Below are 113904 nucleotides of genomic sequence, written 5' to 3'. Positions count from 1 at the left end.
GGGGCAGGTGTGGTACGGGTTCGGCTGGGAGTCGCTGCTGCTGGAGGCCGGGTTCCTGGCCGTGTTCCTGGGGAACGAGCGGACGGCGCCGCCCGTCCTGGTCCTGTGGCTGCTGCGCTGGCTGCTGTTCCGGCTGGAGTTCGGCGCCGGGCTCATCAAGATCCGCGGGGACCGCTGCTGGCGCGATCTGACCTGTCTGGACTACCACCATGAGACCCAGCCGATGCCGGGTCCGCTGAGCTGGTACTTCCACCATCTGCCGAAGCCGCTGCACCGGGTCGAGACGGCGGCCAACCATGTGGCCCAGCTGGCCGTCCCGCTGGTCCTGTTCACCCCGCAGCCCGCCGCGAGCGCGGCCGCGGGCATCATCGTGGTGACCCAGCTGTGGCTGGTGGCCTCCGGCAACTTCTCCTGGCTGAACTGGGTGACGATCCTGCTGGCCCTCTCCGCGGTCGACGGGCGGGCGGCCGCCGAGGTGCTGCCGCTGCCGACGCCGCCCGCGCTCGCCACTCCCCCGGTCTGGTACGCGGTCCTGGTGGCGGCGGCCTTCGTCCTCGTCGTGGTGCTCAGCTACTGGCCCGCCCGCAATCTCCTCTCGGGCCGTCAGCTGATGAACTTCTCCTTCAACCCGCTCCATCTGGTCAACACCTACGGGGCCTTCGGCAGCGTCAACCGCAGTCGGCAGGAGGTGGTGATCGAGGGCACCGACGAACCCGTACTCACCCCGGACACCGTGTGGAAGGAGTACGAGTTCCGGGGCAAGCCGGGCGAGGTGCGCAGGATGCCGCGTCAGTTCGCGCCGTACCACCTGCGGCTGGACTGGATGATGTGGTTCGCCGGGATCTCCGCGGCGTACGCCGGGTCGTGGTTCACCCCGCTCGTCGGAAAGCTGCTGGTGAACGACCGGGCCACGCTGAAGCTGCTGCGCGCCTGCCCCTTCCCGGACGCGCCGCCCACGCACATCCGGGCCCGGCTGTACCTCTACCGCTTCACCACCCGGCGGGAGCGGCGCGCCGGTGGCGGGTGGTGGCATCGCACCCTGATCGGCGAGTTCCTGCCACCGGTCCGGCTGGAGGAGGTGGCCCCGCCGGGCCGGTGACGGCACTACGGCGGGTGAGCGGCCTTACGCGGCCGCGCCCTTCGCGTTCGGCTCCTCGGATCCCGGCGGAGGGTTGCGCAGCACGGCGTAGCCGAGGCCGACTCCCACCGCGATCGGCCACTCCAGCACGCCCGCGATACGCTTTTTGCTCCTTCTGGCCGCCCCTTTTGTTAACTTTCCGGGGAATTAGGTAAACATACTGTCGTTTGGGGCTTTCGGCGACCGAGGGAGCGCGGCCGGTGCTGCCATTTGCGATGCTGTCCGATCTCATCGACCTGCCCGGCCGCACTGTCAGCGCGGTGGGCGTGCGCCTCGCGGACGCCGCCGAGATCCTGCGGGACACCGGTGACCGACGCACCCGCCGCAGGGTGTGGGCCCGGGCGGGCCGGGCGCATGTGGAGGTGCGCGGGCTCACCGGGCACGGGGAGGCGCACGACCGGCTGGCCGGGCAGCTGACGGCCGCGCTGCGCCGCCTGCGCGGCGTCAACTGGGCCGAGGTGAACGCGGCCGTGGGGCAGGTGCTGGTCGACTACGACGAGGGCCACCTCGACGCCGACGATGTGCTCGAGGTGATCGAGCACATCGAGAAGGCGCACGGGAGCGACCAGGACACGTTCCCCGCCGGTGGCCCGTACCCGCCGTACGACACCGCCCCCGTCACAATGGCCGCCACCGCCCTCGTCGCGGACTGCGTGGGCCTGGTGACGGCCGCGGCCCGGCGGGTGACGCTGCTTCCCGCGCTCACCCCCGCGCTGCGGATCCCGGTGGTGATGGCCGAGATCCAGCCGCGGGTGCGCGGCCTGCTGGAGTCCCGGCTCGGCCACGCCCACACCGCACTGCTGATCGGCGTGTCGAACGCGGTGGTGCACGCGCTGACCAGCGGCGAGGTCCCGCTGGCGCTGGACGCGGCGCAACGCCTGCTGCAACTCGCCGAGTTCCGCGGCCGCCAGGCCGTATGGCAGCGCCGCGAACCCGGCCTGGTGCCCGGCTCCGACGGGCTGCCGCCGCGCTCGCATCCCGCCGCCCCGCGCCCGGCGCCGCTGCCCGCCGGGCCGGTCGAGACCTGTGTCGACCGCACCTCGCTGGCGTCCCTGACGGGCGCGGGCGGGCTGCTGGCCTGGACGCGGGACCCGGCGCGGGCCGCGGAGGCGATCCTCGCCACCGTGCCGAGAGCCGCCGCCATGGGCCGGGAGGCGTTCGCCGCCCGGCTGGGCGGCGCCCTGGCCCGCGACGGCGTGGTGCCCATGGACGGCGCCGCGCTGCGGCTGCTGGACCGGGTCTCGGTGGTCCTGATCGACTCGGGGGTGCTGTGCACCCACCGCCCGCGGCTGCTGTCGGTGGCCACCGTCGGCGACCTGGACGAGGCCGGGGCCTGGAGCGCCGCGCAGTCCGTTCTGGACCGCCGCTCGCTGCCCGAACTCTCCGGCCAGGGCCCCTGGACCCGCGGCTCCTGGCGGCTGGAACGGCCGGACGACGTCCCCGCGGCACACCCGTCGAGCCCGGCGGCGATGACCGTGGACCTGTGCGACCCGCGGGGCCGACGGCAGGCGCGGGTCCGCGTCGGCTGCGAACTCGACCCGCTGGCCGACGCCGTGGTGGCCGCCGCCCGCTCCGGCGCGGACCGTCTGGTGCTCACCGAGCACGCGAGCGCGGAGGAGATCGCCCCCTGGGCGGACGAGCTGCTCGCCCGCGACACGCCGCTGCCCGGCCAGGTCCGGCGGCTGCAGACCGACGGCCACGGCGTGCTGCTGCTCAGCGCCGAGGACGACGAGGCGCTGGGCGCGGCCGACCTCGGCATCGGCGTCCTACGGCGCGGCGGGGCGCGGGTGTGCTGGTCGGCGGATCTGCTCTGCGGTCCCGGGCTCGCCCCGGCGTGGCGCGTGCTGCAGGCGCTGGAGGACGCGCGCGGGGTCAGCCACCGGTCGGCCCGGCTGTCGATGGGCGGCTCCGCGCTCGGCGCGCTCATCGCAGCCGCGGGCACCCGGCCCACGGCGGTCGGGTTCGCCACCTCCCCGGTGTACAGCGCGGCCTTCCTGGCCATGCTCGGGGGGATCCTCGCGGCGCGCCGGGTGCACCGCCGCCCGCTGCCCGAGGAGCGGGTCCGCGGCAACTGGCACACGCTGGGGGCGCGGGAGACGCTGAGCGTGACCCGCGCGTTCCAGGAGCACCGGGCCGAGCCGTCGGACTCCGGCGTGTCGCACGGCAAGGAGGCCGAGGCGGCGACACGCCCGGTCTGGGCGGCCGGGCTGCGCCCGGTGCGCAGGGCCGCGGGGATGGTCGTACGGGCCGGGGCCGCGGGTGCCGCCGCCACCCCTGTCGGCGCGCTCACCCGGGACACCGCGGCGCTGGTCGGCGCGGTGCGCGAGGAGCTGCGCGACCCGCTCACCCCCGTACTGGCGCTGGGCGCCGCGGCGTCCGCGGCGGTGGGATCCGGGGTGGACTCCCTCCTGGTCGCCGGGGTCATGGCGGGCAACGCGGTGATCAGCGGTGCGCAGCGGCTGCGGGCCGACCGCTCGCTGCGCGGCCTGCTGCTGAGCGAGCAGCGGCACGCCCGGCTGGCCGACTGGTCGCCCGCGATGTCCCTGGCGGACGGGATGGCGGTGGACCGCGAGGCGTTCTTCACCGGGCTGACCTCGGCCCCGGCCCGGACCGTGCCCGCCGAGGAGCTGACGGTCGGCGACATCATCGCGCTGCGCCCCTCGGACGTCGTACCGGCCGACGCCCGGCTGCTGGTGAGCGACCGGATGGAGCTGGACGAGGCCGGGCTGACCGGCGAGTCGGGACCGGTCGCCAAGGACCCCGCCGCCACGCCCGGCGCCGATCTGGCGGAGCGCTCCTGCATGCTCTACCAGGGGTGCACCGTGCTGGCCGGGACCGGCTACGCGGTGGTCGTGGCCGCCGGGTCGCAGACCGAGGCGGGACGCGCCGCCGCCCTGGCCGGGCGCCCCACCGCTCCCCTCGGCATCGAGGGCCGGCTCGCCGCGCTGACCAAGGTCGCGCTGCCCGCCACCGGGCTCGGCGGCGCCGCCGTCACCCTGCTGGGACTGCTGCACGGCACGCCGGTGCGCGAGGCGCTGGCCACCGGGGTGGCGGTCGCGGTGGCCGCCGTGCCCGAGGGGCTGCCGCTGGTGGCCACCGTGGCGCAGTCCGCCGCGGCGCGCAGGCTGTCGCACCGCGGGGTGCTGACCCGTTCGCCGCGGGTGCTGGAGGCACTGGGCCGGGTGGACACGGTGTGCTTCGACAAGACCGGCACGCTGACCGAGGGGCGACTGTCGGTGTCCCGGGTGGCGGCGTACGACCACGACCTGCCGAACGGCAGCCCCCTGGGCCGCCGGCTGCTGCGCACCGCGGCCCGGGCCTGTCCCGGTTCCGAGGGCGGCCGGGCGCTCACCCACGCCACCGACCAGGCCGTGGTCGACGCGGCGGCCGCGCACTGCGACGGGGACGACGCCTGGCGGCCGGTGTCCGAGCTGCTCTTCGAGGCCAGCCGCGGGTTCTCGGCGTGTCTGGGCACGGAGTCCGGGCAGCCGCGACTCGCCGTCAAGGGGGCGCCCGAGATCGTGCTCGCCCGGTGCACCTCCGCCCTGGGCCCGGTGGCGGCGGGCGGCACCGTACCGCTGACGCCCGAGCGGCTGCGCTCCACCGAGCGCCTGCTGTACTCGCTCGCCTCCGACGGGCTGCGGGTCCTGGCGGTGGCCGAGGCCCTGCCGGATACGGCCGAGGCGCCCGACGCGCCGGGGGTCACGCTGGCCGAGCTGTCCCGGGGGCTGACCCTGCTCGGCTTCATCGCCATCGCCGACACCACCCGGCCGGGCGCCGCGGAGACCGTCAAGCGGCTCACCGACGCCGGGGTGAGCATCGCCATGATCACCGGCGACCATCCGACCACGGCCGCCGCCATCGCCCGCGAGCTGGGCATCCCCGACTCCGCCCCGGTGCTCACCGGCGCCGAGCTGGACACCCTGCCCGAGAAGGAGCGGGTCGAGCGGATCTCCCGGACGACCGTCTTCGCCCGGGTCTCCCCCGAGCACAAGGTCCGCATCGTCCAGGCGCTGCGGCAGGCCGGGCGGGTGGTGGCCATGACCGGGGACGGGGTCAACGACGCGGCCGCGATCCGCCTCGCGGACGTGGGCATCGGACTCTCGGCCCATGGCTCCAGCTCGGCCCGGGCCGCGGCGGATCTGGTCCTCACCGACCCGGACCCCACCCGGATCCTCGACGCGCTGCGGGAGGGCCGGGCGCTGTGGCGCAGTGTGCGGGACGCGGTGGCGATCCTGGTCGGCGGCAACGCGGGCGAGGTCGCGTTCACCGTGCTGGGCGCGGCGGTGGCGGGCCAGGCGCCGCTCGGCACCCGTCAGCTGCTGCTGGTCAATCTGCTCACCGACATGCTGCCCGCGCTCGCGGTCGCCCTGGCCCGGGCCCGGGAGGACACGGCCGGGGAGGATCCCCTCGCAAGCGGCCCCTCCCCCGCGCTGCTCGGCTCCGACCTGGGCCGGATCCTGACCGTGCGCGGCACCGCCACCGCGCTGGGCGCCATGGCGGCGTGGACGTGCGGGCGGATGACGGGCCGGGACCGGCGGGCGAGCACCATGGGGCTCGCTGCGCTGGTCGGCACCCAGCTGGGCCAGACGTTCATCACCGACTGGCACAGCCCGCTGGTGCTGGTCACCGGCGTGGCGTCGGCGGCCGTCCTGTTCGCCGTCATCGAGACGCCGGTGGTCAGCCACTTCTTCGGCTGTACGCCGCTGGGGCCGGTGGCCTGGGCGGTGGTGGGCGGGTGCTCGACCGGTGCGACCCTGGTCGCCGCCGCCGCTCCGCGGCTGCTCTTCTCCCGGCGGGTACCCTGCGCGATCTAGGCCCTGCCCGGCCTGGGCCCTGTCCGGTCCAGGCCCTGTCCGGCGGGGCCAGCAGGGGCCTCACCGGACGCTTGTCGGCAATTCACCCGATTTTTACCCGGCGTGCGCGACCTGCTTCCCCGCCCGGGCCAGGCTCCGAGATGGAAGCGGATGTCTCGCTTCCGTATCTGCTCCGACCAGTGAGGTAACCCATGGCCGAGATCCTGACGACCGTCCTGACCAAGCTGGCCCGTATGGCCGTGGAAGCGCTGCTCGCACAGCTCGCGAAGTCGCTTCTGACCGTCGTGTTCCAGCCGTCGACCGCCCCGGCCGCCGCCTGATACGACCCTTATCCGGCGACTGTTCGCAACGAACATCCCGTCGTGGGCGATTTCTTCGGCACGAAGCTCGCCACGAATTTCGTTGATCGGCCTCGGCCCGTCACAATCACCAAGTGACCTTCCCCGTCCTCCTGCGGACTCGGTCCTTCCGGGTACCGCCGGTGAGGGGTGGGCGCTTTCGGTTGCGTGAAGGAGATGACCCCTGCGAGGAGGCACGTAGGTGGAAGAAAGGCTGGCCATGACGGTGGATGCGCGTGGTGAAGTCGAGGAGTTCATCCTCGGGGAACGGTTCGCGTGCCTGGCGGGGCGTTCCGCCTGGCGCCGGGGAGGCATCACTCACCGCCACTATGACCTGCTGGGGGGCGAGGATTCCGCCCGGCTGCTGGCGCTCGATCTCGCGGAGTTCGTGAGTTCGGCGGATTGGAGCGCCCGGACGTTCACGAGTTTCATCGCGACCTTCGAGCAACCGCGCGGGGTCGATGAGCTGCGGTTCGAAGAGCTCCTCTGGCAGCAGCTGCAACTGCTCCATGAGCAGGACGCGGATTTCCATCACTGGGCGGAGGGCTATTCGTCCGATCCGCAGTCCCCGGAGTTCGCGTTCAGCGTGGCCGGCCATCCGTTCTTCGTGATCGGCCTGCATGAGACCCACCGCCGGTACGGCCGCAGGCCGCCCTTCCCGATGCTGGCCTTCAACTCCCATGAGCAGTTCGACCAGATCAAGGGCGCCGGGATGTGGGACCGGCTCGCGGAGAAGATCCGCAAGCAGGACATCCAGCTGCAGGGGGACATCAACCCCAACCTGTACGAGTACGAGGAGCTGTCCGAGACCCGCAGGTACTCGGGCCGCCCCAAGCCCGCCGACTGGCAGTGCCCCTTCGCCGCCCGGGAGGACACCCGGCAGGCCGAGCTGGAGCGGGTGGCGGAGCGGGAACGCGCGGCCGAGCTGGAGCACGTTGCCGAGCTGGAACGCGTGGCCGAGCTGGACCATGTGGCGGACCGGGAGCTGACCGTCTCGGGGGCGGCCGCGGCCGTCACCGGCACCGCGGGCTGAGGCTCCGCGGACCCAAGGGAACACCGCTGGGGCCCGGGTGCGGAACGCCGCCACCGGGCCCCGGCGCGCGCGTCAGTGGTCGCGCGCCGCCGCCCGGTGGACCGGGCCGTGGGCGGTCAGGCAGTGCTCGACGAGCGGTTCGTCCGCGCGCCGGTGCTCGTCCCCGTCCGCCCTCGGCTCGGGCGTCAGGGTGTCGAGGTGGTCCACCTGGAGCGTGGTGTGGGTGATGCCGTACTTCTCGCGCAGCACCTCCTCCAGCCCCTCCCGCACCGCGTGGCAGTCGCCCTCCTGCGCGACCAGCACATGGGCGGACAGGGAGACCTCGCCCGAGGTGATCTGCCAGACGTGCAGATCGTGCACCTCGGCCACCTCGGCGTGGGCGGCCAGCAGGCTCCCGATCTCGTCGGGCTCGACCCCGGCGGGCGCCGCCTCCAGCAGGACGCGCCCGGAGGCCCGCAGCAGCCCCACCCCCGCCTTGATCATGAGGGCGACCACGACGAGACCGGCGATCGCGTCGGCCCGGGCGAAGCCGGTGGTCACCACGACCAGTCCGGCGATGGCGGTGGCGATGAAGGCGTAGAGGTCGTTCAGCACATGCTGGAAGGCGCCTTCGATATTCAGCGAGGAGCGGTTCGCCTTCGACATGCACCAGGCCGCCGCGATGTTCACCACGATCCCGGCGAGCGCGACGGTCAGCACCAGACCACCGGTCACTTCGGGCGGGTCGATCAGCCGCTCCACCGACTCGTAGCCGAGGTATGCGCCGAGCAGCAGCAGGGAAAGCCCATTGGCCTGCGCGGAAAGGATTTCCGACCGCTTGAGCCCATAGGTGTAGCCGCCGCGGGCGGGCCGGGCCGAAAGCCGGATCGCGATGAGCGCGAGGACGATCGAGGCGGCGTCGGTGAGCATATGGGCCGCGTCGGAAAGCAGCGCCACCGAACGCGCGATCACCCCGATCACGACCTCCACCAGCATAAAACCGGTGATCAGCGCGAGAGCGATGGACAGCCACCGGCGGTCGGCGTTCTCCGCCACACCGTGCGCGTGCCCGCCATGGCCCTCACCGTGTCCGCCGCCATGTCCGTGCGTATGGGCTCCCACCCGCTCCTCCTCGGATCGCTTTGTGGACAGCGGCAATTGAACAGCACTTCGGAGAATTCTCCAAAGGCTGCAATGGACACGGTTATCAGGTGGCATTGCCTCATGAATTCGGCAACGCTTTTCATTGTCACGCCGGGAAATTACGCAGCGCACGGGGCCGCTTGGACGTCACCCGGGCGGGCGCCCACGGGTCGCTGATGTGTGCGAGGCCACGCCGATGCGGGTGAGGTCGGCGCGAAGGAGGTGACTCCGCGGGGCGCGGCGCGTTGGCCGAACATGACGACGACGATGCGACGCCGTTCTCTCTCGCAGCCGAGCAGAGCGCTGGACCGGAGCACCGAAGGCGGCGGAACGGTTCACCAGACGCTTCACCAGTCGAGCTGCGTACCGATCTACGCGGATCTGGTCGAGCGCTGGTCGTCCGCGGGGCGGGCGGTGCCCGGGGCTTACGACCGCGAGTGGACCGAACTGGTCAACTGTCCGCCCTGGCCGGACCGGATCCGGGCGGCGGCCCGGCCGTCCTCCGGCTGAGCCACCGCCCGTTCCACTCCTTCAGGGACCCTGCTTCAGGGCCGCTGCTTCAGGGACCGCTACGTCAGGGGACCTTACGGGGACGCGCTCAGTCGTCCCCGCCCTCGAGGCCGCCCTCCGTCTCCAGGAACAGCTCCCGGACCCGCTCCAGCACCTGCGGGTCCGGCTCTTCCCACAGGCCGCGGCTCTCGGCCTCCAGCAGCCGCTCGGCCATGCCGTGCAGCGCCCAGGGGTTGGCCTCCTCCAGGAACGCGCGGTTCTCCGGGTCGAGCAGATAGGTCTGGGCCAGCTTGTCGTACATCCAGTCGGCGACCACGCCCGTGGTGGCGTCGTACCCGAAGAGGTAGTCGACGGTGGCGGCCAGCTCGAAGGCGCCCTTGTAGCCGTGGCGGCGCATCGCCTCGATCCAGCGCGGGTTGACCACCCGGGCCCGGAAGACCCGCGAGGTCTCCTCGTGCAGGGTGCGGGTGCGCACCGTCTCGGGGCGGGTGGAGTCGCCGATGTACGCGGCCGGGGCGGTGCCCTTCAGCGCGCGCACGGTGGCGACCATGCCGCCGTGGTACTGGAAGTAGTCGTCCGAGTCGGCGATGTCGTGCTCGCGCGTGTCGGTGTTCTTCGCGGCGACCGCGATCCTGCGGTACGCACTCTCCATCTCCTCGCGCGCCGGTCGGCCCTCCAGACCGCGGCCGTACGCGTAGCCGCCCCACACCGTGTAGACCTCGGCGAGGTCGGCGTCGGTGCGCCAGTCGCGGCTGTCGATGAGCTGCAGCAGCCCCGCGCCGTACGTCCCCGGGCGGGAGCCGAAGATGCGGGTGGTGGCGCGGCGCTCGTCGCCGTGCTCGGCGAGGTCGGCCCGGGTGTGGGCGCGTACGTAGTTGACGTCGTCGGCCTCGTCCAGGGACGCGGCGAGCCGTACGGCGTCGTCCAGCAGCCCGACGACATGCGGGAAGGCGTCGCGGAAGAAGCCGCTGATGCGCAGGGTGACATCGACGCGCGGGCGGCCCAGCTGGTCGGCGGGCACGGGTTCGAGCCCCGTCACGCGCCGCGACGCGTCGTCCCACACCGGGCGGATGCCCATCAGCGCCAGCGCCTCGGCCACGTCGTCGCCGGAGGTGCGCATGGCGCTCGTCCCCCACAGCGACAGGCCGACCGACCGCGGGTACTGGCCGTCGTTGTCGGCGCGGTAGCGCTCCAGCAGCGAGTCGGCCAGCGCCTGGCCGGTCTCCCAGGCCAGTCGGCTGGGCACGGCCTTGGGGTCGACGGAGTAGAAGTTACGGCCGGTCGGCAGGACGTTGACCAGTCCGCGCAGCGGCGATCCGGACGGCCCTGCGGGCACGAAGCCGCCGCTCAGGGCGTGGACGGCGTGGTCGATCTCGTCGGTCGTGGCGGCGAGGCGCGGCACCACCTCGCGGGCGGCGAAGTCGAGAATCGCGGTGACGGCAGTCCGCTGGGCCTCGGGCAGGTCCAGGGCGGCCTTCTCGGCGGCCTCCGGCGCCCAGTCCGCGTCCTCCATCGCCTGTACGAGGGCGCGGGCGCGCTCCTCGGCCTCGTCCGCGGTGGTGCGGGTGGCGGCCGACTCGTCCAGGCCCAGCGCCTCGCGCAGCCCGGGGAGCGCCGACGTACCGCCCCAGATCTGGCGGGCGCGCAGGATGGCCAGCACGAGGTTGACCCGCTCGGGGCCGGTGGGCGCGCCGCCGAGGACATGCAGACCGTCACGGATCTGGGCGTCCTTGACCTCGCACAGCCAGCCGTCGACGTGCAGCAGGAAGTCGTCGAAGCCCTCGTCGTCGGGCCGCTCCTCCAGGCCGAGGTCGTGGTCGAGCCGGGCGGCCTGGATCAGGGTCCAGATCTGGGCGCGGATGGCGGGGAGCTTGGCCGGGTCCATCGCGGAGATGGCGGCGTACTCGTCCAGCAGCTGTTCCAGCCGGGCGATGTCGCCGTAGGAGTCGGCGCGCGCCATCGGCGGTACGAGGTGGTCGACCAGGGTGGCGTGGACGCGGCGCTTGGCCTGGGTGCCCTCGCCGGGGTCGTTGACCAGGAAGGGGTAGATCAGCGGCAGGTCGCCGAGCGCGGCGTCGGGGCCGCAGGCGGCGGACAGGCCCGCGTTCTTGCCCGGCAGCCACTCCAGGTTGCCGTGCTTGCCCAGGTGCACCATGGCGTCGGCGCCGAAGCCGCCGTCGGCCTGGGGGCTCGCCATCCAGCGGTAGGCGGCCAGGTAGTGGTGCGAGGGCGGCAGATCGGGGTCGTGGTAGATGGCGATGGGGTTCTCGCCGAAGCCGCGCGGCGGCTGGATGACGACCAGCAGGTTGCCGTGGCGCAGCGCGGCGAGGACGATCTCGCCCTCGGGGTCGCGGCTGGTGTCCACGAACATCTCGCCGGGCGGCGGGCCCCAGTGCTCCTCGACCGACTCGCGCAGCTCCCGCGGCAGAGTGGCGTACCAGCGGCGGTAGTCGGCGGCGGGGACGCGGACCGGGTTCTTGGCCAGCTGCTCCTCGGTGAGCCAGTCCTGGTCGTGGCCGCCCGCCTCGATGAGGGCGTAGATCAGTTCGTCGCCGACGCCGGAGGCCAGGCCCGGGACCGCCTCGGCGCCCTCCTCGGGGCCGAAGTCGTACCCTTCGGCGCGCAGTCGGCGCAGCAGGGCGACGGCGCTGGCGGGGGTGTCGAGGCCGACCGCGTTGCCGATCCGGGAGTGCTTGGTGGGGTACGCGGACAGGACGAGCGCGAGGCGCTTGTCGGCCGCCGGTATGTGCCGGAGCCGGGCGTGTCGTACCGCGATTCCGGCGACACGCGCGGCGCGCTCGGGGTCGGCGGCGTAGACCGGCAGGCCGTCCTCGTCGACCTCCTTGAAGGAGAACGGCACGGTGATCAGCCGTCCGTCGAACTCCGGGACGGCGACCTGGGTCGCGGCGTCCAGCGGCGACAGACCCTCGTCGTTCTCCTGCCACGCGCCGCGCGACGAGGTCAGGCACAGCGCCTGGAGCACGGGGACGTCGAGCGAGGCGAGCGCGCCCGCGTCCCACGACTCGTCGTCGCCGCCCGCCGACGCCTCGGCGGGGCGGGTGCCGCCCGCGGCGAGCACGGTGGTGACGACGGCGTCCGCCGCGCCGAGGGCCTCGACCAGCTCGGGCTCGGGGGCCCGGAGGGAGGCGACGAACAGCGGCAGCGGGCGTCCCCCGGCGTCCTCGACGGCCTGGCACAGCGCCTCCACGAAGGCGGTGTTGCCGCTCATGTGGTGGGCCCGGTAGTAGAGCACGGCGATCACCGGGCCGGTGACGTCCTCGCGCGCGGTGCGCTCCAGCGGCCCCCAGGTGGGGGCGGGGGCGGGCGGTTCGAAGCCATGGCCGGTGAGCAGCACGGTGTCGGAGAGGAACCGGGCCAGCTGGTCCAGGTTGGCGGGGCCGCCGTGCGCGAGGTAGGCGTGCGCCTCGGCCGCGATCCCCACGGGGACCGTGGACGCCTCCATGAGCTGGGCGTCAGGGGCCTGTTCACCGGTGAGCACGACGACGGGCAGGTCGCCCGCGAGCAGGGTTTCGAGGCCCTCCTCCCAGGCGCGGATGCCACCGAGCAGCCGCACGACGACGAGTTCGACACCGTCGAGGAGGCCGGGCAGATCGTCGAGCGGGAGCCGCGCCGGGTTGGCGAGGCGGTACGGCACCGGGCCTGTGGCCGCGCGCGCACTGAGCAGGTCGGTGTCGGAGGTCGACAGCAGCAGGATCATGGCTCGGCGCCTTCCTCGGGGTCCGCGCCCCGGGCGGGTTGGAAGACGGCAGGAGTTCCTGGCTCGCACGGCGGGCTGCCGTGCTCACAGTGGCGGGACCGCACCGGATTCGCACCGGTTTCCTCCCCTTGACGCCGTCTTAAGCGTCCAGCGGGCCAGACGGCCCGCCGCCTGAGCATAGTAGGCGTTGCTGACCTGGCATGGGACGGTGAGGGCCGACCGGACGTCGGTATGCTCGCCGCCATGTCCATCCCTCCGGCAATCGTCCCACCTGCGAATGAAGCGCCCCCCGAAGCGCCCTCGCGGCGGGCTCGCGGACGCGATGACGCCTGCCCCGGCGCGCTGCGGCTGCACCCCGCGGACGACGGCTCCCTGGCGCGGGTCCGGATACCGGGCGGCACGCTGACGGCCGGTCAGGCGCAGGCGCTGGCGCGGGCGAGCGAGGAGCTGGGAGACGGCCGGCTGGACCTCACCTCGCGGGGCAATCTCCAGATCCGCGGCCTGGACGCGGCGTGCGGCGGCGAGCTGGCGGCCCGGCTGCGGGCCGCCGGACTGCTCCCCTCCGACCTCCACGACCGGGTGCGCAACATCGTGGCGTCCCCGCTGAGCGGCCTCGACGGCGCCGGACGCGGCGATGTCACGGCGTGGGCACGGGAGTTGGACGCCGCGCTGTGCGCCGGGACATGGGATGAGTTGTCCGGCTTGTCAGGCCGTTTCCTGTTCGCGATGGACGACGGCCGGGGCGATGTGGCCGCGTTGGGCGCGGATGTGACATTGATCGCAACGCGGGACGGCGGAGCCGTGCTGCGGGTGGGATCCGACCCGTCGGGACCGGAGCCCGGGTCCGGGCACGGGCTGGAGGTGCGGGCGCGGGACGCGTCGCGCGCCGCCGCGCTGGCCGCCGTGGAGTTCCTGGCCAGGGCCCGGGCGAGCGGTACGCGGGCGTGGCGGGTGCGCGAATTGCCCGCGCAACACGCCGTGACCGCCGACGGCTTGGCGGCGCGACTCGCGGACGAGGGTGTCGAAGCCGTACGTATCGGACATGAGAGCCCGGGCGGCGCGCCGCCCGCACCGGGCATCGTGTCCGGGCCGGACGGGCGCCACGCCGTGTCCGTCCTCGTCCCCCTGGGCCGGGTCGGCGCGGCGCAGTGGCGGCTGCTCGCCGGGCTCGCCTCCCGGGGCGGGTCGGCTGAGTTGCGTGTGACACCCTGGCGCGGCGTGGTGCTCCCGGGGTTCACCGCGGACGGCGCGCGGGAGGCGTCGCGGGAGGTGGCGGACGCAGGGCTGGTGACCGATCCGGACTCCCCGTGGGCCGGGATCGGCGCGTGCACGGGACGGCCGGGCTGCGCCAAGTCCCTGGCCGATGTGCGCGCCCACGCGGCGCACGCGGTGGCGGGCGCGGCAACGGACGCTCCCCGTTCCCCCGACGCGCCGCCGGTGTACTTCTCCGGCTGCGAGCGGCGCTGCGGCCACCCCGGCGGCCGCTGGGTGGACGCGCTGGCCACCTCCGGTACGGACTACCGGCTCACCGTACGCGACGCGCGGGAGCCGGACGGCGTGACCGGCGGCGGCGTGACGGACGTGGCAGCGGAGCAATTGGCCGACGCCGTGGCGGCGGCCCGCGAAACGGCATGATCAACGACATGATCGAGGACACAGTGTTCGACTACGAGAAGGACGGGGCGGCCATCTACCGCGCCTCCTTTGCCACCATCCGCGCCGAGGCGGACCTGGGCGGACTCCCCGCCGACGTCAGCCAGGTCGTGGTGCGGATGATCCACGCGTGCGGCATGGTCGACCTGGTCAAGGACCTCGCGTACACGCCCGAGGTGGTCGCGCGGGCCCGTCGGGCGCTGCGCGCCGGGGCGCCCGTGCTCTGCGACGCCCAGATGGTCGCCAGCGGCGTCACCCGCAAGCGGCTGCCCGCGGACAACGACGTGGTGTGCACGCTGTCCGACCCCGCCGTACCGGAGTTGGCGCGGCGCATGGGGACGACGCGCAGCGCCGCCGCGCTGGAGCTGTGGCGGGACCGGCTGGACGGCGCGGTCGTGGCGGTTGGCAACGCGCCCACCGCGCTGTTCCGGCTGCTGGAGATGCTCGAAGAGGGCGGAGAGGACGCGCCGCGCCCGGCCGCCGTCATCGGCGTACCGGTCGGGTTCATCGGCGCCGCCGAGTCCAAGGAGGCGCTGGCCGGACATCCGGCGGCGCCCCACCATCTGGTGGTGCGCGGCCGACGCGGCGGCAGCGCCATCGCGGCGGCCGCGATCAACGCGATAGCGAGCGAGGAAGAGTGAGCGAGCAGCAGCGAGGGGCGACGCCCGCGACGAAGGCCCGGCTGTACGGCGTGGGCCTCGGCCCCGGTGACCCGTCCCTGATGACGGTACGGGCGGTGGAGGTCATCGCCGGGGCCGATGTGGTCGCGTACCACAGCGCCCGGCACGGCCGCAGCATCGCCCGTTCCATCGCCGAGCGGCATCTGCGGCCCGACCACATCGAGGAGCGGCTGGTCTACCCGGTCACCACGGAGGGCACCGACCATCCGGGCGGCTACCGGGGCGCGATGGAGGAGTTCTACACGGAGGCGGCGGCACGGCTCGCCGCGCATCTGGACGCGGGGCGCACGGTCGCGGTGCTGGCCGAGGGCGATCCGCTCTTCTACGGCTCGTACATGCACATGCACAAGCGGCTCGCCGACCGCTACCCCACCGAGGTAATCCCCGGCGTCACCTCGGTGAGCGCGGCGGCCGCCCGGCTCGGCGCGCCGCTGGTGGAGGGCGAGGAGGTGCTGACGGTCCTCCCGGGCACGCTGCCCGAGGAGGAGCTGACGGCGCGCCTCGCGACGACCGACGCGGCGGCGGTCATGAAGCTCGGCCGCACCTTCCCGACCGTACGGCGCGCCCTGGAGCGTTCGGGGCGGCTCGCCGACGCGCGGTACGTGGAGCGCGCCACGATGAGCGCGGAGCGCTCCGGGCCGCTGGGCGAGGTCGACCCGTCGTCGGTGCCGTACTTCTCGGTGGCGGTGCTGCCGAGCCGTATCGGCACTCCGGCCGCACCGGACGCCCCGGACGCCGCCCCGGATGTCGCCGCGTCCGGGCGGCCGGGCGAGGTCGTGGTGGTGGGCCTCGGCCCCGCCGGTCCGCTGTGGCTCACCCCCGAGGCGCGCGGCGAGCTGGCCTCCGCCGAGGATCTGGTCGGCTACACCACCTACCTGGACCGGGTTCCCGTACGCCCCGGGCAGCGGCGCCACCCGTCCGACAACAAGGTCGAGGCCGAACGCGCGGAATTCGCCCTCGACCTCGCCCGGCGCGGTCGGCGTGTCGCCGTCGTCTCCTCGGGCGACCCCGGCGTGTTCGCCATGGCCACCGCCGTTCTGGAGGCGGCGTCCGAGGACCCGTACCGCGACGTCCCGGTGCGCGTGCTGCCCGGCATGACCGCGGCCCACGCTGCGGCTGCCCGCGCGGGCGCGCCGCTCGGCCACGACTACGCCGTCGTCTCGCTGTCCGACCGGCTCAAGCCCTGGGAGGTCATCGCCGGGCGCCTGGCCGCCGCGGCCGCCGCCGATCTGGTCCTGGCCCTCTACAACCCCGGCTCCCGCAGCCGGATCTGGCAGGTCGGCAAGGCCCGAGAACTCCTCCTCGAACACCGCGCGCCGGACACCCCGGTCGTCCTGGGCCGCGACATCGGCGGTCCCGAGGAGAGCGTCCGCATCGTCCGCCTGGCCGACCTCGACCCGGCCGAGGTGGACATGCGCACGATCCTCCTGGTCGGCTCCTCCCAGACCCGGACCACCCGCCGCGGCGACGGCACCGAGATCGTCTGGACCCCCCGCCGCTACCCCGAGGTGTGATCTCGGGTCAGGACCGTACGAAGCCAGGCGACGGCGTCGGCGGGGGCAGGTACCGCCGGGACGCCCTCCGGGGCGGGCGGGCGCTGGACGACGACCACCGGGATTCCGGCGTCGCGGGCCGCGGTCAGCTTGGGGGCCGTGGCACCGGCGCCGCTGTCCTTGGTGACCAGGACGTCGATGCGGTGGCGCAGTAGCAGGGCCGTTTCGCCTTCGAGGGTGAACGGGCCGCGGTCGAGGATCACCTCCATGCGGGGCGGCAGCGGCGGCTGCGGGGCGTCGACCGAGCGGACCAGGAAATAGGGTGCGGTGAGGTGGGCGAAGGCGGCCAGTCCCATGCGGCCGGTGGTGAGGAAGACCCGCTCCCCCAGGTCCGGCAGCAGCCGCGCGGCCTCCTCCAGTGAGGCCGCCGGGTGCCAGCGGTCGCCCGGGCCCGCCACCCAGCCGGGGCGGCGCAGGGCGAGCAGGGGAACATGGACGTCGGCGGCCGCACGGGCCGCGTTGTGACTGATCGTGTCGGCGAAAGGATGGGTGGCGTCGATGAGCGCGTCCACCTGGTGCTCGCGGAGCCAGCGGGCCATGCCCTCGGGGCCCCCGAACCCGCCGATCCGCACCTGCCCGGCGGGCAGTCGCGGTTCGGCGACCCGGCCCGCGAGGGAACTGGTGACGCGCAGGGCGGGATCGCCGTCCAGCTCGGCGGCGAGGCGGCGGGCCTCGGTGGTGCCGCCCAGGATGAGCACATGGCGCACCGGTGCGCTGTTCATCGGGTGCCTTTCGTCGTCCGTGCGCCCGTCATCGTATGCGCGGTGCGTGGCCCATGGCTGAGGCGGAGGCCACGGCGAGCGGGGGCCGCGGGGCACAGCTGGAGCGGACGGGGCTGCGGCACGGGTGGACCACCGGGGCGTGTGCGACCGCCGCGACCACGGCCGCGTACACCGCGCTGCTCAGCGGCGACTTCCCCGACCCCGTGACCATCGCGCTGCCGAAGGGCCAGCGGCCCGCGTTCGCGCTGGCGGCCGAGGAGCTGGGAGCGGACCGGGCCATGGCCGCGGTCGTGAAGGACGCCGGGGACGATCCCGACGTGACGCACGGCGCGCTGGTACGGGCGACCGTACGGGCCCTGCCGCCGGGCGGCGGCGTGGTGTTCCGGGCGGGGCCGGGCGTCGGCACCGTCACCCGGCCGGGGCTGCCGCTCGCGGTGGGCGAACCGGCCATCAACCCCGTGCCGCGCCAGATGATGAGCGACCACATCGCCGCGGTCGCCGCCCGCCACGGCGGCAGCGGTGACGTCGAGATCGAGATCGCGGTCGACCACGGCGAGGAGATCGCCCGCAGCACGTGGAACCCCCGGCTGGGCATCCTCGGCGGGCTGTCCATCCTCGGGACGACCGGCATCGTGGTGCCGTACTCCTGCTCGGCCTGGATCGACAGCATCCGGCGCGGGGTGGACGTGGCCCGGGCGGCGGGGCGGCGGCACGTGGCGGGATGTACGGGGTCGACCTCCGAGAAGGTGGCGGTGGCCGTGCACGAGCTGCCGGAGGACGCCCTGCTGGACATGGGTGACTTCGCGGGCGCCGTGCTCAAGTATCTGCGCCGCCACCCGGTGGACCGGCTGACCGTCGCGGGCGGCTTCGCCAAGCTCTCCAAGCTCGCCGCGGGCCATCTGGACCTGCACTCGTCCCGCTCCCAGGTCGACAAGACCTACCTCGCCGACCTGGCCCGCCGCGGCGGCGCGGACGAGCACCTGGCGGCAGCGGTCGCGTCTGCCAACACCGGCCTGGAAACGATGCAGCTGTGCGCGGCCCAAGGCGTCCCCCTGGGCGACCTGGTCGCCTCGGCGGCCCGCGACACGGCCCTCGGCGTCCTGCGCGGCGCCCCGGTCGCGGTCGACGTGATCTGCATAGACCGCGCGGGCAAGATCGTAGGCCGCGCCGCCCCCCGCGGCCCACGCGACGCCTGACCCACCCGCTCTGGGCTGCGTCACGCCACCACCCGGCCCCAGCCCCGGGCCCGCACACGCCCCCGACCGGCAGCCGGTACGGCGCGACGCCCGCCGGGACGCGGGGCGCACCCAACCCGGCGCGCGATGCGAGGCGCGGGGCGCGGTGCCCGACCGGCAGGCGAACGCGGTGCGCGTCCGCCACAGCGTGGGCACCCGCGCGGCGCCCGACCGACGAGCCCAGGGCGTACGCCACCACGCGGCACCAGCCCCCGGGCCGCACACGGCCCCCGACCCGCAACCGGTACGGCGCAGCGCCCGCCGGGACGAGCGCCCACTCGGTGCGCGGCGCGGGGCGCGGTGTCCGACCGGCAGGCGACGCGGTGCACGTCCGCCACAGCGTGGCATCGAGGCCGCACACGGTCCCGACCGGCAGCCGGTACGGCGCGGCGCCCGCCGGGACGCGCCGCGCCTACCCGGCACGGGGCACAGCGCCCCACGCGAGGGGCGCACCCAACCCGAGACCGCCCACCCCGCGCGCAGCGCGCTGCGTAGGCCGCCACGCGGCAGCACCGGGGCCACGCGCGGCGCGGGGCGCCTGCTCGGCACCGGGTGCGGCGCACCACACGGTGCTGCGTGCGGGGGCTCAGCGGGGGCGGGAGGGGGAGTAGAGGTGGCTGTCTCGGAACTGTTCGGCGGCCAGGGTGCGGCCCACCATGATGACGGCCGTACGTACCACACCGGCGGCCTTCACCCGGTCCGCCATGTCCGCCAGGGTGCCGCGCAGGACCAGTTCGTCGGGGCGGCTGGCCATGGCGACCACGGCGGCGGGGCAGTCGGGGCCGTAGTGCGGGAGGAGTTCGTCGACGACCCGGTCCACGTAGCGGGCGGCGAGGTGCAGGACGAGCAGGGCGCGGCTGCGGCCGAGGGTGGCGAGGTCCTCGCCGTCCGGCATGGGGGTGGCCTGCTGGGCGATGCGGGTGAGGATGACGGTCTGGCCGACGGTCGGCACGGTCAGCTCCCGGCCCAGGGCCGCGGCGGCGGCGGCGAAGGCGGGGACACCGGGGACGACCTCGTACGGGATCCCGGCCGCGTCCAGGCGCCGCATCTGCTCGGCGACGGCGCTGAAGACCGACGGATCGCCGGAGTGGAGGCGGGCCACGTCCCGGCCCGCCTCGTGGGCGGCGGTGAACTCGGCGGTGATCTGGTCGAGGTCGAGCCCGGCGGTGTCGACGAGCCGGGCGTCCGGCGGGCATTCGGCGAGCAGTTCGCGCGGGACGAGGCTGCCCGCGTAGAGGCACACCTGGCAGCGGGCGAGGGTCCGCGCGCCGCGCAGGGTGATGAGATCGGCGGCGCCGGGGCCCGCGCCGATGAAGTACACCGTCATCGTGTTTCTCCGCGTTTGGTGGTGGACCACTGGGTGACCGGCATCGCCTGGCGCCATCCCGTGAAGCCGCCCACGGGGGTGGCGCGGGAGACGGCGAGGCGGCTGAGGTCGCCGCCGTGGCGGGTGTACCAGGTGGTGAGCAGGGCTTCGGATTCGAGGGTCACAGTGTTGACCACCAGACGGCCGCCCGGGGGCAGGGCGGCCCAGCAGGCTTCCAGGAGGCCGGGGGTGGTGGCGCCGCCGCCGACGAAGATGGCGTCGGGGGCGGGCAGGCCGTCGAGGGCGGCCGGGGCGGCGCCGGTGACGACGCGCAGGGCGGGGACGCCGAGGGCGGTGGCGTTGCGGGTGATGCGTGTCGCGCGTACCGGATCGCGTTCGATGGAGACCGCGCGGCAGGCGGGGTGCGCGCGCATCCATTCCACGGCGATGGAGCCGGAGCCGCCGCCGACGTCCCACAGCAGTTCGCCCGGGGCGGGGGCGAGGGCAGCGAGGGTGGCGGCGCGGATGTGGCGCTTGGTCAGCTGGCCGTCGTGTTCGTACGCGTCGTCCGGCAGCCCGGGTACGGCGGCCAGGCGCGGGGTGTCCGCGTCCGGGGCGCAGTCGAGGGCGATGACGTTGAGGGGGTCGCCGGGCGGGTGGGGCCACGCCTCGGCGGTGCCCTCGGCGGCGTGTTCCCGCGCGCCGCCCAGCTGTTCCAGGACCCGCATCCGGGTCGGGCCGAAGCCGCGGTCCCGCAGCAGCCCGGCGACCTCGGCCGGGGTCCCGGCACCGGCGCTGAGGACGAGCAGTCGGCGGCCCGGGTACAGGGCGCGGGCGAGGGCGGCGAGGGGGCGGCCGACGAGGCTGATCACCTCGGTGTCCTCCAGCGCCCAGCCGAGCCGCGCGCAGGCGTAGGAGGCGGACGACGGATGCGGCAGCACCCGCAGCGCGTCGGGGCCCAGCAGCTCGGTGAGGGTGCGGCCGATGCCGTAGAACATGGGGTCGCCGCTGGCCAGTACGCAGACGTGGCGCCCGGCGTGCGCGGCGAGCAGCCCGGGGACGGCGGGGCGCAGCGGCGACGGCCACGGCACCCGCTCGGCGGCGCATTCCGGTGGCAGCAGGTCGAGTTGGCGCGGTCCGCCGATGACGACCTCGGCCGTGCGCAGCTCCTCGCGACCGGCCGGGGCGAGCCCGTCCCATCCGTCGGCGCCGATGCCGACGACAGTCAGGGGGGTGGGTGGCGGGCTCACAGGGGTACCTCGTGGTTCGACAAGCGGGTCAGGGGCAGTCCCCCGGCACTTTACTGACCTGCTACGACGCTTCCGCCTCCGGCTCCGCCTCGGCCAGTGCCAGCAGCTGCTCCGCCGTCATCCCGGCCGGTATCGGCTCGGGCGCGGGCGTCCGCAGCGGCGGCTGCCAGCCGTCCTCGGGGGCCCAGCGCCGGATGACGCGGGCGGGCGCCCCGGCGACCACGGCGTGGTCGGGAACCTCGCCCCGTACGACCGCACCGGCCGCGACGACGACGTTGCGGCCCACCTGCGCCCCGGGCAGGATCACCGCGCCCGCGCCCAGCCAGCTGCCGGAGCCGATCTCGACGGGTGCGGAGCGCGGCCACTGCCGTCCGATGGGCTGGTGGGGGTCGTCGTAGGAATGGTTGTCGCTGGTCACGTAGACGTACGGGCCGCAGAACACGTCGTCGCCGAACACCACGTCCCGGGAGGCGATGACATGGCTGCCGCGGCCCAGGACCACGCCGTTGCCGAGTCGCAGGATGGGGCCGGGGCCGAGGTCGAGGCCGGGCATCATCCCGGCGGTGAGCGTGACCTGTTCGCCGACCACGCAGTGCTCGCCGAGTTCGATCCACGGCTCGCCGAAGATGGTGCCCTGGGGGAATGCCAGCCGGGTGCCGACGCCGATGCGGCCGAAGCGGTACGGGCCGGGCCGCTCGGCGGTCACCGCGCCCGCGTGCTGGACGGCGTGCCATCCGCGGTGCACCAGCCGGGACGTGGCACGGCGGCGCCACGTCCGCCAGGATGAGAACACGTTCTCGTTCTTCGGCATGTACACACCGTATCCGGCCGCCGCCCGCCGCGGTACGCGGTCACGGTCACCGCCGCAGGACGCAGTCACCGCACAGGCCGCCGCCCGGCACCCGGTAGTACAGGCAGCAGGTGTGGCGCCGGAAGGCGGGCGGCGCGGTGGTCGGCTCCCCCGCGTCGCGCAGCGGCTCCCCCGCGAAGCGCAGCTCCCCCGCGTCGCGCAGCGGCGGGTACGCGAACTGGGCGCGGGCCACGGCCACCGCCCGCTCCCCCGCCTCGTCCAGGCCCCGCGCCGCGCACCAGTCGTACAGCACCCGCAGCGAACCCACCAGCGCCGAGGCGGCGTTGCCCCACAGCAGCCGCTCCGAGACCCGGTACGCGCGGCTGACTGCGTGGTGCAGCGGCGTCAGATGCGCGTACGCGGAGTCGGCGAGCTGTCCGGCGAGCCCGCCGGGTTCGCCCATCGCCCGCGGCGGGCCGGGCCACCACAGGTCGTCGGGGGCGGTGCGCGCGGGGTTCCACCACAGCTGGTCGGGGCGGAGGCCGTACACCGTGCCGGAGAGGGCCGCGGGGCCGAGCGCGAGCGACCATACGCGGGCGGCGAGCCCCTGGAAGGCGAGGGAGGCCGCGACCCTCGGCTCCTCGGTGCCCAGGCTCGCGGCGACCGCCTCCACTCGGCCGCGCAGGAGTGGCGCGGCCTCGCCCTCGTCCGTCAGCCGATAGGCCGCGCCGATCCGCGCGTACCCCTCCTCGCCCGGATCTCCGGGGCCGGTGCGCAGCGCGAAGAACGGCCCCACCTCGGCGGCCCCTCCCACGGCGGCCCCTCCCACGGTCGGCACTCAGCCGTCGGCCGGAGTGCGGAACGCCTCCAGCAGCCGGTCCGCGGCCAGCGTCGCCGTCAGCGTGCCGTCGCGGACCTCCTGTTCGAGGCCGGGCGCCAGGCGGCGCACCTCGGGGTGGGCGTGCAGCCGGGCGAGCAACTGGTCGCGCACCATGGACCAGGTCCAGCCGACCTGCTGGTCGCGGCGCTTGGCCGCCAGCGCGCCGGTGGCCTCCAGCACCCGGCGGTGCTGCTCCAGCCGCTCCCACACCACGTCGAGCCCGGTGTTCTCGCGCGCCGAGCAGGTGAGCACCGGCGGGTTCCACGGGGCGTCCGGGGGCTGCAACAGCCGGAGCGCGCCCGCCAGTTCGCGGGCCGCGGACTTGGCGTCCCGGGTGTGCGGGCCGTCGGCCTTGTTGATGGTGACGACATCGGCCAGCTCCAGGACGCCCTTCTTGATGCCCTGCAGCTGGTCGCCGGTGCGGGCCAGGGAGAGCAGCAGGAAGGTGTCGACCATGCCCGCGACGGCGGTCTCGGACTGGCCCACGCCGACGGTCTCCACCAGCAGGACGTCGTAGCCCGCGGCCTCCATCACCACCATGGACTCGCGGGTGGCGCGGGCGACCCCGCCGAGCGTCCCGGCGCTCGGCGAGGGCCGTACGAAGGCGTTCGGGTCGACGGCCAGCCGCTCCATCCGGGTCTTGTCGCCCAGGATGGAGCCGCCGGTGCGGCTGGAGGACGGGTCGACGGCGAGCACCGCGACCCGGTGGCCGAGCCCGGTGAGCATGGTGCCCAGGGCGTCGATGAAGGTCGACTTGCCCACGCCGGGCACCCCGCTGATGCCGACCCGCCGCGCCCCGCCGGTGTGCGGCAGCAGCTCGATCAGCAGCCGCTGGGCGAGGTCGCGGTGGTCGGCGCGGGTGGACTCGACGAGGGTGATGGCGCGGGCGATGTACGCGCGCCTGCCGTCGAGCACGCCCTTGGCGTACTCCTCGATATCGATCGTGCGCGGCATGGCCTACAGCTCGTGGCCGAGGTCGGCGGCCAGCTTCCGCACCAGGTCGTGGGCGGCGTCCGGGATGACCGTGCCCGGCAGGAAGACGGCGGCGGCACCGGCCTCGTGCAGGGTCTGCACGTCCTGCGGCGGGATGACGCCCCCGACGACGACCGTGATGTCCTCACGGCCCGCCTCGGCCAGCTGCTCGCGCAGCGCGGGCACCAGCGTGAGGTGGCCCGCGGCCAGCGACGAGACGCCGACGATGTGCACATCGGCCTCCACCGCCTGCCGGGCGACCTCCTCCGGCGTCTGGAACAGCGGGCCGACATCGACGTCGAAGCCCAGGTCGGCGAAGGCGGTCGCGATCACCTTCTGGCCGCGGTCGTGCCCGTCCTGGCCCATCTTGGCGACCAGGATGCGGGGGCGGCGGCCCTCGGCGCCCTCGAACTTCTCCACCAGCGCACGGGTGCGGTCCACACCGGACGACGGTCCGGCCTCGTCTCGATACACACCGGAGATCGTACGGATCTGGCCGGAGTGGCGGCCATAGACCTTCTCCAGCGCGTCGGAGATCTCCCCGACGGTGGCCTTGGCACGGGCGGCGTCCACGGCGAGCGCGAGAAGGTTGCCCTCCAGACCGCTGCCGGGGCCGGACTCGGCGGCGGCGGTGAGCGCGCGCAGCGCGTCCTGACAGGCGGTCTCGTCGCGCTCGGCGCGCAGCCGCCGCAGCTTCTCCAGCTGCTGGACGCGCACCGAGGAGTTGTCGACCGCTCGGACCTCGATCCGCTCGTCACTGTCGACCCGGTACTTGTTCACGCCGATCACCGGCTGCCGCCCGGAGTCGATCCGCGCCTGGGTGCGGGCCGCGGCCTCCTCGACGCGCAGCTTGGGGATGCCCGCGTCGATGGCCTTGGCCATGCCCCCGGCCGCCTCGACCTCCTCGATGTGCTGCCAGGCCCGCCGCGCCAGGTCGTACGTCAGCTTCTCGACGTAGGCGCTGCCGCCCCACGGGTCGATCACCCGCGTGGTGCCCGACTCCTGCTGGAGCAGCAGCTGGGTGTTGCGGGCGATGCGCGCGGAGAAGTCGGTGGGCAGCGCGAGCGCCTCGTCCAGGGCGTTGGTGTGCAGCGACTGGGTGTGGCCCTGGGTGGCGGCCATGGCCTCGACACACGTACGGGTCACGTTGTTGAACACGTCCTGGGCGGTCAGCGACCAGCCGGAGGTCTGCGAATGGGTGCGCAGCGACAGCGACTTGGGGTTCTTCGGGTCGAACTGCTTGACCAGCTTCGCCCACAGCAGCCGGGCCGCCCGCAGCTTGGCGATCTCCATGAAGAAGTTCATGCCGATGCCCCAGAAGAACGACAGCCGCGGCGCGAACGTGTCCACGTCCATCCCGGCGTCGAGCCCGGCCCGCAGGTACTCCACCCCGTCGGCGAGGGTGTACGCCAGCTCCAGGTCGGCTGTGGCCCCGGCCTCCTGGATGTGGTAGCCGGAGATGGAGATGGAGTTGTAGCGCGGCATCCGCTGCGAGGTGAAGGCGAAGATGTCGGAGATGATCCGCATCGACGGCTGCGGCGGATAGATGTAGGTGTTGCGGACCATGAACTCCTTGAGGATGTCGTTCTGAATGGTCCCGGCCAGCTTCTCGGGCGGTACGCCCTGCTCCTCTGCGGCCACGATGTAGAGCGCGAGGATGGGCAGCACCGCGCCGTTCATCGTCATCGACACCGACATCCGGTCCAGCGGGATGCCGTCGAAGAGCTGCCGCATGTCGTAGATCGAGTCGATGGCCACGCCCGCCATGCCGACGTCACCGGTGACCCGGGGGTGGTCGCTGTCGTAGCCCCGGTGGGTGGGCAGGTCGAAGGCGACCGACAGGCCCTTCTGCCCGGCCGCCAGGTTGCGGCGGTAGAACGCGTTGGACTCCTCCGCGGTGGAGAAACCCGCGTACTGCCGGATCGTCCAGGGCTGGTTGACGTACATCGTCGGGTACGGGCCGCGCAGATACGGCGCCACGCCCGGGTAAGTGTCCAGGAAGTCCAGCCCGTCGAGGTCCTCGGCGGTGTACAGCGGCTTGACGCCGATGCCCTCCGGGGTGTCCCACACCAGGTCCTCGACGCCCTTGCCGACACTGTCCTGCACCGCGGCGGCCCAGGCGGCGGAACCGGCACCGCCGCGGTACGCCCGCTCGTCGGCCGGTCCGTCGAACTCGACGGCCGAGAAATCCGGGATTCCGCCCGCTCCCGCCGGATTGCCGCCCATCACCGCACCCCCATGATGTCCAGAGCCGAGGACAGCACCTCGACCGCGTCGCAACCGGCGAAGACGAAACCGTCCACCCCGGCCCGCTCGTACTCTTCCTGAAGTGTCCCAGGCCGTCCGGCCAGCAGGACCCGGGCCGCCCCGGCGGCCTTCAGCCGCTCGGCCACGGCCACCGCCTGCTCCGCGTACACCTTGTCGCCGGAGCACAGGCAGGCCACCGTCGCGCCGCTCGCGGCGAACGCCTCGGCCACCGACTCCGCGTCGACCGTGACCGGTTCCTGCACGGCCTCGATGCCGCCCGCCTGGAAGAGGTTGGCGGCGAAGGAGGCGCGGGCGGTGTGCACGGCCGCGGGTCCCAGCGCGGCCAGGAACACCCGGGGCCGGGCGCCCCCGTCGGCCGCCCGCGCGTCCGAGCGGGCGCGCAAGCGCTCGTACGCCTCGTCACGGCGCACCCGCGGCAGCCCGCCGCCGGGCCGCTCCGGCGCGGCCTCGCGCTCGACCGGCGGCTCGGCCAGGTTCGGGAACTCGCTCACGCCGGTGATCGGCTCCTTGCGGCGGGCGAGGTCGCGCGAGCGGCGCTCCCAGGTGGCGGCCAGCCGGTCGCGCACCAGCCCGGAGGCGAGCGCGGCGGCCAGTCCCCCGGCCCCCTCGATCTCCTGGAACCAGGCCCACGCGGCGCGGCAGATCTCCTCGGTCAGCGACTCGACGTACCAGGAGCCACCGGCCGGGTCGATCACCCGGGCCAGCCCCGACTCCTCCAGCAGGATCGTGGAGGTGTTGCGGGCGATACGGCGGGCGAAGTCGTCCGGCATGCCGATCGCGGTGTCGAACGGCAGCACCGTGACCGCGTCCGCGCCGCCGACCCCGGCGGCCAGGCTCGCCACGGTGGTGCGGAGCATGTTCACCCAGGGGTCGCGCCGGGTCATCATCACCGGCGAGGTGACGGCGTGCTGGCGCTGGGCGCACTCCGGCGAGGCCGTCGCCGCCCCGCACGCCTCCGCCACCCGCGCCCACAGCCGCCTGGCGGCGCGCAGCTTGGCGATGGTGGTGAACTGGTCGGCGGTGGCCGCGTAGCGGAACTCCAGCTCGGCGCAGGCCGCCTCGACGGTCATCCCGGCCTCGGTCAGCGCGCGCAGGTACGCCACTCCCGCGGCCAGCGAGCAGCCCAGCTCCTGGGCCACCCCGCCGCCCGCCTCGTGGTACGGCAGCGCGTCCACGGTGAGGGCCCGGACGCCGTGGTGGTCGCGGTAGCAGGTGACCGCCAGGTCGGCGGCGGCGGCCAGGTGGGCGGGCAGGTCCGCGTCCCGGCCGGTGCGGGCCACCAGGCCCAGCGGGTCGGCGCCCAGGTTTCCGAGTGCCGCGTGCGGCGGCACAGAACGGTCGGCGTGCAGCCGCAGCAGGGCGCGCGCCGCGGCCTCGAAGCCGGGGCCCGCGTCAAGGACGACGGGGGCGAGGTCGAGGTAGACACCGGCCAGGGCCTCGGGCAGCGCGTCGACGGACACCCCGCCCTCGCCGACGGCCAGCCACACCGACCCGGCGCCGTTCTCCAGGTCCGCGAGCACGGCCCGGTTGGTGGTGCCCGCGTCCGGGTGCGCGTGCCGCTGGCGTACGTCCCAGCCGGTGGCCGCGGACCCCGCGGCGTGCGCGCCGCGCAGATACGGGGCGAAGCCCGGGTAACCGGGGTAGCCGGGGTGTCCGGGGTCCTGGGGGGCGTCCTGGGACGTGTAGAGGGGGCGGACGGTGATGCCGTCCTCGACCTCGGTCGCGAGGGCCGCCTCGGCGTCCGCGCCCGTGGCATCCGACGCGCCGGTTTTGCGCAGCACGCCTTCCACGAGGCGATGCCACTCGTCTCGCGTCACATCCGGGAATTCATCGGCTAGGGGAAGCCCGTCGGGCAGGACCGTCATGAAAGGGAGGCTAATGGCCTCGACTAAAGCCGCAGCAGAGGGTAGGGCTGTGAGCTTACTCTCGGCCCCGGATGCCCGGTTCCGACCGATTACCGGCCGGTAAGTCAGGGGTTTACGGGGACCTTAGGGGTTGCCGTGACACCGAACGTGAGACCGGACGGGGGCCACGGTCCCGGGGTGCTCCCGGCGTCCCCGCGAACCGCGGGAGACGTGCCGTCGGACAGCGGGACGAAGTGCGCTCACACAGAGGCCCGCCCGGTGCGACGGGGGATGCACACCGGGCGGGCTCGATGACCTTTTTACCGCATCCACCGAGGGTTATGCATCAAAAACCTGTTCGCTTCTTAGTTCACCAGGCCACGGGGAGCGAGATCAGGCCACGTGCGCGGATCGAGGGCCGCCACCGCAGCTCCTCCCTCGGTACGTCCAGCCGCAGCCCCCGAAACCGGGACAACAGCGTGGCCAGGGCGATGTCGGTCTCCATCCGGGCCAGCGGTGCGCCGAGGCAGTAGTGGATGCCGTGGCCGAGGGCAAGGTGCCCGGATCGGCCAATATGCGGATTGAGAGCGTCCGGGTCTTTGAAGTGCGCCGGATCGCGGTGCGCCGAGGCGACGGAGAGCAGCACGGTCTCCCCGGCCGGGATCGTCACGCCGCCGATCTCGATGTCCTCCCGGGGGAAGCGGCGGATCGCGAGCGGGGCCGGGGCTTCGTAGCGGGCCAGCTCGTCGAAGGCGGCCGGGATGCGGGCGGGGTCCGCGCGCAGTTCCTCCAGGAGTGCGGGGTGGTCGAGCAGGGAGAGCACGGAGTTGGCGATGAGGTGGACCGTGTTCTCGTACCCCGCGAGCAGGATGAGGAAGGCCAGCGAGGTCAGCTCGTCCTCGCTCAGCCGGTCGTCCCCGCCCTCCGCCTCGTCGTCGCGCACCCTGATCAGGTCGGACAGCAGATCGTCGCCGGGTTCGGCGCGCTTCTTCGCGATGAGGCCGGTGTAGAAGCGCAGCATGGCGCCGACCGCCTCCTTCGCCGCCTGCGGCCGCGCCGGGTCGGGGGTGATCAGGGCGTCGCTCCAGGCGCGGAAGTCCTGGCGGTCGTCCTCCGGGACGCCGAGCAGATCGCAGATGACGATGATGGGCAGCTGTCCTGCGTACGCGGCGAGCAGATCCGCGCGGCCGTCGGCCTCGACGGCGTCGAGCAGTTCCCCGGCGACACGCCGGACCGGTTCGCGCAGCTTCTCGACCCGGCCGGAGGTGAACGCCTTGACCACGAGGCGGCGCACCCGGGTGTGGTCCGGGGGATCCATGTTGAGCAGGTTGGTGTCCAGGGCGGGCGGCAGGGAGAAGCCGCTGTAGTTGCCCGGCGCGGCGTGGCGCTTGTCCAGCGAGAGGCGCGGGTCGGCGAACGCCTGCCGCACATCGTCGTAGCGGGTGACCAGCCAGGCGGGGCGGCCATCGGTGCCGGCGATCCGGTGGACCGGGCCCGCCTCCCGGAGCGCGGCCAGGGCGGGATACAGATCTTCGATCAGCGCGGCGGTATCGGCAGTGTCGGTGTCGGCGGTGTTCTGCATGGCTCCCGACCTTAGAAGAGTGCCGTCGCCCCACGCGGTGGCCGGGAGGCGGCGCCGGGGCTGAATCTCCCCGACGCCGCCTGCGCCACGGGCGGCCCCGACCCCCGTCCAGGGCCACCTCGTCCTTGGTCCCCCCCCGTTCACCGCCGCAGGCCGTGTCTGTCTGCTTCAATCAGCAAACCGCGTCCGAGCGCCGCTGTTTCCCCTACGGCAGCAAGTTGCCAATCACCGCACCGGGGCGATTGGGCCTTGACATGGTCGATCTCGGGGCGCTGGACGCCACACGACACCGTGCCCGCGCGGTATCGCGCGGGCACGGAATCCGGGTCCGGCCGGACCGTTGGTGAGAATGGCCGGATATAGCACCACGAAGTGGGCGCCGCACGGCGGCGGTCAGCAGGGGCGACGCCAGGGGTCGAGGTCCAGCCGCTTCTGCATCGAGCTGAGCCGCAGCCGCTTCGCGGTCCGGCAGAAGGCCCCCGGCTTCAGGGCGTATTCGGCGTGGAAGACCGCCTTCTTCCGCCGGATGAAGGGCGTGAGCTTGTCGCACTCGTCGTACTGGGCGCATTCCTCGTTGACCGCGAAGTCGAAGTCCCGCACCAGCTGCGGGATCTGGTCGAGGTCGTTCTTCAGGCCGATGGCCAGGCCCCGGTCGTGGGCCAGCCGCGCCATCGCACGGTTGTAGGCGAGCTGGTGGGCGGGGTTGAGCGGAAAGCCGGTGCGATTGCGGTAGCCGTCCGTCAGATCGGGCTCCACCGCGTCGAAACCCTTGTCCCGGCACATGTCCATCCGCTCGGCCATGAGCGGACGCAGGACGGAGAGCTTCCGGATGTCCAGCCAGCGTTCGCCCCGCCAGCCGTTGCCCCGGCCCAGCAGGGACCGGGGGAAGGCGGCGTGGTCGGGCCGGAAGTTCTCCCAGGCGCCGACGTTGATGTAGCAGATCACCTTGCGGCCCCGGGCGTGCAGCCGGGCAACGGTCCGGGCGGAGTTCTCGAAGCCGTCGATGTCATAGACGGGCACGTCGACCGATTCGTCGATCCGGCCCGCCAGCTGCCACTGCCAGGCGGTGCCGGGGCGGGGCTGCCAGCGCGAGGGCCGGTCGCCGCCGCGGTCCGGGGATCCGCCGCCCGAGCATCCGGTCAGGATCAGCAGCAGTGCGGCGATCACCGCCGCCGTCACGCGCCGCGCCGTCCGCGCCGTCCGTGCCGTCCGCGCCGTCCGCGCCGTCATCGGAGGGCCTCCAGCCCGTCGGGGGCGGACCGCCAGGGGTTGGCGCCCGCTCCGGGCACCGCGCAGTGCACGGCGGCGCCGCGCGCTCGGGCGGTGCGCCCCACCTGTCCGGCCCGCCCGCCGGGCACGTCGTACACCAGATGGCAGAAACGTCCCGGCGGATGGGCCGCGGTCCAGTCCGGCACCTCGGCCTGCCGGTAGGTGTCCCACCGGCCCTCGAAGGTGACCAGCAGATCGGCGAGGGCGGCGTAACGCGGATCGGGGTGGGTTCCGGGGTTGAACACGACCGTACGGGCGCCCAGCACCCGGGACGCCCGCGCCAGCCGCCGGTAGCGGGGCAGCGTCGCGGCGTGCGCCGCGGTCCGGTCCAGGAACACGCCGTCCACCCCGTACCAGCGGCGATGCCGCCGGATGTCGGTGAGCACCGCACCCACCCGGCGGCGGCCGTACGCGGTGTCGACGTACCCGAGCAGCGGTGCCCCGGCGGCGCGCAGCCGCCCGGCGGCCTCGGCGAACACCGGGTCGGGCCGGATGCCCGGCCCGTCCGCCAGGTTGAGGATGACCCCGTACAGCCGCCCGGCGGCCCGTTCCAGCACCCGCCAGGGGTGCGGATCGGCCGCCGGGTGGACGTACAGGGGTACGAGCAGACGGCGCTGCTGGGCCGTCATCGGGCGGGCGTTTCGGCCGGGTCCTTGCTCGCCGCCCACAGACCGGTCAGCGACTCGGCGAAGGCGTACCGGGGCTGCCAGCCGAGCAGCCGGCCGGCGGCCCCGATGTCCGCTTGCTGCCAGGAAACGGCCGCCGAGCGCGCCGAGCCGCCGCCGCCCTCCTCGAGGCGGCCGAGGAAGCCGCTCTCCCTCACCAGCCCCTCGGCCACCTCCCGCACCGGACGGGCCATGCCGCCGCCGATGTTGAGCAGGCGCGGGGGCTCACCGGGCTCGGTGGCGGCGAGACCGGCGGCCCGCGCGACATCGCGGACGTCCACGAAGTCGCGGTGGGCGGACAGGTCCCCGACGTGGACGGTGGCGTCCGGCCCGTCGGCGTCACCGGCGTCACGCCGCATCGCGAGCCGCAGCTCGGCGGCGAGCCGACCGGGCAGGCTCGCGGCCGGTGAGCCGGGGCCGAGCGGGTTGAACACCCGCAGGACCACGGCGTCCAGGCCCGAGTCGAGGACGGCGAGGGTACCGGCCAGCTTGGTCGCGCCGTACAGGCCGAGCGGCCGGGCGGGCGCGGCCTCGCCGAGAGGGCGGCCGGGCTCGCCCGCCCCGTACTCGGCCGCCGAGCCCAGGTGGACGAGGCGGGCGCCGGGGGCGGCGTCCGCCAGCGCCTCGCACAGGACGGCCGGGCCGCGGGCGTTGGCCCCGGTGAGCGCCAGCGCGCCGCCGCCGACCGCGCCCGCGCAGTTGATCACGGCGTCGGGGGCAAGGGCGCGCAGGGCGTCGGCCAGCCGGGCCGGGTCGGCGGTGGCCAGGTCGACGGTCAGATCGGCGGTCGGATCGGCGGTCAGGCCGACGGCGGGATCGCCGGTCGGCCCGGGGTGCGGGGCGGCACCGGCCGGGCGGGCGCCGACCAGCACCCGCACGCCGGACAGGGCGCGCAGATGCCGGACGGTGTGCCCGCCGAGGAAACCGGTGGCGCCCAGTACGAGGATGCGCACGGGCCCGCTCACGCTCCCTTGATCAGCATGCCGCGGCGGGCGTCGAACTCGGCGTTGGCCCGGTCGTAGTCGTCGGGTCGGCCGATGTCGAGCCAGTAGCCGTCGAACTCGTACGCGTTCGGCGGGGTCTCGGCCTCCAGCAGGTCCAGCACCAGCTCGTCGAAGCCCAGCGGCAGGCCCGGGGTGTAGCGGGCGAGGGCGTCGCGGGAGACGCCGTAGACGCCCATGGAGACGCGGTAGTCCATGCTCGGCTTCTCGGCGAAGCCGACGACCCGGCCCTCGTCGGTGTTGAGCACCCCGAAGTCGATGTTCACCTGGCGGGCGTAGGTCGCGATCGTCAGCGGGGCCTGGGATTCCTGGTGGCTGCGCAGCACGTCGCCGAAGTCGAGGTCGGTGAGGACGTCGCCGTTCATCGCGAGGAAGTGCTCGGGAAGCCGGTCGAGCATGGTGAGCAGCGGGCCCATGGTGCCCAGCGGGCTGTCCTCGGTCGCGTATCCGACGCGCAGCCCCCACTGGGAGCCGTTGCCGACGTACGCCCGGATGATGTGGCCCAGGTGGCCGATGGCCAGGGTGCAGCTGGTGAAACCGGCCGCCGCGAGCTGGCGCATCACGATCTCCAGGATCGCGTGCTGCTCGCCGATCGGGACGAGCGGCTTGGGCAGGGCGGTGGTGTAGGGGCGCAGCCGGACGCCTTTGCCTCCGGCCAGGATGACTGCGTGCATGGGGTGAGGTTCCTCTCCGGTACGAAAGATGAAGGGGGGTCAGACGTTGTAGATGTCGGTCTTGTAGCGGGCGAGGTTCGCCGGGTCGCGGAAGAAGGCGATGGTGTGCTCCAGCCCCTCTTCGAGGCTGTGCGCCGGGGCCCAGCCGGTCGCGGCGCGCAGCCGGGAGGCGTCCGCGACCAGCCGCATCACCTCGGAGTCGGCGGGGCGTACGCGCTGGGCGTCCTCGCGGACGTCGAGGTCGGTGTCCATCAGCTTGCCGACGAGGGAGACCAGGTCGCCGACCGAGATCTCCCCGCCGGTGCCCGCGTTGAAGGTGCGGCCGACCACGTCCGCGGCGGGCGCGGTGCCGACGGCGAGGAAGGCGGCGGCGGTGTCCTTGACGTACGTGAAGTCGCGGGTGGGACGCAGATCCCCGAGCGTGACGGTGCGCTGCCCGGCGGCCACCTGGCCGATCACGGTCGGGATGACGGCGCGCATGGACTGGCGCGGGCCGAAGGTGTTGAACGGCCGCAGGGTGACCACGGGCGTGCCGAAGCTCGCGTGGTAGCTGTCGGCCAGCCGGTCGCCGCCCGCCTTCGAAGCGGCGTACGGGGACTGGGTGTTGATGGGGTGGTCCTCGGTGATCGGGACGGTCTGCGCGGTGCCGTACGTCTCGCTGGTGGAGGTGTGCACCAGGCGCGGGATCTCCCGGTGGCGCACGGCCTCCAGCACGTTGAGGGTGCCGGTGACATTGGTGTCGACGTACGAGTGCGGGGCGCGGTACGAGTAGGGGATCGCGATCAGCGCGGCGAGGTGATAGACCGCCTCGGCGCCCTTGACCAGGCCGTTGACCGACCCGGGGTCGCGGACGTCGCCGAGGACGACCTCGACCTCGGACAGCACGTCCTTGGGCAGGGTCTCCAGCCAGCCGAAGTCGGAGAAGGAGTTGTACTGCACCATCGCGCGCACCCGGTGGCCGGTGGCGACGAGCGCCTCGACCAGGTGCGAGCCGATGAATCCCTCCGCGCCGGTGACGGCGACGGGTGTGGCGGTGTTCGGGGTGTTTTCGGACATGCGGGAACTCCACTTCTGTTGCGAGGTGTTGTGGTGGTGGTGCGGGTGTCGCGGATCAGCCGTGATCAGCGGTGTGTGGTGATCCGGCCGAGGAGTGCGGTGGCGAAGGCCAGCAGGACGGCCGACGCCGCGCCGCAGACGGCGAGTTGGACGACCGCCGGTGCGGAGATCTTCAGCGCGAGCGCGGCGGCTTCGGCTCCGGCCGCGGCCAGGCACACCGCGGCGGGTGGCCAGGCGCTGCCGAACGCCTGGAGCAGCAGCCCGCTCCACAGCACCGCCCCGAGGGCCAGGACGGCGAGCAGCCGGGCGGCCCCCGGCGCGGGTGGCGCGGTGGCCGGGGACGCGGCGGGCCACAGCGCGTGGGTGGCGAACACGAGCAGGGTCAGGGCGGCGAGGTATCCGGCGAGACAGAGCCCGAGCACCCCGGCGGCCCGCAGGCGCAGGCCCGCCGGATCGGTGCTGTGGGCGAGCGCGGCGAGCGCGAGCCCCCGGCAGCGGTGGAGCAGCCATTCGGCGGCGCCCATGCTGAGGGTCAGCGCCATCACCACGGCTCCGGCGAGGGCCGCCCCGGCCCCGTACCGCACCATGTCGCCGAGAGCGGCGACGGTGGTGAGCACGGCGCACCCGAGCCCGAACAGCCCGTACGGCAGCGAGGCGGCCAGCGGCGGGGCCGCGGCGGGGACGGTGTCATCGGAGGAGCGCACGGCTCGTACGGTGGCGCGGGCGGCGGCCGCCAGCACGGCGCCGACGGTGGCGAGTAGCGCCACCACCCGTGCCCAGGAGGGTAGTTCGACGAGGAGCGTCAGGCCCGCGCCCACCGCCGTCGGCAGCAGCGCGAGCGGCAGCAGCCGTTCCTTGCCGAGCACGAGCAGCGCCGTGGCCGCCGCCAGATAGGCCGACTGTCCCGCCGCGAAGGCGAGCGCCGCGCCGGGGGCGGGAAGCAGCAGCGCGGCCAGAAACGCGAGCACCGCGCCCAGCGGGGCCCCGAGGCGCAGGCACCGCCCGGCCGCCGCGCGGCCGCCCGACGCCAGCCGGGTGTACGCGCGGTGGGCGAGCGCCTGGTTCCACGCCCAGCCGACCAGCGCGGAGGCGGTGAGCGCACCGCTTCCGGCGGGCAGCCCGAGCACATCGGGCGGGCCGCTGAGGAACGGCGCGCCCAGGGCGTAGCCGAGCCCGGGCAGGGCGAACACCAGCCCGCGGAACAGGAACCGGCCGGGGCGCGCGGCCCAGGGGTCGGTGCGCGGCGGCGGTTCGGGGCAGCGGCGCGGCACGCGGGCGTACAGCTCGGCCGCCAGCTCGAAGGTGTCCCGGCGCCCGAAGCGCTCCCGCACCTGGTCCCCGGTGAGCCCGTCGGCCTCCAGTACGGCCGCGATCTCGTCGGGGTGGACGGCCTCCGCGATCAACTCGCCTCGGTCCGCGATGAGTTCATCGATCGGGTCGTCGGCCCAGCGAGGCCGCCGAGGGCCACCGGCGGCCATCTCGCGGCGCGGGTTCGTGGGGTACGGCGGCGGTACGAGCCGCAGCGGGCCGCTCATGCCGTACCCCGCGCGACCAGCGCCATCTCCGGAGCCGCGGTGGCCCGGGACGTGGCGTCCAGCTCGTGGTAGATCTCGCGGAAGGCGCTGATGGTCTGGCGCAGGGTGAACTGTTCGATCACCCGCAGCCGGGCCGCCTCCCCCATACCCGCCCGCAGCGCCGGGTCGCCCAGCAGCTTCAGCGCCGCCCGCGCCATCCGCTCGGGGTCGCGCGGCGGGACGACGAGGCCGCTGTCGCCGACCGCCTCGCGTACGCCGCCCACGTCGGTCGACACGGTGGCGCGGCCACAGGACATGGCCTCGATGAGGGTGAAGGGGAAGCCTTCGCTGATGCTGGAGAGCATCACCACGTTCCCCGCCGCGTAGGCGTCCCGTATGTCCTCCACCCGCCCCTCGAAGGTGACGGCGTCGGACACGCCCAGCTCCACGGCGAGCGACTGGCAGCCGTCGCGGTAGCCCTCCGCGCCGCGCGGTGTGCCGCCGAAGAGGCGCAGCCGGGCGTCGGGCAGCTCCTTGCGCACGAGGGCGAAGGCGCGGATCAGCGTCTCCAGGTCCTTGATCGGGTCGACGCGCCCGGCCCAGCTCAGGGTGGGGACGCCGGGTTCGGGTCCGGCGGGCGGGAAGGCGGCCGGGTCCACGCCGTTGTACACGGTGCGGATGCGCTCCGGCGGGGTGCCGCCGTGTTCCTCCCAGCGCCGGTTGTAGCGGTTGCCGGGGGTGACGAGCGCGGCGCGCCGGTAGCTCTCGATCGCCAGCAGCCGGAAGAAGCCCAGCAGCAGCGACTTGACGGGCCAGCTGTACGGTTCGGCGCGGAAGCCGAGGTAGCGCTCGCGCAGATAGACGCCGTGCTCGGTGAGCAGGAACGGGGTGCCGTACCGCTCCCGGGCCACCAGGCCCGGCAGCGCCGCGAGTCCGCCGCTCACCGCGTGGGCGACGCCCTCGGCCGGGGGCCGGGCGGCGAGCGGGCGCAGGGCGTGTTCCAGCAGGTCGGTCGCGGTCAGCGCGTCGTGCAGCGTGGGGCGGGCGGCGGCGGTGGGCAGCTGCGGGCGGGCCCATATTCGGGCCAGCGCGCGGGCCGCGGACTCCGAGGCCAGCGCCGCGGAGAGGGTGCCGCGCCGGGCGTACTCGGCGAGCCGGTACAGCTCCGGGGCGAAGGCGTGTTCCTGGTCCGGGTCGAGCAGGGCGAGCAGAAAGCGCTCGTACCCGGCCAGGAACCTCCGCATGTCCCGCCCGCGCGGGGCGCGCGCCCGGACCGCCGGGGGCGGTCCCCACAGCGGCACGCAGTCCACGCCGCGCACGTGGGCGGGCAGCTGCCAGGCGAGCGGCTCCCGTCCGGTGCCGGTCACCGCGATGACCCGGAAGTCGATGTCCGGCATGCCTTGCACGAGCTGGTCGCACCACACGCTGACCCCGCCGTGGCCGTGCGGGTAGGTGCCCTCGGTGAGCAGCGTCACCGGGACGGTGCCGGCCGTGGGCTCGGCAAGCGTTCCTCGCATGTCGGTTCGGTCTCTCCAGGACGGCGCCGTGCGGGCACGGCGGACGAAGGCAGCGGTGGGTACGGCCGTGCGGACACGGCGGTGTGACAGCGGTACGGACGGGCGCCGGGCGCCTCAGTCGCGGCTGGTGTCGCCGGGTCCGTACGGCACCGGGTCGCGCACCCCGGCCGGGACGGGCAGCCGGTCGGCGGGGGCCGCGGCGCGCGGGGCGGCCGCCGTGGCGGTGGGGTCGGCGGGGACCGCGCCGGCGGGCAGGGTGAAGGTGATCCGGCCGAGGGTGGGCGTGGCCCAGCCCGAGCGCAGCCCGGCGTAGGCGCCGCCGAAGGCGGTGGGGTTGCCGGTCTGGGTCGCTTGAGTGCCGGTGGGCAGTGTGGCCGGGGCCTGGGTGCCGCTGGGCGCGGTGACGGTGACGGTGTCGCCGATGCGGTACGCGGTGACGCGCCCGGCGGCCAGGGCGCTGTCCCAGGCGGCGCGCTTGTGCAGCTCCTCGCCGACGTCCTTCATCCGCAGGTTGACCAGCGGGGCGTTGTCGGCGAAGAGGCCCTCGTAGGCGCCGAGGGTCTTCTCCAGCACCGGGTAGACGATCCGCTCCTCGGCCAGGTTCGACTGGTGGACGTAGTGCGGACGCGGGTCGTTGGCCAGCACATGGCCGAGCGCGATCTTGGACTCCAGCGGCACGATGTAGGAGCCGTAGCCGGTGGCGGTGTCCAGCGGGGCGTCGAGGCAGGTGGTGGCCGAGGAGCCCTCGCACACCCCGCTGCCCCCGTCGGCCTTCTTCGCGTAGATCCAGTTGTACTCGTCGGCCTGCTCCGCGGCGCGCCCGGCGTTGTAGAAGATGTTCATCGGGTGCCGCGGCACGGTGGTGGCGGGGCCGAGGGTGCGCTGGTCCGTCTCGCGGGAGGCGTCGCTGCCGAGCGAGGTGACGCCGGTGAGGGTGAGGGCGGTCGACAGGTTGGGGTTGTCGTTCGGCTGCTGCGGCAGGGTCTTCAGGCCCGAGTGCTCGCCGGTGACCAGTTCGGTCTTGTCGACGGCGAGGTTCTGCCGCCCGGCCCAGGTGAGGTTGTCGTTGATCTGCCCGGTGATGTCGGTCAGACCGACGTAGCGGGTGGTGCCGAGGAGGGTGGTGGCGCACTTCCAGGGGACGACGGTGGTGTCCTGCACGCAGCCCAGGAAGGGGTGGTTGTAGGTGTGGTTGATCCAGCGGAAGGAGCCCTGGTCGGCGACGAGTTGCTGGGCGAGGGCGTCGCTGCCGCCGTTCTCGTCTTTGTATGCCTCGCTGCCGCCGCCGTTGAAGGCGAGGTCGAGGGTGAAGCCGTGGTCGGCGGACCACTTCTTGGCGTAGCTCGCGTCGGCCGCGGTCATCCGGATCGGGTCGTTCTCGACGCCGTTGCCCGCCGTGCCGCAGTCGATGTCGCCGGGGGTGCAGTTGAGTTCGGTGTCCCAGCGGTCGTCGGCGGCGAACACGTCGTCCACGTGGACGGCGAGGTAGTTGCGGTCGGCGCCCAGGTGGATGCCCTGGGTCAGCCACTCGACGATGCCGCGGGCCAGCAGCCGGAACTGGCTCTGGTACTGGTTGTAGACGAAGGTGACGACCAGTTCGCGCCGCCCGTCGCGGGCGTACTCGCCGACCAGCGAGCCGCGTGCCGAGCTGCCGGGGATGGGCGCGTCCACATAGCTGGTGTAGGTGGCGCCGTCGGCCTGCTGCTCCAGCGGGACGGCCAGATAGCCATAACTCTCGGTCACGTCCGGGTCGTTGTCCTCGAACGGAACGCTGCCGTCGAGGTAGCCGAACGGGCCCGCCGCGCCGGACGGGGTCACCTTCGCGGTACGGCCGTCCAGCGATCCGGCGTACCCGGGGTTCTGCGGGGGGTTGAGGCCGACGGCCGGGCGGGCGTAGGTGTACGCGTCCACCTGGCGGATGCCGAACTTCTTCTCGTACGCGGTGAGCGCGGCCATTTCCGCCGAGCCGTCCCCGAACGGATTGTCGTTGGGGACCACGACCGCCTGGTACTTGGCGCGCGGCCGCCCGTCGACGGTGTCGCTGAGGAACGCGGCGTCGACGCGCGCCCGCCCGGAGGCGGTGAGGTCGACCGTGGTGTACGGGGTGCCGGAACCGTCGAGTTCGGCGGTGATGGCGGCGGTCGCGGGACCGTGGTCGTCCAGGACCAGGACCCGCAGGTCGATTCTCGGCGTCGCGGCGGCGCTCGCGGTGAGCGCCGGAGCGAATGCCGTCAGCAGGACAGCGGCGGCGCATGCCGCGGCAGGCCGGGTCATCCGACCCATGGTGAACTCCCCCCAGGAGCAACCGCGCAGGGCGCGGCGCCGACCGGTGAATGACGTGCGTCGATACGCCGATCGCGGCGTGCCGAGGCGAAATGAGCGAGGAAAGATCCTCGGAAACACGGCTTCACGCGGCCGGGGCTCCCCTCCCCGACGGCTGATGTCCTCCCCCTGTTCGCCGGATCACGGACAGCGTCGTCCGGACCGGCCGCACGGTCGAAGCCGAGACCGCGCAGTCCATATAGTGCGCCATCCCGACGTAGATCGACTCCACGAACGCCGCACAACGCGCCATCGACGGGCCTGCGGTGACTGGATTTCATCCCTCGGAACGACGCCCCCTCGACCACCGCTTCACATGTGTGGAGGAGGTGTGAGGATCGGACATCCCTTGTCCCGCCTGATCCGATTTTCAGTCCGGACCAGACCCTTCGAATGTCTGTTCTTGCTGCACAGCGGGGGTATCACCCCTCGCGGGCCGCGTCGAAATCGGCTGAATGACGGCCGTCCGAATTGTTCACCATTGAAGCGAATCGGCGGTGCCGCTCAGTCCACGCTCTGGAGAATGTGCGGCTCGGCGAGGTCGTCCTCGTAGCCCGCCAGACGGATCGGCGCGGAGCGTGCCCACACCTCCAGACTGCCCACTTCCGACGGCTCCGCCCGCCGCCTGTCGTTCTCCGGGTGTGACTCGTCGCTCATCGTCTGCTCGGGGGTCACCGCACACTCCTTCGTGGTCGGCTGAACCGGATCTGTCGTCAGGTTAACGAGCGCTTGAACGCTCCGCGCGGCGATTCCCAAGGACTGGACAAGGAATGAGCACCCCGGCCGAATGCTCCGCGCCAAGTGGCCGCGGGTCCCCATCCATGGTGAGCTGGGACGGGAGGGGGTGGGGCATATGTCCGCCGAACGGGTGAGCGTCAGCCCACGAGGCACCCGGCCCGCGGCCCTGCTGCTGGCGGCGCTCCTCGCGCTCGCCGTGCTGAGCGGCTGCCACGACCAGGGCGGCGGCCAGGCCCCGCCCAAGGCCCGGCCCACGGAGCACGGCCGGTCCCCGCTCGCCGGCCGCTCCCCCTTCACCGGGCAGTCCGCGCGGCCCGCCCCCGTCCTCGCCGTGAAGATCGACAACGTCACCCAGGCCCGCCCCCAGACCGGCCTCGGCGCGGCCGACATCGTCTACGTCGAGCAGGTGGAGGGCGGGCTGAGCCGCATGCTCGCGGTCTTCTCCGGCCGACTGCCCGCCACCGTGGGACCGGTGCGCAGCGCCCGCGAGAGCGACCTCGCCCTGCTGCGCCAGTTCGGGCGCCCGGCGCTGGCGTACTCGGGCGTCCAGTCCCGGCTGAGGTCCGCCCTGGACGCCGCGCCGCTCTACCCGCTGCCGCCCGGCACGGCGCCCCGCGCCTACGTACGCGGTACGGAGCACCCCGCGCCGCACAACCTCTACGTCCGTCCCAAGGCCGCACTGCACGCGGCCCCGCACGCCTCGGACGCCCAGGACATCGGCTTCCGCTTCGGCGCCGCGCCACCGGGCGGACACCCGAAGACACGCCAGACGGTGCGCTACCCGTCCGCGGCCTTCGCCTTCACCTGGTCCGCCACGGACAAGCGGTGGCAGGTGGCCATGGACGGCACCCCGGCCCGCACCACCGACGGCGGACGCCTGGGCGCCGCCACGGTCGTGGTGCAGTACACGACGGTCCGCGCGTCTCGCTTCCACGATGTGCTCGGCAGCGTCACGCCCTACACCGAGACGGTCGGATCGGGCACCGCGCTGGTGCTGCGCGACGGCAAGGCGTACGAGACCCGCTGGTCACGGCCGGGGGCCGGGGGCGGCACCACGTTCACCACCACGGACGGCGACCGCATGACGTTCGCCCCCGGCCCGGTGTGGGTGGTGTTGGCGGCCCGGTGATCCGCCGCACTGGGTGGACGGTCATCGGGCGGAAAGGGCGGACGGGGCGGGGACCGCGGTGGAGGCCCAGGCGATATGACCATCGGGCCGCACCAGAACGGTCCGCGGGCCCTCCCAGCCCTGATGCGCGGTGGCCGGGCGGGCGGTGACCACCCGGACCCGGTCCGCTCCCCCGGCCGCCCGCTCGGTGCGGGCCATGACGTCGGCAGCGGTGCCGCGCTTGCCGCCGAGGTCCAGCAGGACGAACCGCCCGTCCGCCAGCAGCGGGTACAGGCTCGGCGCGGGCGCCCCCTCCAGCCCCACGTCGGGCGCGCGGCGGCCCACCAGTGGGGCGGCTCCGGCCGGGGCCGGATACGCCACGTCCAGCGCGGAGAGCTGCCCGGCGAGCTGCCGGTTCACCGCCGGATGCGCGGCGAGGATGTCGCTGAAGACGGCGCGCAGGGCGAGGGTGTCGGCGGTGTGGACGGCGCTCATCGCGGTCTGCGCCTGGGTGTTCTCCAGGAGCGCGGCCCCGACCGGATGCCGCTCGGTGTGGTAGCTGTCCAGCAGGCCGGCGGGGGCGCGGCCCTGGCATGCCGCGGCCAGTTTCCAGCCGAGGTTGAAGGCGTCCTGGAGCCCGACGTTGAGCCCCTGACCGCCCATCGGCATATGGATGTGCGCCGCGTCCCCCGCGAGCAGAATCCGGCCGTCGCGGTAACGGGCCGCCTGCCGGGCCGCGTTGCCGAACCGGGAGAGCCAGCGGGGCGCCCGCATCCCGAAGTCCGTACCCGCGATGGCGCGCACGGCCGCGCGCAGCTCGTCGAGCGTGAACGGCTCGGAGGCGGACCGGGTGGCGGACTCCCGGCCGGAGCCCGCGATGCGGTGGTGCCCGTCGCCCAGCGGGACGATCAGGATGCCGCCGTGCTCGTTGGTCACCGACGGGACCCGCGGCGGCTCGTCCAGCACCACATCGCCGAGGAAACCGGTCGTGGTGGTCGAAGTGCCGGGGAAGCCGATGCCGCTCGCGGCCCGTACGGCGGATCCGGCCCCGTCGCAGCCCACCACCCAGCCCGCGCGCAGCGTGTACGGACCGTCCGGGCCCGCCACCTCCACCTCGGCGCCGCCCTCGTCCTGCCGTACCGCCAGCGCCCGGTGCTCCCAGCGGATCTCGCCGCCGAGCGCGCGCAGACGCTCCTCCAACAGCCGCTCGGTGCGGAGTTGGGGCAGCACCAGGGTGTACGGGAAGCGGGTGTCCAGTACGGAGAAGTCCAGCCGGGCCGGGAGCCCGGCGTAGTGGCCACTGGGCAGCGGCGTGCCCTCCTGGACGAACCGGTCGGCGAGCCCGCGCATCGCCAGCACCTCCAGGGTGCGCGGATGGAGGGTCAGCGCCTTGGAGTGCGGGCTGCGCTCGGCGGCGCGCTCGATGACGGTGACGGACACGCCCGCCAGCCGCAGTTCGGCGGCGAGCAGCAGCCCGACCGGCCCGGCTCCCACCACGACGACATCGTTCGGCACGGTACCCCTCCACACTTCCCTTGATCCTGGATCAATACGATGGACCTCAGTACACTTGATCCAGGATCAAGACACAAGCGAAGGGAGACGGCGGGCATGGCCCTGGACCGCACGGCCGTGGTGACGGCGGCGCTGGAACTGCTCGACGAGGCGGGGCTCGACAGGCTCACGATGCGCAAGGTGGCCGAGCGGCTGGGCGTCCAGCTCAACACCGTGTACTGGCACGCCTCCAGCAAGCCCCGGCTGCTGGAGCTGATGGCCGACGCGATGCTCGCCGGATGCGCCGACACCCCGCTCCCCGAGCCCTGGGACGAACGGGCACGCACCCTGGGCCACCGCTATCGCGCGGCCCTGCTCGCCCGGCGCGACGGCGCCCGGGTCATGGCCGGGACGTATGTCGCCGAGGACCACACGCTGCGCTTCGCGGACACCCTGATCGGCGCGTTCCTCGACGGCGGCCACGCCCCCGCCGAGGCCGGATGGCGGACCTGGTCGCTGGTCTACTTCACGATCGGCCTCACCCAGGAGGAACAAGCCGCCGGGGCCGCGCGCGACCTGGATCCGCTGCTGCGGGCCGCCACCCCGGACCGCTACCCCCGGCTCGCCTCCGCCGTCGGGCATTTCGGCGACTTCGAGGACCGCTTCCACCATGGCCTCGGCCTTCTGGTGAGCGGACGGGAGGCCGGGGCGTAGCGAAAACCTCGCAAGAGGCGAGAAGATCCGAGGTATGGCCACCCCGGAGGGGCCCAAGGCTGCATTTCGCCGCACCAGCCCGGCTTGCCCATCCGATGTTTATCGTGCACGAGGGGTTCCGGTTCCTCCTGAAGGGCTGCATTATTCCGAAGGGTTCAGCCCGAGGAACTGGAGGCACGTACGTGACCGCACCCACCAGAAGAACCGTCGTCGGTGGCGCCATGGCCGCCGGCACCATCGGGCTCGCCGCGCCGGCCACCGTCGCTCAGGCGGCTGGCGGCGCGGGGTCGGACACCGCCCGGCAGACCTCCCCCGACCCCTGGACCACCGTCCTCGACGACGCCGACATGGTCTGGCAGAAGATGCCGGGGACCTGGTACGAGGGCCCGTACCTCGGCAACGCCCGCCTGGGCTCGGGGATCTACGCCGACCCGGACACCCCGGGCGCCGTCCGCTTCAACGTCCAGCACACCGAGGTGCAGGACCACCGGCCCGAGTTCGGCTCCCTGTTCGGGCTGGCGCGGCTGCCGATCGGCCACTTCACGCTGGAGCCGGTCGGCACGATCACGGCCGTGGACTGGCGGCTGCGCCTGCGCGACGCGGAGCTGACCGGCACGATCACCACCGACCAGGGCACGCTGACCCTGCGCGCACTGGTCCACAACTCCCGCTCGGTCATGGCCATCGAGGTCACTCCCACCCGTGGCGAGACCGACTTCCGCTGGGTGTTCCACCCGGCCGAGGCCATCAGTCCGCGCGTCGCGTCCAAGCCCGCCCCCGAGGGCTACACCGGCAATCCCCCGGCCACCGTCGAGGAACACCACGGCATCCGGGCCGCCGTGCAGCCGCTGCTCGCGGGCGGGCAGCATGTGACGGCCTGGCGTGAGCAGACCCGGTCCCGGCGCCGCACCCTCTATGTCACCGTCACGCACTCCCACCCCCGCACCACGGCCCGCGACCGGGCTTGTAAGGCCGTACGGGCCACGTCGGCGCTGCCGTACGACGTGCTGGCGGCCACCCATCGCACCTGGTGGCACGCGTACTACCGCAAGAGCTTCCTCTCCCTCCCCGACGCCCGCCTCCAGCGCTTCTACTGGATCCAGCTCTACAAGGTGGCCTCGGCGGCCCGCGCCGACGCGCCCGTGATGGCCACCTGCGGGCCGTGGCTGGAGACCACGCCATGGCCCGCCACCTGGTGGAACCTCAATGTGCAGCTGGAGTACTGGCTGATCCACGGCTCCAACCACCTGGAGCTGGACGCCGTGACCCGCGCGCTCGGCGAGTTCCGCGACAACCTGTCCAACCAGCTCCACACCCCGTACCGCAAGGACTCGGCGGGCATCCCGCGCACCACCGATATGCGGCTGGTCAACGGCGCCTCGGTGACGAACGGCGGCTTCGCCGTCGGAATACCGGGCCAGGATCCGCCCACCCCCGAGGTCGGCAACCTCACCTGGGCGCTGCACAACGTGTGGCTCAGCTACCGCCACACCATGGACCTCGCGATCCTCCGGGACGTGGTCTTCCCCCTGCTGCGCAAGGCCGTCGCGTACTACCTCCACTTCCTCACCCCCGGCAGCGACGGCAAGCTGCATCTGCCCGCCACGTTCTCGCCCGAGTACGGGGTGAACGCCCCGGACTGCAACTACGACCTGATGCTGCTGCGCTGGGGCTGTGCCACGCTGCTGGACTCGGCGAAGACCCTCGGCGTGGACGACCCGTCGGCACCGCGCTGGCGGGAGGTGCTCACGAAGCTCACCCCGTATCCGGTCGACGAGAACGGCTTCATGATCGGCGCGGGGGTTCCGTTCGCCAAGTCGCACCGCCACTACTCCCATATGCTCGCCGTCTATCCGCTGTACGAGGTGACCTGGGAGGACCCGGACAAGCGCGAGCTGATCGAGAAGTCCCTCGACCACTGGGTGGGCTTCGAGGGCGCGCTGCAGGGCTACACCTTCACGGGTGCCGCCTCGATGTCCGCGCAGATGGGCCGCGGCGAGGACGCGCTGAAGTACCTGGGCGAGCTGATGACCCGGTTCATCCAGCCGAACACCCTCTACAAGGAGTCGGGCCCGGTCATCGAGACCCCGCTGTCGGCCGCGCAGTCGCTGCACGACATGGTGTGCCAGAGCTGGGGCGGGGTGATCCGGGTGTTCCCCGCGCTGCCCGCCGCCTGGCGCGATCTCATGGTGCACGACTTCCGCACCCAGGGCGCGTTCCTGCTGAGCGCGGCGCGCGAGGGCGGGGTGACCCGCTGGGTGCGGCTGCGCAGCGAGGCGGGCGCGCCGTGTGTCGTACGGCATTCCCTGCCCGGGAGCATCGAGGTGCACGACGAGCGCGGGCGGCGGCTGCCGTACGAGCATGTCGGCGCGGGGACGATCCGTATCGCGCTGGGCAAGCGGCGCGAGGCGGTGATCACGGCGCGCGGCGATCACCCGGACATGACGGTCGGGCCGGTCGAGCCGAACGAGGCGGCGCCGCGCTGGGGGATGCCCGCCTCCTGAGGCCGTGTCACCCGGTACGGGGGCGGGCGCGGGCCCGCCCCCGTCACCGCACGGAGCCGCGCCCCGTACCGCGCGGAACCGCGAAAGGGGATGGATCACACCGCGCGCCGTTGAGGCGTGCCGCGGCCATTCCGGGTTACCCAAGAGACATGGGACCGATCAGTGACATCGACCGGCAGCTGTTCGCGCGGGTCGCGGCCGGCCGGCTGCGCGGCGCTCATCCTCTGCTGCCCCGGCTGAGCCGGGCCGCGGACCACGGCAAGCTGTGGTTCGGCACGGCCGCCGTGCTCGCGACGGCGGGCGGGCGCACCGCGCGGCGGGCGGCGCTGCGGGGCGTCGGCTCGCTCGCGGCCGCCTCGCTGGCGTCGAACATGGTGGTGAAGTGGACCGTGGAGCGCCGCCGTCCGGTGATGGACGGCGTGCCGCTGGTCCGGCGGCTGCGCCGACAGCCCTGGACCAGCTCCTTCCCCTCCGGGCACGCCGCCTCCGCGGCCGCCTTCGCGGCCGGGGTCGCCATCGAATCGTCCCGGTACGGCACCCTGGTCGCCCCGCTCGCCGCCGCCGTCGCCGTCTCCCGGGTCTACGTCGGCGTCCACTACCCCAGCGATGTGGTCGCCGGGGTCGCCCTCGGCATCGGGGCCGCCGCGCTCACCTGCCGCTGGTGGCCGCCGCGGCCGGAGACCCCGGCGCAGGCCCGGCCGCGGGTCTCGGCGCCCGCCCTGCCGAAGGGCGAGGGGCTGGTCGTGCTCGTCAACCACAGCGCGGGCAACGGCGCGATGGCGGGCGGGTTCACCGACGCCGAGCAGCTGGAGGTGCTGCTGCCCGCGGCGGAGATCCTGGAGTGCGGGCCCGACGACGACTTCATCGCGCTGCTCGGCCAGGCCGCCCGCCGGGCCACGGAGCGGGCCGGGGCGCTGGGGATCTGCGGCGGGGACGGCAGCGTCAACGCGGCGGCGGCGCTCGCCGCCGAGCGCGGGCTGCCGCTGGCCGTCTTCCCCGGCGGCACCCTCGACCACTTCGCGCTGGACGTCGGCGTGCCGAACTTCGAGGACACCGCGCACGCGGTGAGCGAGGGTGACGCGGTCGCCGTGGACCTCGCCCGGGCCACCCCGCTGGCCGGGGGCGAGGGGACCAGCCACTTCGTCAACACCTTCAGCCTCGGCTTCTACCCCGAGCTGGTGCGGATCCGCGAAAGCATGCAGGACCGGCTGGGCAAGTGGCCCGCGGCCGCCGTGGCGCTCGGCCGGGTGCTGCGCACGGCCACCCCCATGGAGATCGAGGTCAACGGGCATCCGCGGCGGCTGTGGGTGCTGTTCGTCGGCAACGGCGGCTACTCCCCCGAGGGGTTCGCGCCCGCGTACCGCCAGCAGCTGGACGACGGGCTGCTCGATGTCCGGGCCATCGACGGGGACCAGCCGCTGGCCCGCACCCGGCTGCTGTTCTCGGCGCTCACCGGCACGCTGGGGCGCTCGCGTGTCTATACGACGCGCCGGATGCGGCAGCTGCGGCTGTCGGGGCTGCACGCCCTGGACACCCGCGCCTACGACGGCGAGGTCGCCGCGGAGCCCGCGGAGGAGCTGCTGATCGACAAGCGGCCCGGGGAGCTCACGGTCTACCGGCCCGCACAGCCGCAGAACGAACTGCTCCAGCGGGCCCGCACAGCCGCCGCCAAGGCGAGGTGGTGGCGTGCCGTACTACGCAAGTAGTAGGAGCAAGTCTGTGCTCAAGGACGACGACGCGGCGGGGTCCGACCCTCAAGGATGAGGGCATGGACGGAGACGGATCGGCCCAAGGGGCCTCGACGTGACCTCGCTCGCACTGTCGGTGCTGCTGGCACTGGCCTCATCGGTGTGCTACGCCGCCGGGGCCATCCTTCAGGAGCACGTCGCGGCGACGACGCCGCTGCACACCCACGGCCCGCTGCGGCGCGGGAGCTGGTGGACCGCGGTGACCCTGAACGGGGCCGGGGCGGTCCTGCATGTGATCGCGCTGGCCTATGGGCCGCTGAGCGTGGTGCAGCCGCTGGGCGCGCTCACCATCGTCTTCGCGCTGCCGATGGCCGCGATGTTCGTGCGGCGCCGGGTCGGCGCGGCGGGCTGGCGGGGTGCGCTGCTGGCCACCGCGGGGCTGGCCGGGCTGCTGTCGCTGACCGGTTCGTCGCGGTCCCAGGCGCTGGCGGACGGGGAGCGGTTCACCCTGGCCGTGGTCACGCTCTCCGCCATCGCGGCGCTGGCGCTGATCGCGCGGTGGCTGCGGCCGGGCGGGCTGCGCGGGGTGCTGCTGGCCACCGCCGCGGGGACCTCCTTCGGCGTCTCCTCGGTGTTCGTCAAGAACGTCGCGGTCGAGGGCATCTGGGGCTCCTGGTCCGACGCCCTGCCCAGCCTCGCCATGATCGGGCTGCTGGCCGGTGCCGGGGTGCTGCTGTCCCAGGCGTCGTACCACGGGGCCGGTCTGGCCTCGCCGCTCGCGACGGCCACCGTGGTCAACCCCGTGGTGGCGACCGCCGTGGGCATCGCCGCGCTGGGCGAGCACTTCCGGCACGGCACGCCGGGCACCCTGCTGGCGGTGCTCGCGGCACTGGTGGCGACCACGGGGCTGGTGATGCTGACGGTGCACAGCGCGGAGACCGGGGCGGACGACGTGCGGCCGACGGAGGACGACGGCCCCGACGACCAGCCGCCCGCCCCCAAGGCCCCGGAGACCGCGCCCCGGCTGACCCGCCGGATCCCCCGCCCCCGCCACCCGCGCCGTCACCCGGTCCGCAGGCGCACGCCCGACCGGGACGAGGGAGTGCTCCAGACGCACGGATAGCGCGTCAGCGGGTGCGGTTGCGGCCGACGTAGACGTTCCGCGCGCGGTAGTACGTGTCGCCGCCCGGGCCGGAGGAGCCCGAGGAGCCCTCCATCTGGAGGTTGATGATGAGCCACAGCGGCTTGCCGACGAAACCGGCGCCGCGGTGGACGGCCTTCCAGGTGCCGTCGAGGTAGTAGTGGATGTCCACGTCGGTGCCGTTCACCTTGGTGATCCAGGCGCGGTACGTGTGCCAGTTCCCGGGGCCCGAGACCCCGACGATCGTGCTGGACACGTCCGAGGAGCTGCGGAAGGTGTTGAACCAGTTGTTGGAGTTGCCCTTGAACTCCAGGATGTCGCTCTCCGGCGGCCAGCTGTTGACCCCGGTCAGCCAGAAGGCGGGCCAGGTCCCGGCCCCGCTCGGCGCCTGGAACTCGCCCTTGACCTCGTAGTCGGGGAACTGGTCGGTGACCACGATCTGGTTCTTCGCGTGCACCGCGCCCGAGTGGTAGCGGATCGGCAGATGCGGGGACGAGCCGCTGGTGCCCTCGTCCCAGGTGATGCGGGTGGCCTTCAGAGTGAGCACCCCGGAGGCGAGGGTGATGTGGTTGTGGTCGGTGGAGCTGCCGTACATCCGGGCGCTCCCGTTGTGGTCGGAGCCCCAGGGGTAGAGGTAGTTCCACTCCGCCTCGAAGGCGCCGTAGCTCCCGAAGGAGCCGTTGATCACGTCTTCCCAGGTCGCCGCCGGTGCGGCGGCCGCCGGGCGGGGCCACCCGGCCAGGGCCGCCGCCCCGCCGAGGGCGGTGGCTCCGCCGAGGAATCTCCTGCGTCCGTACGACTCGCCCGGTGCTGACACGCCACGCATGGCCGCCTCCCGAAGTCCGAAACTTCGAACACAAGCAAACAGGAGCCACCACAATCCCGCGACCCCCATAAGACGTCAACGGTTCGGGACGGAGCCCGGCGGGGAAAGGTCCGGCGCGGGACGGTGTGTTAAGCGGACGTTAGCTCTCGGTCCGGAGGCTGTACGCCGCCCCCTGTCCGCACCGACGCTGCGTTGCGCGACGACCGCTCCACCGGCGGCCCGCCGCATACCGCACGTACCTGGAGGCCCAGTGAGCGACACCGGCTCAGCGCAACACCCCCGTACCCCCTGGCGAGCAGTGCTCGGCGGCTCGATCGGCAATCTCGTCGAATGGTTCGACTGGTTCGTCTACGCCAGCTTCGCCACCTACTTCGCCGGTGCCTTCTTCCCCAAGGGCAATGACACCGCGCAACTCCTCAACACCGCGGGCATCTTCGCCGTCGGATTCTTCATGCGCCCGGTCGGGGGCTGGCTGCTGGGCCGGTACGCCGACCGGCGCGGGCGCAAGGCCGCCCTCACCCTCACCGTGACGCTGATGTCGGCCAGCGCGCTGCTCATCGCCATCGCGCCGACCTACGATCAGGTGGGCTACTTCGGCGCGTTCATCCTGCTGGTGGCCCGGCTGCTGCAGGGGCTTTCGGTCGGCGGCGAGTACGCGGCCAGCGCCACCTATCTCACCGAGGCGTCCCAGCCCGGCCGCCGTGGCTTCGTCTCCAGCTTCCAGTACGTCTCCATGACCATGGGCCAGCTCATCGGCCTCGGACTGCTGATCGCGCTCCAGCGCGGCATGACCGACGACTCGCTGCACTCGTACGGCTGGCGCATCCCGTTCATCGTGGGCGCGGTGGCCGCCGCGGTGGTCTTCTGGCTGCGGCGCAATCTGCTGGAGACCGAGGCGTACACCGAGGAGGAGGGCGCCCAGGAGGGGGCGGCCGAGCGCGGCACCCTGCGCCAGCTGCTGCAGCACCGCAAGGAGGCGTTGCTGGTCATCGCGCTCACCATGGGCGGCACGGTCGCGTACTACACGTACACCACCTATCTCACCAAATACCTGTCGAACACGGCCGGTCTGAGCAAGGACGACGCGTCGCTGGTCAGCTTCTGCGCGCTCTTCCTGTTCATGCTGATCCAGCCGGTGGCCGGAGCGCTGTCGGACCGGATCGGCCGCCGACCGCTGCTGATCACCTTCGGCATCGGCTCGATGCTCGGCACCGTGCCCATCATGACCGCGCTCTCGCACACCGACACCTTCCTCGGCGCGCTGCTGCTCTCGCTCGCGGCGCTGGTCATCATCACCGGCTACACCTCGATCAACGCCGTGGTGAAGGCCGAACTGTTCCCCACCCATGTCCGGGCGCTCGGGGTGGCCTTGCCGTACGCGCTGGCCAACGCGCTGTTCGGCGGCACGGCGGAGTATGTGGCGCTGTGGTTCAAGGACGCCGGAATGGAGTCCGGCTTCTACTGGTACGTCTCCGGCTGCGCCGCCGTCTCGCTCATCGTCTACCTCACCATGCGGGAGACCCGGGACACCGCCCTCACCCGCGAAGGGGCCGCGGAACAGGCCGCCGAGGGCCTGCGCAAGACCGCTGTCTGAGCCTTCGGGCGGCCGCTTACCCTGAAGCCCATGCACGTTCTCCTGGTCGAAGACGACGACCGGCTGGCGGCCGCGCTGACCTCCGCGCTCGACCGGCTGGGGCATCAGGTCGTCCGCGCCGGGCGCGCGGACGACGCGCTCCGGCTCAAGGACGGCGCCGACTTCGTCCTCCTCGACCTGGGGCTGCCCGACATGGACGGGCTGGAGGCGCTGCGCAGGCTGCGCCGCGCCTCCGCCGTCCCGGTCATCGTGGTCACCGCCCGCTCCGCCGAGCGGGACGTGCTGCGGTCCCTGCGCGGCGGGGCCGACGACTACCTGGTCAAGCCGTTCCGGACGGCCGAGCTGATCGCGCGCATGGAGGCCGTCGTACGGCGCGGGACCCGGCCGCTCACGGCCGCGGGTCCGGTGATCGCGATCGGCGGCGTCACCATCGATCTGGCCACCCGGCAGCTGGCGGTGGACGGCCGTCCCGTCGCCCTCACCCGCCGGGAGTTCGACGTGCTGGCGCTGCTCGCCCGCGAACCCGGTGTCGTCCGCAGCCGCGAGGAGATCCTGGACGCGGTCTGGGGCGACCTGCTGCTGTCGGCGTCCCGCTCCCTCGACGTCCACATCGCCGGAATCCGCTCCAAGACCGGCCGTCCGGAGCTGGTGGAGACGCTGCGCGGCACCGGATACCGGCTGGGTACCGGCGGATGCACCTGAGGATCCTGACGGTCTACACCGTGCTCATCGCGTGCCTGGTGGCCGCGCTCGCCGTGCCCTTCGCCCGCTCGTACTCCTCCCACCGCACCGGGCAGCTGCTGCTGGAGCGGCGCGCGGACGCGACACGCCTGGCCGAGCTCGCCGACCAGGCGATCCGTGACGGATACACCACCGGGCTCGTCCAGGAGGTCTCCCGCTACCACCAGCTGTACGGCACCGCGGTGGAGATCCGAGGCCGGGACGGCGAGCGGGTGGCGGGCGGCGGGGCCTGGGAGCGCGAGCCCGCCGAGCGGGCGCTGTCCGGCCGTACCACCGGAAGCCTGCCCCTGGTCACCCCGTTCGGCCCGCGGTCGGTGGTGATCGCCGAGCCGGTCGGCCGGGACGCCCAGGTCTCCGGCGTGGTGCTCATGCGGGTGGCCACGGCCACCGCCCGGCGCGAGGTGGGCTTCGTCTGGGCGGCGGTCGCGGGCGGCTCGCTGATCGCCGTGGCCTGCGCCCTGATCGCCGCGCGCCGCCTCGCGCGGTGGATTCTGCGGCCGGTGACCGAACTGGACGTCACCACCCGGGCCATCGCCGAGGGCCGGATGGACGCCCGGGTGCGCGACGGCGGCCACGGCCCCGCCGAGCTGCGGCTGCTGGAGCGGCGGTTCAACGCCATGGCCGACGCGGTCTCCACCGCCCTGGAGCGGCAGCGCGCCTTCGTCGCGGACGCCTCGCACGAACTGCGCACCCCGCTGACCGTTCTGTCGCTGCGGCTGGAGAACCTGGAGCCGCATCTGCGCAGCGGCGGCGGCGTCGAGTACGCCGAAGCGCTCGCGGAGGTCGACCGGCTGGCGGAGCTGCTGGAAGACCTGCTGGAGCTGGCCCGGGTGGAGGCCGGGACGGCCGCCCCCGAGCCGATCCCGCCCGCCGCGCTCGCCGCGCGGCTCGGCACCTGGCGCGAGGTGCACGCGGCACGCGGGCTGACCCTGGTGGTGGACGTGGCCGGGGCGGGCCCGGACGCCCCGCCGCTGCCCGCCCCGGCCGCCCGGATCGCGGACATCGCGCTGGACAACTCGGCCAAGTTCGTGCCGTCCGGTGGCACGGTCACCGTCTCGCTCGACGCCGCCGGGGCGCTGCGGATCGCCGACGACGGCCCCGGGCTCGCCCCCGACCAGCTGGCCGCGGCTCCCGGCCGCTTCTGGCGCGCGCCGGACCATGGGAACGTCCCCGGCAGCGGCCTGGGCCTGGCCATCGCGGCCGAGCTGGCCCGCTCGTGCGGCGGCGAGCTGACGCTGCGCTCCGCCGAGCCGCGGGGGCTGGTGGTGGAGCTGCGGCTGCCGGTGGGTTAGGGGGCGTCCTCTCCCCCACCCCGCCCCTCCCCGAAACGGGGGACACCCCCGACCCCGGCCGCTCCGCCGACCCGCAGGGGTCGGTACGCCCGCCTCCACCGTGCCGCCCGGCACGGGCCCCGGCCGCAGCGCCGAGCCACAGGGGCCGGTCGCGGAGCCGCGGCTGCCGGTGGGCTGGGGCGGGTTGCTTTCCCCCACCCCGCCCCTTCCCGAAACGGGGGACACCCCCGACCCCGGCGGCTGCGCGGGCAGCCGCCCGCGCACCACACGGCGCCGCCGCGAACCCGCCAGGAGGCGAGCAGCCCCCTCGCACACGCCGGACGCCGCCCGCGGCGCAGCAGCAGCCGCGCAGACGGCAGACGCCCGGCGCACCCCTCGGCGCCACCGTGTGCTCGCCGGGAGGCGAGCAGCCCCCCTCGCGCACGCCAGATGCCGCCCGCACCGCAGCAGCAGCCCACGCACCCCTCGACGCCGCCGCGTACCCGCCAGGAGGCGAGCAGCCCCCTCGCACACGCCAGACGCCACCCGCACCGCAGCAGCCGCCCACGCACCCCTCGACGCCGCCGCGTACCCGCCGGGAGGCGAGTCGCGGCCTCCGCGCCACCTTCGCGCACGCCGCAGCAGCGGCCGCGGCAGGCGGCAGACGCCCGGGTAGCCCTCGGCGCCGCCGCGTGTCCGTCAGGCCTCGCGTACGCCGGATGCCGTCCGCGGGGGGCGGAGAGGGCGGGCGGGGGTCAGCCGTAGGCTGCGCGGTAGTAGGCGGCTGCGCCTGGGTGGAGGGGGACCGTGCCGGTGCCGATGGCGTAGCGCTCGTCCAGGCGGCTGCCCGGCGCGTCCGGCACCGGCAGCCGGTCGCGGCGCTCGAAGAGGACACCGGTGAGCGCGCGGGCCGTGCCGTCCGCGAGCCCGGAGCGGCAGACGAGATAGCTGGGCGTACCCACGGTGAGGGTCGGCCCCCGCAACCCGTACACCCCGGCCGGGATCGATGCCTCCTCGTAGACCGGGCCGTGCGCGCGGCGCAGGGCGCGGGCGAGCCCGCCGAGGGGGATCAGGCGGACCGGGCGGCGGCGGGCGAGCCGGGTGATGGCCCAGGTGGGGGCGCCGCCGGACCAGAAGAAGGCGTCCACGTCCCGCCTGCCGAGCGCGTCGGCGGACTCGCCGAGCCCGAGGCGTACGGCGTGGACGTCGCGCACTCCGGCGGTCGCGAGCACCCGTCCGGCGGTCGTCGAGGTGCCGGACTCGGCGGCGCCGAGGGAGACCGTACGCCCGGCCAGCTGGGCGGGGTGCTCGATCGGGGAGTCGGCGGGGACGACCAGGTGGAGGTAGTTGAGGTACAGCCGGGCCAGGGCGGTGACCGGTATGCGACGAGGGAAGGTGCCGTGGCCCGCGGCGGCGTCCGCCGCGCTGTCGGCGAGGGTGAGCGCGGTGTCGGCCCGGCCGTCGCCGAGCATGCGCAGGTTCTCCACGCTGGCCGCGGTGGGGAGCACCCGGACGGTGAGCCCGTGGTGGGCCCGGTGCACCTCGGTGGCCAGCCTGCTGCCGAAGGTGGCGTACGGCCCGCCCCGGGGGCCGGTGGCCAGCCGCACCCGGGCGGAGGGCCCGGGATCCGAACATCCGGCGAGCCCGCCCGCGGCGAGCGCCAGGAGCAGGCGGCGTGGGACGGTGTGCACGCGGCGATGCTAACCGCCGCGGTGCGGTACGTCGCCGGACCGGTCAGCGGGCCATCGCGCTGAGCTGGGCCCACACCACGCGGCCACCGGCCGCCCCCGGCCGGTCGCCCCAGGCCTCGGTCAGGGCGCAGACGAGGGCCAGGCCGCGGCCGCTCTCGTCCTCCACGCCCGCCTCGCGGGGCATGGGGCCGAGCGGGCCGCCGCCCTGGTCGGCGACCTCGACGTACAGGGAGCGCCGCTCCTGGGCGCGCAGGACGCAGAGGATCTGATCGCTGGCGGTGTGCACGAGCGCGTTGGTGAACAGCTCGGACATCACCAGCTCAGCCGCGCCGCACACGTCCTCGTCGAACCCCCAGTGGGGCAGCCGAGTCCGGACGAGCCGTCGCGCGGCGGCGACCGAGGCGCCTCGGGCGGGCAGTTGCAGCGTCTCCTGGCGGAGGGCCATATCAACGCCGGCGGAGCTCATGTGAGGGGCCATCGTCGAGCGTTGACGCAATGCCACGGCCATGTGCCTTCCGTCCGTCTATCTGTGGGGGCGTGAATGCCGTACGTGAATGCCGCAAGTGCGCGACGCGGCAGCCACGTTGGGACCGGTCACGACGCCACTATCGTTCCTGCGAGCATCAGTTGGCAAGACGCGTTCTGCAAAATGCAGAATGGCCTACGCAGACTGTGCCACCCATATCGAGCATGGCACACTGAGACGCACAACACCGTCCGAGGAGGTACGACGTGGGTGAAGCGCGGTCTGCCCCGACCGTCGGGCAGATGGTCCTCGGCATGCGGCTGCGGCACCTCCGCGAGCGGGCCGGAGTCGGTTATGACGAGGCCGCCAAGGCGCTGCACGTCAACCAGACCACGGTGCGCCGGATGGAGAAGGCCGAAGTCGGCCTGAAGCTCCCGTACGTCGAGAAGCTGCTGCGGACCTACGGCGTCGAGCAGGACGAGGTGGACTCCTTCCTCGGACTCGTCGAGGAGGCCAACAGGCCCGGCTGGTGGCACCGGTTCCGCGATGTGCTGCCGGACTGGTTCAGCCTCTATGTGAGCCTCGAGGGCGCCGCCAGCCGGATCCGCGCGTACGAACCGCACTTCATCCCCGGCCTGCTCCAGACGGAGGACTACGCCCGGGCGCTGCTGCGCATCGGCTTCCCGCAGGGCACCGACCGGGAGATCGACCGCCGGGTCGCCCTGCGGATGGAGCGTCAGGAGCTGCTCTCCAGACCCGACGGGCCACATCTGTGGGCCGTCATGGACGAGACGGTGCTCCGTCTGCACATCGGCGGGCCGAAGATCATGCGCGCCCAGATCGACCACCTTGTCGAGGCCGTCCAGTTGCCGAACGTGACCCTCCAGGTGGTGCCGTTCGCCGCCGGGCCGCATCCGGGCATGGGCGGTCCCTTCCAGCTGTTCCGGTTCCAGATTCCGGAGCTGCCGGACATCGTCTACGCCGAGGGCCTGACCGGCGCCGGCTATCTCGACCAACGCACCGATGTGGCCGCCTATCTGGAGGCACTGGACCGGATGGGAACCCAGGCCACACCGGCGCGGCGCACGGAGAACTTTCTCCGTGAGATTCGCAAGGAGCTGTGACTGTGGATCAGGTAGAAGACGTCTACAACGGCATGCCCGCCACCCGTCTGGCGACGGAAGGCTGGCGCAAGCCCTGGAGCGGCCCCAACGGCGGGGCGTGCGTCGAGGCCCTGAGGCTGCACGACGGGCGGATCGCCCTGCGGCAGTCGACGGACCCCGACGGCCCCGCACTGATCTACACCCACCATGAGATGGAGAAGTTCATCCAGGGCGCCAAGGCCGGTGCCGCGGACTTCCTCCTCACTCGACCCGACCCCAACAGCCTGGCCACCTCGGCGGCTACCGCACCGGAACGGAGGGCGGCGTGACCGACTACGGACTCGCCCCGGACCAGCAGATCGACACCAGCAAGCCGCACTCGGCTCGGATGTACGACTTCTACCTCAACGGCAAGGACCACTACGAGGTCGACGCCGAAGCCGCCGGGAAGGTGCTGTCGGTCTACCCGACCGTCAGGCTCAACGCCACGGTCAACCGGGCCTTCATCCACCGGGCGACCCGCTGGCTGGCGCGCGAGGCGGGCATCCGGCAGTTCCTGGACATCGGCACCGGCATCCCCACCGAGCCGAACCTGCACCAGGTCGCCCAGAGCGTGGCCCCGGAGGCCCGGGTCGTCTACACCGACTACGACCCCATCGTTCTCGCCTACGCCCAGGCCCTGCTGCGCGGCACCCCCGAGGGCCGCACCGCGTACGTCCAGGCCGATGTGCGCGAACCGCGGCGGATCATGGCGGCGGCCGAGCTGCACGAGACGTTCGACCTGAGCAAGCCGGTCGCGCTGTCGGTGAACGCGCTCTTCCACTTCATTCCGCATGAGGAGAAGCCGTACGAGATCGTGGCGGAGCTGATGGACGCGCTCGCCCCGGGCAGCTATCTGATGCTGACGCACTCCACGGCCGACTTCCACGCGGAGACGTGGCAGAAGGTGATAGCCGTCTACAAGGAGAGCGGCATATCCTTCACGACCCGCGACAAGAGCGAGGTCGAGGCGTTCTTCGACGGTCTGGAGCTGGTCGAGCCGGGCGTCTCGGAGCCGCACGCCTGGAACCCGGACCCGGGTGACCGCCCGGACGAGATCCGCAGCGCGGACATCAACATGTGGGCCGGAGTGGCCCGTAAGCCGTAGCGGGTGGCCGCGGCCGTCCCGGATGGGCCGTCCTGTCCGGGACCTGCCGCAGCGATACGTCCCGTGGAAGACGTCACCGGCCCGGCTCGTCCTCGGCTGCCGTCACAGGCTCAGCAGCAGGTCCCGGACCGCGGCGGGCCGGGACAGGAACGGGTGGTGACCGGCGTCGAGTTCGACGACGCTGTCGGCCCGCCGGGCGAACTCGCGCTGCAGGCGCGGCGGGGTGCCCCGGTCCTCGGCGCAGACGAGGTACGTCGAGGGCACCTGCTGCCACGCGGCCGCCCCGACCGGCTGCCCGGTCACCCGCACGCTCTGCCGGGCGAGGTGGTCCGCCGCCCGCGCCTGGACCTCGGGATCGCAGTCCTGCAGGAACGTGTCCACGAGCAGCTCGGGGCGGACCCCGAAGGTGCCGGTGTCGGGATCGACGTCGAGGAATGGGGCGGGGCGGCCGTCCCCGAAGTCCGACAGGCTCTGCCCGGTCTCGGGCAGATAGCTGGAGACCATCACCAGGTGGCGTACCGACCCGACGCCCGCGGCGGCTTCCGCGGTGACGATGCCGCCGTAACTGTGGGCGACCACAACGGTCGGCTCGTCGCTGTCCAGCAGCGCCTGCCGCACCGCCGCGACGTCCTCGGGCAGCCCCGGGCCGTCGGCGCCTCCGGGCAGACCCGCCTCACCGCAGCTCGGCAGCGCCGGGGCCACGCTCCGCACCCCTCGCTCCCGCAGCAGCCCGGCGGTGCGGTGCCACCACCACGAACCGTCCCGCGCGCACGCCCCGTGTACGAACACGACCCTCATCGCTGCCTCCATGGTTGCCTCGACTGCCCTTCGCTCTTCCGCGGGCGCTGGATCCAGGAGCGCCGGTGCCTGTCTCAGGCGGGCCAGCGGTCCTCCGCGACGTGGATGAAGCCGCGTACCAGTGGGCCGCATGCCGTCCTGGGCCAGGCCACGACGAGATCACTGGGCGGGCGGTCGCTCAGCGGGACGACGACCAGACCGGCGGGCAACGGCTGATCGACGGGGGCGAGAGCCGATGTGCCGTTCCACAGGACCGTCTGCAGGCACTCCTGGATCGTTCGCATGACCGGCGACGCGTCGTCGTCTCCACCGCCGGTCCAGTACGCCGTCCACACCGGATCGGCGCCGTCCGGCAGCCGGACCCAGCGGCGGCCGACGAGGTCGGCCGACGAGACCGAGGCGTGACCGGCGAACGGATCATCGTCACGCATCACCACGCCGACGGGCACCGAGCGCAGGACGCGCGTGCCGATGCCGGTGTCGTCGAAGGGGGTCCGGGTGATCGCCACGTCGACCAGCCCGGCGCGGAGTCCGGCCGTCGGGTCGCCGAGGCCGGATTCGTGGAGGGTGACGTGGACGTGCGGATAGCGGGCCCGGAATAGTGAGACCAGCCGTCCGCCGACCTGTTCGGCCGCGTCCGCCAGGGTCCCGACGACGAGGGGCGCCGTACCCGCCGCGGCCGCCACCCGCCCGCGGATCCGGTCGGCTCGCCCCAGCAGCGCCCCCGTCTCGTCGTACAGAACCCTCCCAGCGGGCGTGAGGGTGACGCCCTTGGGAGTGCGCTCGAACAGGAGGACGCCGAGTTCGTCCTCCAGCTGCCGGATCGCGCGGCTCAGCGGCGGCTGCGTCATGTGCAGGCGGTTCGCCGCCCGGCCGATTCGACGTCGCGGAGCTCGGTCTCACGTTCTACCTGCGGTTGCTGAAGACCGGACTGCCGTTCGTCGCGTTGCCGGTCTTCCCGAACCGCGTGTTCCGTCACTCGTGTGTCTTCGTCAACGTGCACAGCGGGATTACGGAACCGAGCGATCTCGCGGGCAGGACCATCGGCGAATTCGGCGTCTACGGTCAGGACTCCGGTGTGTGGGCCAAAGGGATTCTGATGGACGAATACGGATTCAAGCCCGAGGAGAGCCATTGGGTGATCGGCGGCCTCGAACACCCCGCGCCCCCCTTCGGCTTCATCCCCCATCCGCACCCGGCCGAGGTCGACGTGCGCGTCGCGCCCGAGGGAAAGACACTGAGCGCGATGCTCGACAACGGTGAGATCGACGCGCTGTTCTCGGCGAATGTCCCGCAGTGCGTGCTCGACGGCTCCCCGAACGTCGCCCGGCTGTTCCCCGACTTCGAGCCGCTGGAACGCGACTACTACCGGCGAACCGGCATCTTCCCGATGATGCACGCCATCGTCGTCCGGCGGGAACTGCTGCGGGAGCGTCCCGGACTCGCGCACGGCGTCTACCGTGCCTTCTCCCGGGCCAAGGACGCCGCAGCCGAACGCTACCGCCAAAGCCGCAGGCTCTATCAGGTCCAGACCATGATTCCGTGGATGAACGCCCTGGTGGACCGCAACAGTGAAGATTTCCCCGAGGACTGGTGGCCCTACGGCATCGCGGGCAACCGCACCGCCCTCGACACCTGCCTGCGCTATCACTACGAGCAGGGCCTGACCGACCGGCGGTGGCGGATCGAAGACATCTTCGCCACGGAATCGCTCGACACATAGTGTCCCGCTTCGGGCCTCACCCGTGGCGGAGGAAGCCGTCGTGCATGCGGCCGAGGCGGACGCCGTCGCGATCCGTCCAGTGGCGGCGCAGGACGCGGACGGCCACGCAGGTGTTGACGGTCACGATCTCGGGGTGCGCGCCGAGGTCGGTGGTGATGAAACGGGCCAGGTCCTCCTCGTCGCGGAACACCCCGTAGTGGATCATCGATACGGAGCCGGCCACCATCGAGACGTAGCGGGCGGAGGGGTGGGACCCGAGCGTGTCGAGCACGGCCGGGATCGCGTGGGGAAGCACGGTCAGGGACATCAGCGCGTTCAGCGGGTAGCCCAGCAGCGTCGGCTCGATCTCGACGCGGGGGCAGATCGCGCCGCTTTCGAGCAGGGCCTGTGAGGTGCGGTAGGCCGTGGAGCGGCTGATGCCGAGTTCGCGGGCGATGTCCGCGGCCGTGATCCGGCCGTTGGCCGCCATCAGCTCCAGCGCTCGCCGCTCCAGTTCGGTCAGCTGGTCGTACGAGGTCGGCCGCTCCCCGGTGACGGGGTCGGTGTGCTCGCGCAGCCGGTCGGATCGCGCGTCCGTGAGGCGGTGGAGGCGCCAGCTCTGGCCCATCGTGTGGGCACGCAGGACGAGTTGGGATTCGGTGGAGACGATGCCGGGGATGCCGGGGAGCCGGTTGGTGAGCAGGTCGAAGATGTCCGTCCCGGCGAGCGGATAGACCGTGCAGTAGATGTCCGCGTGTCCGGTCGTGAGCAGCAGGGTCTGTACCTCGGCGAGCTCCAGGATGCGCTGGGCCACTTCCCGCGAGCGGCCGGGGGCGCACCGGATCCACACCTGGCGCGGGTTCTCGGTCGTGATCAGGGGCCAGTCGACGCGGCCGACCACCCGCAGCAGCCGCTCCTCGCGCAGCCGGGTAAGGCGGCGGGCGATCGTGCTCGGGGAGCTGTCCAGGATCTCGGCGAGGGCGTTGACCGGGGTGCGGGGGGCGAGTTGGAGCGCCGCGACGAGATCCAGGTCGACGTCGTCGAGCAGCTGTTCTTCCGGGCGCTTCGACGACCGCCGCGTGGTGACGGTGGTTGCGGACATGCGGTCGATCCTAGCCGCTTCACGAGCGGATGGTCACACGGATGATCTCACCGCCGACGACCCGAGTATTGACAGAATTCACCGTTACACCGTCTCATGATGGACCAATACGCCGAGCTGAACAGAAGGGCCGGATGTTGTGACCAGAACGAAGACCGCGGACCGCCCCACGGGCTCCGTGGCGCTGACGCTGCGGCTGCTCGGAGTCATCGAGCGGGTCGGCAACAGGCTGCCGCACCCCTTCTGGCTCTTCGTGATCCTCAGCGGGGTCCTCATGGTGCTGAGCTGGGGCCTGCACGGCCTGGACGTCTCGGCGACCTCGCCCGCGGACGGCAAGGCCGTCGACGTGAAGAGCCTGCTGTCCGGCGACGGCCTGACGATGATGCTCGACGGGCTCATCGACAACTACGCGACCTTCCCGCCGCTGGGCGTGGTGCTGGTCGTGATGCTGGGCGTGGCGGTCGCCGACAAGGCGGGGCTGCTCACCGCGGTGCTGCGGGCCGCTCTGGCGAGGGTGCCGACCCGGGCCGTCACCTTCATGATCGCCTTTACCGGGATGGTCGCCCACGTCGCCTCCGACGCCGCGTACGTGGTGATGATCCCCCTGGGCGCGATCGCCTACCGTTCCATCGGGCGCAGCCCCGTCCTGGGCGCCGTCATCGCGTACATCTCCGTTTCGGCCGGGCACGCCGCGAGCCCGCTGGTGACACCGTCGGACGCCACGCTGGCCGCGCTCACCGCGGCGGCGGCACACACCATCGACGCCGGGTACTCGGTCACTCCGGTCGCCAACTACTACTTCTCCCTCGTCTCCTCCGTCGTCCTCTCCCTGGTGATCACCGTCCTCGCGGAGACCCTGCTCAGCCGCCGGATGAAGATGATCACGGATGCGGACGGCTCGGGAGAGATGGATGACGGCACCGAGGAGCTGCCCGATCTGTCGTTGACCACCGTCGAACGGCGCGGGCTGCGCGCCGCCGCCGGTGTCACCGCCGTCCTCGTCGCCGCCATCACCCTGGCCGCCCTGCCGGCCGGTTCACCGCTGCGCGGCGAGCACGGCGCCGTCATCGACTCACCGCTCGTCCACAACATCGCCGTCTTCCTGTCCCTGCTGTTCTTCGCCTCCGGCGTCGCCTACGGGCGCGTGGTGGGGACGGTGCGCCGGGCCAAGGACATCCCCGGCGTCATGGCGCAGGGGATCTCCGAACTCTCCCCGGTCCTGGTGCTGTTCTTCGCGATCTCCCAGTTCCTCGCCTACTTCAAGTGGACCGGCATCGGTGAGGTCATGGCCATCCACGGGGCCGAACTCCTCGACTCCTCCGGTGTGCCGCTCCCGCTCGTCCTCGTCGGCGTCATCCTCGTCGTCAGCGTCATGAACCTGGCGCTCACCAGCGGCTCCGCGATGTGGGCGCTGATCGGTCCGGTCTTCGTGCCCATGCTGATGCTGCTGCGCGTGGCCCCGGAGACGACGTGGGCGCTGTTCCGGATAGCCGACTCCTGCACCAACGCCATCACCCCCATGAGCCCGTACTTCCTGCTCTGTCTCGGCTTCGTGCGCCGGTACCGGCCCCAGGCCGGGATCGGCACCCTGATGTCGCTGACGCTGCCGGTGGCGCTGTCGATGCTCGTGATCTGGACGGCGCTGTATCTGGCCTGGTTCGCCGTCGGCCTGCCCTTCGGCCCCGGCGCACCGGGCCGCTGAACCCCCCACCCACCGAAGAGAACGGATCATCATGCCCTCACCCGCGGACGACCTGTCCCGGATCGCCTCCTGGTGCCGCGACGAGCGGCACCAGGACGCGCAACTCGCCGATCTGCGGCGCCTGGTCGAGCAGGAGTCGCCCAGCGACGAGAAGGAGCTGCTCGACGCCACCGCCGGCCTGCTCGAGGAGCTGCTGGCCGAGCGGCTGGGCCCGCCGAGCCGTACGGTACGTCACCGGAACCCGGACCTCGGGGACGTCGTCGAGGCCGAGTACGCGGGCGCTCCCGGCGCCCTGGTCACCGTCGTCGGCCACTACGACACCGTCTGGCCGGCCGGGACCCTCGCCGGGTGGCCGTTCACCGTCGACGGCGGCCGGGCGGCCGGACCCGGCGTCTTCGACATGAAGGCCGGTCTGGTCCAGGGCATCTGGGCCCTGCGCGCCCTGCGCGAACTCGGGCTGCCCCGGCCCACCGTGCGCTTCGTGTTCAACGGCGACGAGGAGACCGGCAGCGTCACGTCCCGGCCGTACATCGAACGGGCGACGGACGACGCGAACGCCACGCTCGTCCTGGAACCCGGCGGGGAGTGGGGCGTCAAGGCGGGCCGCAAGGGCGTCGGAATCTTCACCGTCACCGCGACCGGCATAGAGGCCCACGCCGGTCTGGACCCGACCAAGGGCGCCAGCGCCATCCACGGGCTGTCCGACGTCATCCAGCAGCTCACCGCCGCCGCGGACCTGTCCCGCGGGACGACGGTCAACGTCGGCCGCATCAGCGGGGGCACCGCGCGCAACGTCGCCGCGGGCGAGGCGTCCTGCCTGATCGACCTCCGCGTGAGCACCCGGGCCGAGATCGACCGGATGGACGGGGTGCTGGCCGGGCTGCACGCCGCCGACCCGCGGGTGGCCATCGCCGTCGAGGGCCACTGGTCCCGGCCGCCGATGCGCCCCGACGCCGCCGGCGGCCGCCTGTTCGCCGTCGCCGACGAGGTGGCCGCCCACCTCCGCGCCCCGCTCGCACAGCTCCACGTCGGCGGCGGCAGCGACGCCAACTTCGTGGCCGCCCTCGGCCGCCCGGTGCTGTGCGGCATGGGTGCCACGGGCGACGGCGCGCACGCCCGGCACGAACACGTGCTCCTCGACGACCAGCCCGACCGCACCGCCCTCACCGCCGGCACACTGCTGCGCCTGGCCGCGGCGTAGTCACGGCTCCTCGGGGCCGTCCACCGTGAAGCCCAGGACCGCCCCGCCACCGGGGCGGCGGCGGGCGAAGACCGTGCCGCCGTGCGCGAGGGCCACCTCGCGCACGATGGCGAGCCCCAGGCCGGAGCCGGGCAGGCTGCGCGCGCCGGGGGCGCGGTAGAAGCGGTCGAAGAGCCGCGTCCGGTCCTCCTCCGCGATGCCGGGACCGCGGTCGCGTACCTCGACGCGGTGCCCGGTCACCACGACCTCGACGGGCCCGGCGCCCTCCCGGTCGAACTTGGCGGCGTTCTCCACCAGGTTGGAGATGGCGCGCAGCAGGGCGGCCGGGTGGCCCTCGACCAGGGTGTCGCCCTTGACCCGTACCGTGATCTCCCGGCCGGTGCGCCGCCGGGCCAGGGCCGCGGCCTTGGCGGCGACCTCGTCGAGGGAGACCTCCGTGCGCGGTTCGTCGTCCCGCTGTCCGGCCGCCAGGTCCACCAGCTCGTTGACGAGGTCGGTCAGCTCCCGGGTCTCCCCCGCCAGATCGGCCAGCAGTTCGTCGCGCGCGGCGGGCGGCAGCTGCTCGAAGCGGCTCAGCAGCGAGATGTTGGTGCGCAGGGAGGTCAGCGGGGTGCGCAGTTCGTGCCCGGCGTCCTGGACCAGGCGGCGCTGGTCGTCCTTGGAGCGGGCGAGCCTGCCGAGCATGCCGTCGAACGCCCGGCCCAGGCGGCCCACTTCGTCGTCCCCGGCGACCGGGACCGCCACCTCCATCCGGCCGGTGGCGGCCACGCTTTCGGCGACCCGGGTGAGCCGTACCAGCCGCCGGGTGATGCGCCCGGCGAGCCACCACCCCGCCAGTCCCGCGGCCATGATGATCGCGACGACGAACAGCGCGGTGCGCTTCTGGAGTTCGCGCAGCAGATCCTCGGTGTCGCTGATCTGCTGGGCCACCTGCACGGCGCCGCGGCGGTCGCCGAGCGCGACGGTGGCCATCCGGTAGTCGTCCTCGCCGATGGAGATGTTGCGCTGCCGGGTGGTGCCCGCGGTGTCGTCCGCCGCGGCCTTGCGGTCCTCGTCCCCGACCGGCAGCGGGGGCTTGCCCTCGTCGTAGACGCCGCCCCGGCCGCCCAGCACCTGGACGTCCATGCGGCTGATCCGGCGCAGGTCGTCACGGAGCCCGTAGGGCACCGGGACCTCGGAGGGGTACTGCCGCAGGATCACCTTCTGGCCCTGGACCTGGGTCCGCAGATCGCGGATGACGTCCGTGAACGCGGACTTCTGGTCGACCCGCACCAGCCCGGCCGCGGCGTCGTAGCTGAGGAAGCCGACCAGGAGGGTCACCACGGACGCCACCGCCGCGAAGGACAGCGCGAACGTGGTGTGCAGGCTGGGCCGTGGATGACGGCGGGGGCGGAAGCGCACCGGTCACTCCTCCCGCAGGGTGTAGCCGACGCCGCGCACCGTGTGGATGAGCGGGGTGAGTCCGGGCTGGTCGACCTTGCGGCGCAGATAGCCGATGTAGACGGCCAGGTTCTTCGATCCGGGGCCAAAGTCATAGCCCCAGATGCGAGAGTAGATCGTGGCATGATCAAGAACGATGCCCGCGTTGCGGGCCAGCAGCTCCAGCAGGTCGAATTCGGTGCGGGTCAGCTCCAGCTCCGTACCGCCGCGCCACACCCGGCGCGCCGAGGGGTCCAGCCGCAGGTCGGCGACGCCAAGGGTGGCGTCGTAGGCGGCGCCCTCCGCCGCGGGCTCCGGTACGGGGGCGGCGCGGCGCAGCAGTGCGCGCAGCCGGGCGAAGACCTCGTCGACCTCGAACGGCTTGGCCACGTAGTCGTCGGCGCCCGCGTCCAGCCCCTCGATCCGGTCGGCGGTCTCCACCCGCGCGGTGAGCATGAGGACGGGGGTGCGGTCGCCCTCGGCGCGCAGCACCCGGCACACCTGGATGCCGTCGACGCCCGGCATCATCACGTCCAGCACGACCACGTCCGGATGCTCCCGGTGGATGGCCGCCAGGGCCTCGACACCGTCGGACACCGCGGTGACCCGGTATCCCTCCAGCGTCAGGGCACGCTCCAGCGCATGGCGGATGGCACGGTCGTCCTCGGCGAGCAGCACGGTGTTGGTCACCCGACGAGTCTGCCAAGACCTACCGGGAGCGATCCCCCGGACCCCTGTGGAGCTGCGGTTCTTACCCGGCTCTCACCGTATCCACGCGACCGGCTTACCGAGCCGGGACAGGGTACCCAGTACGTTCCGGGGGGATCGCGCCCCGGTGTTGCCACCGGCCGGAGAGACACCGAATGAAGATCGTATTCCTGCTGCACAACGCCTATGGGATCGGCGGAACGATACGCACCACGCTGAACCTCGCCGCGGCGCTCGCGGAGCGCCACGACGTGGAGATCGTCTCGATGATGCGCCACCGGGGGACGCCGCGCTTCACGCTCGACCCGCGGGTGCGGCTGGTGCCGCTGGTCGACACCCGTCCCGGCGGCCTCGACGCGCGGGATCCGCTGTTCGCCGAGCCCACCCGGGACTTTCCGGTGCACGAGAAGCGGAACCACCAGTACAACCGGCTGATGGACGTGCGGATCGCCCGGTATCTGGAGGGCAGCGACGCCGACGTGATCATCGGCACCCGGCCGGGCGTCAATGTGTACCTGGCCCGTTTCGGCCCGCGCAAGGCGCTGCGCATCGCGCAGGAGCATCTGCGGTACGAGGCGCACAGCAAGAAGCTGCGGGCCGAGCTGGCTCCGTACTACCGCACGCTGGACGCCGTCGTCACCACGACGGAGGCGGACGCGGCGGTGTACCGGGCGAAGATGCCGCTGCCGGGGGCGTGGACGCTCGCGATACCCAACAGCGTCCCCGAGCCGGTCGCCGAGCCCTCCCCGGGCACCGCGCCGGTGATCGCGGCGGCCGGGCGGCTGGTCCGCGGCAAGCGCTTCGACCTGCTGATAGACGCCTTCGCCGAGGTCTCGCCCAAGCATCCGGACTGGCGGCTGCGGATCTACGGCGGTGGTTCCCGGAAGGACTCGCTGCAGGAGCGCATCGAGGAGCTGGGGCTGACCGCGAGTGCCGAGCTGATGGGGCCGCACTCGCCGATCGAGGAGGAGTTCGCCAAGGCGTCGATCGTCGCGGTCGCCTCGGACGCCGAGTCGTTCGGGATGACGATCGTGGAGGCGATGCGCTGCGGGGTGCCGGTGGTGAGCACGGACTGCCCGCTGGGCCCCGCCGAGATCATCGAGGACGGGGTCACCGGGCGGCTCGTACCCATGGGCGACAAGCAGGCCATGGCGCAGGCGCTGCTGGATCTGATCGACGACGCGCCGGGCCGCCGCGCGATGGCCGCGGCGGCGCTGGAGAGCGCGCGGATATACGACCCGGAGCCGATCGCCGTGCGCTACGAGCAGCTCTTCGAGGAGCTGACGTCGAGCCGGTTCGCGCGCTCCTGGGAGCGCGCCAAGGTCCGGCTGCGGGCCCGCTACCGCCGTACGGTACGCCGCTGGAAGCGCGCCTTCCGCCGCCGTGTGCCCGCGGCGGGCGGGACGAGCGCGAAGGCGTGAGCGCGGGCCGGGCGCCTTCCGCCGCCCGGCCCGGCCGCCCGGCTCACCAGCTGGTCGGCGCGTAGTCCTTGAGGAAGCAGCCGAACAGGTCCTCGCCCTGCTCGCCGCGGACGATCGGGTCGTAGACCCGGGCCGCGCCGTCCACCAGGTCGAGCGGGGCGTGGAAGCCGTCGGCCGCGAGCCGCATCTTGTCCGGGTGCGGCCGCTCGTCGGTGATCCATCCGGTGTCGACGCTGGTCATGAGGATGGCGTCGGACTCGAACATCTCACGGGCGCTGGTGCGGGTGAGCATGTTGAGCGAGGCCTTGGCCATGTTGGTGTGCGGATGGCCCGCGCCCTTGTAGCCGCGCTCGAACTTGCCCTCCATCGCGGACACGTTGACCACGTACTTCCGCCGGGCGGGCGCCGCGGCCATCGCCGGGCGCAGTCGGCTGACCAGGATGAAGGGCGCCGTCTCGTTGCACAGCTGCACCTCCAGCATCTCGACCGGATCCACCTCGTGGACCCGCTGGATCCAGGTGTTGGTGGGGTCGAGGTCCGGGACGAGCCCGCCCGCGTCGATCGCGGTGCCCGCCTCGATCCGGGCGGGCGAGGCGGAGCCGCTGGTCAGGGCGAGGGCGGTGAGGTCCTGGGCGGTCAGCGCCCCGTCCCGCTCCGTGCGCGGCCCGGGCAGCGCCGTCTGGGAGCCGCTGCCGAAGGCGCCGAGGACCACGGACTCGGGCAGTTCCCCGGCGGGCAGCGGCTCCGACTCGCCCGCTATCAGCTCCGCGTACGCCTGCGGGGTGCGGCGCACGGTCTGCGCGGCGTTGTTGATCAGGATGTCCAGCGGTCCCGCGGCGCTCACCTGGTCGGCCAGCGCGATGACCTGGGCGGGGTCGCGCAGATCGATGCCGACGATCTTCAGCCGGTGCAGCCACTCGGCGCTGTCCGGCATCGCCGTGAAGCGGCGGATCGCGTCGCTCGGGAAGCGCGTGGTGACGGTGGTGTGGGCGCCGTCGCGCAGCAGCCGCAGGGCGATGTACATGCCGATCTTTGCGCGGCCGCCGGTGAGCAGCGCCCGGCGGCCGGTGAGGTCGGCGCGGGCGTCGCGGCGGGACCGGTTCTCGGCGGCGCAGGTGTGGCAGAGCTGGTGGTAGAACGCGTCGACCTCGACGTACCGGGTCTTGCAGACGTAGCACGAGCGGGGGCGCGCGAGGATGCCCGCGATCTCGGTGCTGACCGAGCTGGTGAGGGCGCGGCCCAGGGTCTCGTCGTCGATGCGGTCGGCGGCGCCGGTGGCGGTGGCCTCGGTCACCTTCTTGTCGTTGGCGGTCTTGGCGGCCCGCCGCTCCGAGCGCCTGCGCTGCTTCACGGTGCGGTAGATGCCGGAGGTGGCCCGGCGCACCGTGATGGCGTCGGGGTGGTCGACGGGCAGCCGGTCCAGCTCCTCGAGGACGCTGAGGCAGGTCGCCAGGCGCTCGGGGTCGATGCCGGGCCCGGCGTGCTCCCCGGGCTCCCCGGGCTCCGGGGGCGCCGTGGGCTCCGGGTGCCCGGCGCCGGTGTGCCCGGCCTCCGTCCACTCGGTCCGGCCGTCGTCAGTCACCGTCATCGCCGCTGCCGCTTTCTGGTCTGTTCTCCCTGGTTAACGACCGAACTGTAGGGAAGCGGGGACGGTTGCGCCAAACCGGGGCGGTCTCACCTCCTCCCGTACCCGCGGTATGTATAGCCCGGAGGCGGGGATTCCGCGGCCGCAGCGGGGCCGGTCAGCGAGCGGATCAGGCCATGATCGGGCGAGAGCGCGCAGGCCGGGTCGGTACGGGCGGCGTCCCCGGTGAGCGCGTACGCCTGGCAGCGGCAGCCGCCGAAGTCCTCGGCGCGGCGGGAGCAGGAGCGGCACGGTTCGGCCATCCATTCCTCGCCGCGGTAGCGGTTGAAGGCGCCGGAGTGGTCCCAGATCCACGCGAGCGTGTGGTCGCGGACGTTCGGCGGGTCGAGGCCGGGCAGCGCGGCCGCGGCGGGGCAGGGCAGGACGGTGCCGTCGGGCGCGACGGTGAGCGAGACCGCGCCCCAGCCGCCCATGCAGGGCTTGGCGACGCCCTCGAAGTAGTCCGGGAGGACCCACACCAGCTCGGTGCGGGCGCCGAGCTTCTCGCGCCAGCGCGCGACGCCCTCCCGGGCCCGGGTGAGCTGGTCGCGGGCGGGCAGCAGGGCGTCGCGGTTGCGCAGGGCCCAGCCGTAGAACTGGGTGTTGGCGAGTTCGATGCGGTCGGCGCCCCAGCTCACGGCCAGTTCGATGAGGGCGTCCAGCGCGTCGAGGTTGTCGCGGTGCAGGACGATGTTGACGCCCAGCGGCAGGCCCGCCTCCCGTACCAGGGCGGCGGCCCGCTCCTTGGCGGTGAACGAGCGGCGTCCGGCGATGCGGTCGGAGGCCCCGGGGTCGGCATGCTGGACGGAGAGCTGGACGCTGTGCAGCCCGGCGCCGGTCAGCGCCGTCAGCCGGGCCCGGTCCAGTCCCACGCCGCTGGTGACGAGCTGCGTGTAGAGCCCGGCGGACGCGGCGGCGGCCACGATCGCCTCCAGATCCCGGCGCAGCAGCGGCTCGCCGCCGGACAGATGGGTGTGGACGACGCCCAGCTCCGCCGCCTGGCGCAGCACCCGCTCCCACTCCTCTCCGGTCAGCTCGCGGGAGCGGCGCACCAGTTGGAGCGGGTTTGAGCAGTAGGGGCAGTGCAGCGGGCAGCCGTGGGTCAGCTCGGCGAGCAGTGCCCAGGGGCGGGGGTGGGCGGTCGTCGGGGGGTCGGCGGTCACCGTATCCAGCCCTCCTCGTGCATCCGGTCCAGGAACGCCGGGACTTCGGTGGCCACGGGGGCGCCGGGGAAGCGCTCGGCGAGTTCGGCCACGATGCTGTCGAGGTCGCGGTCGCCGTCGCACAGCCGCAGCACGGTTCCAGCGGTGCCCCGCAGGACCACGACGCGCTCGGGCAGCACCAGCAGGTCCACCTCCCGCACCCGGTCGTGGCGCAGACGCACCGCGGGGGCCAGGGCCGGGCGCCAGGTGACCGGGGCCGTCATGTCCCCTCCCCCGCCGCGTCCTTGGTGTCGGCGTGCTCCACCGCGTCCAGCAGGGACCACAGCACCTCGCATTTGAAGGTCAGCGCCGCGACCGCCCGCTCCTCGTCCTCGGGGGTGCGGGCCCAGGTCAGTACGAGGTCGAGGGCTTCGGCGCTGTCCCGGCCGCCCTGGCTCACCCGGTCCCGGAAGTAGCGGAGCCCGTCGCGCTCGATCCAGGGGTAGTGGCGTTCGAACGCCTCGATGCGGGTGCGCATGATGCCGGGGGCGGACAGTTCGGTCAGCGAGGCGGCGACGGCCTCCAGCGGGGTGCCCAGACGGCAGAAGTTGACGTAACCGTCGACCGCGAGCCGCACCCCGGGCAGCACGTCGGCGCCGGTCAGCAGCCGGTCCCGGCCGATACCGGCGGCCTCGCCGAGCCGCAGCCACCGCTCGATGCCGCCCTCGCCTTCGGCCGCGCCGTCGTGGTCGCGGATGCGGCGCAGCCACATCCGGCGCAGCCGCGGGGTGTCCAGCTTGGCGGTGATGAGCGCGTCCTTGACGGGGATGTGGCGCTGGTAGTGGAAGCGGTTGAGGATCCAGCGGCGCAGTTCGGCGGGGGTGAGTTCGCCCGCGTGCATGCGGAGGTTGAAGGGGTGCCGGTCGTGGTAGCGCTCCTGGGCGACGGCGCGCAGCCGCTCTTCGAGGCTCCGGGTCCGGGGCGAGTGGTTCATAACTCGATCACCATCCCTTCGGCGGCCACCTCGATGCCCCGTCCGGCGAGCACCGCGTGCTGGGGCGCGGCCGGGTCGTTGAGGGGGTTGGTGTTGTTGAGGTGCGTGTACAGGGTGCGGGCGCCGAGTGCGGCGAGCCGCCGCGCCGTGCCGCCGGGTCCGTCGATCGGCAGATGGCCCATGGCGGTGGCGGTGCGGGAGCTGAAGCCGCTGCGCCGGGGCTCCTCGTCGTCCCAGAAGGTGCCGTCGACGATGACGCAGTCGGCCTCCTCGGCGGCCCGCTGGAAGGTGTCGGGCCAGGCGGCGAGGGCGGGGGCGTAGAGGAGGGAGCGGCCGGTGGCGCGGTCCCGCAGCCGCAGGGCGACGACCCAGGCGTCGTCGTCGGGGCCGCCCGACTCGGCCGCGTAGCGGGGGCGTTTGGCGGAGACGGGGACGGCGGAGAGGGTGAAGGAGGCATCGGGGGCGGCCGGGCGGGCGGCTTCGGTCGACAGCTCGTGCCAGTCGAGGCGGGTGTAGGGGGCGAGCACGTCGCCGAGGTGGAGTCCGCTCGTCAGGGCCCGGCGCACCGCGGCGGTGGTGTGCAGCTCCACGCCGTCCGCCTCGCGCAGCCGGGCGATGCCGAGCGTGTGGTCGAGTTCGGCGTCGGTGAGGATCACCCCGGCCAGCGGGGTGCGGCGCGGTTCGGGTCCTGGGTGGAGTTCGGGGCAGTCCTCGATCTGGTCGCCGAGGTCGGGGGTGGCGTTGACGAGGTACCAGTGGCCTTCGGCGGCCCGTACGGCGAGCGAGGCGTGGCGGCGGCGCCGCTCCGGGTGGGCGCGTGCCCCGGAGCATCCGGGGCACGCGCAGTTCCACTGGGGTACGCCGCCGCCCGCCGCGGTGCCGAGCACACGTACGCGCATGGCGGCTGCCGTCAGCGGGCGTTCAGCGAGTAGGCGGTGACCTCCAGCGCGGTCTCGACGACCACGTAGTCGGGGGTCTGCCAGGCGGTCTCCTCGGGGGCGGGCGGTGTCCGGTCCGCCGTGGTGGGGGTCTGCCGCACGGTCTCGTTCATGGTGTTGACCTGCCTTCCGGTTTCCGATGGGTGTGCCGGTCACGAGAGGTGTCGCAGGGGTCGGGCGGGCGCGGTCAGCCGGTGGTTCTGATCCGCAAGCTCTCGCCGTCGGTGGTGGTGCTGTGCCGGACCACGGGGCGGGCGACCCCGCTGAAGCCCACGTCGTACGGGCTGGCGGCGCCGCGCTGGGCCGTGACCCGGTCCAGGGTGACGGCTACCCCGTCGTCCGCGATGAACGCGGGCCGGTCGTCGCCCGCGTCGGTCCGGACGGCGCTGTTCTTGAAGGTGATGTCCTTGGCGTGCCGGATCCACCAGCCGTAGGAGGGGCGCACTCCGTACGTCTTGGGGACGTAGTCGGTGAGGTATTCGCCGGGGACCAGCTCCGCGTCGGAGGCGGGGTGGCCGCCGGGCACGGTCAGCCGCACCCGGTCGAAGGTGATGTCCTCCACGTCCGCGCCGGGCGCTCCGGTGATGGTGCTGGTGTAGTCGACGCCCGTCACCGGGTGGGTCAGTCCGGTGCCGGTGACATCGGTGAAGGCGATGTCGTGGATCCGCCCGGCGGACGGGGCGCCCGGGCAGCGCTTGCGGTCGCCGATCTTGATGAAGACGGGGGTGGCGCCCTTGGTCATGGTGATGTCCGAGTAGCGGACGTCGCCGATGTCGGCGCCGTCCATGGAGACGATGCCGATGGCCGCCTTGCCCCCGCCGCCGATCCGGAGCCGGTCGAAGCGGATGTCGCGGAAGTCGCCGCAGGTCTCCGAGCCGAACTGGAGGGCGTTGTTCTCCGTGGACAGCACATCGGAGTCATGGACCCGGATGTCATGGCTGGTGTAGGTCCGGCCCAGCGCGTAGTCGCTCTTGAGGACGACGCCGTCGTCCCGGCCCTCGATGCGGGAGTGGCCGATGTCGACATGGCGGCTGTTGATGAGGTTGACGGCGTCCCGGTCGGTGCTGGTGAGCACCTTGGTACGGGTCATCGTCACGCCGTCGCAGCCGTTGAGCAGCAGCGCGAAGTGGCCACCGCGGGTGAAGGTGACGTCCTTGATGTCGAGGTCGGCGCAGCGCTTGAGCGAGAGGATCTTGTCGCCGACGCCCGGCTCCAGAGTGTTGCTGGTGCCCAGGCCCTCGCCGTCGAGGGTGCCGGAGCCGGTGATGGCGAGGTGGTGGATGTTCTCGCCGGTCAGCAGCGCGTTGCGGAAGTGGCTGTGGCCGAAGTCCTGGTAGGCGTCCCAGGGGTTGGGCTCGGCCTCGTCCATGCCGCCGGGGGCGGCGAGCAGCGTCGCGCCCTTGGCGAGGTGCAGGGTGAGATCGCTCTTGAGGTGGAGGGTGCGGGACTTGTAGGTGCCGGGCGGGAACAGCACGGTGCCCCGGCCGGGACCGGCGGCGGCCGCGTCGATCGCCCGGTCGATGGCGTCGTCGTCCAGGGTCGCGCCGTCGCCCGTGGCCCCGTAGTCGCGCACGTCGTACGTCCTGGGGGCGGCGTGGGCCGCGGCGGCGGCCGGGGGAAGCGCGGCGAGCGCACACGCCCCGGCCGCCGTGGCGGCAGCGAGGCGCAGGCACGTCCATCGGCGACGCGGTCTGCGGGCCATGGGCGGCTCCTTCTCGGGGGTGCGGCCGGGTGCCGTTCTGTTGCAGCGTCACGGTCTGTCGGTGTCCGGTCAATAAGCGTGCATCCAAAATCCTCCGATCTCTTGTGATGCACATGCAGTGCGCGATTCAGCGAAACAAGCGGAATGTGCAGGTAGTTGAGGGTTCGGAGCGCAGGAGGACCGGAATGAGCGCCTTCCTGGTCCACACCATTCCTTGACTCATGAGGCCACACCTCCTACCTTCACAGTCCCCCGAAGTGACTTCCGAGGTGACCTCCGGAAGTGAACAAGGATGAGACAGGAGAATCCTTGATGGAGCGCCCACCGCTCTTACCGCGCACCGCCCTCACCCTCGCGGCCACCGCCGCGCTCATCGCTCCGGCCGCGGTCGCCTACGGCACCGAGCGCTCCCCGCAGGCGCCCGCCGCGTCCTGGAGCCTGAAGTGGAGCCCGGCGTCCGGGGCCAGTGTCGCCAGCGCCTTCGAGGGCGCCGAGGACGACCGCGCCGACTCCCACCCGGGCACCACCCACATCTACCCCTACCAGGGCGGTTTCCGGACCGACATGCACTACCCGCGGGACGTGGACACCAGCACCGACCGCCAGCGCAACGAGGTCCGGGGCATGAAGCAGGACGGCTCCGCCGTCAAGATCCTCAAGAACGAGACCTGGCGGATCCAGTACCAGATGTACGTGCCCGACACGCTCGACGCGACGACGGGCTTCACCCACATCATGCAGATCAAGGTCGGGGACGTGGCCGCCCCGCTGTTCACCATGTCGCTGCACCAGCACGGGGACGGCCCGAAGGTCGAGCTGCGGACCTCGGACGACGACGACAACCTGACCGAGGCCGGGGCCGCGGACATGTCGCCGCTCCAGGGCGCCTGGAGCGATGTGTCGGTCGAGGTCAAGGCGGCCGACTCGGGCGCGTACGCCGACTGGTCGGTGACCACCGACGGCAAGAAGACCGCCTCGTACAAGCGCACCGGCCTGGACCTGTGGCGCGGCAAGAACTATCTGCGGCCCAAGTGGGGCATCTACCGGAGCCTGAACAGCGGCGGCCTCCAGACCACGTATCTGCTCACCCGGAACTTCAAGGCGTACAAGCTCCAGTAGCTCCAGTAGGAGGACACGCGATGAAGAGCTGTCGGAACACCCTGGTGGCCGCGGCCGCCACCACCGCACTCACCGCCGGGCTGCTGCTCGCCCAGGCGGGCACCGGCAACGCCGCACCGGCCGCGGCCGATTCGGCTTCTTCGGCCCCTTCGGCCATCAAGACCGTCTCGTCCGGCTGGTCGATCCCCTGGGGGCTGAGCTGGCTGCCGGACGGCTCGGCGCTGATCACCGAGCGGGACTCGTTCAAACTCTTCAAGCTCACCCAGTCGGGCACCAGGACCCAGGTGGGCACGGTGCCCAACGTCGTGACGACCAGCGGCGAGGGCGGGCTGATGGGGCTCGCGGTCTCCCCGAACTGGAACACCGATCACTACGTCTACCTCATGCACACGGCGTCGGACGGCAACCGCATCGCCCGCATGACCTACGACGGCTCCTCGCTGACCGGCTACAAGGCGCTCGTCACCGGCATCAAGAAGAACAAGTACCACAACGGCGGGCGCCTCAAGTTCGGCCCGGACGGCTATCTGTACGCCACCACCGGCGAGGCCCAGACCCCCGACCTCGCCCAGGACAAGAACTCGCTCAACGGCAAGATCCTGCGGATGACCACCGACGGCAAGGCCGCCCCCGGCAACCCGTTCGGCACCCTCGTCTACTCGCTCGGCCACCGCAACCCGCAGGGCCTCACCTGGGACCCGCAGGGCCGCCTGTGGGAAGCGGAGCTGGGCAACAGCAAGTACGACGAACTCAACCTCATCGAGGCGGGCAAGAACTACGGCTGGCCCACCTGCGAGGGCAGTTGCTCCACCTCCGGGATGACCAGTCCCAAGCGCCAGTGGTCCGTCGGCGACGCCTCGCCCAGCGGGGTCACCTACGCCGACGGCGCGCTCTACATGGCGGCGCTCCGCGGCGAACGGCTGTGGCAGATCCCGGTCGACGGGACGAGCGCGGGCACCCCGAAGGCGTACTACACCAGCTCGTACGGGCGGCTGCGCACCGTCGAGACGGTGCCCGGCAAGAACACGCTGTGGCTGTCCACGACGAACGCCGACAACAACGGCGGCGAGCCGGACGGCGCGGACAAGGTGTTCCAGGTCGAGCTGAAGTAGCGCGCCACGGGCCGTGGGTGCGGCCGCGCTCCGCGGAGCGCGGCCGCATCCGCGCGTCAGTACGCGAGCCGCTCGTTCATCAGCAGGAAGGCGCCCAGCCCATGCAGGTCGTTCGTGTTGCGCTTGCGGCCGAGGTAGTACGCCAGATCACCGACGTTGGTGCCCTCGCTGATGTCGGCGATGCTGGTCAGCCCGTCCGCGTCGACCGTCACCTTGTCCAGGACGCCCCGGTAGCCGCGGCGCACCGCCGCCTCGTAGGCGCCGCCGCGGATCCAGCCGTGCCCCAGGGCGGCGTGCAGCATCAGGGTGTACATGCTGGAAGCCGAGGTCTCGGTCCAGTTGCCCGGCTCGCCCGCCTTGTCCACGACCTGGAACCAGCGGCCGGTCGCCCGGTCCTGGTAGCGCAGGAACCCCTTGGCCAAGTGCCGTACGTTGCCGATGAGTTCGGCGCGGCGCGGATGCCGGGCGGGCAGCGTCTCCAGCACCTCGATGTGCGTCATCGCGGTCCAGCCGATGGCCCGCGCCCAGAAGTGGGCGGAGGTGCCGGTGGCGGGGTCGGGACTCCAGGGGGCGTCGCCGTCCGCGTCATAGGCGTGGTAGATCAGCCCGTTCGGCGCCTTGAGGTGGCGGAAGTACACCGAGAGGTTCCGGGTGACCTCCTCGTACGCGTAGCTCCTTTCCCCGTACGCGAGGCCGTACCGCAGCAGGAACGGCTGCGCCATGAAGACGCCGTCGCCCCACAGCTCGTTGCTCTTGCCGGTGGCGTGCCACATGCCGCCGTCCGCGGTGCGGGGGTAGGTGGCGAAGCGGTCACGGATCTGGTCGGCGGCCGTCCGGTAGCGTGCGTCGCCGGTCTCCCGGTGGAGCATCAGCAGCAGGTTGCCGGACTGCATGGCGTCGAGGTTGTCGAAGGTGCGGCTCATATGGCCGTCGGCGTCCACGAAGGCGTCCACCCAGCGCTTGATGTACGCCAGGTACGACGGCTCCTCGACCCGCTGGTAGACGCGGTACGCCCCCAGCAGGAACAGCCCCCGGGTGTAGCCCCAGCCGCCGAGCGAGGCCGGGTCCGGGTAGCGGGCCATGGTGGAGTCCACCACCGCCCGCGACCAGTCCGTCCGGGCGGCGTGTGCCACCCCGGTCCCCGGCAGCAGAACGCCGCCGCCGATGCCCAACGCGCTCGCGAGTACGGTCCTGCGTCTGATCATGAGTAGCTCTCTCCTCGTGTGTCAGCCCACGGAAGCGCCATGTACACGCCAAGGATAGCGGCGCACCTGCCGTACCGGGTCAAACGCGGAGGAAAGGGCCGGATCCGCATCCCCCGTCAGCAATCCGGCCACCAGCCGGCCGGTCGCGGGCGCGAGCATCAGCCCGAGCATGTTGTGGCCGGTCGCCAGCAGCACCCGGGAGTGGCCGGGCACCGGACCGATCAGCGGCAGCCCGTCGGGGGTCATCGGGCGAGGCCCCACCCACTCCTCCTGGAGGTCGTCCCAGTCGGCGTGGCGCAGATACGGGCGGGCCGCCGCGACGATGGCGTCGACGCGCCGCCGCCGGAACCGGTCGGTGTCCCGCTCGAACTCCATCGTCCCGGCGACCCGGACCCGCTTGCCCATGGGGGTGAGCACCACCTTGGCCGCGCCGAGGTGCACCAGCCGGGACGGCGGGGGCTCGGCCGCCACCGAGAAGCTGTAGCCCTTCCCCGCCACCAGGTCGATGTCCACGCCGAGCCCGCGGACCAGTTCGCGGGACCAGATGCCCGCGGCGACGACCACCGCGTCGCTCCGGTACGTCCCCGCCGAGGTCCGTACCTCGGTGCGCCCGCCCCGGTCGGTGACGGCCGACACCCGGGCGCCCTCGACCAGTTCGACGCCCTGGCGGCGCAGCCGCTCGGCGAGCCGGTCCACGAAGAGCCCGGGGTCCAGCGACCACTGGCGGTCCACCACGAAGCCCGCCCGGGCGCCGTCGGTGAGCGCGGGTTCGGTGTCCGCGAGGGCGGCCCCCGTGAGCAGCCCGCCCGCGGCGATGGGCGCGTCCAGCCGGCGGAAGGCGGTGAGCGCCTTGGCGGCGTAGCCGCGGGACGGAAAGGCGAACAGGAATCCGTCCTTGTGCGCCTCCCCGTCCACGCCGAGCGCCTCCAGTTCCTCGAAGAGCCCGAAGGTGCCCTTCGCGAGCGCGCCGAGCGCGCTCGCGCCGCGGTCGTAGTGGCGCGAGGTGGCCCGCAGCCCGAACCGCACGAGGAAGCGCAGCAGTTCGGCGTTGGTCGACGGATGGACGGCCAGGGCGCTGTCCGGGCGGTGCATCCCGCGCAGTGCGGTACCGATGACGCCGGGGGCGGCGAGCGGTTCCACCAGGTCGGGGCAGACCTCCCCGGCGTTGCCGCGGGAGGCGCCGCTGCCCAGCCGGTCGCGCTCCAGGACGGTGACCCGCAGTCCGGCGGCGCTGAGGTAGTGCGCGCACACCAGGCCGACGACTCCGCCGCCGACGATCGTCACCGATGAGGGCGGGTTGCCGAGCGAGGTCATGAAGGCTCCTTCACGGCGTGCGGCTGGGAGGTGGCCGGGGAGGCGTCGCGGCGGAGGCGGGGGCGGCCGCGCAGGTCACCGTCGCGGTCCGCCGAGCTGGCGTCGGCGAGGGACAGCCCGCTGGTCTCCGGCGCGAGCACATACGACGCGGCCCAGCCGATGGCGCAGATGACCGCGCCGAGAAGCATCGCCAGCCGGGTGCTGTGGGCGAGGATGACGGGCGCTCCCCAGGTGCCGATGGCGGCGCCGACCCGGCTGATGCCGGTGGCGAAGCCGTTGGCGGTGGCGCGCACCCCGGTCGGGAACAGCTCGGAGGGGTAGATGGCCTGCAGACACTGGCTGGAGAAGGCGGCCACGCCGAAGGCCGCGAAGAGGACGACCACGACGGCCGGTGAGGGGTGTACGAGGGCGGCGAGGACGAGCAGCGGTACGGCGGAGAGACCGAAGCTCCACAGCAGCAGGGTGCGCCGCCCCTTGTTGACCACCAGGATCCCGGACAGCGAGCCGAGGACGAAGAAGATCTGCACCACGACCGAGCCCAGGTAGGAGTCGTTGCCGTCGGCCAGTCCGAAGGAGGACAGGATGGTGGGCTCGTAGGTGGTGATGGCGTAGATGGGCAGGAGCTGGCACGCCCAGAAGACGCTGATGAAGAGGGTCCTGCGCAGATAGGCGCCGCGGAAGATGTCGCCGTAGCGGGTGCGCGAGGCGGTGTCCGCCTCCAGGTCGGCCACGCTCGCGTCCGGGCCCAGCATCTGCTTCAGCACGGCCTCGGCCTCGGCGGTACGCCCCTTGCTGAGCAGCCACCGCGGGGACTCGGGCGTACCGAAGCGCAGCAGGAGGATGAGCACGGCCGGGATGGCGCTGCTCGCGAGCATCCAGCGCCAGTTGTCGTGGCCGGAGGACATCATCGCCCAGCCGACGACGTACGCGACGGCGGCGCCGACCGACCACATGGTCACCATGATGACCAGCAGCGGGCCCCGGGAGTTGCGGGGCGCGAACTCGGAGGCGATGGTGCCCGCGATGGCGAAATCCGCGCCGATGGCGATGCCCATGAGGAAGCGCAGCACGGTGAGCTGCCATGGGTCGCTGACGAAGAACTGGGCCGCGGACAGCACGATGAACGCGGCGATGTCGAAGAGATAGACCTTCTGCCGCCCGACCCGGTCGGTGACATAGCCGAAGATCAGGCCACCGGCGAACATGCCGACCAGGGAGGCGGATCCGACGACGCCGGAGTCGAAGGAGTTGAGGTGGTAATCGGCGGTGAGCAGCGGAAGCGCGACGCCGATGATGCTGAGGATGTAGCCGTCGCAGAACTCGCCGCCGCCCGCGTAGAGCGTGATGAGCCAGTGGGTGCGGGTCGGACGGGACTTTTCAAGGGAAGCTGTACTCATATGGGCCGTCTCCGGAGGAAGTGCTCCTGGGGAGGAGGAGGACGGGTGGCCGGGCGGTCGCGAGGCGCCCGGTACTGATGTCGGAAGACGGTAGGCACCGCCGGGCACATGGTCATCGTGCGAGGCGTACGTACCCCTCCGCACTCTGGCGGTTTCACTTGTACGATCCGCCCATGGACCCTCTCGGCGGCCACCCCGTCCTGACCCCGCAGCTGGCTCAGGAGATCGCCCATGACATCGGCCGGATCACCGGCTTCAATGTGCTGATCACCGATCCCGGGGCGGTCGTCATCGGCTGCGGCGACCCCGCGCGCATCGGCACCGTCCATGAGGCGTCGCTGGAGGTGCTGCGCACCGGACGGCCCGCCACCCACACCGCCGGGCAGGCCAGGCGGATGCGCGGGGTGCGGCCCGGGATGAGCCTGCCGATCACCGTCGGGGAGGAGGTGATCGGCACGGTCTGCCTGACCGGAGGGCCGGATGAGGTGCACCGCTTCGGCCTGGTGGTGCAGCGGCAGGCCGAGATCCTGCTGGAGGAGGCGGCGCTGCTGCGCTCGCGGATGCTCCATGAGCGGGCGGTCGACGACTTCGTACGGGACGTCGCGCTCTACGACCCCGAGGTGGTCGACGCCGGGGCGGTGGACGCCCGGGCGGTGGAACTGGGCCTGGCCCCCGGGGCGGCCCGGGCGGCGCTGCTGCTGGAGGTGCGCGCGGCCGACGAGGGCGCGGCGGCGGTCTCCCGGATCACGGTGCTGCGGACCGTACGGGAGGTGTTCCGGGACCGGCAGGACGTGGCGGGCGAGCAGACGGCGGGGCGGTATGTCGTACTGGCGGCGGCACATGGGGAGCGGACGGCCCCGGGACGGCTCGCCGACGCCTGCGGCCAGCTGCTCTCGCTGCTGCGCGACCGGCACGGTCTGGGCGGGCGGATGGCCGTCGGCGAGCCCGGCACGGGCACCACCGGGATGCACCACTCCTACCGGGACGCGGCCACCGCGCTGCGCACCGGACCGGCCGTCTTCCCCGGCGACCGCGTCTTCACCGCCGCCGAGCTGCGGATACCGCATCTGCTGGGATCCGCGCCGCGCCACGGCCGGGCCCGCTTCACCCACGCCGTACTGGGGGATCTGCGCGAGCAGCCGGACTGGCCGACGCTGCGGGAGACGCTGATCGGCTGGGCGGAAGGCGGGTTTCATCTGGTGCGGTGCGCGGAACAGCTGCACATCCACCGGAACACGCTCCTGTACCGGCTGGAGAAGATCGGGAAGCTGTCGGGGAAACAGGTGCGGGAGCCCGCCCGGGCCATCGAGATGTATCTCGCCTGCCTGACCGACATCCTCCAGGAGAACACGGCCCCCACGAGGGAGCGCTGAGCACACCCGCCACGACAGGCTAAGGTAAGGCTTACCTGAGCCCCCTGGAGTTGTCGTGCGCACCCCCCGTCTCTTCCCCCTGCTCGCCGCCGCCCTGGCCGCGACCGTCCTCACCGGCTGCGGCCCCGCGCAGTCCGCGGACTCGTCCTCGGCGTCCACGCCGCGGCCCGGCGCCCGGCAGGCGGACGGCTCCTTCCCCCGCACCGTCGCCCATGAGCTCGGCAGCACACCGGTCAAGGCGAAGCCGAAGCGCATCGCGGTCATCAGCACCGGACAGCTCGACGATCTGCTCACCCTCGGCCTCGTGCCCGCCGCCACCACCCGCGCCGACAACGCCGGACTGGTCCCGGACTATCTGCGCGACGCCTTCCCCGGCAAGGCGAAGGCGCTCGCGAAGATGACGGACATCGGCACCCGCAACTCCCCCGCCATGGAGAAGCTCGCGGCGGCCAAGCCCGATCTGATCCTCGTCAACAGCACCCAGGGCGACCTGTACCCCACCCTGTCGGCCATCGCCCCGACCGTCGTCACCAAGGGCCGCGGGGTCAACTGGAAGAAGGACCTGCTGACCGTCGCGGACGCGGTCGGCGAGCGGGACCGGGCGCGGACGCTCGTCGGCCGCTTCGAGAAGGACGCCGCACGGCAGGGCGGGAAGCTGGGCGGAAAGGACACCGAGCTGTCCATGGTGCGGTTCAACCCGGACCGGGTCCGGATGTTCGGCGGGAAGTCCTTCACCGGCACCATCGCCGACGACATGGGGCTCGGCCGCCCGAAGTCGCAAGCCTTCGACGACATATCGCAGGATCTGAGCGGTGAGCGGATCCCCGAGATGGACGGCGACTGGATCTTCTACTCCATCCAGGGACGGCCCGGGAAGACGGACGCGGGTGCCTATCTCTCCAATCCCCTGTGGAAGAAGCTCGACGCGGTGCGCGCCGGACACGCCGTCACGGTGGACGACGACCCCTGGTACCTCAACGCCGGGCCGACCGCCGCGCGTGTCGTCCTGCGCGACATCACCGAGCACCTGGGCCGCCGCTGAGGCGGACCCGGACCTTCGCGACGGTTATGGGGAAGGCATATCCCACCGTCACACCCCGTATGCGATCGGGACAATCCGTCACCATAATGCCCTCCGCAGGCAATAGTCTCGGCGTAGAGGCCGCGGCGGAGGAGGTAGCCCATGGGGACGGGCGATCGCGAACAGGCACAGGCACGGGCGCGGCAGGAGGCCGACCGGCTCACCGCGCAGGGCATCCATGGCATCGCGCTGACCTGGGTGGACAACGCGGGACTCACCCGGGTCAAGTCCGTGCCCACCGGGCGGCTCGCCCACAGCGCCCGGCGTGGCGTCGGGATGTCCCCCGTCTTCGATGTGTATCTCGTGGACGACTCCATGACGACGAGCCCTCATATCGGCGGGCCCGACGGCGATCTGCGGCTCTTCCCCGATCTCGACCGGCTCACGGTGCTGGCCGCCCAGCCCGGCTGGGCCTGGGCACCGGTCGACCGCTACGCCCAGTCCGGCCTGGAACACCCCGCCTGTCAGCGGCTGTTCGCCCGCCGGATGACCGAGCGGGCGCGGGGGCGGGGGATCGCGCTGCGCATGGGGTTCGAGACGGAGTGGGTCGTCACCAGGGACGGCACCGGCGCGTCGCACCCCGCCCGCGACACGCCCGGCCCTCACCCGCACTACGCCGGTACGGGCCCGGCCTACGCCGGTACGGGCCCCGCCTACGCCGGTACGGGCCCCGCCTACGCCGGTACGGGCCCCGCCTACGCCGGTACGGGCCCGGCCTATGGCATGGCGCGCCTGGTCGACCTCTCCGGCTACCTCGCCGACGTGCTCGACACGCTGCACACCCAGGGCGTGGAGGTGCTGCAGCTCCATCCGGAGTACGCGGCCGGGCAGTTCGAGGTGTCCGTGGCGCCCGCGGACCCGGTGGGCGCCGCCGATCTCGCCGTCCTCGTCCGCGAGACGATTCGCGGGGTGTCGGCACGGCACGGGCTGACCCCGCTGTTCGGCCCGGTGGCTGAGGCAGGCACCGTCGGCAACGGCGGCCATCTGCATCTGAGTCTGTGGCAGGGCGACCGCGATCTGTGCCGGGACGGGGACGGACCGCACGGCATGACCGCGACCAGCGAGGCGTTCCTCGCCGGAGTGCTGCGCGCCCTGCCAGCCCTGCTCGCCCTCGGCGCCCCCTCCCCCGCGAGCTACCTGCGGCTCGAACCCTCCCGCTGGGCCGGGGCGTACCAGTGCTGGGGGCTGGAGAACCGCGAGGCCGCGCTGCGCTTCATCACCGGCGCCCCGGACGACCCGGGCGCCGCCAACGCCGAGGTGAAGTGTTTCGACCCGGCCGCCAACCCCTATCTGGTGACGGGCGCGGTCATCGCCGCCGGGCTCGCCGGGCTCGACGCCGGGCTCACCCTGCCCCCACCGGTGTCCGGCGACCCGGCGGAGACGGGCCGGGAGCGGCGGCTGCCCACCTCGCTGCTCGCCGCGCTGGAGCACTTCGAGGACTCGGGCGTACTGCGCGAGGCGCTGGGCGATCCGCTCTTCGAGGCCGTCGCCGCCGTACGCCGCGCCGAGGCGGCGCTGTTCGAGAAGGCCACCCCGCAGGAGATCGCGGCCGCGACCCGGGGACGGTACTGAACGATGCACTCCGCCGAGGGGACGGCGCCGACCGGGCCGTCCGCGCCGTCGCTGGTGGACCACCACTGTCATGGGGTGGCCCGCCGCGAACTGGACGCCGCCGCGTTCGAGGCGTTCCTGAGCGAGTCCGACGCGCCCGCCGCGCTCGGCACCACCTTCTTCGACAGCCAGTTGGGCTTCGCGGTGCGCCGATGGTGCCCGCCGCTGCTCGGGCTGGAGCCGCACTGCCCGCCCGCCCGCTACCTCGCCCGGCGGCGGGAGCTGGGGACGCGGGAGGTCAACCGGCGGCTGCTGAGCGCCGCCGGGATCACCGAATTCCTCGTCGACACCGGCCTCCCCGGCGATCTCACCACCCCGGACGAGCTCGCAGCGGCGGCCGGGGGCACCGCCCACGAGATCGTCCGGCTGGAACACCTCGCGGAGCGGACCGCCGACACCTCGCGCAGCGCCGACGACTTCCTTGCCGGGCTCGCCGACGGGATCCGGGAGGCCGCCCGTACCGCCGCGGGCTTCAAATCGGTGGCCGCCTACCGCTACGGGCTCCACTTCGAGCCCGACCCGCCAGCCCCCACCGCCGTGCACACCGCGGCCGAGCGCTGGCTCGCCCTCCGTGCCGAGGGCGGCGCGCGCGCCGCCCGGGTGACCGACCCCGTGCTGCTGCGCCATCTGCTGTGGTCCGCGGCCCACACCGGGCTGCCGCTCCAGCTGCACACCGGCTTCGGCGATCCGGATCTGCGGCTGGACCGCTGCGATCCGCTGGCGCTCACCGACTTCATCCGCGCCGTACGCCCCACCGGCTGCTCGCTGATCCTGCTGCACGGCTATCCGTACCACCGCGGCGCGGCCTACCTCGCCGCCGTCTTCCCGCACGTCTACGCCGATGTCGGCCTGTCCCTGACCCACACCGGGGCGCGGGCCGGGGCGGTGCTCGCCGAGATGCTGGAGCTGGCCCCCTTCGGCAAGGTGCTCTTCTCCACCGACGCCTACGGACTGCCCGAGCTGTACGTGGTGGGCGCGCGGCTGTTCCAGGAGTCGCTGTCCGGGCTGCTGGAGCAGTGGGTGCGCGAGGGCGCGTGGTCGAGCGGCGACGCCGGGCGGGTAGCGGCGCTCCTCGGCGCGGACAACGCGCGCCGAGTGTACGGGCTCGGCAGCACAATCACCCGTGATCATTAGCCTTGGCCGCAAAATCCCCGGTTCTCGGGGCGCTCGGCCATAGTTTTCGCCACGATGGTGGGATGGACGAAGACCAATTCCTGGAGCGCGCCGAGCAGTTCGCGCTCCATCTGACCGAGCTTCAGTCGCGCCTCGACCCCGCGTCGTACGATCTGCTGCTGCGCATCCTGCACGGCATCAACGACGCCATCGTGGGCCGGTCCTCGGGCTCCACCGGTATCAACGTGCCGTTCACCGCGCACGACCGGGACCTGTTCACCCCCGCGCTCGGGCGGGAGCTGGCCCAGCTGACCAGTCTGCTGGGGCCGCACGGGCTGCAGTTGGTGGTCGACCTCGGCCATCAGCAGGAGCACGACCGGCGCGAGGTCGAGGCGATAGCCCGGGCCAGCGGCATGGATCCCGGGGGCGCGTGAGCGCTTACCGGCGGGTACGGTTCGGCGTGGGGGAATCGCGCGTGTGACGACGCGCAGGTCACCGTCCCTGTCATGGCAGCGTCGCCGGAGGAGAACGCATGCGGATCAGCGGCACCACCGTCCTGCTCACCGGAGCCACCGGGGGCATCGGGCAGACCCTCGCCCGGGCTCTCGCCGCCAAGGGCGCCAAGCTGCTGCTCACCGGGCGCCGCGAGGAGGTGCTTCGGCCGCTGGCCGAGCGGCTCGGCGCCCGTCCGATCGTGGCCGACCTGGCCGACCGGTCCGATGTGGAGCGGCTCGCCGAGGAGGCGGAGGCGGCGGACACCCGCATCCTCATCGCCAACGCCGCGCTGCCCTCCAGCGGTGACGTCCTGGGCTGCGACACCGACCACCTCGACCGCGCCCTCGACGTCAATCTGCGCGCCCCGCTGCTGCTGTCCCGGCTGATGGCACCGCGGATGGTGGCCGCGGGGTCCGGGCAGCTGGTGATGATCGGCTCGCTGTCGGGCCGTACCGCCTCCCCCGGCGCCGCGCTCTACAACGCGGCCAAGTTCGGGCTGCGCGGCTTCGCGCTCGGGCTTCGGCAGGACCTGCACGGCACGGGCGTCGGGGTCACGCTGGTGCAGCCCGGGTTCGTCGGTGACGCCGGGATGTTCGCCGACTCCGGCGCGTCCACGCCTCCCGGTGTACGTACGATCACCACCCGCCGGGTGGCGGCCGCCACCGTCCGCGCGATCGAGCGGAACCGGGCCGAGGTGAACGTGGCCCCGCTGGAACTGCGCTTCGGCAGCGCGCTCGGCGGCCTCTTCCCCACCCTCGCCGAGCGCGCCCAGCGCCAGGCGGGCGCCGGGCAGACGTCCCGGCAACTCGCCGAGGGACAGCGCGACAAACGCTGAGCACGCCGTGGTGTAGGTTCGGTCGACCCCACCGGGTGTTCGAGCGAGGGAGCGGGTTATGCGTGCTGTGGTGTTCGACGACTTCGGGCGCAGGCCCGAGATACGGACCGTCGAGGATCCCACCCCCTCCCGGCGCGGTGCGGTCATCCGCGTCGAGGCCACCGGGCTGTGCCGCAGCGACTGGCACGGCTGGATGGGCCACGACCCGGACATCCGGCTGCCGCACGTCCCCGGCCATGAACTCGCGGGCACGGTCGAGGAGGTCGGCCCCGACGTGCTGAACTGGCGCCCCGGCCGCCGGGTCACCGTGCCGTTCGTCTGCGCCTGCGGGCGCTGCGCCGCGTGCGCGGAGGGCGCCCAGCAGGTGTGCGAGCGGCAGACGCAGCCGGGCTTCACCCACTGGGGGTCGTTCGCCGAATACGTCGCGGTCGAGAACGCCGACGTCAACCTCGTCGGCATCCGCAACGAACTGCCCTTCACCACCGCCGCCTCGCTCGGCTGCCGCTTCGCGACCGCCTTCCGGGCAGTGGTGACCCAGGGCCGGGTCACCCCGGGCGAATGGGTCGCGGTGCACGGATGCGGCGGGGTCGGACTGTCCGCCATCATGATCGCGGCGGCCTGCGGGGCGCGGGTCGTCGCGGTCGACATCTCCGCCCGGGCCCTCGCCCTGGCCTCCCGCTTCGGCGCGGCGGTCTGCGTGGACGCGTCCTCCACCATGGGCTCGGTGGCCGAGGCCGTCGCGGACGCGACGGGCGGCGGCGCCCATGTCTCCGTGGACGCCCTGGGGTCCCCCCGTACGTGCGCGGCCTCGGTGGGCAGCCTGCGCCGCCACGGCCGTCACGTCCAGATCGGCCTGCTGCCCCCGGCCGCCGGAAAGCCGATGCTCCCGATGGACCGGGTCATCGCCCTCGAACTCCAGCTGCTGGGCAGCCATGGCATGGCCGCCCATGCGTACGGGCCGATGATGGAGATGGTCGACGCCGGGACACTGCGGCCGGATCTGCTGGTCACCGACGTCATAGGGCTGGACGCCGTCCCCGAGGCCCTGTCCACGCTGCCATCGGCGGCCAGGGGCGGAGTGACGGTCATAGAGCCCCACCGCGGCCCGTCGTCCGGCCGCTGACGCAACGGCGAACTCCGGCCGATCACTTGGCCGTTGACCCCGCGGCGGTGCCGACCACAGCCGCAGGCTCTCCCGGTCCGGCTCCAGCAGCGCGGCCAGCGCCGCGCGCGGTGCGGCGAGCGCCATCGCCTCCAGATGGGCGACGGCGTCGTCGGGGCGCGTGGCCTCGGCCACGCGGGCGGCCTCAAAACGCGCTCACGCCGGTGAGTTCGCTGGACAGGTCCCATAGCCGCGAGGCCGTCTCGGGGTCGGTGGCCCAGGGCTTCACCCCGCCGATGAGCATGTCGTCGGTGGTGGCGGGCTCGGCGATGTCGCAGTCCTGGCAGTACGCGCCGCCGTGGGCGTCGAGCAGGGGCGAGGTCGCGGCCCAGACGGCCGTCGCCGCGCCCTGCCGCGGCGTCTTGAAGCCATCGGCCGGTTCGCCGTCCGGCGTCACCCAGCCAAGACCGAGCCAGTCCTCGCGCGGGATGTGGCGCTGGAGCGGGGTGAGGATGCTGCCGGGGTGTACGGCGTAGGCGTGCAGGCCGCTGTCCGCGCCGAGGCGGTCGAGGTGCAGGGCGAACAGGGCGTTCGCGGTCTTGGACTGGGCGTAGGCGAGCCAGCGGTCGTAGCCGGTGCGGAAGTGCGGGTCCGCCCAGCGGATGTCGCTCAGGAAGTGGCCGGACGACGCCACGGACACCACGCGGGCGCCGGGGGCGAGGGCGGGGCGGAGGCGGCCCACGAGCGCGAAGTGTCCCAGGTGGTTGACGGCGAAGTGGGCCTCCCAGCCCGGACCGACGCGGGTCTCCGGACACGCCATCACACCGGCGCCGTTGATGACGATGCCGAGCGTGCGACCGGTGTCGAGGAAGCGGTCGGCGAACGCGCGCACGCTCTCCAGATCGCCCAGGTCGAGCGCGCCGACCTCCGCCCCCGGCGTGCCTCGCAGGGCGTCCCGGGCGGTGTCGGTCCGCCGGGCCGGGACGATGACGCGCGCCCCGGCGCGGGCCAGGGCCCGGGTGGTTTCCAGGCCGAGCCCGGAGTATCCGCCGGTGACCAGGGCGGTGGTGCCGGTCAGGTCGGCCCCGGCGAGAACGTCGTCGGCGGTGCTGTGCGCACCGTATCCGGAGGGGAGCTTCCGCTGTTTCGTGATCATGCGGAGGACGCTAAAACCTGGACCGCGCGCTAGGTCAAGGTACGGTTTCGCCGATGAGCGACAACGAACACGGCCTGAGCATCGGCAAGGTCGCCCAGGCGACCGGGCTGAGCGTGCACGCGCTGCGGTTCTTCGAGCGCGAGGGGCTGTTCCTGCGGGAGATCCCCCGGTCCGGCGGCGGGCAGCGGATCTACGGGCAGGCCGACGTGGACTGGCTCGCGCTGTGCGACCGGCTGCGCGCCTCCGGCATGCCGATCGCGACGATCCGGCGGTTCGCCGAGCTGGTCCGCCACGGGCCGGGCAACGAGCCCGACCGGCTCGCGCTGCTCCGCGAGCACGAGGAGAACGTACGGGCCAAGATGGACGAACTCGGCGCCTGTCTGGACGTCATCCAGACCAAGGTGGCCGTCTACGAGCGGCATGTGCGCGAGGGAACCGCCGCCGGGGTGTGGTCCCCGACGGCGCCGGACACCCCCTAGGGCACGCGCACGGTGTCCCGTACGACCCGCACCCGGTCCCCCGCCGCCGGATCGGCAGCGATCGCGGGGACGTTGGCCCGCGTCAGCTCGGGGGCGTGTCCCGGCTCGCCGCCCCGGGGCACCGTGCGCACCACCTGGCTGGGCGGCAGTTCCCCGCCGCGCCCCCGCAGGCGCTGCCACATCACATCCAGCGCCTGCTGGTAGTAGTAGCCGAGCGGGACATACCGGTTGTCCAGCCCCGGCGTCTGCGCGTCGCTGTGGTGGGCGTGCGTGACCTCGACGTAGCTGACCGTGGAACTCCCCTGCTGGGCACGCGCGTTGAGTCCCAGATACGGCCGCGAGCTGTGGTTCACGGGCACCCTCGTGTCGTCCCGGCCGTGCACGATGAGCGCCGGTTTGCCGTGCAGATCGCCGCTGCGGCGGGTGGCGTCCAGCCCGGTGGCCAGCCGCCCCGCCCAGCCCCGCCCCTCGCCGCCCGGCTGGGGGAAGGCGAGCCGGTACACGCAGCGCTCGCCGCGCAGGTTGTAGTCGTGACGGCCGTCCGCCCCACGGGACTTGCTGTCGGCGACGGGCCCGCCCGGCGCGTTCTCGTCGATCAGCGCCCCCGGGGCGGGCGCCCGGCCGGAGCTGGTGCCGAAGGCGGCGGCCAGCTCGGAGCGGCGGTAGGGCACCGGGGTGCCGGAGTCGTCGGTCCGCGCCCACCCGTATCCGCACAGCGCGTCGTCCACGGAGGCGCGGGCGTAGCTCATCGCGTACGAGGCCGGGGTCTGCGGATCGTAGTGCGAGAGCTGCAGGTACCCGGACCGCTGCTGGTATCCGGCGCGTACGAGGGCCCGCGCGGCGAGCCGCGGCAGACCGCCCTCCCCCACGCGCTCCGCGTCGCGGCGCGGGATGAGCCGCGGGTCGTCGCCGACCAGCGCCGCGCACCGGCGGCGCGCGGCGGGGACGTCCAGGGTGGCGTAGCCCGGCGCGGAGGGCTCGGTGAGCGCGGCGCACGGCTGGAGCAGCGAGGCCAGGGAGTTGTACCGGATCAGTGGCATTCCCGCCGCGGGGACGGCGTGTCCGCCCTGGCGCACCCGGATGCCGTTCAGCGGGGCGAGGTTCATCTGCGGTTCGGAGGCGACGACGGCGTCGATGAGCCCCGTACGGTCGTCCTCGCCCGCGGCGACGGCCGCGCCGCCGCCGTTGGAGACGCCGGCGGCCAGGACCGTGGTGGTGGCGGCGGTGTAGCCGCCGCGGGGCGCGCCACCGCGCTCGTCGCGGTTGAGGAGGGCGAGCGCGAGCCGCACCGAGCGCAGCACATCGCGGCCCCAGGTGGCCTGCGGATCGGTCCGGGAGTGGGCCATCTTGTACGCCACGCGATACGGGCGCGCGGCGTCGAAGCGGGCCCGCTCGGCGTCGGTCAGCCCGGCGCCGAAGGCACTGCGACTGCCAAGTGCGGTGCGCGGCCCGGTCGTACCGTCGTAGGCCATGACCGTGCCGGAGTGCAGATCGTCGAAGGCCGGGCCCATGCCCTTGTCGGTGTAGGCGACCGCGCACCCGCGGTGCAGCCCCCACGCCCCGGATGTGCCGACCATGCTGTAGACGCCGCCGAGTCCGGTCGCGGGCGCGGCCACCACGCAGGGCCGGGCGCGGTCGAAGGTGTCCGGCACCTGGACGACGAAGCTCACGCTGTCCGCACCGCGCCCCGCCACCGCCCGGTACTCGGTGCCCGCGATCCGGCCGTCGCCGGGCAGCGGGCGGCCCCGGTCGACGCTGGCCCCGTACAGCCGCCCCAGTCCGCCGCCGGACCCGGCCGCCATCCCGGCGGACGCCCAGATCGCCTGGCGGCGCAGTTCGGCGGCGGTGGGCCGGTCGGGGTCGGCGGGGGCGGGCAGCGGGCCGCGCAGCCCGTCGAAGCCGAGCCCGGCGGTGAGCAGATCATCGCCGGTGCCGTCGTAGTGGACGGACGTGAGGTGGTGGAATCCGGGCGGCGGCAGCGCCTCCGCCGCCCCGGCGGCGGGGGTGAGGAGCGCCGCGGTCAGGGTGGCGGTCAGCAGACTCGCGGACGTACGGCGTACGGATGGCATCGCGGAGGCTCCTCCTCGGGGCGGCACGGCACTACGGACGGCGCGCGGGGTCACAGCGGCACCGCGCCCGTCGCCATGGCGACCGCGGTCATCACCAGCGTCGTGCCGAACGCCCAGCGGAAGATGAACCGTTGGTGCTCGCCGAGCTGCACACCGCTCATGCCGAGCAGGATGAACGTCGCGGCGGTGAGCGGGGAGAGCGGGAAGCCGGTGGTCATCTGGCCGAGGACGGCGGCGCGGGCGACCTCGGCGGGGTCGGTGCCGAAGGAGTCGGCGGTTCCGGAGAGCACGGGCAGGATGCCGAAGTAGTAGGCGTCGGGGGTGAAGACGAGGCTGAGCGGCATGCCGGTGACGGCCACCAGCGCGGGCAGATGCCCGCCGAGGCTGTCCGGGATGACCTCGACGATCGCGTGGGCCATCTTCCCGATCATGCCGGTGCCGGTGAGGATGCCGGTGAACACACCGGCGGCGAAGATCATGGTGGTGACGAGGACGACGCTGTTGCCGTGCTTCTCCAGCAGGGCCTGCTGGTCCTCCCAGCGCGGGTGGTTGACCAGCAGCGCGATGGCGAACGCGAGCACGAACAGCACCGGCAGCGGCATGACCTCCAGCACCAGGCCGGTCAGCAGGGCCACGGTGAGAGCCAAGTTGAAGACGGTGAGCGCGGTGCCCGCCCGCGGCGCCACCCGCGGCGTGCCGGGGCCGTCGCCGGTGGCCGGGACCGCCTCCGGTTCGGGCGCGTCCAGGGCGCCCAGGCGGGCGCGTTCGCGGCGGCCGATGGCGTACGAGGCGAGCAGCACCCAGCAGATGCCCGCGGCGAAGGCGGGCAGCAGCGGCGTGATGATGTCGGAGGTCTCCAGCTTGAGGGCGGCGGCGGCCCGTGCGGTCGGCCCGCCCCACGGGATCATGTTCATGACGCCCGCACCGAGCGCGACGACCCCGGCGAGCACCAGGCGGCTCATGCCGAGCCGCCGGTAGACGGGCAGCATGGCGGAGATGGAGATGAGGAAGGTCGAGGCGCCGTCCCCGTCGAGCCCGACGCACATCGTCAGCACCGCGGTGCCGACCGCGATCCGCACCGGGTCGTTCTTCGCGATCCGCAGGATGGCGCGGATCAGCGGCTCGAAGAGACCCGCGTCGATCATCAGGCTGAAGTAGAGCACCGCGAAGGCGATCATGATGCCGGTGGGGGCGACCTGGGACAGCCCGTCGAGCGCCATCGGGCCGAGGTCGTCCCCGTAGCCGCCGATGACCGCGGTGACCACGGGGGTCAGCACGAGGGCGACAAGTACCGAGACCCGTTTGAACATGGTGAGCAGCAGGAAGCCGCCGATCGTGCAGAATCCCAGGGCTGCCAGCATGGCCGCTCGCTTCCTCGTTCCGGTCAGGTGTTGCCGATGAGTGTCGGAGCGGCGAAAGATCCGCGTCCAGCATCGAACACAGATCTATCCATGCGTTCTGCGCAACAGTTCCCCCGGGCGGCGCTCGCGCATACGCTCGCCGACCATGGACGTCACCCTGCGCCAGCTCACGGCGTACTCCGCGGTCGCCCGCGCGGTGAGCTTCACCGCGGCCGCCGCCGAACTGCATGTGTCCCAGTCCTCCCTGAGCCGTGCGGTCGCCGATCTGGAACGCACGCTCGGGATGCGGCTGCTGGAACGCGACACCCGCAACGTCGAACTCACCCCGGCCGGGGCGGAGGCGCTGCGCATCGCCGACCAGATCCTCGCCGCGCACCGGGCGGGCCTGGCCCAGCTGGGCCGCTATGTGGACGGCGAGCGCGGCGCCGTGTCCCTGGCCACCCTCCCCTCGGTGGCGGCCGTTCTCCTGCCCCCGGTCATCTCCGCCTTCCGGGCCCGGCGCCCCGAGATGACCGTACGGCTTCTGGACGGCCTGGAGCGCTCGGTGCTCCAGCGGGTCGTGGACGGCGACGCCGACTTCGCCGTGTCCACGGTCCCCCGCCACCGGGCCACCGGCGGCATACGTCTGCGGCCCCTGGTGCGCGACCGCTTCCACGCGGTGCTCCCCGAACACCATCCGCTCGCCGAACGGGACGAGGTCACCTGGGCGCGGCTCGGCCGCGAACCGTTCCTCGCGGTCGGTACGGACTCCAGCGTCCGCCGCATGACGGACGCCGCCTTCGCCCAGGCGGGCCTGGACGCCGCCCCGGCGGCCGAGGCGTCCAGCGTGGCCACGGTGGGCGGCCTGGTGGCGGCGGGACTCGGCGTCTCCGCCCTCCCCGCCCTGGTCCATCCCCTGATCCCGCCGGGCCCGGTGGTCCGCCGCCCGCTGGTCGCGCCGGTGCTGGAGCGCCGCCTGTACGTGGTGCTCCCGGCACACCGGGCGCTCCCGCCGGGCGCGGGGCGCTTCCTGGAGGAGCTGGAGGCGTTCCGTACGGCGGGCCACCCGCTCCCGGAGGGCGTGGTGTGGGAGGAGGCGGACTGAACACCTGGTGCGTCCGGCCTTGTTCGTTATTGCGACATCCGCATGAATTGATGTTCTTTCAATGCTGGACCCGCATATCCCCCACCCCGCAGCCTGAACCGCATGGACGACCACACCAGCACACGGCAGGGACAGCTCGCGGGGCTCAAGGTGGTGGAGTTCGCCCACGTCGTGGCGGGCCCCCTCGCCGGGGGCATGCTCGCCGACCAGGGCGCCGACGTCGTACACGTCGAGCCGCCCGGCGACGGGGACGCCGCCCGGGCCATGGGCCCGCGCCGGGACGGTGTCCCGCTCTGGTTCAAGGTCGCGGGCCGCAACAAGCGCTCGGTGACGCTCGATCTGCACCATGAGACGGGCCGGGAAGTGGCGCGGGAACTGGTCGCCTGGGCCGATGTCGTGATCGTGACGCTGCGCGCCGGGCGGCTGCGCGCCTGGGGGCTGGACTGGGAGGCCGTCCACGCGCTCAACCCGCGCGCCATCCTGCTCCAGATCTCCGGCTTCGGCGCCACCTCCTCCCGCGCGGACGCCCCCGGCTTCGGCAAGATGGGCGAGGCCCGCAGCGGGGTCGTCCACCTCACCGGCTTCCCCGAAGGCCCGCCCGTGCACACCGGCTTCTCGCACGGCGACGCCGTCACCGGCCTGATGGGGGCGTTCGCGGTGCTCGCCGCGCTGCACCGCCGCAACACCGACCCGGACTTCGACGGCGAGTGGATCGACCTGGCCCTCTTCGAACCCCTCTACCGCCTGGTCGAGTGGCAGATGATCGCGTATGACCAGCTCGGCACCGCCCCCGAGCGGGCGGGCAACCAGCTCGCGGTCGCGCCCGCGGCCGTCATCAACACCTACCGCAGCGCCGACGGCGAATGGCTCACCGTCACCTCCGCCACCACCCGCTCGGTGCGCAACGTGGTCCGGCTGCTCGGCCTGCCCGACGCCGAATTCGCCACCGTCGAGCAGCAGCACGCGGGCCGCGACCGGCTCGATACGGCACTGCGCGAGTGGATCGCCGGGCGCCCCTCGGCCGAGTGCCTGGAGGAGTTCGAGCGCGCCGAGGTGGTGGCCTCCCGCGTCTTCACCGCCGCCGACATCGCGGCCGATCCCGTCTACGCCGAGCGCGAGGACATCATCACCGTCGACGACCCCGACCTCGGCCCGGTCCGGATGCAGGCGGTCATCCCGCACTTCCGCCAGGCTCCCGGCGCGGTGTGGCGCACCGGCCCGGCGCTCGGCCAGGACAACGAGCTGGTCTACGGGCAATGGCTCGGCATCGACGCGGCACGGCTGACGAAGCTGGAGGACGAGGGTGTCATCTGAACCGTGCGCACCGGCCCGGGTCCCCCTGCGCTCCCTGCTGTTCGTCCCGGGCAGCAGAACCCACTGGCTGCCCAAGGCCGAGGCGGCGGGCGCCGACGCCGCGATCCTCGATCTGGAGGACGCGGTCCCCGAGGACGGCAAGGCGGCGGCGCTCGACGCCGTGACCCACGCCATCGACCAGGCGGCGGCGCAGGCCCCCACCGGCCGCATGCGGCTGTTCGTACGCGTCAACTCGCTCGACCGTACGGCGGGCTGGCAAGCCGCCGACGAACTGCGCGCCGTGGCCCGCCCCGGCCTGTACGGCATTGTGCTGCCCAAGGTCGCCCACGCCGACGACGTGACGGCCGCCGACCGGATGCTGGCGTGGTGCGAGCGCCACCACGGGCTGCCCGAGGGCCACTTCGCGCTCGTCCCCCTGCTGGAGACGGCGCGCGGACTGCGCGAGGCGTACGCCATCGGCCGCGCCGCCGACCGCGTCGCCCACCTGGGCGCGCTCACCGGCCCCGGCGGGGACGTCGAGCGCGCCGTCGGCTACCGCTGGAGCCCCGGCGGGGACGAGACGCGCGAACTGCGCGCCCGGGTGCTGCTCGACGCCCGCGCCGCGGACTGCCCCCACCCGGTGGCGGGGCTGTGGACCGACATCGCGGACCTCGACGGGCTGCGCCGGTTCGCCGGGCAGAACCGCGCCCTGGGATATGAGGGGATGGCGGTGATCCACCCCTCCCATGTGCCAGTCGTCAACGAGGCGTTCACCCCCGGGCCCGACGAGCTGGCCCGGTGCGCGCGGCTGATCGCGGCGGTGGAGGAGGCCCAGGCGCGGGGGGCCGGGGCCGTGCGGTTCGAGGGGCGGATGGTGGACGAGGCGATGGCGGCCACGGCCCGCCACACGCTCGCCCGGCGCGCCTAGATCCAAGGGTTCGCCCCCAGGGGCCGCAGCCGTCCCCGGCCAGTGCCGGGAGGTGCCCCCTGGGTGCGGTCGACCGTCCCCAGGGGCACCAGCGTGGCCTGCCCCGCTGCGCACCGGGCCCTCAGTCCAGCACCGTCAGGTCGAGCCGGGCCAGCCGGTCCGGGTCGGCGAGGATGTCGATCGCGACGATCTTCCCTTCCGTGACCGTGAAGCCCAGCACCGAGGCCACCCGGCCCGCGCGGGTCCCGACCACTCCGACGGCGCCGTTGACCAGCGCGGGCCGGGGCACGGCGTCCTCGCCGCCGCTGCGGGCGAAGGTGAGCGCCTGGTCGGCCACCTCCGCCGCGCCGCGCACCTCGCGGAACGCGACCGGGGCTGCGGCGCCGAAGTCGGCGCGCAGCACGACATCCGGGTCGAGCACGGCGACGAGCCGGTCGAAGTCGCCCTCGCGCGCGGCGGCGAGGAAGGCGTCGACCACCGCGCGCTGCCGGGCCAGGTCCGGATCGGGGACGGGCGCCGCGCCCCGGACCCGGCGGCGGGCGCGGCTGGCGAGCTGACGGGCCGCGGCCGGGGTGCGGCCGACGATGGGCGCGATCTCGTCGAACGGCACGCCGAACAGATCGTGCAGGACGAAGGCCAGCCGCTCGGCGGGGCCCAGGGCGTCGAGGACGACCAGCAGGGCGAGGCCGACCGAGTCGGCCAGCAGCGCCTGGTCCTCCGGGTCGACCCCGCCCGTACCGCTGAGGACCAGGTCCGGCACATGCGCCCCGAGGGGTTCTTCCCGCCGTGCGGTGCGCGAGCGCAGCATGTCGAGGCATACGCGGCCGACGACCGTGGTCAGCCAGCCGCCCAGGTTCGTCACCTCGCTGGTGTCGGAGCGGCTGAGCCGCAGCCAGGATTCCTGAACGGCGTCATCGGCCTCGCTGAGCGAGCCGAGCATGCGGTAGGCCACGGCCCGCAGGTGGCCGCGGTGTGCCTCGAAGGTCTCCGCCAGGAACGCGTTTCCGCCCATCGGCCCTCTCTCCTCGTCAGGTGTCATCAGAACACTGACGTACGGGCCACGGCCGATGTGACAGGTCGGGCAGCACGCCCGCGCGGACCGGTGCGTCCGTTCGGCCCCCAGCACTTGACGCGACGCGGCGGCCTCACTACATAACTTGGGAGCGCTCCCAAGTCGTTCACAAGCCAGACATCGTTGTCATGCCCCGGGCAATCCTTCCCGGGCCGACCGCTCCCCACCAGGAGTCGCCCATGCGTACGACCGCCCCCACCGGCGCCGCTCCCCGCATCGTGGCCGCCGTGTTCGCCACCCTCGCCGCCCTGCTGCTGTCCCTGCCCTCCCTCGCGCCACCCGCCCGCGCCGCCACCGCGGCGGGATTACCTGCCGCGAGCGGATTACACGTCGCGGGCGGCAAGCTGGTCGAGGGCAACGGCAGCCCCTTCGTGATGCGCGGCGTCAACCACGCCCACACCTGGTATGCCACCCGGACCACTCAGGCGCTCTCCGACATCAAGGCGCTGGGCGCCAACACCGTGCGGGTGGTGCTGTCCACCGGGGACCGCTGGGCCAAGAACGACACCGCCGACGTGGCGAACGTCGTCGCCCAGTGCAAGCGCAACCGGCTCATCTGCGTGCTCGAAGCCCATGACACCACCGGCTACGGCGAGCAGGGCGGCGCCGTCACCCTCTCCCGCGCCGCCGACTACTGGATCAGTGTGCGCGGCGCCCTGACCGGCCAGGAGAGCTACGTCGTCGTCAACCTCGGCAACGAGCCGTACGGCAACAACAACGCCACCGCGTGGACCGCCGACACCAAGGCCGCCATCCAGAAGCTGCGCACCGCCGGAATCCACCACGCCCTGATGGCCGACGCCCCCAACTGGGGCCAGGACTGGGGCTTCACCATGCGCGACAACGCCGCCTCGGTCCTGGCCGCCGACCCGGACCGCAACACCGTGTTCTCCGTGCACATGTACGGAGTCTTCGACACCGCCGCCGAGGTCAAGGACTACCTCACCCGGTTCGTCAACGCCAAACTCCCGCTGGTCGTAGGCGAGTTCGGCCACAACCACTCCGACGGCAACCCCGACGAGGACGCCATCATGGCCAACGCCCAGGCGCTCGGCGTCGGCTATCTCGGCTGGTCCTGGAGCGGCAACAGCGGCGGTGTCGAATACCTCGACATGGCCACCGGATTCAACGCCGCGGCGCTCACCGGCTGGGGGCAGCGGATCTTCAAGGGTGCGAACGGCATCGGCTCGACGTCCAGGGAAGCCACGGTCTACCGCTCCTAGCGGGTGCCGTGCCCCAGCCCGGAACTCCCCACACGAGAAGGGCTCTCACCACCATGCCCAAGTCCTCCCTGCCCCGCACCGCCGCCGCCCTGCTGGCCGGAGCGCTGCTGCTCGTCACCGCGCCCACCACCGAGGCGGCGGTGGCCGCACCCTCGGCCGTCCACGTCAACCAGCTCGGCTATCTCCCGGACGGCCCCAAACGCGCCACCGTCGTCAGCGCGAGCACCACCGCCCTGCCCTGGCGACTGCGCGACGCCTCCGGCAGGACCGCCGCCTCCGGCACCACCACCGCGGGTGGCGCCGACGCCGCCTCCGGCGACTCCACCCAGCTGGTGGACTTCTCCTCGTACCGGGGAACGGGCACCGGCTACACCCTCGCCGTGGACGGTCGGACCAGCCATCCGTTCGACATCCGCGCGGGCCTGTACGACGGGCTGCGCGCGGACGCGATGTCGTTCTTCTACCAGCAGCGCTCCGGCACCCCCATCGAGGCGCGGCTCGCCGGTGCGGCGTACGCGCGCCCGGCGGGCCACCTCGGTGTCGCGCCCAACACGGGCGACACCAGCGTGCCGTGCCAGCCCGGGGTGTGCGACTACGCGCGGGATGTCCGCGGCGGCTGGTACGACGCCGGTGACCAGGGCAAATACGTGGTCAACGGGGGCATCGCGACCTGGCAGCTGGTGAACTCCTTCGAGCGCGCCAAACGGTCCGGGCACGCCGACGCGCTCGGCGACTCCACCCTGCGCGTGCCCGAGCGGGGCAACAAGGTGCCCGATGTCCTCGACGAGGCGCGCTGGGAGCTGGAGTTCCTGATGCGGATGCAGATCCCGGACGGGAAGCCACTCGCGGGCATGGCCTTCCACAAGATCCATGACGCGGCGTGGACCGGTCTGCCCACCCGCCCCGAACAGGACTCCCAGCCCCGCGAACTCCACCCGCCGTCCACCGCCGCCACCCTCAACCTGGCGGCCGCGGCGGCACAGTGCGCACGGGTCTACGCCCCCTACGACGCGGCCTTCGCCGCCCGCTGCCTCGCCTCCGCCCGCCGCGCCTGGACCGCCGCGAAGGCCCACCCCGACCTGCTCGCACCGGACTCCGACGGCACGGGCGGCGGCGCGTACGGGGACACCCGGGTCGGCGACGAGTTCTACTGGGCGGCCGCCGAGCTGTACGCCACCACCAAGGAGAGCGGCTACCGGGACGCGGTGACCTCCTCGCCCTTCCACACCTCGGACGACGTGTTCACGCCGGGCGGTTTCGCCTGGCCCGACACCGCCGCCCTCGGCCGCATCACCCTGGCCACCGTCCCGAACGGCCTGCCCGCCGCCGACCTCGCCCGCGTCCGCGCCTCGGTGGTGTCCGCCGCCGACGGCTACCTGGCCACCATGAGCCGCCAGGGATACGCCGTCCCCCTGCCCACCGACGCCTACGTCTGGGGCTCCAACGGCCAGGTGGCCAACAACGCGAGCGTCATCGCCCTCGCCTACGAGCTCACCAAGCAGCCCCGCTACCGCGCCGGAGCGCTGGAGGCGCTGGACTACCTCCTCGGCCGCAACGCCCTCGGCCAGTCCTACGTCACCGGCTACGGCGAACACGCCTCGCTCAACGAACACCACCGCTTCTGGGCGCACCAGTACGACGCCACCCTGCCGAACCCGCCCGCGGGCTCCTTCGCGGGCGGCCCGAACGCGGCCCTGCAGGATCCGGTGGCGGAGGAGAAGCTGCGGGGGTGTGCGCCCGCGCGGTGCTACATCGACGACATCGGCTCGTACTCCACCAACGAGGTGGCCATCAACTGGAACGCCCCGCTGGCGTGGCTGGTGGCGTTCGCCGCCGAGCGCTGAGGCATCCGGCTTCCCCGCACGCCCTGGGCTGCCGTACCCGAGGGTACGGCCGCCCGGGGCGGCTCGCCGTCGCGATCAGCGCAGCTGGTCGTACGTCCCGGCCGCGGTGAACGCCTCGTTGATCGGCGCGAGGAGCGAGACGAGGCGGCGGGCACCCTCGTCACCGATCGGCGCCCACAGCGCGGCGCAGTGCTCGTCGGTCTCGACCTCGATCCGCTCACGCGCCTCGGTGCCCGCATCGGTCACGGTGCCATCGGCGTTGAGCCAGCCGCGCGCGACGAGACGTGCCGTCGCCGCGGCCCACTCCTCGTCGTTCCACTGGCGGGTCGAACGCGCGAGCGCCGTCGGGATGCGACCCGTCGCGGACTGTATGACGTTACAGTCGCACGGCCCGAGGTGGTTGGCGGCGAGCACGACGAGATGCGCGTCGCCGCGCCACTCGCGCACCACCGTGACCTGCTGCCACAGCGCGACGAGCGGATCGGCCGGAAGCGCGACCGAGGCGTTCCCGGCCGCCAGCGCCTTGCCCGCGTGGTCGGCACCGGCGACGACCGGATCGATCAGCGACCGCGCCTCCGCGATCTGCTCGTCGGTGAGCTTCACGCCGACGCGCTGTAAGGCACGTTCGGCGCTCGCGAAGCGGGCGGCCTGCCACTGCTCGGGGGAGGCGGCCTCCCACAGGCCCGTCATGGCCTCCACGGACCGCGGGCTGAAGTTGTAGAAGGTCGCGAGTGCGACCTCCCGCGGAACCGCGCCCATCGCGGCCGACCGGAACGCGAAGTACGCCGGACCACGGTCGGTCACGCCGAGCTTGGCCGCCTCCTCCGCGGCCTCGGGGACGAAGTAGATGAACATGTGAGCCGCGCTGATGGCCTGGCTGATCTCGCGAACGGCGTCCATGCCGATGCGGGCGCTGTTGTCGGGGAGTGGCATCGCGGATGTTCTCCTGGTGAGTTGAGAGATCGTTTTCGAATGACGATCTGTCAACGTCGCCTCGTGGAGCGCTTGTTCCCCTCAACCGGCCTCAGCTCGGAAGCTGGGCCTCGATCGCGCCGACGACCTCCGCCGCCTCCGGCTCGGTACGCGGCCGGAACCGTCCGACCACCTCGCCCTGCGGCGAGACCAGGAACTTCTCGAAGTTCCACTGCACATCCCCGGCCTCCCCCGCAGCGTCCGGGGTCCGGGTCAGCTCGACGTACAGCGGATGCCGCTGCTCGCCGTTGACGTCGATCTTCTCCAGCAGCGGGAAGGAGACACCGTACGTGGTCGAGCAGAACGTCTCGATCTCCTCCGCCGTCCCCGGCTCCTGACCCGCGAACTGGTTGCACGGCACCCCCAGCACGGTGAACCCGCGCCCGCCATACCGCTGCTGCAACCGCTCCAGCCCCTCGTACTGCGGCGTCAGCCCACACTTGGACGCCACGTTGACCACCAGCACCGCGGCCCCCTGATGCGCGCCGAGCGTGGTCGGCTCACCGGACAGGGTGTGCAGGGGAATGTCGTACAGACTCATCGCTGATACCACCTTCGTCGTTGGCCGATGCGCCCAATCTATGTGATCGCGGAGCCATGGACCCGGATCACAACTTGACCACGGATCACACACAAACTCTTCACTTTTCAATTACCGCGGTTATGGTCAGCTCCTCGAGTTTCACTCAAGGGGGGACTATGTCCTGGAATAATCACCCAACACCGCCGCCTCCGGGACCGGCACCCAGTCGGCCGAGATGGGCCCGCAAGCGCGTTGCCATACCCGCCGCGGCCGCGCTGCTGTTCGTCGGCATCGGGATGGGCGGGGCGGACGGCGAGGACGCCAAAGCGGCAGGTCAGGCCAGACCCACGCCCACAGTGACGGTCACGGTCACGGCGAAGCCCGCCCAGATCAAGCACAAGGCCGAGCCGACGCCGACCGTCACGGTCACCAGGACCGTCACGGCGAAGCCCAAGCCCAAGCCCAGCGCCACGCCGAAGCCGAAGGTGACGCGGAGCGCCGACACCTCGGCCGACGCGTCGTCGTCGGGGTCGGGGTCGGGGTCCGGGTCGGGAAGTGGATCCGGGAGCGGGTCCGGGGACTCGGACTCCGGGGGTACGGGCGGCGCCGGTAGTGGCGCCACGGCGAAGTGCGAGGACGGGACGCTTTCGTACGCCGCGCACCATCAGGGCGCCTGCTCGCATCACGGCGGGGTCGCCGTCTTCTACCGGTGACACCGCGACGGGGCGCGCCGGTGCGGCGCGCCCCGTGGGGGTTCGAGAGGGTGCTACTCCGGCGGGGTCGGGGTCTCGTGGTTGCGGTACATCGCCTGGATGTCGAGTTCCAGCCGGACCGTGGGGCCGACGACCGCGATGCCGCGGGCGAGCATGTTTCGCCAGTTCAGCGTGTAGTCCTCGCGATGGAGTTCGGCGGTGGCATGGGCCGCGCAGCGCAGTTCCTGCTCGTAGCCGCCGTTGACCGCGCCGAGGTAGGTGGTGTCGAGGGTGACCGAGCGGCTGACCCCGTGCATCGTCAGGGGGCCCTGGAGGCTCCACTTCGGGCCGCTGCGCCAGGTGAAGCGCTGGCTGGCGAAGTGGATGTCGGGGAAGTTCTCGACGTCGAGGAAGTCGGCCGAGCGCAGGTGGTTGTCCCGGGTGTTGTTGCCGGTGGAGATGGAGGAGGCGTCGATGAGGACCTCGACGCGGGAGTCCTCCATGCGCTCGGCCACATGGATGCCGCCACGGAAGCGGGTGAAGCGGCCGTGGACGTTGGCCATGCCGACGTGGCGGGCGATGAAGCGGATGGCGGTATGCGGGGGGTCGAACAGCCAGGTGCCGGGCGGGGGGAGTTCGAGCGCCTGCGAGGGCTGCATCTGGATGCGCTCGGGATCGGCGCATTCGCCCGGCCTGACCTCGGTGGTGAGGCGATGAGGGGTCAGGCCGCTGCCGGTGATGAGTACGGAGTACTCACCCGGCTCCAGCGTGGCGACGAACAGCCCGTGGGGGTCCGTGGTGGCCTTGACCGCCTGCTTGCCCGCGCCGCGGGTCGCGGTGATGGTGACCTCGACGCCGCCCAGCGGCTGGCCGACGGGGTCCAGGACCTCGCAGCTGAAGGCACCGGCGCCGATGGGCATGGGGAGGCGGAGACCCGATCCGCGGTTCGGGCGCTTTGTTCGCATGCGCCGGAGCAGTGCGAGGGGTGTTGCAGTCATCTCTCTAAGGTTTCTCTCGGTAACGGGGTGTCCCCATGATGGAGGGCGCTGGGGGACGGCACTCATCAGGGGTGGTTGTATCGGCCAACGGCCTCGTTCACGCCACTCTCATGAGACGGCGCGCGACAGCACGAGGTCGAAGTCGGCGCGACGGAAGGGGGTGCTGACACCGTAGCGGGTGGCGAGACTGGGGTCGTCGACCAGGGTGAAGTCCTGCACCAGGCTCTCTTTGACGGCGAACACCGCGTCGGACTCCACATAGGGGCTGCCCGCCACGAAGACATGGGTGGTCAGGGTGGCATGGCCGGGGGCCTCGGCGATGACATGGATGTGCGCGGGCCGGTACGGATGCCGCCCGGTGGCGCGCAGCAGGGCGCCGACGGGCCCGTCGGTGGGGATGGGGTACGGGCTCGGTACGCAGGTGCGGAACCAGAAGCGGCCCTCGGTGTCCGCGGTGAACAGCCCGCGCCCGTTGCCCGACGGCTGTACGCCGGGCTGCTGCACATCGTAGAACCCCTGGTCGTTGGCCTGCCAGATGTCGAGGACGGCGCCGGGCAGCGGGGTGCCGTCGGTGTCGGTCACCCGGCCGCTGACGACGCAGGGCTCGCCGGTGCCCACGAGGTCGATGGTGTCACCGAGTTCGCGGTGCGGCGATCCGGTCAGGTGAAAGGGGCCGAGAACGGTCGGTTCGGTGGCTCCCTCCGCCCCGCGCCCGTTGATCGTCTCGACCAGCATGGAGATCCCGAGCACATCGGAGAGCAGGATGAACTCCTGCCGGGTGTCGGTGCAGTGGTGTCCGGTCTCGGTGAGAAAGTCGATCGCCGCCTCCCATTCCTCCGGAGTGGGCTCGGTCTCGCGCACGAAGTTGTGCAGATGGCGGGTCAGGGAGGTGAGGAGTGTGTGCAGTCGCGGGTCGGGGGTGGCGGCGAAGCTGTCGGTGACGGCTTCGGTGGCGGTGTCCTCGGTGAAGTCGGTGGCCATGCCTCTCCCCTTCCCGTCGATTCCCCTTCGCTTCGTACAGCGAGTGTGCCGCGTGCCGTCAGTCGGCCGCCTCGGCCTCCTCGGGCGCCGGGGGCACATGTCCGAGGATCTGCCTCAGCGCGCCGGTCAGCAAGACCGCGGCGTCCGGTGAGGCCGTGGCGTGGCGGAAGCCGATGTAGTTGTCGGGGCGGGCCAGCAGCGCGCCACCGTCCCCGGTTTCGCGCAGTCCCGCCCAGTCGCCGTACGGATCCTCGTAACTCTGGCCGGGCCCGATGACGACGGTGGCGAGCTCGATGCCCAGCTCGCGGCGCGCCGCCTCGGCCGCCTGCCGCCAGCAGTCCCCGCCGATGCCGGTGAAGAGGGTGAACCGGCCCCGGCCGCCGAGGTCGAGGGTCGAGAGGCGGTCGCGGCCACGGGTGACCCAGGCGTGCGGCAGCTTGGCGCCGGGCCTGGTGGAGGGCTGGTGGTACAGCTCCGGGTCGCGGGCGAAGCCGGGGTCGGGGGTGCCGTCGGGGACGACGGCGGCCGAGGCGTACCGCTGGTTCATCTCCACGCCGTGCGCGTTGAACTCGTACACCTTGGCGGCGATGGCCTCGCGCAGCCGCTGCCGCTGCTTCTCGGCCTCGGCGGTGGCGTCCTTGCGGGCGGCGACGTTGCGCCACATCTGCTCGGGGTCGGCGGTGGACAGCACGTTCAGCGCCTCGAAGACCGGCGCGGTCTCGCCGATGCTCTTGTTGGCGCGTTCGACGGTCTGCCGTCCGACCGGGGCCCGCTCGGCGGAGTAGCTGTCCAGGAGGGCGGGCGCGGCGGTGCCGTCGAGGACGTGGCGGAGTTTCCAGGCGAGGTTGTACGCGTCCTGGACGGAGGTGTTGGAGCCGAGGCCGTTGGACGGCGGGTGGCGGTGGACGGCGTCGCCCGCGCACAGCACCCGCCGGTCGGTGTAGGTCTCGGCGTACAGGTGGTTGACGGTCCACGCCGAGGTCGAGGTGATAAGGACCGGGATCTCGTCGTCGCCGAGCAGCCGCCGCACCACGGACAGCGCGAACTCCTCGGTGAGGTCCGGCGGACCGGCCTCCAGGTCGTACCCCCACACCACCATCCACTCGGTCCAGGGCCGTACGCAGCGCACCAGCCCGGCGCCGATGCCGCCGACGGTGGCGCCGGGGGCGAGCACCCAGTAGAGGGTGGAGGGGCGGTGGGCGGTGAGGGCGGTCAGGTCGGCCTCGAAGACGATGTTGAGGCTGCCCGCGACGCCCATCCGCCCGACGGTGGGCAGACCGGCGTTCTCGGCGACGCGGCTGCGCCCGCCGTCCGCGCCGACCAGGTAGCGGGCCCGGATGCGGTAGGCGTCGCCGCGCAGCCGGTCCCGTACGGTCGCGGTCACGCCCTCGGCGTCCTGCTCGTGTGCGAGGTATTCGGTGTCGAAGCGCAGCGCGGTGCCCCGGGCGACGGCGGCGTCCACCAGGACGGGCTCCATGAGGTGCTGCGGCATGTCGCACATGGGGCTGGGACCGGCCAGTTCGTGTTCGGCCTGTACACGCGGATCGTTGCCCCAGGAGCGCAGCCGCCCCAGTTCCTCGCCCGCGAGGCTGGTGCAGAAGACGGTGTTGCCCATGAGGTGCTGCGGAGTGGCCAGGGCCCGCACCGGTTCCTCGACGCCGAGGTCGCGCAGCACCTCCATGGTGCGCTGGTTGGTGATGTGCGCGCGGGGCGTGTCCGCGAGGCGTCCGTACCGGGTGACCATGATGTTGGGCACGCCGTAGGTGCTCAGGGCGAGCGCCGTCGTGGCTCCGGCGGGGCCGCTGCCGACCACCAGGACGTCGGTCTCGACGGTGTCCACGTGCGTAGGGCTCCTCTCCGCGCGGCCGGTCCCCACGACCGGCCAAGTGTTGATGATCTTGATCCAGGAGGGGGCGGCGGAGGTGTCTCAATACGAGACACCCGGGCCGTATACGGTGAGGTTTTTGTGACGAGCATCGACGACACCCCGGCCGCCCAGGCCCTCGCCCCGGTACGGCGGGCCCGTGAGCGGTTCCTCGACGGGCTGCCGCCGGGCGAGGACATCCCCGACGAGCTGGCCGAGGCGTGGCGGCGGGCCCGTTTCCTCGGCGTACGGCGGGATCTGACGCCGCCGCCCGCGCCCGTACCCGCGCACTCCCCGCTGCTGGCCGCCGCGCTCCCGGCGCTCGACCGCGTCCTGCCCACGCTGTCCGGCGGCGACACGGCGCTGATGCTCGCCGACTCCCGCTGCCGGGTGCTGTGGTCGGGTGGCGGCGGCCCGGCACCCCGGACGGGCCGCGATCTGTCCGAACGGGCGGTGGGGCACAACAGCGCGGTGCTCGCGCTGCGCCGGGGGCGCCGGGCGGAGGTGCACGGCCCGGAACACGTACTGGACGTATGGCAGGAGCTGTCGGCGGTCAGCGTCCCGGTGTACGAGCCGGGGGCGGGCCGCCCGGCCGGGACCGTCACGGCGCTGGCCCCGGTACGCGAGGACCGCGCGCCCCATCCGGGCGCGGCGCTCGCCGAGGCCGTCGCGCTCGCGGTCGAATCGGAGCTGCTGAGCCGGTCGCGGCCGCCGGAGCGGCTGCTGCTGGACGCGTATCTGCGCCAGGCGCCGGAGGGGCGCGCGGTGGTGGCGCTCGACGGCAGGAGCCGCATCGTCAGCTCCGGGGCGGCGCGGCTGCTGTCGGACGAGACGCTGACCCGGCTGGAGCGCCGGGCCACGGCGCTGCTGCGGGACGCGGGAGCGGCGGACGGGCGGCAGCCGCAGGAGTTCCCGGTGCCGGACGGGGACGGGCTCGTCGTCCGTATGACACCGGTCGTAGGCGGGGACGGGCACGAGGGCGAGGTCATCGGCGCGGTGGCCGTGGCGGTGGCCCGCCCGGCCCCCGCTGCCGGTCCGGCGCGTACGGCCCATACGGCGCGTACCGCGCGTACGGCGGGGCAGAGCGGCGGCCGGGAGCGGCTGCCGGGGCTGGCCGGTACGTCGGGGCCATGGCGGGTGGCCGTCGCACGGGCGACCGAGCTGGCCCGGACCGCGGAGCCGCTGCTGCTGACCGGGGAGGCGGGCGTCGGCAAGTCCTCGCTCGCCCGCGCCCTGTTCGCCTGGCGCGGCGCCACCGCGCCGCTGGTGGTCGACGCCGCCGAGGGCGCGCCCGGTGTCGTACCGCGCTGGTGTCACGCCCTGACGGAGGGCGCGGAGAGGGCGGAGAGCGCCGAGAGGGCGGAGAGCGCGGAGGGGGACGGCGTGCCGCCGCTGCTCCTGCTCCACGCCGAGCGGCTGGACCAGCCCGAGGTCGCCGCGCTGCTCTCGCTGCTGGCGCGGCGACCCGAGGTGCCGCTGACGGCGACCCACACCCCGGGTACCCGGGTCGGCCCGTGCCTGCGGCGGCTGCTGGACCTGCTCACGGCCCGTTCCGTGGCCGTGCCGCCGCTGCGCGAGCGCGTCGAGGACATCCCCGTACTGCTGCCGGGGCTCGCCGGGCGCCCCTCCCCCGGCCGCCCGCCGCTGTCGTGGAGCCTGGACGCGCGCCGGGCCCTGGAACAGCACAGCTGGCCGGGCAATGTGGCCGAACTGTCCCAGGTGGTACGGGAGGTGGCCGAGCACCGCCGGGCCACCGGGCCGGTGCGGCGCGGGGAACTGCCGCCGGACCTGCGGGTGCCACCGGCCGCGCGGCGGCTCAGCGGGATGGAACGGGCCGAGCGCACCGCGATCCTGGAGGCGCTGCGCCGCCACGGCGGCAACAAGGCCCGCGCGGCCGAGTCCCTGGGGATCGCCCGGGCCACCCTGTACCGCAAACTGCGCGCGCTGGGCGCGGACCAGCCCTAGCCCCGGGGAGCGCGCAATGCCTGCGAGAGCGCGCTCATGGTGATGTCGGTGACCGTGTGGAGCTGCTTCCGACTCGCCCCGGCCCTGCTCATCACGGCCAGTGACTGGTTGACCGCCGCGATGTGAACGGCGAAGTCGTCGGCGTCGCTGTCGGACAACTTCGCGGCGGTCAAGGCGGCCCGCAGCCGCGCACGCTGAAAGCCCAGAGCTTCGACCGCGCGCGTGGCGATGTCGGGGCTCAGTACGGGTATCGCCATCGCGGTTTGGGCGATCAGGCATCCGTCCGGCAGGCCGGGGTCGGCGATGCGCTTCAGCGTGACGTCGAAGAACGCCCGTACTGCCCGCAGCGGCTCGTCGGACGCACCGGAAAGGGCCTGGTCGTACCTGTCTCCGTACCGCGTGGTGTAGCGGTCCAGGCAACGCGAATACAGCGAGTCCTTGTCGCCGAGTGAGGAGTAGATGGAACTGCGGTTCAGTCCGGTCGCCCTGGAGAGGTCGTCGAGGGAGGTGTCGGCGTATCCGGCTCGCCAGAACTGGACCATCGCCGCATCGAGCGCAGTGTCCACATCGAACTGCTTCTTCCCGGCCATCGCGCACGCACCTCGTCCTTGAGCTTGAGCCAAGCCGTTGTGGCCCTGCCCATCATATCTTGAACTGAATAGTTCAAGATGCGTTAGGCTCGACGCATGACAGACGCCGCAACCGCCGCGAACCGCTCTTCGGGCCGGAACCCAATCTCCGCGTTGCCGCTGCACGACCTCGCGGGCTTCACTCACCGCTGGGTCGACGCGGACGGCATCCGGCTGCATGCCGTGGAAGGCGGCCGGCCGACCGGCCCTACCGTCGTCCTGCTCGCCGGATTCCCGCAGACCTGGTGGGCTTGGCGCAGAGCGGCGCCGGGCCTTGCCGAGCGATTCCACGTGATCGCGATCGACCTGCCAGGGCAAGGCCACTCCGACCGCCCCCCAGGCAGCTACGACACTCACACCGTCGCTTCGCGCGTCCAGGCCGCGGTGACCGCGCTCAACGTGTCGAAGTACTGGCTCGTCGCCCACGACATCGGGGCCTGGGTCGCCTTCTCGCTGGCCCTGAAGTACGAAGAGCGCCTGCACGGTGTCGCTCTGCTCGACGCGGGCATTCCCGGCATCAGCCTCCCGGACGCCATCCCCACGGATCCCGACCGGGCCTGGAAGACCTGGCACTTCGCGTTCCACCTGGTGCCAGATCTTCCCGAGACACTGCTCGCCGGTCGCGAGCGTGACTACATCGACTGGTTCCTGAAGGCCAAAACACTGTCCCCGGACACGTTCGACAGTGCCGAGATCGACCATTACGCCGCCGCCGTCGCCGCGGAGGGCGGTCTCCGGGCGTCTCTCTCCTACTACCGCGACGCCGCGGAATCAGCGCGCAGGAACCATGACGCTCTGGGACGACAGCACGTGACCGTCCCGGTCCTGGGAATCTCCAGCTCCCACGGCTCGATCCCCGACATGGCCGCTTCCCTCAGCCCCTGGGCGGACAGGGCGACCGGTGTCGTCATCCCGCGTTCCGGACACTTCATTCCCGACGAGCAACCCGCCGCGGTGGTGGACGCGTTGACCGCGTTCATCGCTCACGAGCGTGTCGGGTAGCGCAAGCCTCCCCCTCATGGCCGGCGTGCGGGTCAGCAGTTGTCGCCCACCGCGTCGATCTTCGAGCCGAACCGTCCGCTGTAGTTGCTGGCGTAGTCGCCCCTGCGGACCGAGTGGCATTCCTTGCCCGTGGCCCAGTCGATGAAGGCGCCGGTCCTGTTGGCCCGGAAGGAACCGACGTGGTTGGTGAACCGACTGGGCAGGTCCACATAGCCGCCCCGCCACGTGTACAGCTCGCCCGTCCCGTCCTGGAACCGCCACAGGCAGATCGCGTTGCTCGCGCACGCGGGCAGCGCCTGGGCCGGTACGGAGGGGCCCAGCGTGGTCACGGCGACTGTCCCGGCAACCAGCGCGAAGCGCGCGAAGCGTGTGTTCATCCCGTCCTCCTTGACGCGGAAGCCAATTTCCCGATTGTCCAGCGCGGAAGAGACGGCGGACAGAGAGGTCTTGTGTTCGACGTAAGGTTTCGCCACGGTCGTGTTCATGTCGTTCAAGGGGGAACCATGGGGGCTGGCGACACCGGGGGCACGGGGCGGGCGGACGTCGTCGTCCTGACCGCGCTGGAGATCGAGTACCGGGCCGTACGGGCGCATCTGGACGATCCGCGCCCCGTCCGGGCGGAGCGCGGATCCCTGTTCGAGACGGGCGTCTTCCGCGCCGGGCCCGGGTCCGGCGGACAGCGGGTGGCGATCCATATGACGGGACCGGGAAACCCGGGCGCGGCGGCGCTGGTCGAGCGGGCGGCGGCGCTCTTCGCGCCGCGGGCCGTGCTGTTCGTCGGGGTGGCGGGCGGCGTCAAGGACGTCGCGCTCGGCGATGTGGTGGCCGCCGACGCGGTGTACGACTACGAGACCGGCAAGGACACCGAGTCCGGGTTCCGTCCCCGGCAGAAGACCCATCAGCCCGCCTACGGACTGGTGCAGCTGGCCCGTAACCTCGCCGCGGCCGACGACTGGCAGCGGCGGATCCTGCCCGGCGGGGGCTCGCCGGGACCCCGCGTCCATGTCAAACCGATCGCGGCGGGCGGCCGGGTCGTGGGGCACGAACGCTCCGACGTCGGGCTCCGGCTCGCGGCCGTCGCCGGGGACGCGGTCGCGGTGGACATGGAGGGTTTCGGCTTCCTCGCGGGCGCGTACGTCAACCAGCACCTCGACGCGCTGGTGATCCGGGGCATCTCCGATCTGCTGGGCGACAAGGGCGAGGCGCACGACGAGCGCTGGCAGCCGGTCGCCTCCCGGCACGCTGCCGCCTTCGCCTTCGAACTGATCGGGCGGCTCCCCGGCGCGGAGGCGGCGCCAGGCTCGCCCGGCGCGTCCGCCCGGCGCCGCCGCAAGCTCACCCTTCACGAACTCGGCGGCCTCGCTGACCTGTTGCTGGAGGTCCCCGGCCTGTCCTCCCCCGCCCGCTGGCAGCAGCTGCTCGACGAGCTGCCCACCGTCGGCACCGCGGTCGGCAGGCAGTCGGCGAGCCGCGCGGAGGCCCTGGCGCTGCTGCGCACCTGCGAGGCGCACCGGGCCCTGGGCGAGCTGGTGTCCGTACTGGACGTGCTGGCCCCCGACGCCCCGGCGGCGGCCGAACTCGCCCGTCGCGTGGCGGAACTGGGCCTGGGCTGACCGGGCCGCCCTGGGGCGGGAAGGGTGTCGCCGGGGGCGTGCGGGGCATACAAGTTGTCCGGAGCCCGCGCGGGCGGCGCTTTGCCTGTGGCAGGGTCTCCGGCGGGATCATCGGCGGCGGGGACCGGTGATACGGGTACGGGGGAGGCACGGCATGGCGGCCATGCGGGAAGGCGGCCTCAGATCGGTCCACCATTTGGTGTCGGCTTTGAAGGAGTTCCGCTGTCTGACGGATCCGGATTCGCGCGCACTGTGTCTGGATCTGGTCGCGATGGAAATGGAGTTGGCGTCCGTCCCGGTGCGCGGCCACCGCGTCACCGACTACTTCCTGGTGGAGCTGGCCCGGGAGTGTCTGGAGAACGTGCGGATGATGCGCGCGCTACGCGCGTCACTCGCGGTGCTGGCGCCGGGCACGGACGCGATGGACCGCCTCGATTCGGTCGTGGAGGAGATGACGGCCCGGCCGGTGCTTCCGGTACCGGCCGCCGGTGGGCTGCGGTCGCTGCTGGAGGAGCTGGAGTTCGGGCACTTGGGCCAGTTGTGCCGGGCCGCGGCGGGTCCGCTCCAGGACGTGCCCGCGGTCACCGGCCCCTGGCACGCCTTCGAGGCTCTGAGCCGGATGAACGCGCGCCCGGACGGGCTGCCGCCGGGGCTCGCCCTGGTGGAGTATCTGGCGGCGTCGGCCCCGCCGCTGCGGCGGGCCGACGCGCTGCGGGCGTGGGCCGACGAGCAGGCGCGGGAGCTGGACCTGACCTCGCAGCTGAGATCGCTGCGCCAGCAGGTGGGGCATGCCGCCCCGGCCGAGCCGGACGAGGCGTATCTGGTGATCCGGCTGCTGCCGCAGGAGGAACCGGGCCGTTACGAGCTGTCGTCCTGGCACAGTTACGACCCGAGCGGCTGGCATCCGGCCCGCGGCCCGGTCGTCCAGGTCACCTCCGCCACCGCCGAACGGGCCGTGCAGGAGCTGGTGTACGCGGCGGAGGAGGAGTGGAAGGACGCCCGGTGCATCCATCTGGAGTTCCTGCTCGGCCCCGACGACCTGAATCTGCCGGTGCATCTGTGGCGCAAGGAGCTGGACAGCACGATGGCCACGCCGCTGTGCATGGACTATCCGGTGGTGGTGCGCAGCCTGGAGCGGAGCCGGACCAGACGCTGGCACCGCCCGTGGAACCAGCGGTGGCAGCTCTTCACCGGACGGCCCGAACTCGCCCGGCAGCTCGTCGTCGAGGGCCAGGATCCGGACAGTCCGCGCTCCGGGGATCCGGCCGCGCTGCTGGCCCGGCTCCAGGCGGATCCGCACGTCGTCTCGCTGATCCTGCACTCGCCGCCCGGCGGCGCCGGTGAGGGTTCGTACGAGGCGCTGGCGGCCTGGCGGGCGGGAATTCCGCTGGTGGCATGGGATCGCCGGGCCACCCGGGATCCGGCGTTCGTCCAGTACTTGAGACAGAAACCGGACGAGGCCAGCGGAGACCTGGCACGGCTCCGCGAAGCCGTGACAAAGTTACGTCTGGACGCCCATACGATCGACTCCGCGGAGCGGGAGCATCACCCGGGGCAGCATGTGGTGCTCGTCTGGGACGACCCGACCCGTCCCGTGGAGACGCAGGGACGCATGACGGGGCCGGACGAGGGGTTGGGCAGTCGATGAGCGACGCAGAGCCTGCACGGCGGCACAACGGACACATCCCGGGCGGCGAAGGCTCCGCCTCCGGTCCCCTGCCGTCCGGCATACCGCGCCCCTGGTGGATCTACCAGGGCACCGGGCGCCCGCTGCACGACGTCAGCCTGGAGGACATCCTTCCGCCCCCGCCGCCCTGGCGCACCTTCGGCGGGGTCTCCGCCTCGCCGGTGGACGGCTACGGCCCTGACGGCGCCGACGGCGCGTTATCCGACCCGGACGAGCCGCCGACCGAGCCCCCGGCGCCGCCGGAGGACGCCCAGGACGCCGCGCGCCGGCTCGGCGCGACCCCGCTCGGCCTGCGGTCGGAGGCCGAGGAGGCGGACGTGGTGAACGCCGCGCTCCTCCTGCGGCGCCCGCTGCTGGTGACGGGCCGCCCGGGGACGGGCAAGTCGACGCTGGCGTACCGCATCAGCCGGGAGCTGGGCCTGGGCCGGGTGCTGCGCTGGCCGATCACCACGCGTTCCACCCTGAGGTCCGGTCTCTACGGCTACGATGCCGTCGGCCGTGTGCACGCCGCGGCGGCCGGACAGGCGGCTGAGGAGGACGGACACGAACCCGGACCGGAGGACATCGGCGACTTCCTCCAACTCGGCCCGCTGGGCACGGCGAT

The 113904-nt window shown here is 73.1% G+C and carries 94 protein-coding genes, 2 pseudogenes and 1 riboswitch (1 of these 97 only partly in view); of the genes and pseudogenes, 45 read left to right on the top strand and 51 right to left on the bottom strand.

What is annotated here, in order from left to right; translation table 11 throughout:
* The 4 genes from ACZ59A_RS24850 to gntA form a co-directional block, all read left to right on the top strand.
* Window positions 1-1099: the 3' portion of a lipase maturation factor family protein gene (locus tag ACZ59A_RS24850; RefSeq protein ID WP_470962125.1), read on the top strand. 347 nt of this gene lie to the left of the window's left edge; only the last 1099 of its 1446 coding nucleotides appear in the window; its start codon lies beyond the left edge, outside the window; it ends in the stop codon at window positions 1097-1099.
* A gap of 239 nt (window positions 1100-1338) precedes the next feature.
* Complete coding sequence (locus ACZ59A_RS24845; RefSeq protein WP_470962122.1) at window positions 1339-5955, top strand: cation-translocating P-type ATPase; 4617 nt, start codon at window positions 1339-1341, stop codon at window positions 5953-5955.
* A 191-nt stretch (window positions 5956-6146) separates the two neighbouring features.
* On the top strand, window positions 6147-6275 hold the full coding sequence (locus tag ACZ59A_RS24840; RefSeq protein WP_470962118.1) for a hypothetical protein: 129 nt from the start codon (window positions 6147-6149) through the stop codon (window positions 6273-6275).
* Between the two features lie 220 nt (window positions 6276-6495).
* A complete protein-coding gene (gntA, locus tag ACZ59A_RS24835) occupies window positions 6496-7326 on the top strand; it encodes a guanitoxin biosynthesis heme-dependent pre-guanitoxin N-hydroxylase GntA (RefSeq protein ID WP_470962115.1) in 831 nt (276 codons plus the stop codon).
* Window positions 7327-7398: 72 nt separating this feature from the next.
* Here gntA and ACZ59A_RS24830 read toward each other — a convergent pair whose 3' ends face one another.
* On the bottom strand, window positions 7399-8427 hold the full coding sequence (locus tag ACZ59A_RS24830; protein ID WP_470962112.1) for a cation diffusion facilitator family transporter: 1029 nt from the start codon (window positions 8425-8427) through the stop codon (window positions 7399-7401).
* Between the two features lie 288 nt (window positions 8428-8715).
* Here ACZ59A_RS24830 and ACZ59A_RS24825 point away from each other — a divergent pair, with 288 nt between their 5' ends.
* Window positions 8716-8958, top strand: coding sequence for a hypothetical protein (locus ACZ59A_RS24825; protein WP_470962109.1), 243 nt, complete (start codon window positions 8716-8718; stop codon window positions 8956-8958).
* A gap of 88 nt (window positions 8959-9046) precedes the next feature.
* On the opposite strand, the gene cobN is transcribed toward ACZ59A_RS24825, so the two are convergent.
* Window positions 9047-12676, bottom strand: coding sequence for a cobaltochelatase subunit CobN (gene cobN / locus ACZ59A_RS24820; protein ID WP_470962107.1), 3630 nt, complete (start codon window positions 12674-12676; stop codon window positions 9047-9049).
* A gap of 34 nt (window positions 12677-12710) precedes the next feature.
* Window positions 12711-12859, bottom strand: a riboswitch (cobalamin riboswitch).
* A 60-nt stretch (window positions 12860-12919) separates the two neighbouring features.
* On the opposite strand from cobN, the gene cobG reads away from it, so the two are divergent.
* Genes cobG through ACZ59A_RS24805 form a run of 3 tightly spaced genes read left to right on the top strand, consistent with a single transcriptional unit; the run spans window position 12920 to window position 16523 of the window.
* On the top strand, window positions 12920-14311 hold the full coding sequence (gene cobG, locus ACZ59A_RS24815; RefSeq protein WP_470962104.1) for a precorrin-3B synthase: 1392 nt from the start codon (window positions 12920-12922) through the stop codon (window positions 14309-14311).
* An 8-nt stretch (window positions 14312-14319) separates the two neighbouring features.
* Complete coding sequence (locus ACZ59A_RS24810) at window positions 14320-14970, top strand: precorrin-8X methylmutase (RefSeq protein WP_468044062.1); 651 nt, start codon at window positions 14320-14322, stop codon at window positions 14968-14970.
* On the top strand, window positions 14967-16523 hold the full coding sequence (locus tag ACZ59A_RS24805) for a precorrin-2 C(20)-methyltransferase (protein WP_470962101.1): 1557 nt from the start codon (window positions 14967-14969) through the stop codon (window positions 16521-16523). Before ACZ59A_RS24810 ends, ACZ59A_RS24805 begins: the two co-directional genes overlap by 4 nt.
* On the opposite strand, the gene ACZ59A_RS24800 is transcribed toward ACZ59A_RS24805, so the two are convergent.
* Window positions 16508-17284 (bottom strand): cobalt-precorrin-6A reductase, encoded by a 777-nt coding sequence (locus ACZ59A_RS24800; protein ID WP_470962098.1) that lies wholly within the window; start codon window positions 17282-17284, stop codon window positions 16508-16510. The two genes, ACZ59A_RS24805 and ACZ59A_RS24800, sit on opposite strands and share 16 nt — an antisense overlap.
* 53 nt (window positions 17285-17337) lie before the next feature.
* Here ACZ59A_RS24800 and ACZ59A_RS24795 point away from each other — a divergent pair, with 53 nt between their 5' ends.
* On the top strand, window positions 17338-18480 hold the full coding sequence (locus tag ACZ59A_RS24795) for a cobalt-precorrin-5B (C(1))-methyltransferase (protein ID WP_470962095.1): 1143 nt from the start codon (window positions 17338-17340) through the stop codon (window positions 18478-18480).
* 625 nt (window positions 18481-19105) lie between these two features.
* Here the strand turns inward: ACZ59A_RS24795 and cobM are convergent.
* The 17 genes from cobM to ACZ59A_RS24710 form a co-directional block, all read right to left on the bottom strand.
* Window positions 19106-19846 (bottom strand): precorrin-4 C(11)-methyltransferase, encoded by a 741-nt coding sequence (gene cobM / locus ACZ59A_RS24790; RefSeq protein WP_470962092.1) that lies wholly within the window; start codon window positions 19844-19846, stop codon window positions 19106-19108.
* Window positions 19843-21075: a precorrin-6y C5,15-methyltransferase (decarboxylating) subunit CbiE gene (gene cbiE, locus ACZ59A_RS24785; protein WP_470962088.1), complete on the bottom strand. Its 1233-nt coding sequence runs from the start codon at window positions 21073-21075 to the stop codon at window positions 19843-19845. Before cbiE ends, cobM begins: the two co-directional genes overlap by 4 nt.
* Before the next feature lie 61 nt (window positions 21076-21136).
* Window positions 21137-21886 carry an acyltransferase gene (locus ACZ59A_RS24780; RefSeq protein ID WP_470962086.1) on the bottom strand — a complete coding sequence of 250 codons (750 nt, stop codon included), beginning with the start codon at window positions 21884-21886 and terminating at the stop codon, window positions 21137-21139.
* Between the two features lie 46 nt (window positions 21887-21932).
* On the bottom strand, window positions 21933-22679 hold the full coding sequence (locus tag ACZ59A_RS24775) for a (2Fe-2S)-binding protein (RefSeq protein WP_470962083.1): 747 nt from the start codon (window positions 22677-22679) through the stop codon (window positions 21933-21935).
* A gap of 24 nt (window positions 22680-22703) precedes the next feature.
* The gene (gene meaB, locus ACZ59A_RS24770) at window positions 22704-23699 is read right to left on the bottom strand and encodes a methylmalonyl Co-A mutase-associated GTPase MeaB (protein ID WP_470962080.1); all 996 of its coding nucleotides are present in this window, start codon (window positions 23697-23699) and stop codon (window positions 22704-22706) included.
* 3 nt (window positions 23700-23702) lie between these two features.
* Window positions 23703-25943 carry a methylmalonyl-CoA mutase gene (gene scpA / locus ACZ59A_RS24765; protein WP_470962077.1) on the bottom strand — a complete coding sequence of 747 codons (2241 nt, stop codon included), beginning with the start codon at window positions 25941-25943 and terminating at the stop codon, window positions 23703-23705.
* Window positions 25943-27850, bottom strand: a complete 1908-nt coding sequence (locus tag ACZ59A_RS24760; RefSeq protein ID WP_470962074.1) for a methylmalonyl-CoA mutase family protein — start codon at window positions 27848-27850, stop codon at window positions 25943-25945. Before ACZ59A_RS24760 ends, scpA begins: the two co-directional genes overlap by 1 nt.
* Window positions 27851-28199: 349 nt before the next feature.
* A complete protein-coding gene (locus ACZ59A_RS24755) occupies window positions 28200-29411 on the bottom strand; it encodes a cytochrome P450 family protein (RefSeq protein WP_470962071.1) in 1212 nt (403 codons plus the stop codon).
* 393 nt (window positions 29412-29804) lie between these two features.
* The gene (locus ACZ59A_RS24750) at window positions 29805-30641 is read right to left on the bottom strand and encodes an endo alpha-1,4 polygalactosaminidase (RefSeq protein ID WP_470962068.1); all 837 of its coding nucleotides are present in this window, start codon (window positions 30639-30641) and stop codon (window positions 29805-29807) included.
* Window positions 30638-31309: a spherulation-specific family 4 protein gene (locus ACZ59A_RS24745; RefSeq protein WP_470962065.1), complete on the bottom strand. Its 672-nt coding sequence runs from the start codon at window positions 31307-31309 to the stop codon at window positions 30638-30640. Before ACZ59A_RS24745 ends, ACZ59A_RS24750 begins: the two co-directional genes overlap by 4 nt.
* Window positions 31306-32298, bottom strand: coding sequence for an NAD-dependent epimerase/dehydratase family protein (locus tag ACZ59A_RS24740; RefSeq protein WP_470963112.1), 993 nt, complete (start codon window positions 32296-32298; stop codon window positions 31306-31308). The genes ACZ59A_RS24745 and ACZ59A_RS24740 overlap by 4 nt, the downstream gene beginning before the upstream one ends.
* Window positions 32299-32306: 8 nt before the next feature.
* A complete protein-coding gene (locus tag ACZ59A_RS24735) occupies window positions 32307-33020 on the bottom strand; it encodes a nucleotidyltransferase family protein (RefSeq protein ID WP_468044088.1) in 714 nt (237 codons plus the stop codon).
* Window positions 33021-33059: 39 nt separating this feature from the next.
* Window positions 33060-34076 carry a GDP-mannose 4,6-dehydratase gene (locus ACZ59A_RS24730; RefSeq protein ID WP_470962062.1) on the bottom strand — a complete coding sequence of 339 codons (1017 nt, stop codon included), beginning with the start codon at window positions 34074-34076 and terminating at the stop codon, window positions 33060-33062.
* Between the two features lie 65 nt (window positions 34077-34141).
* Entirely contained in the window at window positions 34142-35611 is a 1470-nt protein-coding gene (locus ACZ59A_RS24725; RefSeq protein ID WP_470962059.1) for a hypothetical protein, read from the bottom strand.
* Window positions 35608-37107, bottom strand: coding sequence for a GT4 family glycosyltransferase PelF (pelF, locus tag ACZ59A_RS24720; RefSeq protein ID WP_470962056.1), 1500 nt, complete (start codon window positions 37105-37107; stop codon window positions 35608-35610). Before pelF ends, ACZ59A_RS24725 begins: the two co-directional genes overlap by 4 nt.
* Before the next feature lie 114 nt (window positions 37108-37221).
* On the bottom strand, window positions 37222-39390 hold the full coding sequence (locus ACZ59A_RS24715) for a hypothetical protein (protein WP_470962053.1): 2169 nt from the start codon (window positions 39388-39390) through the stop codon (window positions 37222-37224).
* A gap of 543 nt (window positions 39391-39933) precedes the next feature.
* On the bottom strand, window positions 39934-40104 hold the full coding sequence (locus ACZ59A_RS24710; RefSeq protein WP_468044098.1) for a hypothetical protein: 171 nt from the start codon (window positions 40102-40104) through the stop codon (window positions 39934-39936).
* A gap of 178 nt (window positions 40105-40282) precedes the next feature.
* On the opposite strand from ACZ59A_RS24710, the gene ACZ59A_RS24705 reads away from it, so the two are divergent.
* The gene (locus ACZ59A_RS24705) at window positions 40283-41296 is read left to right on the top strand and encodes a DUF3048 domain-containing protein (RefSeq protein ID WP_470962049.1); all 1014 of its coding nucleotides are present in this window, start codon (window positions 40283-40285) and stop codon (window positions 41294-41296) included.
* A 21-nt stretch (window positions 41297-41317) separates the two neighbouring features.
* Here ACZ59A_RS24705 and ACZ59A_RS24700 read toward each other — a convergent pair whose 3' ends face one another.
* Window positions 41318-42790 (bottom strand): FAD-dependent monooxygenase, encoded by a 1473-nt coding sequence (locus ACZ59A_RS24700; protein WP_470962046.1) that lies wholly within the window; start codon window positions 42788-42790, stop codon window positions 41318-41320.
* A gap of 96 nt (window positions 42791-42886) precedes the next feature.
* Here ACZ59A_RS24700 and ACZ59A_RS24695 point away from each other — a divergent pair, with 96 nt between their 5' ends.
* The 4 genes from ACZ59A_RS24695 to ACZ59A_RS24680 all read left to right on the top strand — a co-directional run bounded on the left by ACZ59A_RS24695 (window position 42887) and on the right by ACZ59A_RS24680 (window position 48798).
* Window positions 42887-43483 carry a TetR/AcrR family transcriptional regulator C-terminal domain-containing protein gene (locus ACZ59A_RS24695; RefSeq protein ID WP_470962043.1) on the top strand — a complete coding sequence of 199 codons (597 nt, stop codon included), beginning with the start codon at window positions 42887-42889 and terminating at the stop codon, window positions 43481-43483.
* A gap of 221 nt (window positions 43484-43704) precedes the next feature.
* The gene (locus tag ACZ59A_RS24690) at window positions 43705-45987 is read left to right on the top strand and encodes a glycosyl hydrolase family 95 catalytic domain-containing protein (RefSeq protein ID WP_470963109.1); all 2283 of its coding nucleotides are present in this window, start codon (window positions 43705-43707) and stop codon (window positions 45985-45987) included.
* A gap of 149 nt (window positions 45988-46136) precedes the next feature.
* A complete protein-coding gene (locus tag ACZ59A_RS24685; RefSeq protein WP_470962040.1) occupies window positions 46137-47693 on the top strand; it encodes a bifunctional phosphatase PAP2/diacylglycerol kinase family protein in 1557 nt (518 codons plus the stop codon).
* 97 nt (window positions 47694-47790) lie between these two features.
* Window positions 47791-48798, top strand: a complete 1008-nt coding sequence (locus ACZ59A_RS24680) for a DMT family transporter (protein ID WP_470962037.1) — start codon at window positions 47791-47793, stop codon at window positions 48796-48798.
* Window positions 48799-48802: 4 nt separating this feature from the next.
* Here ACZ59A_RS24680 and ACZ59A_RS24675 read toward each other — a convergent pair whose 3' ends face one another.
* A complete protein-coding gene (locus ACZ59A_RS24675; protein ID WP_470962034.1) occupies window positions 48803-49642 on the bottom strand; it encodes a family 16 glycosylhydrolase in 840 nt (279 codons plus the stop codon).
* A gap of 250 nt (window positions 49643-49892) precedes the next feature.
* Here ACZ59A_RS24675 and ACZ59A_RS24670 point away from each other — a divergent pair, with 250 nt between their 5' ends.
* Genes ACZ59A_RS24670 through ACZ59A_RS24660 form a run of 3 tightly spaced genes read left to right on the top strand, consistent with a single transcriptional unit; the run spans window position 49893 to window position 53269 of the window.
* Window positions 49893-51236: an MFS transporter gene (locus ACZ59A_RS24670; protein ID WP_470962031.1), complete on the top strand. Its 1344-nt coding sequence runs from the start codon at window positions 49893-49895 to the stop codon at window positions 51234-51236.
* Window positions 51237-51266: 30 nt separating this feature from the next.
* Window positions 51267-51938: a response regulator transcription factor gene (locus ACZ59A_RS24665; protein WP_470962028.1), complete on the top strand. Its 672-nt coding sequence runs from the start codon at window positions 51267-51269 to the stop codon at window positions 51936-51938.
* Window positions 51929-53269: a sensor histidine kinase gene (locus ACZ59A_RS24660; protein WP_470962025.1), complete on the top strand. Its 1341-nt coding sequence runs from the start codon at window positions 51929-51931 to the stop codon at window positions 53267-53269. Before ACZ59A_RS24665 ends, ACZ59A_RS24660 begins: the two co-directional genes overlap by 10 nt.
* A gap of 734 nt (window positions 53270-54003) precedes the next feature.
* Here ACZ59A_RS24660 and ACZ59A_RS24655 read toward each other — a convergent pair.
* A complete protein-coding gene (locus ACZ59A_RS24655) occupies window positions 54004-54939 on the bottom strand; it encodes a TAXI family TRAP transporter solute-binding subunit (RefSeq protein ID WP_468044116.1) in 936 nt (311 codons plus the stop codon).
* A gap of 43 nt (window positions 54940-54982) precedes the next feature.
* Window positions 54983-55405, bottom strand: a complete 423-nt coding sequence (locus tag ACZ59A_RS24650) for an ATP-binding protein (RefSeq protein ID WP_470962022.1) — start codon at window positions 55403-55405, stop codon at window positions 54983-54985.
* Between the two features lie 266 nt (window positions 55406-55671).
* On the opposite strand from ACZ59A_RS24650, the gene ACZ59A_RS24645 reads away from it, so the two are divergent.
* The 3 genes from ACZ59A_RS24645 to ACZ59A_RS24635 are packed head-to-tail and all read left to right on the top strand — an operon-like array spanning window position 55672 to window position 57655.
* Complete coding sequence (locus ACZ59A_RS24645; RefSeq protein WP_470962019.1) at window positions 55672-56529, top strand: helix-turn-helix domain-containing protein; 858 nt, start codon at window positions 55672-55674, stop codon at window positions 56527-56529.
* A 2-nt stretch (window positions 56530-56531) separates the two neighbouring features.
* The gene (locus tag ACZ59A_RS24640; RefSeq protein ID WP_468044121.1) at window positions 56532-56837 is read left to right on the top strand and encodes a DUF397 domain-containing protein; all 306 of its coding nucleotides are present in this window, start codon (window positions 56532-56534) and stop codon (window positions 56835-56837) included.
* A complete protein-coding gene (locus ACZ59A_RS24635) occupies window positions 56834-57655 on the top strand; it encodes an SAM-dependent methyltransferase (protein WP_470962015.1) in 822 nt (273 codons plus the stop codon). Before ACZ59A_RS24640 ends, ACZ59A_RS24635 begins: the two co-directional genes overlap by 4 nt.
* 102 nt (window positions 57656-57757) lie before the next feature.
* Here the strand turns inward: ACZ59A_RS24635 and ACZ59A_RS24630 are convergent, their stop codons facing one another.
* On the bottom strand, window positions 57758-58453 hold the full coding sequence (locus ACZ59A_RS24630) for an alpha/beta fold hydrolase (RefSeq protein WP_470962013.1): 696 nt from the start codon (window positions 58451-58453) through the stop codon (window positions 57758-57760).
* 74 nt (window positions 58454-58527) lie between these two features.
* Window positions 58528-59304, bottom strand: a complete 777-nt coding sequence (locus tag ACZ59A_RS24625) for a LysR family transcriptional regulator (RefSeq protein WP_470962010.1) — start codon at window positions 59302-59304, stop codon at window positions 58528-58530.
* A gap of 65 nt (window positions 59305-59369) precedes the next feature.
* On the opposite strand from ACZ59A_RS24625, the gene ACZ59A_RS24620 reads away from it, so the two are divergent.
* On the top strand, window positions 59370-60176 hold the full coding sequence (locus tag ACZ59A_RS24620; protein WP_470962007.1) for a substrate-binding domain-containing protein: 807 nt from the start codon (window positions 59370-59372) through the stop codon (window positions 60174-60176).
* A gap of 16 nt (window positions 60177-60192) precedes the next feature.
* Here ACZ59A_RS24620 and ACZ59A_RS24615 read toward each other — a convergent pair whose 3' ends face one another.
* A complete protein-coding gene (locus tag ACZ59A_RS24615) occupies window positions 60193-61257 on the bottom strand; it encodes a winged helix-turn-helix transcriptional regulator (RefSeq protein WP_470962004.1) in 1065 nt (354 codons plus the stop codon).
* A 139-nt stretch (window positions 61258-61396) separates the two neighbouring features.
* On the opposite strand from ACZ59A_RS24615, the gene ACZ59A_RS24610 reads away from it, so the two are divergent.
* Both ACZ59A_RS24610 and ACZ59A_RS24605 read left to right on the top strand, forming a co-directional pair.
* On the top strand, window positions 61397-62959 hold the full coding sequence (locus tag ACZ59A_RS24610) for an AbgT family transporter (protein ID WP_470962001.1): 1563 nt from the start codon (window positions 61397-61399) through the stop codon (window positions 62957-62959).
* Window positions 62960-62990: 31 nt separating this feature from the next.
* Window positions 62991-64160: a M20 family metallopeptidase gene (locus tag ACZ59A_RS24605; protein ID WP_470961998.1), complete on the top strand. Its 1170-nt coding sequence runs from the start codon at window positions 62991-62993 to the stop codon at window positions 64158-64160.
* Here the strand turns inward: ACZ59A_RS24605 and ACZ59A_RS24600 are convergent, their stop codons facing one another.
* Window positions 64161-65561: a sensor histidine kinase gene (locus tag ACZ59A_RS24600; protein WP_470961995.1), complete on the bottom strand. Its 1401-nt coding sequence runs from the start codon at window positions 65559-65561 to the stop codon at window positions 64161-64163.
* 3 nt (window positions 65562-65564) lie between these two features.
* Window positions 65565-66269 (bottom strand): response regulator transcription factor, encoded by a 705-nt coding sequence (locus tag ACZ59A_RS24595; RefSeq protein ID WP_470961992.1) that lies wholly within the window; start codon window positions 66267-66269, stop codon window positions 65565-65567.
* Window positions 66270-66442: 173 nt separating this feature from the next.
* Between ACZ59A_RS24595 and ACZ59A_RS24590 the strand changes: the two genes are divergently transcribed.
* On the top strand, window positions 66443-67708 hold the full coding sequence (locus tag ACZ59A_RS24590) for a glycosyltransferase family 4 protein (RefSeq protein ID WP_470961989.1): 1266 nt from the start codon (window positions 66443-66445) through the stop codon (window positions 67706-67708).
* Between the two features lie 43 nt (window positions 67709-67751).
* Here the strand turns inward: ACZ59A_RS24590 and ACZ59A_RS24585 are convergent, their stop codons facing one another.
* The 7 genes from ACZ59A_RS24585 to ACZ59A_RS24555 form a co-directional block, all read right to left on the bottom strand.
* Window positions 67752-69296, bottom strand: a complete 1545-nt coding sequence (locus ACZ59A_RS24585) for an SDR family NAD(P)-dependent oxidoreductase (RefSeq protein WP_470961986.1) — start codon at window positions 69294-69296, stop codon at window positions 67752-67754.
* An 86-nt stretch (window positions 69297-69382) separates the two neighbouring features.
* Window positions 69383-70504: a pyrroloquinoline quinone biosynthesis protein PqqE gene (gene pqqE, locus ACZ59A_RS24580; RefSeq protein WP_470963106.1), complete on the bottom strand. Its 1122-nt coding sequence runs from the start codon at window positions 70502-70504 to the stop codon at window positions 69383-69385.
* Window positions 70492-70758, bottom strand: coding sequence for a pyrroloquinoline quinone biosynthesis peptide chaperone PqqD (gene pqqD / locus ACZ59A_RS24575; RefSeq protein ID WP_470961983.1), 267 nt, complete (start codon window positions 70756-70758; stop codon window positions 70492-70494). Before pqqD ends, pqqE begins: the two co-directional genes overlap by 13 nt.
* Window positions 70755-71468: a pyrroloquinoline-quinone synthase PqqC gene (gene pqqC / locus ACZ59A_RS24570; RefSeq protein ID WP_470961980.1), complete on the bottom strand. Its 714-nt coding sequence runs from the start codon at window positions 71466-71468 to the stop codon at window positions 70755-70757. The genes pqqD and pqqC overlap by 4 nt, the downstream gene beginning before the upstream one ends.
* Window positions 71465-72367 (bottom strand): pyrroloquinoline quinone biosynthesis protein PqqB, encoded by a 903-nt coding sequence (pqqB, locus tag ACZ59A_RS24565; RefSeq protein ID WP_470961977.1) that lies wholly within the window; start codon window positions 72365-72367, stop codon window positions 71465-71467. Before pqqB ends, pqqC begins: the two co-directional genes overlap by 4 nt.
* A gap of 11 nt (window positions 72368-72378) precedes the next feature.
* Window positions 72379-72519 (bottom strand): pyrroloquinoline quinone precursor peptide PqqA, encoded by a 141-nt coding sequence (gene pqqA / locus ACZ59A_RS24560; protein WP_468044149.1) that lies wholly within the window; start codon window positions 72517-72519, stop codon window positions 72379-72381.
* A 74-nt stretch (window positions 72520-72593) separates the two neighbouring features.
* Window positions 72594-74108, bottom strand: coding sequence for a glycoside hydrolase family 28 protein (locus ACZ59A_RS24555; RefSeq protein WP_470961974.1), 1515 nt, complete (start codon window positions 74106-74108; stop codon window positions 72594-72596).
* Window positions 74109-74420: 312 nt separating this feature from the next.
* Between ACZ59A_RS24555 and ACZ59A_RS24550 the strand changes: the two genes are divergently transcribed.
* Both ACZ59A_RS24550 and ACZ59A_RS24545 read left to right on the top strand, forming a co-directional pair.
* On the top strand, window positions 74421-75227 hold the full coding sequence (locus tag ACZ59A_RS24550; RefSeq protein ID WP_470961971.1) for a hypothetical protein: 807 nt from the start codon (window positions 74421-74423) through the stop codon (window positions 75225-75227).
* A gap of 20 nt (window positions 75228-75247) precedes the next feature.
* Entirely contained in the window at window positions 75248-76339 is a 1092-nt protein-coding gene (locus tag ACZ59A_RS24545) for a PQQ-dependent sugar dehydrogenase (protein ID WP_470961968.1), read from the top strand.
* Between the two features lie 56 nt (window positions 76340-76395).
* On the opposite strand, the gene ACZ59A_RS24540 is transcribed toward ACZ59A_RS24545, so the two are convergent.
* From ACZ59A_RS24540 to ACZ59A_RS24530, 3 genes are read right to left on the bottom strand one after another with little or no spacing between them, the layout of a single operon-like run.
* Complete coding sequence (locus ACZ59A_RS24540) at window positions 76396-77544, bottom strand: glycoside hydrolase family 88/105 protein (RefSeq protein ID WP_470961965.1); 1149 nt, start codon at window positions 77542-77544, stop codon at window positions 76396-76398.
* 21 nt (window positions 77545-77565) lie between these two features.
* Complete coding sequence (locus ACZ59A_RS24535; RefSeq protein WP_470961962.1) at window positions 77566-78858, bottom strand: NAD(P)/FAD-dependent oxidoreductase; 1293 nt, start codon at window positions 78856-78858, stop codon at window positions 77566-77568.
* Window positions 78855-80255, bottom strand: a complete 1401-nt coding sequence (locus tag ACZ59A_RS24530) for an MFS transporter (protein WP_470961959.1) — start codon at window positions 80253-80255, stop codon at window positions 78855-78857. Before ACZ59A_RS24530 ends, ACZ59A_RS24535 begins: the two co-directional genes overlap by 4 nt.
* Before the next feature lie 173 nt (window positions 80256-80428).
* Here ACZ59A_RS24530 and ACZ59A_RS24525 point away from each other — a divergent pair, with 173 nt between their 5' ends.
* From ACZ59A_RS24525 to ACZ59A_RS24495, 7 genes are all read left to right on the top strand, one after another.
* On the top strand, window positions 80429-81628 hold the full coding sequence (locus tag ACZ59A_RS24525) for a CdaR family transcriptional regulator (protein WP_470961956.1): 1200 nt from the start codon (window positions 80429-80431) through the stop codon (window positions 81626-81628).
* A 55-nt stretch (window positions 81629-81683) separates the two neighbouring features.
* Complete coding sequence (locus ACZ59A_RS24520) at window positions 81684-82670, top strand: ABC transporter substrate-binding protein (protein WP_470961953.1); 987 nt, start codon at window positions 81684-81686, stop codon at window positions 82668-82670.
* 141 nt (window positions 82671-82811) lie between these two features.
* The gene (locus tag ACZ59A_RS24515; RefSeq protein WP_470961950.1) at window positions 82812-84281 is read left to right on the top strand and encodes a type I glutamate--ammonia ligase; all 1470 of its coding nucleotides are present in this window, start codon (window positions 82812-82814) and stop codon (window positions 84279-84281) included.
* A gap of 3 nt (window positions 84282-84284) precedes the next feature.
* Complete coding sequence (locus ACZ59A_RS24510) at window positions 84285-85454, top strand: amidohydrolase family protein (protein ID WP_470961947.1); 1170 nt, start codon at window positions 84285-84287, stop codon at window positions 85452-85454.
* Between the two features lie 62 nt (window positions 85455-85516).
* Window positions 85517-85867 carry a hypothetical protein gene (locus ACZ59A_RS24505; protein ID WP_468044173.1) on the top strand — a complete coding sequence of 117 codons (351 nt, stop codon included), beginning with the start codon at window positions 85517-85519 and terminating at the stop codon, window positions 85865-85867.
* Window positions 85868-85965: 98 nt separating this feature from the next.
* Complete coding sequence (locus ACZ59A_RS24500) at window positions 85966-86763, top strand: SDR family NAD(P)-dependent oxidoreductase (RefSeq protein ID WP_470961944.1); 798 nt, start codon at window positions 85966-85968, stop codon at window positions 86761-86763.
* Between the two features lie 58 nt (window positions 86764-86821).
* Window positions 86822-87886 (top strand): zinc-dependent alcohol dehydrogenase family protein, encoded by a 1065-nt coding sequence (locus tag ACZ59A_RS24495; protein ID WP_470961941.1) that lies wholly within the window; start codon window positions 86822-86824, stop codon window positions 87884-87886.
* Between the two features lie 184 nt (window positions 87887-88070).
* Here ACZ59A_RS24495 and ACZ59A_RS24490 read toward each other — a convergent pair whose 3' ends face one another.
* Window positions 88071-89021 carry an SDR family NAD(P)-dependent oxidoreductase gene (locus ACZ59A_RS24490; protein WP_470961938.1) on the bottom strand — a complete coding sequence of 317 codons (951 nt, stop codon included), beginning with the start codon at window positions 89019-89021 and terminating at the stop codon, window positions 88071-88073.
* Window positions 89022-89074: 53 nt separating this feature from the next.
* On the opposite strand from ACZ59A_RS24490, the gene ACZ59A_RS24485 reads away from it, so the two are divergent.
* Window positions 89075-89500 carry a MerR family transcriptional regulator gene (locus tag ACZ59A_RS24485; RefSeq protein WP_470961935.1) on the top strand — a complete coding sequence of 142 codons (426 nt, stop codon included), beginning with the start codon at window positions 89075-89077 and terminating at the stop codon, window positions 89498-89500.
* On the opposite strand, the gene ACZ59A_RS24480 is transcribed toward ACZ59A_RS24485, so the two are convergent.
* Entirely contained in the window at window positions 89497-91569 is a 2073-nt protein-coding gene (locus tag ACZ59A_RS24480) for a 3-hydroxybutyrate oligomer hydrolase family protein (RefSeq protein WP_470961932.1), read from the bottom strand. The genes ACZ59A_RS24485 and ACZ59A_RS24480 overlap by 4 nt on opposite strands.
* A 50-nt stretch (window positions 91570-91619) precedes the next feature.
* Window positions 91620-92930, bottom strand: a complete 1311-nt coding sequence (locus ACZ59A_RS24475) for a CitMHS family transporter (RefSeq protein ID WP_470961929.1) — start codon at window positions 92928-92930, stop codon at window positions 91620-91622.
* A gap of 145 nt (window positions 92931-93075) precedes the next feature.
* On the opposite strand from ACZ59A_RS24475, the gene ACZ59A_RS24470 reads away from it, so the two are divergent.
* From ACZ59A_RS24470 to ACZ59A_RS24460, 3 genes are all read left to right on the top strand, one after another.
* Window positions 93076-94014, top strand: a complete 939-nt coding sequence (locus ACZ59A_RS24470; RefSeq protein WP_470961926.1) for a LysR family transcriptional regulator — start codon at window positions 93076-93078, stop codon at window positions 94012-94014.
* 102 nt (window positions 94015-94116) lie between these two features.
* Window positions 94117-95328: a CaiB/BaiF CoA transferase family protein gene (locus tag ACZ59A_RS24465; protein ID WP_470961923.1), complete on the top strand. Its 1212-nt coding sequence runs from the start codon at window positions 94117-94119 to the stop codon at window positions 95326-95328.
* On the top strand, window positions 95318-96235 hold the full coding sequence (locus ACZ59A_RS24460; protein WP_470961920.1) for an HpcH/HpaI aldolase/citrate lyase family protein: 918 nt from the start codon (window positions 95318-95320) through the stop codon (window positions 96233-96235). The genes ACZ59A_RS24465 and ACZ59A_RS24460 overlap by 11 nt, the downstream gene beginning before the upstream one ends.
* 121 nt (window positions 96236-96356) lie before the next feature.
* On the opposite strand, the gene sigJ is transcribed toward ACZ59A_RS24460, so the two are convergent.
* A complete protein-coding gene (sigJ, locus tag ACZ59A_RS24455; protein WP_470961917.1) occupies window positions 96357-97247 on the bottom strand; it encodes an RNA polymerase sigma factor SigJ in 891 nt (296 codons plus the stop codon).
* 239 nt (window positions 97248-97486) lie between these two features.
* Here sigJ and ACZ59A_RS24450 point away from each other — a divergent pair, with 239 nt between their 5' ends.
* Both ACZ59A_RS24450 and ACZ59A_RS24445 read left to right on the top strand, forming a co-directional pair.
* A complete protein-coding gene (locus ACZ59A_RS24450; RefSeq protein WP_470961914.1) occupies window positions 97487-98530 on the top strand; it encodes a glycoside hydrolase family 5 protein in 1044 nt (347 codons plus the stop codon).
* 53 nt (window positions 98531-98583) lie between these two features.
* The gene (locus ACZ59A_RS24445) at window positions 98584-100374 is read left to right on the top strand and encodes a glycoside hydrolase family 9 protein (RefSeq protein WP_470961911.1); all 1791 of its coding nucleotides are present in this window, start codon (window positions 98584-98586) and stop codon (window positions 100372-100374) included.
* Window positions 100375-100449: 75 nt separating this feature from the next.
* On the opposite strand, the gene ACZ59A_RS24440 is transcribed toward ACZ59A_RS24445, so the two are convergent.
* The 3 genes from ACZ59A_RS24440 to ACZ59A_RS24430 form a co-directional block, all read right to left on the bottom strand.
* Window positions 100450-101307, bottom strand: a complete 858-nt coding sequence (locus tag ACZ59A_RS24440; protein ID WP_470961908.1) for an SCO6745 family protein — start codon at window positions 101305-101307, stop codon at window positions 100450-100452.
* 91 nt (window positions 101308-101398) lie between these two features.
* Window positions 101399-101887, bottom strand: a complete 489-nt coding sequence (locus ACZ59A_RS24435; protein ID WP_470961905.1) for a glutathione peroxidase — start codon at window positions 101885-101887, stop codon at window positions 101399-101401.
* A gap of 316 nt (window positions 101888-102203) precedes the next feature.
* Window positions 102204-102491, bottom strand: coding sequence for a hypothetical protein (locus ACZ59A_RS24430; RefSeq protein WP_470963173.1), 288 nt, complete (start codon window positions 102489-102491; stop codon window positions 102204-102206).
* A 31-nt stretch (window positions 102492-102522) separates the two neighbouring features.
* Here ACZ59A_RS24430 and ACZ59A_RS24425 point away from each other — a divergent pair.
* Window positions 102523-102582, top strand: a pseudogene (locus ACZ59A_RS24425) (DUF3761 domain-containing protein); the annotation flags it as partial.
* Between the two features lie 53 nt (window positions 102583-102635).
* Here ACZ59A_RS24425 and ACZ59A_RS24420 read toward each other — a convergent pair.
* From ACZ59A_RS24420 to ACZ59A_RS24410, 3 genes are all read right to left on the bottom strand, one after another.
* Window positions 102636-103559: a YceI family protein gene (locus ACZ59A_RS24420; protein WP_470961902.1), complete on the bottom strand. Its 924-nt coding sequence runs from the start codon at window positions 103557-103559 to the stop codon at window positions 102636-102638.
* Between the two features lie 108 nt (window positions 103560-103667).
* Window positions 103668-104540, bottom strand: coding sequence for a dioxygenase family protein (locus tag ACZ59A_RS24415; protein WP_470961899.1), 873 nt, complete (start codon window positions 104538-104540; stop codon window positions 103668-103670).
* 58 nt (window positions 104541-104598) lie between these two features.
* Entirely contained in the window at window positions 104599-106380 is a 1782-nt protein-coding gene (locus ACZ59A_RS24410) for an FAD-dependent oxidoreductase (protein WP_470961896.1), read from the bottom strand.
* 126 nt (window positions 106381-106506) lie between these two features.
* Between ACZ59A_RS24410 and ACZ59A_RS24405 the strand changes: the two genes are divergently transcribed.
* On the top strand, window positions 106507-108369 hold the full coding sequence (locus tag ACZ59A_RS24405; RefSeq protein WP_470961893.1) for a helix-turn-helix domain-containing protein: 1863 nt from the start codon (window positions 106507-106509) through the stop codon (window positions 108367-108369).
* Here ACZ59A_RS24405 and ACZ59A_RS24400 read toward each other — a convergent pair.
* Window positions 108366-108959, bottom strand: coding sequence for a TetR/AcrR family transcriptional regulator (locus ACZ59A_RS24400; protein ID WP_470961890.1), 594 nt, complete (start codon window positions 108957-108959; stop codon window positions 108366-108368). The two genes, ACZ59A_RS24405 and ACZ59A_RS24400, sit on opposite strands and share 4 nt — an antisense overlap.
* A 96-nt stretch (window positions 108960-109055) precedes the next feature.
* Between ACZ59A_RS24400 and ACZ59A_RS24395 the strand changes: the two genes are divergently transcribed.
* Window positions 109056-110000, top strand: a complete 945-nt coding sequence (locus ACZ59A_RS24395; protein WP_470961887.1) for an alpha/beta fold hydrolase — start codon at window positions 109056-109058, stop codon at window positions 109998-110000.
* Window positions 110001-110032: 32 nt separating this feature from the next.
* Here ACZ59A_RS24395 and ACZ59A_RS24390 read toward each other — a convergent pair whose 3' ends face one another.
* Window positions 110033-110377 carry a hypothetical protein gene (locus ACZ59A_RS24390; RefSeq protein ID WP_470961884.1) on the bottom strand — a complete coding sequence of 115 codons (345 nt, stop codon included), beginning with the start codon at window positions 110375-110377 and terminating at the stop codon, window positions 110033-110035.
* Window positions 110378-110503: 126 nt separating this feature from the next.
* Between ACZ59A_RS24390 and ACZ59A_RS24385 the strand changes: the two genes are divergently transcribed.
* From ACZ59A_RS24385 to ACZ59A_RS24375, 3 genes and pseudogenes are all read left to right on the top strand, one after another.
* Complete coding sequence (locus ACZ59A_RS24385) at window positions 110504-111613, top strand: phosphorylase family protein (RefSeq protein WP_470961881.1); 1110 nt, start codon at window positions 110504-110506, stop codon at window positions 111611-111613.
* Between the two features lie 154 nt (window positions 111614-111767).
* Complete coding sequence (locus ACZ59A_RS24380) at window positions 111768-113261, top strand: VMAP-C domain-containing protein (protein ID WP_470961878.1); 1494 nt, start codon at window positions 111768-111770, stop codon at window positions 113259-113261.
* A pseudogene (locus ACZ59A_RS24375) lies at window positions 113258-113904 on the top strand (MoxR family ATPase); the annotation flags it as partial. The gene ACZ59A_RS24380 and the pseudogene ACZ59A_RS24375, both read left to right, overlap by 4 nt.

This window comes from Streptomyces sp. NPDC040405, assembly GCF_055595765.1.
This window is presented reverse-complemented; position numbering and strand designations above follow the sequence as displayed.

Excerpts from the sequence above, each read along its gene's own strand:
- ACZ59A_RS24840 (WP_470962118.1), top strand. The coding sequence starts at position 6,147 with ATGGCCGAGATCCTGACGACCGTCCTGACCAAGCTGGCCCGTATGGCC.
- ACZ59A_RS24825 (WP_470962109.1), top strand. The coding sequence starts at position 8,716 with ATGCGACGCCGTTCTCTCTCGCAGCCGAGCAGAGCGCTGGACCGGAGC.
- cobN (WP_470962107.1), bottom strand. The coding sequence starts at position 12,676 with ATGATCCTGCTGCTGTCGACCTCCGACACCGACCTGCTCAGTGCGCGC.
- cobG (WP_470962104.1), top strand. The coding sequence starts at position 12,920 with ATGTCCATCCCTCCGGCAATCGTCCCACCTGCGAATGAAGCGCCCCCC.
- ACZ59A_RS24810 (WP_468044062.1), top strand. The coding sequence starts at position 14,320 with ATGATCGAGGACACAGTGTTCGACTACGAGAAGGACGGGGCGGCCATC.
- ACZ59A_RS24800 (WP_470962098.1), bottom strand. The coding sequence starts at position 17,284 with ATGAACAGCGCACCGGTGCGCCATGTGCTCATCCTGGGCGGCACCACC.
- ACZ59A_RS24795 (WP_470962095.1), top strand. The coding sequence starts at position 17,338 with ATGGCTGAGGCGGAGGCCACGGCGAGCGGGGGCCGCGGGGCACAGCTG.
- cobM (WP_470962092.1), bottom strand. The coding sequence starts at position 19,846 with ATGACGGTGTACTTCATCGGCGCGGGCCCCGGCGCCGCCGATCTCATC.
- ACZ59A_RS24780 (WP_470962086.1), bottom strand. The coding sequence starts at position 21,886 with ATGCCGAAGAACGAGAACGTGTTCTCATCCTGGCGGACGTGGCGCCGC.
- meaB (WP_470962080.1), bottom strand. The coding sequence starts at position 23,699 with ATGCCGCGCACGATCGATATCGAGGAGTACGCCAAGGGCGTGCTCGAC.
- scpA (WP_470962077.1), bottom strand. The coding sequence starts at position 25,943 with ATGGGCGGCAATCCGGCGGGAGCGGGCGGAATCCCGGATTTCTCGGCC.
- ACZ59A_RS24760 (WP_470962074.1), bottom strand. The coding sequence starts at position 27,850 with ATGACGGTCCTGCCCGACGGGCTTCCCCTAGCCGATGAATTCCCGGAT.
- ACZ59A_RS24755 (WP_470962071.1), bottom strand. The coding sequence starts at position 29,411 with ATGCAGAACACCGCCGACACCGACACTGCCGATACCGCCGCGCTGATC.
- ACZ59A_RS24750 (WP_470962068.1), bottom strand. The coding sequence starts at position 30,641 with ATGACGGCGCGGACGGCGCGGACGGCACGGACGGCGCGGACGGCGCGG.
- ACZ59A_RS24745 (WP_470962065.1), bottom strand. The coding sequence starts at position 31,309 with ATGACGGCCCAGCAGCGCCGTCTGCTCGTACCCCTGTACGTCCACCCG.
- ACZ59A_RS24735 (WP_468044088.1), bottom strand. The coding sequence starts at position 33,020 with ATGCACGCAGTCATCCTGGCCGGAGGCAAAGGCGTCCGGCTGCGCCCC.
- ACZ59A_RS24730 (WP_470962062.1), bottom strand. The coding sequence starts at position 34,076 with ATGTCCGAAAACACCCCGAACACCGCCACACCCGTCGCCGTCACCGGC.
- ACZ59A_RS24725 (WP_470962059.1), bottom strand. The coding sequence starts at position 35,611 with ATGAGCGGCCCGCTGCGGCTCGTACCGCCGCCGTACCCCACGAACCCG.
- pelF (WP_470962056.1), bottom strand. The coding sequence starts at position 37,107 with ATGCGAGGAACGCTTGCCGAGCCCACGGCCGGCACCGTCCCGGTGACG.
- ACZ59A_RS24715 (WP_470962053.1), bottom strand. The coding sequence starts at position 39,390 with ATGGGTCGGATGACCCGGCCTGCCGCGGCATGCGCCGCCGCTGTCCTG.
- ACZ59A_RS24705 (WP_470962049.1), top strand. The coding sequence starts at position 40,283 with ATGTCCGCCGAACGGGTGAGCGTCAGCCCACGAGGCACCCGGCCCGCG.
- ACZ59A_RS24695 (WP_470962043.1), top strand. The coding sequence starts at position 42,887 with ATGGCCCTGGACCGCACGGCCGTGGTGACGGCGGCGCTGGAACTGCTC.
- ACZ59A_RS24690 (WP_470963109.1), top strand. The coding sequence starts at position 43,705 with ATGGCCGCCGGCACCATCGGGCTCGCCGCGCCGGCCACCGTCGCTCAG.
- ACZ59A_RS24685 (WP_470962040.1), top strand. The coding sequence starts at position 46,137 with ATGGGACCGATCAGTGACATCGACCGGCAGCTGTTCGCGCGGGTCGCG.
- ACZ59A_RS24675 (WP_470962034.1), bottom strand. The coding sequence starts at position 49,642 with ATGCGTGGCGTGTCAGCACCGGGCGAGTCGTACGGACGCAGGAGATTC.
- ACZ59A_RS24665 (WP_470962028.1), top strand. The coding sequence starts at position 51,267 with ATGCACGTTCTCCTGGTCGAAGACGACGACCGGCTGGCGGCCGCGCTG.
- ACZ59A_RS24660 (WP_470962025.1), top strand. The coding sequence starts at position 51,929 with ATGCACCTGAGGATCCTGACGGTCTACACCGTGCTCATCGCGTGCCTG.
- ACZ59A_RS24650 (WP_470962022.1), bottom strand. The coding sequence starts at position 55,405 with ATGAGCTCCGCCGGCGTTGATATGGCCCTCCGCCAGGAGACGCTGCAA.
- ACZ59A_RS24630 (WP_470962013.1), bottom strand. The coding sequence starts at position 58,453 with ATGAGGGTCGTGTTCGTACACGGGGCGTGCGCGCGGGACGGTTCGTGG.
- ACZ59A_RS24625 (WP_470962010.1), bottom strand. The coding sequence starts at position 59,304 with ATGACGCAGCCGCCGCTGAGCCGCGCGATCCGGCAGCTGGAGGACGAA.
- ACZ59A_RS24615 (WP_470962004.1), bottom strand. The coding sequence starts at position 61,257 with ATGTCCGCAACCACCGTCACCACGCGGCGGTCGTCGAAGCGCCCGGAA.
- ACZ59A_RS24605 (WP_470961998.1), top strand. The coding sequence starts at position 62,991 with ATGCCCTCACCCGCGGACGACCTGTCCCGGATCGCCTCCTGGTGCCGC.
- ACZ59A_RS24590 (WP_470961989.1), top strand. The coding sequence starts at position 66,443 with ATGAAGATCGTATTCCTGCTGCACAACGCCTATGGGATCGGCGGAACG.
- ACZ59A_RS24585 (WP_470961986.1), bottom strand. The coding sequence starts at position 69,296 with ATGACGGTGACTGACGACGGCCGGACCGAGTGGACGGAGGCCGGGCAC.
- pqqD (WP_470961983.1), bottom strand. The coding sequence starts at position 70,758 with ATGACGGCCCCGGTCACCTGGCGCCCGGCCCTGGCCCCCGCGGTGCGT.
- pqqC (WP_470961980.1), bottom strand. The coding sequence starts at position 71,468 with ATGAACCACTCGCCCCGGACCCGGAGCCTCGAAGAGCGGCTGCGCGCC.
- pqqB (WP_470961977.1), bottom strand. The coding sequence starts at position 72,367 with ATGCGCGTACGTGTGCTCGGCACCGCGGCGGGCGGCGGCGTACCCCAG.
- pqqA (WP_468044149.1), bottom strand. The coding sequence starts at position 72,519 with ATGAACGAGACCGTGCGGCAGACCCCCACCACGGCGGACCGGACACCG.
- ACZ59A_RS24555 (WP_470961974.1), bottom strand. The coding sequence starts at position 74,108 with ATGGCCCGCAGACCGCGTCGCCGATGGACGTGCCTGCGCCTCGCTGCC.
- ACZ59A_RS24550 (WP_470961971.1), top strand. The coding sequence starts at position 74,421 with ATGGAGCGCCCACCGCTCTTACCGCGCACCGCCCTCACCCTCGCGGCC.
- ACZ59A_RS24545 (WP_470961968.1), top strand. The coding sequence starts at position 75,248 with ATGAAGAGCTGTCGGAACACCCTGGTGGCCGCGGCCGCCACCACCGCA.
- ACZ59A_RS24540 (WP_470961965.1), bottom strand. The coding sequence starts at position 77,544 with ATGATCAGACGCAGGACCGTACTCGCGAGCGCGTTGGGCATCGGCGGC.
- ACZ59A_RS24535 (WP_470961962.1), bottom strand. The coding sequence starts at position 78,858 with ATGACCTCGCTCGGCAACCCGCCCTCATCGGTGACGATCGTCGGCGGC.
- ACZ59A_RS24530 (WP_470961959.1), bottom strand. The coding sequence starts at position 80,255 with ATGAGTACAGCTTCCCTTGAAAAGTCCCGTCCGACCCGCACCCACTGG.
- ACZ59A_RS24525 (WP_470961956.1), top strand. The coding sequence starts at position 80,429 with ATGGACCCTCTCGGCGGCCACCCCGTCCTGACCCCGCAGCTGGCTCAG.
- ACZ59A_RS24515 (WP_470961950.1), top strand. The coding sequence starts at position 82,812 with ATGGGGACGGGCGATCGCGAACAGGCACAGGCACGGGCGCGGCAGGAG.
- ACZ59A_RS24510 (WP_470961947.1), top strand. The coding sequence starts at position 84,285 with ATGCACTCCGCCGAGGGGACGGCGCCGACCGGGCCGTCCGCGCCGTCG.
- ACZ59A_RS24505 (WP_468044173.1), top strand. The coding sequence starts at position 85,517 with ATGGACGAAGACCAATTCCTGGAGCGCGCCGAGCAGTTCGCGCTCCAT.
- ACZ59A_RS24500 (WP_470961944.1), top strand. The coding sequence starts at position 85,966 with ATGCGGATCAGCGGCACCACCGTCCTGCTCACCGGAGCCACCGGGGGC.
- ACZ59A_RS24495 (WP_470961941.1), top strand. The coding sequence starts at position 86,822 with ATGCGTGCTGTGGTGTTCGACGACTTCGGGCGCAGGCCCGAGATACGG.
- ACZ59A_RS24490 (WP_470961938.1), bottom strand. The coding sequence starts at position 89,021 with ATGATCACGAAACAGCGGAAGCTCCCCTCCGGATACGGTGCGCACAGC.
- ACZ59A_RS24485 (WP_470961935.1), top strand. The coding sequence starts at position 89,075 with ATGAGCGACAACGAACACGGCCTGAGCATCGGCAAGGTCGCCCAGGCG.
- ACZ59A_RS24480 (WP_470961932.1), bottom strand. The coding sequence starts at position 91,569 with ATGCCATCCGTACGCCGTACGTCCGCGAGTCTGCTGACCGCCACCCTG.
- ACZ59A_RS24475 (WP_470961929.1), bottom strand. The coding sequence starts at position 92,930 with ATGCTGGCAGCCCTGGGATTCTGCACGATCGGCGGCTTCCTGCTGCTC.
- ACZ59A_RS24470 (WP_470961926.1), top strand. The coding sequence starts at position 93,076 with ATGGACGTCACCCTGCGCCAGCTCACGGCGTACTCCGCGGTCGCCCGC.
- ACZ59A_RS24465 (WP_470961923.1), top strand. The coding sequence starts at position 94,117 with ATGGACGACCACACCAGCACACGGCAGGGACAGCTCGCGGGGCTCAAG.
- sigJ (WP_470961917.1), bottom strand. The coding sequence starts at position 97,247 with ATGGGCGGAAACGCGTTCCTGGCGGAGACCTTCGAGGCACACCGCGGC.
- ACZ59A_RS24450 (WP_470961914.1), top strand. The coding sequence starts at position 97,487 with ATGCGTACGACCGCCCCCACCGGCGCCGCTCCCCGCATCGTGGCCGCC.
- ACZ59A_RS24445 (WP_470961911.1), top strand. The coding sequence starts at position 98,584 with ATGCCCAAGTCCTCCCTGCCCCGCACCGCCGCCGCCCTGCTGGCCGGA.
- ACZ59A_RS24440 (WP_470961908.1), bottom strand. The coding sequence starts at position 101,307 with ATGCCACTCCCCGACAACAGCGCCCGCATCGGCATGGACGCCGTTCGC.
- ACZ59A_RS24435 (WP_470961905.1), bottom strand. The coding sequence starts at position 101,887 with ATGAGTCTGTACGACATTCCCCTGCACACCCTGTCCGGTGAGCCGACC.
- ACZ59A_RS24420 (WP_470961902.1), bottom strand. The coding sequence starts at position 103,559 with ATGACTGCAACACCCCTCGCACTGCTCCGGCGCATGCGAACAAAGCGC.
- ACZ59A_RS24415 (WP_470961899.1), bottom strand. The coding sequence starts at position 104,540 with ATGGCCACCGACTTCACCGAGGACACCGCCACCGAAGCCGTCACCGAC.
- ACZ59A_RS24400 (WP_470961890.1), bottom strand. The coding sequence starts at position 108,959 with ATGGCCGGGAAGAAGCAGTTCGATGTGGACACTGCGCTCGATGCGGCG.
- ACZ59A_RS24395 (WP_470961887.1), top strand. The coding sequence starts at position 109,056 with ATGACAGACGCCGCAACCGCCGCGAACCGCTCTTCGGGCCGGAACCCA.
- ACZ59A_RS24390 (WP_470961884.1), bottom strand. The coding sequence starts at position 110,377 with ATGAACACACGCTTCGCGCGCTTCGCGCTGGTTGCCGGGACAGTCGCC.
- ACZ59A_RS24385 (WP_470961881.1), top strand. The coding sequence starts at position 110,504 with ATGGGGGCTGGCGACACCGGGGGCACGGGGCGGGCGGACGTCGTCGTC.
- ACZ59A_RS24380 (WP_470961878.1), top strand. The coding sequence starts at position 111,768 with ATGGCGGCCATGCGGGAAGGCGGCCTCAGATCGGTCCACCATTTGGTG.